Origin of the sequence: Pseudomonas sp. St29 (assembly GCF_001547915.1) — a bacterium.
Classification (GTDB): Bacteria; Pseudomonadota; Gammaproteobacteria; order Pseudomonadales; family Pseudomonadaceae; genus Aquipseudomonas.
Genome location: NZ_AP014628.1, coordinates 5553024 through 5665335, shown reverse-complemented (window position 1 = coordinate 5665335; position 112312 = coordinate 5553024). Strand labels below are relative to the sequence as shown.

The following is a 112312-nucleotide window of genomic DNA, read 5'->3' as shown; positions in this document are numbered from 1 at the left end:
GGGGGCGACCACTTACTTCTAGGCCGCTGGACGGGGCAGGGGAGTCAGCCCCATTGCCGGGCAATGGGGCTGAAGGGTGGGCAGGTTAATCCGCACGTCGAGGCTGCAAGGGCCGTGACTGAAGGGATGCCTGCGCGGGAATCAGCAATATGGCCACCCGCGAATACATTTAGATGCCGGCTACTCTTTTTCAGGTCTTGATGCGTGGTTTGCCAGCCGTTCGGCAGATCAGTCACCCAGAGAGCGAATCACGGACTGTCAAATCATCAAGGCTCAATTGCTTTAGTGGACGTATACCGCTCGCCCGTGTCACCCAACTTCGAACGCATTTGAACCACGCCGGACTCTTTGTTCCCGCAGGCGGCGTATGCCATCGGCCGCCCCGCAAGAAAAAACCAAGAGTGACTGGAATCGCGCATTTTTAAACATTTTCAATCATTTTCATTGTTTAACCCTATATAGAGTGGTTGCTTGCATAGCGAACTATTTGCGCCAGGTCGAATCAGCGATCTACTGTTCCTGCTATCGACGAAGTTGTTTTTAGTTGAATAAAACTGGAGAACTAATATGTCCGTCAATCTTGTGATCAGCTTCAATGTCAAAGAAGAAAAGCTGCAATCGTTCAAGGACATCATGAACGACGTTAAGCTCAATCTGCCGAAGGTGGACGGTTGCCAAACAGTCAGGATCCTCAACCACTTGGAAGATCCACTCGCGTTCACGCTGGTGGAAGCCTGGGATTCGCGGGAAGTGCACGGCGCCCACGTCGAGCAGATGATCTCGAGCGGTCAGTGGAGCCTTATCGTCGAGCATCTGAGCAGTACGCCGGTCAGCGGTTACTTCAGCGAAGTTTGATGGCGTAACGTCAGCGGCAGGGCGCGTGCGACGACTCCGGCGCCATCTTGGGCAGGCATGCGCTACTGGCTGTTATGTATTTTCTGCTATTTTCCCCAACTCCTGTTCCGTCCCGAAGATCCTGGCCGTATGGACAGCAGTATGTCGCGCCGCTGGATACCGCCCTGTGCAAATGGGGCGGCCCATTTGTTGAGAAACCATAGCAATGACACTCGAAGTAGTACCGGCGGCGCTTTATTCGATGCGCAACGTAAAGCCGATCCTCGCTGACGGTCGTTCGTCCATCCTGCATAAAACCCTTGAAACGAATCTGGAAAACAAGGCGATCTATATCGCCACGCCGTTGATCGTCTATATAAAGCAGGGCAAGCAGATTATTCGCGACTATGACGCCATGGCCCATGTCGTCGACGAGAATCATCTGATATTCCTCTCCAAAGGTGTTTACACGGTATCGGACTACGTTACCGGCAACGATATCTTCGAGGCGCTGCTGTTGTTTTTTGACGACAAGCTGATCGCCAAATACCTGTCGAGCGCGGCCGGTGCAGGCAACTTGCACGCCGACGGCCTGCAGAAAAGCGTGCACGGCACTTATACCCTGCACGCTAACGAACAGATTCAGCGTTATATCGACTCTCTGAACTATGTCTACAAGGGCGCGGAGGGTTCCGACGCGCTGCTGGAGTTGAAACTGCTCGAACTACTGCACCTGATCGCTATCCAGGACAAGTCCTTGCGTTTCCTGCGTGAGCTGTCCTGCGGCGGCAGCCATAAGCGCCGGCCGATCACCGACTTCATGGAGCAGTACTATTCCCACAAGCTGAAGATTGAAGACTATGCCCTGCTGACAGGACGCAGCGTGTCGACCTTTATTCGCGACTTCAGGCGCAGCTACAACACCACCCCGAACCGCTGGATCATCGAAAGAAAACTCGATATCGCGCATCAACTGCTGACGGCTAGAGATTATTCGGTCACTGACGCGGCTGTGGAGGTGGGATATGAAAATACCTCCCACTTCATCAAGGCCTACAAGCAACGCTACGGTGTCACGCCGAAGAAAGCCAAGACCTTCGCGGCGCAACTGTAGCCAGGCAAGGCCCAAGCGCCCGCTGCTGCGACAGGGTGTGGTTGGGCATGGTTGTCGGCCGTGAGCATCGGTGCTGCCTGAGATGAGCTGTATTTTTCGGGTACACCTGACAATGCCCAGCCCCCCAAAACGCATGCACCTGCGCAGTCGTCTGTTGCGTAGGGGGCATGAGTCTCATGCACGCTGTAGAAACGAAGAAGCCCCGAAAATCGGGGCTCCCACGGGTTTTTCAGGCGTCTGAGGCAATCCGCAGACATCTCCTGAAAGGCTATCCAGGTTTTACACGTTGAAGCGGAAGTGCATCACGTCGCCATCCTTGACGATGTATTCCTTGCCTTCCAGGCGCCATTTACCAGCTTCCTTGGCACCGGCTTCACCCTTGAACTGGATGAAGTCGTTGTAGGCGATGACTTCGGCGCGGATGAAGCCTTTCTCGAAGTCGGTGTGGATCACCGCGGCTGCTTGTGGCGCGGTGGCACCGACACGCACGGTCCAGGCGCGCACTTCCTTCACACCGGCGGTGAAGTAGGTCTGCAGGTTGAGCATTTCGTAGCCAGCGCGGATCACCCGGTTCAGGCCAGGCTCTTCCAGGCCCAGGGCCTCGAGGAACATGTCCTTTTCTTCGCCGTCTTCAAGCTCGGCGATTTCCGCTTCGATCTTGTTGCACACCGGCACCACCATGGCGCCTTCTTCTTCGGCGATGGCCTTGACCACGTCCAGCAGCGGGTTGTTCTCGAAGCCGTCTTCGGCAACGTTGGCGATGTACATCACCGGCTTGGTGGTCAGCAGGTGGAAGCCGCGGATGATCAGCTTTTCGTCGGCGCTCATGTCCTTCATCAGGCTGCGGGCCGGCTTGCCTTCGGTGAAGTGGGCGATCAGTTGCTCCAGCAGGGCTTTCTGGGCCACGGCATCCTTGTCGCCGCCCTTGGCATTGCGAGCGACTTTCTGCAGCTGTTTCTCGCAGCTGTCGAGGTCGGCGAAGATCAGCTCCAGGTCGATGATCTCGATGTCGCGCTTGGGGTCGACGCTGTTGGACACGTGGATCACGTTGTCGTCTTCGAAGCAGCGGACCACGTGGGCAATGGCATCGGTTTCGCGGATGTTGGCCAGGAACTTGTTACCCAGGCCTTCACCTTTCGAGGCACCGGCCACCAGGCCGGCGATGTCGACGAACTCCATGGTGGTCGGCAGCACGCGCTCCGGCACGACGATCGCCGCCAGGGCGTCCAGGCGCGGATCGGGCATCGGCACGATACCGCTGTTGGGCTCGATGGTGCAGAAGGGGAAGTTCTCGGCCGCGATCCCGGACTTGGTCAGGGCGTTGAACAGGGTGGACTTGCCGACGTTAGGCAGGCCGACGATGCCGCAATTGAATCCCATGGTGTATTCCCCGAGGAGTAGAGTCAGGCCTTCTGGCTGTGCAGGTTTTTCATCGCGCGGTTCCATTCACCGGCGAAGATATCCGGCAGCACGCCGAGGGCAAAATCGATGCTGGCATCGAGTTTTTCCTGTTCGGCGCGTGGCGCACGACCCAGGACAAAGTTTGAAACCATACTGGCAACACCTGGGTGGCCGATGCCGAGCCGCAGGCGGTGAAAGGTATTCTGATTGCCGAGCTGCGCGATGATGTCCCGCAGTCCGTTGTGCCCGCCATGCCCGCCGCCGGTCTTGAGCTTGGCGACGCCGGGAGGCAAGTCGAGTTCGTCGTGGGCCACCAGGATTTCTTCCGGCTTGATGCGGAAGAAGCCTGCAAGCGCCGCCACGGCCTGGCCGCTGCGGTTCATGTAGGTGGTGGGAATCAACAGACGAATGTCCTGACCCTGGTGACTGAAGCGCCCGATCAGGCCGAAATATTTGCGATCGGCGACAAGGTTCACACCTTGTTTTTCAGCGATGCGCTCAACAAAAAGGGCCCCTGCGTTATGCCGGGTCTGTTCGTATTCGGCGCCTGGATTACCCAGGCCAACGATCAGTTTGATGGCAGTCACGATAGGGGCCCTTCTTTGGAGTGGTGGATAACATCGCCGCAACCGGTGCTACGGCGAAAGGGGACGACAGGAGCTTGGTTGCCTTGCGGCAAACTTCGCGTTCTCGCCCGCTTTCTCGCTACGTTCCAGTCCGCGATGTGTTCCGCTCAACTCCGGCGTCAGAGTGAATTACTCTGCTGCGCCTTCTTCTTTCTCAGAAGCAACACGTGGTGCGTAGACGTTGGCTACTGCCAGGTCGTTGCCGTGTGCCAGAGCAACAAACTCAACGCCTTTAGGAGCGGTGAGGTTGGACAGGTGGATCACGGTGCCGATGTCGGTCTCGGTCATGTCGACTTCGATGAACTCAGGCAGGTCTTTCGGCAGGCAGGAAACTTCGATCTCGGTGGTAGCGCGGAAGATTTCGCCGCCTTTCTTGATCGGTGCCGCTTCGTTGATCAGGTGCACTGGAACCATGGCGGTCAGTTTCTGACCGGCAACTACGCGAACGAAGTCAGCGTGCAGCACGTGGCCTTTGGCTGGGTGACGTTGCAGGGCCTTGATCACGACGTTCTGCTTGGTGCCACCAACGTTCAGCTCGATGATGTGGCTGTAGGCAGCTTCGTTTTCCAGCAGCTTGGCTACTTCTTTGGCCAGCATGCTGATGGACTCAGGGGCTTTGTCGCCACCGTAGACTACAGCTGGAACCAGGCTTGCGAGACGACGCAGGCGGCGGCTCGCACCTTTCCCCAGGTCGGAACGCAGTTCAGCATTCAGAGTAAAATCGTTCATGTTGTATCTCCAAAATAACCACACTCGCCCCAGCGTTTGCGACCAGCGCTAAAGGCGATATGGGCAAAAAAGCCCCGTCCCAACAGAGGTTGGGACGGGGCGCTTTTCGTCATCGGGATGTTTTACCGGGGACTAGCCCCTAGCGGAACATCGCGCTGATCGATTCTTCATTGCTGATGCGGCGGACCGCCTCGGCAACAACCGGTGCGATATCCAGTTGGCGGATACGCGCACAGGCTTGTGCTGCAGCGGACAGCGGGATGGTGTTGGTCACCACCAGCTCGTCCAGCACGGAATTTTCAATGTTTTCGATGGCCCGGCCCGACAGCACAGGGTGTGTGCAGTAGGCAAAGACCTTGGCTGCGCCATGCTCTTTCAGGGCCTTTGCCGCGTGGCACAGGGTGCCGGCGGTATCGACCATGTCATCGACCAGAATGCAGGTGCGTCCTTCGACGTCGCCGATGATATGCATCACTTCGGAGTGATTGGCTTTCTCACGACGCTTGTCGATGATCCCGAGATCAACGCCCAAGGACTTGGCCACGGCACGTGCACGCACGACGCCGCCAATGTCCGGGGACACGATCATCAGGTTTTCGAAACGCTGGTCTTCGATGTCATCCACCAGAACCGGGGAGCCGTAGATGTTATCTACTGGAATATCGAAGAAACCCTGAATCTGGTCAGCATGCAGATCAACCGTGAGAACACGGTCGATGCCGACTACGGTAAGCATGTCAGCGACGACTTTCGCGCTGATAGCCACACGTGCGGAACGCGGACGGCGATCCTGACGGGCATAACCAAAATAAGGAATAACAGCAGTGATACGAGTTGCTGAGGAGCGGCGGAAGGCATCAGCCATCACGACGAGTTCCATCAGGTTATCGTTGGTCGGAGCGCAAGTCGGCTGAATAATGAAGACGTCTTTACCGCGGACATTTTCATTGATCTCGGCAGTAATTTCGCCGTCGGAGAATTTTCCAACAGAGATGTCACCGAGAGGGATATGCAGCTGACGTACTACACGCCGAGCCAGATCGGGGTTAGCGTTCCCCGTAAAGACCATCATCTTGGACACGCGCAGTACCTGAAGGCTGAGGGTATACCTGGATGAGTATAGGAAAATGGCAGGGGCGGCTGGATTCGAACCAACGCATGGCAGGATCAAAACCTGCTGCCTTACCGCTTGGCGACGCCCCTGTATCTGTTGCTTCGAGTACCTGATACTCGATTCCTTTAGAGCAGACCTTGCAGCTTGCGATGCAACATCGAAACGTTGCTTCCTTTTGCTACAAACCCTGTAAGGGTCTCTGTAAGAAGGGCCGATACTTTATCAGCTTCAGCTTTGCTTGGGAAGCCCCCAAACACACAACTTCCAGTTCCAGTCAGTTTTGCTTCGGTAAATTTACCTAACAAATTCAATGCGTTACGTACTTCTGGATAACGCCTTGCGACTACCGGAAGGCAGTCATTTCTGCTGTTTCCCTTGGGAACGGGGCGCACTTTAATGGGCGGAGTGTCACGTGTCAACAGCGGATCTGAAAAAATTTCTGCTGTACTTACAGACACTTGCGGGACCAGTACCAGATACCAGGGTTCTTCGGGATATTCAGGGCTGAGTTTTTCCCCTACGCCTTCAGCGAACGCTGCGCGGCCGCGTACGAAAACCGGAACGTCGGCCCCCAGGGTCAATCCCAGTGCCGCGAGGCGGTCTTCATCCCAGCCCAGTTGCCAGAGATGATTCAGACCCAGCAGGGTCGTGGCGGCGTTGGAGCTGCCGCCGCCGATGCCGCCGCCCATGGGCAGGATCTTGTCGATCCAGATATCGATGCCCTGGGTGCAGCCGGATTGTTCCTGGAGCTTTTTCGCCGCCTTGACGATCAGGTTGCTGTCGTGGGGCACCCCCGGGAAGTCGGTGTGCAGGCGAATGACGCCGTCGTCACGCAGGGCGAAGGTGATTTCATCGCCGTAGTCGAGGAACTGGAACAGGGTCTGCAGCTCGTGATAACCGTCTTCACGGCGACCGAGGATATGCAGCATCAGATTGAGCTTGGCCGGGGAGGGCAGGGTCAGTTTTTCCATGATCGGTCACTGCCCCAGCTTGCGCGGCTGCCATTCCTTGATCACCAGGGTGACGTCAAGGTCGCTGCCATGCAGTTTGATACGTTCGGGCAGCCAGTAGCCGTTCTGCTCGGAATAGCTGCTGTATTCCACTTGCCAGCCATCCTGTTCCAGGCTGGCCAGGTGGCTGTCGCCGTCCAGGGTCAGGCGGCTCTTGCTGTCGGGGGCGGGCAGGCCGCGAACCCACCAGGCCAGGTGAGAAACCGGCAGTTTCCAGCCGAGCTGTTCTTCAAGCAGGGTTTCCGGGCTGGTGGCTTCATAGCGGCCCTGGTTGGCCACTTCCAGGCTGACCTGGCCGGGGCGCCCGGTCAGGCGAGCCGCGCCGCGACCCAGCGGGCCGGACAGGCGGATGTCGTAATAATCCTGGCGTTGCAGCCAGAACAGCGTGCCGCTACCGGAATCCTTGGGCGCGCGGATGCCGATCTTGCCGTTGATCTGCCAGCCATCGAGGCCGGTCAGCTGGTCCTTGTGCTGGCGCCATTGGGCGGGGTTGCCCTGGCCCTGGACTGATTCACGGGCGCCAAAGCCGGCGCAGCCGGCCAGCAGGGCGATGAAGCTGAAAACAATGAAGTGGCGCAAAAACATGGTCTTAAAGAGTCTCTGATCCGGTCAGGCGTTTGATGGTGTCGCGCAGGACAGGGCTATCGGGCTGGTCCTTGATGAACTTGCTCCAGATCTGCTTGGCCTCGCGCTGCTTGCCGTTGTTCCACAGCACTTCGCCCAGATGCGCCGCGACTTCCTGGTCGGGGAAGCGTTCCAGGGCCTGGCGCAGCAGCCGCTCGGCCTCGTCGAGGTTGCCCAGGCGGAAGTTCACCCAGCCCAGGCTGTCCATGACCGCCGGGTCGTCCGGGGTCAATTGGTGGGCCTGTTCGATCAGCACCTTGGCTTCGGCATAGCGGGTGGTGCGGTCCGACAAGGTGTAGCCCAGGGCATTCAGGGCCATGGCGTTGTCCGGCTCGCGCTGGATGATCAGGCGCAGGTCTTTTTCCAGTTGCGCCAGATCATTGCGTTTTTCCGCCTGCATGGCGCGGGTGTAGAGCAGGTTCACGTCATCGGGATATTGCTGCAGGGCTTGCTGGATGGCTTTCCAGGCCCGGTCCCCCTGATTGTTCGCCGACAGGGTTTCGACTTCGACCAGGTACAGCTGGATGGCGTAGTCGGGCTGGGCATCGCGGGCGGCTACCAGGCGTTTTTGCGCCTCGTCGGTACGACCGTTGCTCATCAGGATATCGGCCTGGCGCAGTTGTGCCGGCAGATAGTCGTTGCCCGGGCCGACCTGGGCATACTCGATCAGCGCCCCTTGCGGATCGTTCAGTTCTTCGGCGATCCGTCCCAGGTTCAGGTGGGCGGAATCTTCGTGGCTTTCCCGGGCAATCAGGTCTTCCAGGTAGCCCTTGGCCTCTTCCCAAGCCTTGGCTTCCAGGCACACCAGGGCCAGGGAGTAACGCAGTTCGTCATCTTCCGGATACTGCTGGACCAGGCTGGAGAACTGAGTCTTGGCGTCTTCCATGCGGTCCTGCTCCACCAGCATGCGGGCGTAAGTCAGGCGCAGGCGCTTGTCATCCGGGTACTTGCGGATGCTTTTTTCCAGCAGTGGCAAGGCTTCCTTGCCGCGGTTCAGGCTTTGCAGCAGGCGGGCACGCAGCAGCAATGGCGCGACTTCGCCGTCTTCCGGCGGGTTCTGCTCCAGCAGGGTCAGGGCATCCTTGGCGTCGCCATCCTGTTGCATCAGCAGGGCCTTGCCGAAGATCAGCTGGCTGTTGTGCGGGTGTTTCTGCAACAGCCGGTCGAAGCTTTTCATCAGGCCGTTGCGGGTGTCCTGGTCGGTGTCGGCAGCCGACAGCGCCAGAAAGTCGAAATGGGTGTCGCCCTTGCCCTGCAGGACCTTCTCCATATAAAGCAAGGAGTCGTCATAACGACCGGCGCGGGCCAGCTGGATGGCGGCAGCCCGTTGCGCTTCCAGGTCGTCGGGGGCGTTCTTGGCCCAGATCAGCGACGTGTCCAGGGCCGCCTGATCGGCGCCCAGGTATTCGGCGATGCGAAAGGCTCGCTCGGAAATCCCCGGATCCTGGGTGTTGATGGCCTGGGTCACGTAGTTGTCCAGGGCAATGTCGAAACGATTGCGCTGACCCGCCAGCTCAGCGCTCAGCAGGCTGAAGATGGTGTCTTCACTGAACGAGGAATAAACCTTGGGTTTTTCAGGGGCGGGGGTGCTGTCTTCCACCGGCGACGTAGCGTCCGATGAAACGGGAGCCAGTGATTGGCAACCGCTGAGGAAGGCAAGGGCGAGGAGCAACGCGGAGGATCTATTCATATAGGAAGAGGGCGACTAACCTGCGGTCGGATCATCATGACACAAGCCTTCGGTCAAACATAACCGAGACTCAACGGGATGCCAGAACAGAGGCAGTCTATTAGGACAATAGTCGGCGGTAGTTGTTCTGCGTCTGTCGAAGTAGGACAATTGCCGGCTTCTCGACATCATCAGCGACCTTGAATGGCCTTCCTTGCACTCGGTATTAACCACAAGACTGCTTCTGTAGACGTCCGCGAGCGCGTGGCCTTTACCCCTGAGCAGTTGGTTGAGGCCTTGCAGCAGCTCTGCCGACTCACCGACAGCCGCGAAGCTGCGATCCTCTCCACCTGCAATCGCAGTGAACTCTATGTAGAACAGGATCATCTTTCTGCGGATGTGGTGCTGCGCTGGCTGGCGGACTATCACCACCTGAGCCTAGACGAGCTGCGCGCCAGTGCCTATGTGCATGAAGACGATGCGGCAGTTCGTCACATGATGCGGGTGGCCTCGGGCCTGGATTCGCTGGTGTTGGGCGAGCCGCAGATCCTGGGGCAGATGAAGTCCGCCTACGCCGTGGCCCGTGAGGCCGGCACCGTCGGTCCGCTGCTGGGGCGGCTGTTCCAGGCCACCTTCAGCGCCGCCAAGCAGGTGCGGACCGATACCGCCATCGGCGAGAACCCGGTGTCCGTGGCGTTTGCCGCGGTAAGCCTGGCCAAACAGATTTTCAGCGATCTGCAGCGCAGCCAGGCGTTGCTGATCGGCGCGGGCGAGACCATTACCCTGGTGGCCCGGCACCTGCATGACCTGGGGGTCAAGCGCATCGTCGTGGCCAACCGCACCCTGGAGCGCGCCAGCCTCCTGGCGGAGCAGTTCGGCGCCCACGCGGTGCTGCTATCGGACATTCCCCAGGAGCTGGTGCACAGCGATATCGTCATCAGTTCCACCGCCAGCCAGCTGCCGATCCTTGGCAAGGGCGCAGTGGAAAGCGCACTGAAGCTGCGCAAGCACAAGCCGATTTTCATGGTGGATATCGCCGTTCCCCGGGACATCGAGCCTGAAGTCGGCGAGTTGGACGACGTTTACCTCTATACCGTCGATGACCTGCACGAAGTGGTCGCGGAAAACCTCAAGAGCCGTCAAGGCGCGGCCCAGGCCGCCGAGGAGCTGGTGAACATCGGCGCCGAGGACTTCATGGTGCGCCTGCGGGAATTGGCGGCGGTGGACGTGCTCAAGGCCTATCGTCAACAGAGCGAGCGCCTGCGTGATGAAGAACTGCAGAAGGCCCTGCGCCTGTTGAGCAATGGCTCCAGCGCCGAGGACGTACTGGCCCAACTGGCCCGTGGCCTGACCAACAAACTGCTGCACGCGCCGAGCGTGCAGCTGAAAAAGCTGTCCGCCGAAGGTCGCCTCGATGCGCTGGCCATGGCTCAAGAACTCTTTGCCCTCGGTGAGGGCTCATCGGATAAAACCCCGTAATGAAAGCGTCACTGCTCAGTAAGCTGGACATTCTCCAGGATCGTTTCGAGGAACTGACCGCCTTGCTCGGCGATGCTGAGGTCATTTCCGATCAGGCCAAGTTCCGCACCTACTCCAAGGAGTACGCGGAAGTCGAGCCGATCGTTGCCTCCTACAAACAGGTACTCAAGGTCCAGGCCGATCTCGAAGGCGCCCAGGCGCTGCTCAAGGACAACGACCCGGACCTGCGGGAAATGGCCGCCGAGGAGGTGCGTGAGGCCAAGGAGCAACTGGCCGAGCTGGAAAGCGCCTTGCAACGCATGTTGCTGCCCAAGGACCCCAACGACGGGCGCAACGTGTTCCTGGAAATCCGCGCCGGCACCGGCGGTGACGAGGCGGCGATCTTTTCCGGCGACCTGTTCCGCATGTATTCGCGCTACGCCGAACGGCGTGGCTGGCGGCTGGAGATCCTCTCGGAAAACGAGGGTGAGCACGGCGGCTATAAGGAAGTCATTGCCCGGGTCGAAGGCGAGAACGTCTACGGCAAGCTCAAGTTCGAGTCCGGCGCGCACCGTGTGCAGCGCGTGCCGGCCACCGAATCACAGGGGCGCATCCACACCTCTGCGTGCACCGTGGCGGTGCTGCCCGAGCCGGACGAACAGGAAGCCATCGAGATCAACCCGGCGGACCTGCGCATCGATACCTATCGCTCCTCGGGCGCCGGCGGCCAGCACGTGAACAAGACCGACTCGGCGATCCGCATCACCCACATTCCTTCGGGGATCGTGGTGGAGTGCCAGGAAGAGCGTTCCCAGCACAAAAACCGGGCCCGGGCCATGTCCTGGCTGTCGGCCAAGCTCAACGACCAGCAGACCAGCGCCGCGGCCAATGCCATCGCCAGCGAGCGCAAGCTGCTGGTGGGCTCGGGGGATCGCTCCGAGCGCATCCGCACCTACAACTTCCCCCAGGGCCGGGTCACCGACCACCGGATCAACCTGACCCTGTATTCCCTGGACGAAATTCTCGCCGGGGGCGTCGAGGCAGTGATTGAACCGCTGCTGGCCGAATACCAGGCCGATCAACTTGCGGCATTGGGTGAGTAAATGACCATCATCGCCAGCCTGCTGCGCGCAGCTCAATTACCCGATTCGCCGACGCCGCGCCTGGATGCCGAGCTGCTCCTGGCGGCGGCCCTGGGCAAGCCTCGCAGCTTCCTGCACACCTGGCCGGAACGCATCGTGCCCAGCGAAGCCGCGCTGCTGTTCGCCGAGTACCTGCAACGACGTCGTTCCGGCGAGCCGGTGGCCTATATCCTCGGGCAACAGGGCTTCTGGAAGCTGGATCTGGAAGTGGCACCGCACACCCTGATTCCGCGCCCCGACACGGAGCTGCTGGTGGAGGCAGCGTTGGAACTGCTGCCAGCGACCCCGGCCAAGGTCCTCGACCTGGGCACCGGTAGCGGCGCGATCGCCCTGGCCCTGGCCAGCGAGCGTCCGGCCTGGAAGGTTACGGCCGTGGACCGGGTGCTGGAAGCCGTGGCCCTGGCCGAACGCAACCGCCAGCGCCTGCAGCTGGACAACGTCACGGTGCTCAGCAGCCACTGGTTCAGCGCGGTCGAGTCCCAGCGTTTCCACTTGATCGCAAGTAATCCCCCCTACATCGCCGAGGCCGATCCTCATCTGGCGGCCGGCGATGTGCGTTTCGAACCCGAAAGCGCCCTGGTGGCGGGCAAGGACGGTCTGGACGATCTGCGCCTGATCGTCGACCAGGCCCCGCAGCACCTGGAAGCCGGTGGCTGGCTGATGCTCGAGCATGGCTACGATCAGGCTGGCGCGGTGCGCGAATTGTTGACGGCCCGGGGGTTCATCGAAGTCCACAGCCGCATCGACCTGGGTGGTCATGAACGCATCAGCCTCGGGTGCCTGCCGTGCTGACCGATCAGGAGCTGTTGCGCTATAGCCGGCAGATTCTGTTGCAGCACGTCGACATCGATGGCCAGTTGCGCCTCAAGCAGAGCCGGGTACTGATTGTCGGCCTCGGCGGCCTTGGTGCCCCGGCGGCGCTGTACCTGGCCGCGGCCGGGGTCGGCGAGCTGCACCTGGCCGACTTCGACAGCGTGGACCTGACCAACCTGCAGCGCCAGATCATCCACGACAGCCAGAGTGTCGGGGTCAGTAAGGTGGATTCGGCCATCAGCCGGCTGTCCGCCCTCAACCCGGAAATCCGCCTGGTGCCCCATCGCCAGGCGCTGGACGTCGACAGCCTGGCCGCCGCCGTGGCCGCGGTGGACCTGGTGCTTGATTGCTCCGATAACTTCAGTACCCGCGAGGCGGTGAACGCCGCGTGCGTGGCGGCCGGCAAGCCCCTGGTCAGCGGTGCGGCGATTCGCCTGGAAGGGCAGTTGTCGGTGTTCGACCCGCGCCGCCCGGAAAGCCCTTGCTACCACTGCCTGTACGGGCATGGCAGCGAAGCCGAGCTGACCTGCAGCGAGGCCGGAGTGCTCGGTCCGCTGGTGGGCACCGTGGGCAGCCTGCAGGCGCTGGAAGCCCTGAAGCTGCTGGCCGGGTTTGGCGAGCCTCTGGTGGGTCGACTGTTATTGATCGATGCCCTGGGGACGCGCTTTCGTGAGCTGCGGGTCAAGCGTGATCCCGGTTGCAGCGTTTGCGGAGTTCAGCATGAGTGAAGCGCCCGTTGCGGTGTTCGATTCCGGTGTTGGCGGTCTGTCGGTACTGGCGGAAATTCAGCGCCTGCTGCCCAACGAAGCACTGCTGTACTTTGGCGATTGCGGGCATATTCCCTACGGCGAAAAGACCCCGGAGTTCATTCGCCAGCGTTGTGCCCTGATGGCGCGCTACTTCCGCGAGCAGGGCGCCAAGGCCCTGGTCCTGGCCTGCAACACCGCCACCGTGGCCGGCGTGGCCGATCTGCGCCGCGATTACCCGGACTGGCCCATCGTCGGCATGGAGCCTGCGGTCAAGCCCGCTGCGGCGGCGACCCGCAGCGGGGTGGTCGGGGTGCTGGCCACCACCGGCACCTTGCAGAGTGCCAAGTTCGCCGCCTTGCTCGATCGCTTCGCCGCGGATGTGAAAGTGGTCACCCAGCCCTGTCCCGGCCTGGTGGAAATGATCGAAAACGGCGACCTCGACAGCAGCGCCCTGCGGCAACTGTTGCAGGGCTATGTCGAACCGCTGCTGGCGGCTGGCTGCGACACCATCATCCTGGGGTGCACCCACTATCCGTTTCTCAAGCCGGTGTTGCTGCAGATGCTGCCGGCCCACATCAGCCTGATCGACACGGGCGGCGCCGTTGCCCGGCAGTTGCAACGCCTCTTGGACGAGGGCGAGCTACGGGCCCGGGGCCCGGCCCGGGAGACTCGTTTCTGGACCAGCGGCGACGTCCCGCACTTTGTCCAGGTGTTGCCGCTGCTGTGGAAAGGCCCTGCTAGCGTTCAGCGTTTCGAGTTGTGAAAAAACCTGAAAAAACCTCGACCGTAGCTGAACTTCCGAGCGCGCGTGGGCTTCTATAACTTTTCCAGAAGGTTGTACAAGACCATAGGTAACCGTTGAAAAAGGACGTTCCTGATGAAGCGACTGTTGTGTTTGGCCGCGCTGGCGGCCGGGTTGTTGGGGCACAGTTTTTCCGCGCAGGCGGCCGGAGTCGAGTTCTCCGTGGGACAAACCGGCGATTCGACCCAGACCTACCGTCTGGGTATGCAATGGGACTGGGACAAGAGCTGGCTGCAAAGTGATGTCGGTCGCCTGACCGGGTACTGGAGCGGCGCCTACACCTATTGGGATGGCGACAAGAAATCGAGCAATCACAGTCTGTCGTTCTCGCCGGTGCTGGTCTATGAGTTCGCCGGGGCCAGCGTCAAGCCTTACATCGAGGCGGGGATCGGGGTGGCAGCCTTTGCCCACACCGAGGTCGAGGACAACAAGCTCGGCTCATCCTTCCAGTTCGAAGACCGCATCGGTTTCGGCCTGCGTTTCGCCGGCGGGCATGAAGTCGGGATCCGCGCCACCCATTACTCCAACGCCGGGATTCAAACCCCCAACGACGGTATCGAAAGCTACGCGCTGCATTACACGATGCCGCTCTGAGACCGCTATCAGCGATACGCCGTGGCGATTCCCCGGCGTTCGCTCAAGCAATCGGCCTCTCCCAGCTCGAACTCGCGACAGATCAGTGGCCGCAGCTCATAGATGCTGCAGCGCATGCTGTCGCGGTCCAGGGCCGCGCACCAGCCGTCGTCCAGGCGGCGCATGACTTCGCCGCCCCAGTCGTCGGTGTCGATAAAGCGTTCGGGCACCCCGGTGTCGGTGATCAGCATCACTTCCAGCTGGCAGCAGCAGGCGGCGCAGGTCGAGCAACTGATGGCCGGTTCGGGGACGGGGACAACGGGAATGGTGATCATAGGCGCGCAGTGTAAGGCAGTCGGCCCCTGCTGTGGGAAAGCCCGGACGGACGCTCAGTCCGGGATGGCTGCCTGCGGTTCTTCCGCAGTGGGGCGTGCGAGCACGTGCAGCAGCGGCAGCAGCATGCTCCACAGCAGTCCCAGCCCCAGCAGGGTTGGCCACAGGCCATAGGCAAAGCTCACTCCGGCCAGGCGGCCGCCGGCGTAATAGGACAGCGGTCCGCACAGTGCGCCAACCAGGCAGGTCAGCCACCAGGGCCGGGCGGTCCACGCCAGGCAGTGGCGCAGAGTGGTTCCCAGCAAGGCCCAGAGCACGATCAGCCACAGGGGAATCAGCAGGCTCACTTGCTGGAACTGGAACACCCCCAGCCAGTGCAGGAAGCTGTCCAGGGTAATGCCGGTCAGGGCGACCCCGAAAATCATCCGGCCTTCCGCGGCCCAGCTGCCGATCCAGCGAAAATGCGCCAGCAGGATCGCCACCCCCAGCAGCAGCCAGGCGCTGTCGCCGGACAGTACACAGATGAACCAGCCCAGCTGGAACAGCAGGGCGTTGGCCAGTTGTTTACGCATCGAAACGTCCCAGCAGGGGTTGCGGCACCGCCGAGGGTTTGGCCAGGAGCATTTGCGCGGTGCCGATGCTGCGCTCCAGGAAACCGCCTTCGCAATAGCACAGGTAGAACTCCCACAGGCGCAGGAAGTACGCGTCATAGCCCAGCTCGCTCAGGCGGCCGTGGGCGCGGCGGAAGTTCTCGTGCCACAGGCGCAGGGTGCGGGCGTAGTGCAGGCCGAAATCCTCCATGTGCAGCAGGTTCATGTCGGTGTCGCGGCTGACCACTTCGAGCATCTTGTGCACGCTGGGCAGGGCGCCGCCGGGGAAGATGTAGCGTTGGATGAAGTCCACGCCGTTCTTCGCCTGTTCATAGCGCTGGTCACGGATGGTGATGGCTTGCAGCAGCATCAGGCCGTTGCTTTTGAGCAACTTCGCGCACTGCTGGAAGTAGGTGGGCAGGAAGCGGTGGCCCACGGCTTCGATCATTTCGATGGACACCAGCTTGTCGTAGTGCCCGTTCAGGTCGCGATAGTCCTCCAGCAACAGGGTCACCCGGTCCTGCAGGCCGGCGGCGTCGATGCGCTGGCGGGTATAGGCGAACTGTTCCTTGGACAAGGTGGTGGTGGTCACGCGGCACCCGTAGTTCTGCGCCGCATACAGCGCCATGCTGCCCCAGCCGGTGCCGATCTCCAGCAGGTGATCCTCGGGCTTGAGCGCGAGTTTCTGGCAGATGCGTTCCAGTTTGTTCAACTGGGCCTGCTCCAAGCTGTCGTCCTCGCTGCGAAATTGCGCGGCCGAATACATCATCGTGGGGTCGAGAAACTGCTCGAACAGCTCATTGCCGAGGTCGTAATGGGCGGCGATGTTTTTCTGCGAGCCCTTGCGCGTGTTGCGATTGAGCCAGTGCAGTCCGCGTACCAACGGCCGGCCGAGTCGCGCCAGGCCGCCTTCCATGGCATCCAGCACGTCCAGGTTGCTGACGAAGACGCGGATCACCGCCGTCAGGTCCGGGGTGCTCCAGTAGCCGTGGATGAACGCTTCGCCGGCACCGATCGAGCCGCTGCTGGCCACCAGGCCCCAGGCGCTGCTGTCGTGGATATGGATCTCACCCACCAAGGCCGCCGTGCGGTCGCCGAAGACCAGGCGCTCGGCGTTTTCGATGACCAGCAGTTGGCCGTGCTTGAGGTGCGCCAGTTGCCGCAGCACGCCGCGACGCAACAGGTTGGCGGTCAGGCTGTGGGTGCTGAACAGGGTATTTCTGGCCGATACGCTAGAGGATTTCATGGCGGCGATCCTTGGGTTGTACAGCGGCTGTGCGATAGGCGCCGTCGGCGGCCTCATGGGGAAAGAAGGTGATGCCCTTGGCGGTCAGGCGCAGGGCCTGCCAGTAGATGGCCAGGCAGGTCTTGGCGGTCATCCATGGAAAACTGCGCAGGTACTGGTGCAGGCTGCGGCGATCCAGGGCCTGGCGCTGCAGGCTGAGGGTGGCGTCGAATACCTTCAGGTCACCCTGCCAGTCGGCCATGTGTACCCCGAGCCGCTCGGCTGGTGGGCTGAAGCTCATGCGGTACTCAAGGTCCCGGGGCAGGAACGGTGACACATGAAAGGCCTTGGCCACGGCGAAGTGCTGGTGCTCGGGAGCCGTGGCACTGTCCGGGCGGGCCGGTAGCACATAGTGATAACGCTCGCGCCACGGGGTGTTGGTGACTTCACAGAGAATCGCCGCCAGTTGCCCGTCGGCCTCGAAGCAGTAGAAGAAACTCACCGGATTGAACGCCAGGCCCCAGCTGCGCACCTGGGTCAACAGGCGCACCGCACCGCCCGGCACATGGCCGATGGCCGCGGCCACTTGCTGGCGTACCGCGTCGATCAGGCGCATGCCCTGGCCGGTGAAGTCTTTCAGGTAATCGCTTTCGCGGAAGGCGAAGGGGGCGAAACGGCTGCGGCCCGCCAGGGGCGAGAGTCCCAGCACCGCCTCCTGCTCGTCCAGGTCGAGGTACAAGAGGCCGATCCGATAGCGGAAGGCATGGTCCTTGGGGGCGAAGCGCCGGTGGCTGATCCAGCCGCTGTACAGGGCACTGTTCACAGTTGTTCACCAAAGGCCTGGGCCACGCGCAACGCACTGACCACGCCGTCTTCGTGAAAGCCGTTGGCCCAGTAGGCGCCGCAGTAGAAGCTGTGCTGGGCGCCTTGCAGCTCGCTCCAGCGGGCCTGGGCCGCCACCGCTTCGAGGCTGTACTGCGGGTGGGCGTAAGTGAAGCGGGCAAGGATTTGCGTCGGGTCGATGACCGCGGTCTGGTTGAGGCTGACGCAGAAGGTGGTGTCGCTCTTCAGGCCTTGCAGGATGTTCATGTCGTAGGTCACGGCGGCGGCTTTGTCGCCGCTGGCGTCCAGGCGGTAGTTCCAGCTGGCCCAGGCCAGGCGCCGGCGGGGCAGCAGCCGGGTATCGGTGTGCAGTACCACGTCATTGTCGGCGTAGGGCAGGGCCTGGAGAATCTCCCGCTCGGCCCGGCTGGGGCTGGCCAGCAGTTGCAGGGCCTGGTCGCTGTGACAGGCGAACACCACCTTGTCGAAGCGTTCGCTGCCGGCGGCGCTGTGGATCAGCACGCCGGTTTCGTCGCGCTCGACCCGTTGCACCGGGCAGTCGAGGCGGATGTGCTGGCGGAACGAGGCGGTCAGCGGTTCGATATAGCGGCTTGAGCCGCCTTCGATCACGCACCACTGGGGACGATTGTTCACCGACAGCAAGCCGTGGTTCTTGAAGAAGCGCACAAAGAACTGCAAGGGGAAACCGAGCATCTGCACCCGTGACATCGACCAGATCGCCGACCCCATGGGCACGATGTAGTGCTGGATGAAACGCTCGCCATAGCCCTGGTTTTTCAGGTAGTCGCCAAGGGTGGTGTCGGCGGCGATCCGCTGCTGCTGCAGATCGAGCAAGGCGGTTTTGTTGAAGCGCAGAATGTCCCGCAGCATGCCCCAGAACCCGGGCGACAGCAGGTTGCGCCGCTGGGCGAACAGGCTGTTGAGGTTGTTGCCGTTGTACTCCAGGCCCGAGGCCGGATCGCACACTGAGAAGCTCATCTCGGTGGGTTTGAACTTGACCCCGATCTGGCCCAGCAGGCGGATGAAGTTGGGGTAGGTCCAGTCGTTGAAGACGATGAAACCGGTGTCCACGGATTGGGTTTCGCCGTTGTGGCTGACCTCCACGGTGTGGGTGTGACCGCCGATCCAGCTGCCGGCCTCGAAGACCCGGATGTCATGGCGACGGTTGAGAACGTAGGCGCAGGTCAGGCCGGCGATGCCGCTACCGATAATGGCGATTTTCACGATGCACTCCCCGTGCGGGCCAGGCGTTTGGCGATGGCCAGTTGCAGGCGGCCGGGCAGCCAGGACAGCAGCTTGAGGCCGAAGATGAACGGGGCGGGGAAAGCGATCTCCAGATCCCGGTGTGACAGACGCTTGTGGATATGTCGGGCGGCCTTGGCGGCGGGCCAGCTCATGGGCATGGCAAAGTCGTTGCGCGCGGTCAGCGGGGTATCGACGAAGCCCGGGCTGACCACGGTGACGTCGATGCCCTCGGCGGCCAGGTCGATGCGCAAGGATTGCAGCAGGTAACGCAGGGCGGCCTTGGAGGCGCCGTAGGCGCCGGCCCGGGGCAGCGGCAGATAGGTCACGGAACTGGCCACGCCCACCAGGTGGGGCTGATTGCCGGCCCGCAACAAGGGCAGTGCGGCTTCGATGCAATAGCCGGCGGACAGCAGGTTGCTGTTGAGCACACGCTGGATCAGTGCCGCGTCGAATTGCTGCACGTCGATGTATTCACAAGTGCCGGCATTGAGAATCGCCGTGTCCAGGGCGCCCCAGGCCTGGGCGATGCGCTTGCCGATCTCGCGCACCTGCAGGGCGTCGGTGAGATCGCCGGGCACCACGAGCACCCGACCCGGATACCGCTGGGCCAGGGCCTCCAGGGGCTCGCGCGAACGGGCGCTGACGGCCACCTGGGCGCCGGCCTTGAGCAGCTCTTCGGCCAGCGCCGCACCGATACCGCTGCTGGCACCGGTGAGCCAGATCCGCCGTGGCATTGCCGGGTTCATCCGAGCCTCCTTTTCAACCAGGCGATCACCGCGCCGAGTACCGGCAGGTGTTCATAGAGCAGCGCGCCGGCGTCGAAATAGTCGCGATGCCGATAAACCTTGTCGTCACGCCAGTGCAGGTGCGAGCAGCCGGCGACCCGGACCAGCTGGCCGGCGCGCAGGCGCGGGTGGCGGTAGCTCATGGTCCAGCGCAGGTAGCCCTGGCCTTCGCCGCAGGTGTCGATGCCGTGGAAGTCGAAGCGCAGCTCGCTGACATTGGCGTACAGCTCGGCGAAGTAGTGCCGCAGGCGCGGCAAGCCATTGACCTCGTGCAGCGGGTCGGTGAACTGGATGTCCTCGCTGTAGAGCTGATCCAGGCGCTGCAGGTTGTGCTTGTCGAGGCTGGCGAAGTCCCGGGCGAAGCCATGGAGGAAGTCAGTCATGGGAACCTCCCGCGTCCGGCCGCGCAGGCAGGGCCTTGAAGGCGGCCAGGGCGCGATCCCGGGACATGGCCAGGTCGACCATGGGCGCCGGGTAGTCGGCGACTGCGAACAGGCCGCCCATGGCCCCCGGGTTGTGGATATCCTTTTTGTTCAACCCCGCCAGTTGCGGCAGCCAGTGCTTGATGAAGCGCCCTTCGGCATCGAAACGTTCCGACTGGCTGACGGGGTTGAAAATGCGGAAGTACGGCGCGGCGTCGGTGCCGGTGGAGGAACTCCATTGCCAGCCGCCATTGTTCGCCGCCAGGTCGCCGTCGATCAGGTGGCGCATGAAGAAGCGCTCGCCTTCACGCCAGTCGATCAGCAGGTTCTTGGTCAGGAACATCGCCACCACCATTCGCAGGCGGTTGTGCATCCAGCCGGTCTCCAGCAGTTGGCGCATGGCGGCGTCGATGATCGGCAGGCCGGTGCGGCCTTCTTGCCAGGCCGCCAGGTCTTCGGGGGCGTCACGCCAGGCCACCGCCTCGGTTTCCGGGCGGAAGGCGCGGTGCCGGGAAACCCGTGGGTAACCCACCAGGATGTGTTTGTAGAACTCGCGCCACAGCAGTTCGTTGATCCAGGTGACGGCGCCGGGATTGCCGCTTTCGAACTCTCCCTGGTTGCAGCGCAAGGCGGCGTGCAGGCATTGCCGCGGCGAGATCACTCCGGCGGCGAGGTAGGGCGAAAGCTGACTGGTGCCGGGCTTGGCCGGGAAGTCGCGTTCGCTCTGGTAGTAGTGGATCTGCTCGTCGGTGAACTGTTCCAGGCGGCCCAGGGCCTGATCTTCGCCGGCCGGCCAGAGGTCGCGCAGTGATTGGCTGGGGGACGGGAAGCCGTCGATATGACGGGGCACGGGATCGGCCTGGATCGACAGCGGCAATTGCGCCTTGGGGCTGGCGACCAGGGCCGGCAGTGCGCTGTGCAGGCGGCTGTAGCAGACCTTGCGGAACTGGCTGAATACCTGGAAGTAGCCGCCGCTCTTGGTCAGCACGCTACCGGGCTGGAACAGCAGTTGATCGAGGTGGCCCTGGACGCTGATGTCGGCCTCTTCCAGAACCCGGGTCACCGCGGCGTCGCGACGGCTTTCGTGGATCCCGTATTCCTGGTTGAAATGCAGCATGCGTACCTGCAGTTGCCGGCACAGTTCCAGCAGGACCTGGGGCGCCTGGTCCCAGGTGGCGGCGCTGCGGATCAGCAGGGGGATGTTCAGGCGGCCCAGGGCCTTGCTCAACGACTGCAGATTGCGCAGCCAGAAGTCGACCTTGCACGGCGCATCGTCGTGGGCCTGCCACTGCTCCGGGCTCAGCAGGTACACCGCTACGGTCGGGCCACGCTGGGTGGCGGCGCAGAGGGCGGTGTTGTCATGTAGGCGCAGGTCGCTGCGCAGCCAGATCAATTGCATGCTGATTCCCGGTTCAGAAGAGTCCTCGCTCGAGCAGCGCCTGGCAGGCCGTTATCGGGTCCTGGGCCAGGTGCAGATCGGCGATTTCAGAGAGACATACGGACCACTCGGCGGGATGGATGCACACCGCAGGTCCGGCGATGAATTTTTTGCAGCCGATGCCGTTGAGCAGCCTGGGCAACTGCGCAGGGTTGAGGGCCTTGCTTGAATACAGCAGCAGGCCCCGGGCCAGCAGGCGTTCGACGGCCAGGGCCAGTTCGGCGCCGGGCAGTGGCCAGTCGAAGACTTCCACCGGGCAATCGGCGCTGCTGGCCAGCCAAGCGGTCAGCCACAGGTGGGGTTCCAGCGGCAGGTCCGACTGGTTGACCAGCAGCAGCGGTGGGGCCTGCAGCTGTCGATTGTTGTGGTAGATCCGTGCCCCCAGCTTGCTGCGCAGCCAGGAGTAGAAGAACACCTGCTCCATCTGGCTGCCGAACTGACCCTGCCAGCGCTGCTCCAGTTCTGCCAGCAACGGCATCAACAGGTGCTCGCACAGGGTGCGCGGCGGATACAGGGCCATGGCCTGGTTGAAGGTGTCGTCGACCTTGCGCTCGGCCAGTTGGCTGATCGCCAGGCTCAGGGTCTGGCGCAGGCGTTGCCAGTCATTCTCGGCCGGTGTGCTGGTGCTTGGGGCGCTGTCCAGCAGGTGCTTGACCTGGCTGACCGCCACCCCGCGATTGAGCCAGGTGAGGATGGTGAGGATTTCCTGCACCTGCTCCTGGGAGTACAGGCGGTGGCCCTTTGGGGTGCGCAGGGGCACGATCAGTCCGTAACGGCGCTCCCAGGCGCGCAGGGTGACGGCGTTGACCCCGGTCTGGCGCGCCACTTCGCGAATCGGCAGCCAGCCTTCATCCAGGGCGCGCCGGTAGTGGGCGCTGTTGTCTTCGGCCTGTTGATCGAGTGCTTTCATGGCTCAGATCGCGTTGCGCAGGCTGAGGTTTTCCGGGTGCGGCTGCAAATACAACTGCTGGGCGATGTAGGGATCGGGGTGCTGGCGGAAGTGGTGCTTGAGCAGGGTCAGGGGCACCACCAGAGGCACGATGCCGTGACGGTACTGACCAATGACATGCTGCACTTCCTGCTTGTCCGCGCTGCTGATGGCTTGCTTGAGGTAGCCGCTCAGGTGCTGCAGCACATTGCTGTGGGTGCCGCGGGTCGCGCATTTGCTCAGCGCCGCCATCAGCTCGCTGAAATAGCGCGGGCCGATCAGGCTCGGATCGCTCTTGCCCATGCTGCCCAGCAGATTGCCCAGGGTCTTGTACTGCACCGGGTGATGGGCCATCAGCAGGTATTTGCAGCGCGAGTGGAAGTCCGTGAGGGCGCGGCGAGTCAGGCCCTGCTTGAGCAGCGCCTGCCAGTCGCGATAGACGTAGACCCGAGTCAGGAAGTTTTCCCGCAGCACCGGATCGTTCAGGCGCCCGGCTTCTTCCACTGGCAGATCGGGATGTTTCTGACAGAACGCCTGGGCATAGATGCCGCGACCGCCGTTGCGATGGGGAATGCCGTTGGCCTGGTACACCTTGACCCGCTCCAGGCCGCAGGAGGGCGAGTTCTGCATGAAGATGTAGCCGCAGATGTCATCGACCTCGGCCGCCATGCGCTCGCCATATTCGGCCAGGGGCAGGGTGACGTCCAGGCTGGGGTCCACGGTGCCCACGGCCCGCGGCTGCTCGGGGTCGCCGACCAGTCGGATAGGTTCGCGGGGGGTGCTCATGCCGATGGCGACTTCCGGGCACAGGGGCACGAAGTCGAAGTGTTCGCTGAGGACTCGGCTGCACAGCCGGGACTCTTTGTGTCCACCGTTGTAGCGGACTTCCACACCCATCAGGCAGGCGCTGATGGCAATTTTCGGCTTGGCGGACATGCTGCAACCTCCAGGGCTTACCTGTACAAAAACCTAACGTTGTACAACTTGTCTTCATCATAGAATTAAAGTTGTACAAGTCAAATTGTTTGTATAGGTATTGACCTGCGGTTGCGCCGGTTACCGCCAGCCCATTCGCCACTCGCTGTCGTTTTGGAGGGTTTGCCAGCTCAATCGCTGGCAGCGCCGGGTGAGCACCGCTTGCAGTTCGATGTCCAGCACGGTGCCTTCTTCATCGCAGAAGAGTTCGGTGACCAGAAAGTGCTTTTCGCGGCGCTGCGGATGGGCTGCCGTCCATTTCGACAGCAGCAGTTTGCGTGGGTTGAGTCGATTCACTGCAGGCTCTCGTGCAGCCGGCGTGCGGCCTCCTGGCCACTGAGCCAGGCGCCTTCGACCCGACCGGAGAGGCACCAGTCGCCGCATGCATACAGCCCCAGGTCGGCGTCGGCCAGGGCGCCCCATTCATGGCTGGTGGCCGGGCGGGCGTAGAGCCAGCGATGGGCCAGGCTGAAGGTCGGGGCGGGCATGACGCTGTGCAGCAGCTCGGCGAAGGCCCCGTGCAATTGTTCGGTCACGGCCTCCTTGGAGAGGTCGATGTGCTGCCGACTCCAGGTGCTGGTGGCATGCAGGATCCAGGTGTCGAGGTGGCTATCGCGTCCAGGCTTGCTGCGGTTGCGGGCCAGCCAGTCCAGTGGACTGTCCTGGACGAAGCAGCCTTCCATCGGGGTTTCCAGTGGGGTATCGAAAGCCAGGGCCACGGCCCAGGTGGGGTCCATTTTCACCCCGGCGGCCACCCCGGCGAGCTTCGGCGCGGCGGCCAGCAAAGCGGTGGCTTGCGGCGCCGGCGTGGCAATCACCACATGGCTGAAGGGGCCGTGGGTAAAGCCTTCGGCGTCCTGCAGGTGCCAGTGCTGTTCGCCACGGAAGACCTCGGTGATGCGGCAGGCGAAGTGCACTTCGAGGTCGCCGATCAGGGCGCGGGTGATGGCGCTCATGCGTGGCGTGCCGACCCAGCGGGTCTGCTCATCGGGGGAGGGGCTGAGCTGGCCGCCGTGGGAGTTGTAGAGTTGCGGTGCCCATTCGGCGACCCAGCCCTTGGCTTGCCAGCGCTGGACTTCGGTGACGAAACGACGGTCCCGGGCGGTAAAGTACTGGGCCCCCAGATCCAGGCTGCCGGCATCGCTGCGCTTGCTCGACATGCGTCCACCGCTGCCGCGGCTTTTGTCGAAGAGTTGGATGCTGTGCCCGGCATCTCGAAGTGCCTGGGCGGCGGAGAGTCCGGCGATGCCGGTACCAATGATTGCGATGGGTACTGTCATAGGGGCCTCGTTTACCAGTCTGTACAGATTACGCCGCTACTAAAACCTGTACAATATTGTTTTTTGGTATAGCTTTCGGCGTCATCGGTTGTGCAGGTTGTCTATCGTTAAGTCACAGCCTGTCCGATTGAAAAGATCCCTGCTTATAAAAATAGACTAGTGATTCGGGTAAAACGCCACGCGAGGAAGATGTCATGCATATATTGCTGACCGGCGGTACTGGTTTGATCGGGCGTGCGCTGTGTCGTTACTGGCAGGCCCAGGGTCACCAATTGAGTGTATGGACGCGCCATCCCGAAAAAGTGGCCGCTCTGTGCGGCCCTCAAGTGCGGGCCATCAGAACTTTGCAAGAGCTGGACCAGGCGCCGCTGGATGCGGTGATCAACCTGGCCGGCGCCCCGATTGCTGATCGGCCCTGGACCCACAAGCGCAAGGCCCTGCTGTGGGGCAGCCGTATTGCCCTCACCGAAACCCTGCTGGCCTGGCTCGAAAGTCGCCAGAGCAAGCCCAAGGTCCTGGTTTCGGGATCGGCGGTGGGCTGGTACGGCGACGCAGGGGAGCGGGAACTGAGCGAGGATTCGCCGCCGGTCAATGAAGACTTTGCCAGCCAGCTGTGCATTGCCTGGGAAGAAACGGCCCAGCGTGCCGAAGCCATGGGGGTGCGTGTGGTGCTGGTTCGCACCGGTTTGGTGCTGTCTGCCGAGGGCGGCTTTTTGTCGCGCCTGCTGCTGCCATTCAAGCTGGGACTGGGCGGTCCTATCGGTAGCGGCCGGCAGTGGATGCCGTGGATTCATATCGACGACCAAATTGCCCTGATTGATTTTCTTGTGCATCAGGATGAGGCACGGGGTCCTTATAATGCCTGCGCGCCGAAGCCGGTGCGCAACCGCGAATTCGCCAAGAGCCTGGGGCGGGTGCTGCACCGTCCGGCGCTGATGCCGCTGCCGGCCTTTGTCTTGCGCCTGGCCCTGGGTGAGTTGTCGTTGCTGTTGCTGGGTGGCCAGCGTGCCGTTCCCGCGCGTTTGCTGGAGGCGGGATTCACTTTCCAGTTCACTGATTTGTCCGCGGCCCTGGACGATATTGCCAGCCGCCTTTGAAATAGGACGTTGCATGACCGATCACGCGTTGCTCCTGGTCAATCTCGGTTCGCCGGCCTCCACTTCGGTGGCGGATGTGCGCCGCTACCTCAACCAGTTCCTCATGGACCCCTATGTCATCGACCTGCCCTGGCCGGTGCGGCGGTTATTGGTGTCGCTGATCCTGATCAAGCGCCCGGAGCAGTCGGCCCATGCCTACGCCTCGATCTGGTGGGAGGACGGTTCGCCGCTGGTGGTGCTCAGCCGCCGCTTGCAGCAGGTGATGAGCGAGCAGTGGAAGCAGGGCCCGGTAGAGCTGGCGATGCGTTACGGCGAGCCTTCGATCGAGTCGGCGCTGCTCAAGCTGGTGGCCCAGGGACAGAAGAAAATCACCCTGGCTCCGCTTTATCCACAGTTCGCCGACAGCACCGTGACCACGGTGATCGAGGAGGCCCGACGCGTGGTGCGCGAGCGCAAGCTGGATGTGCAATTGAGCGTGCTGCAGCCGTTCTACGATCAGCCTGAGTACATCGAGGCCCTGGCGGCCAGTGCCAGACCCTACCTGGCCCAGGAGCATGATCATCTGCTGCTGAGCTTCCACGGTCTGCCGGAGCGGCACCTGACCAAGCTCGACCCTACCGGTCAGCATTGCTTCAAGGATGCCGACTGTTGCCGCAACGCTTCTCCCGCGGTGTTGGCCACCTGTTACCGCGCCCAGTGCCTGCGAACGGCATCGGCCCTGGCCGAGCACCTGGGACTGGCGGATGGCACATGGTCGGTGTCCTTTCAGTCGCGCTTGGGCCGGGCCAAATGGATCGAGCCCTACACCGAGACGCGCCTTGATGAGCTGGCCAAGCAGGGCGTGAAGAAGCTGATGGTGATGTGCCCGGCGTTTGTCGCCGATTGCATCGAGACGCTGGAGGAGATCGGTGATCGCGGGCGCGAGCAGTTCCGTGAGGCGGGGGGCGAGGATCTGCTGTTGATCCCGTGCCTGAATGACGACCCGCAATGGGCGCAGGCCTTGAACACCTTGTGCGCCAGGGCGCCGTTGGCGTTGTAAACAGCTTCGCTGGCAAGCCAGCTCCTGCGGAGCGGACTTGCCGGCGAACGCGTCTTCAGATCAAAGGCTCGTCGGCCTTCTTGTTCTTCCAGCCGTCATTACCCGGCAGCACCAGGTTCAGTACGATGGCGACGATGGCGCACAGGGCGATGCCCTTGAGGCCGAAGTCGTCCGGACCGGTGCCGGTTCCCACCAGCACGCCGCCAATCCCGAACACCAGGGTGACCGAGACGATCACCAGGTTGCGGGCTTCGCCCAGGTCGATCTTGTGGCGGATCAGGGTATTCATGCCCACCGCAGCAATCGAACCGAACAGCAGGCAGAGGATCCCGCCCATCACTGGCACCGGAATGCTTTGCAGCAGGGCGCCGAACTTGCCGATAAAGGCCAGGGAGATGGCGAAGACCGCCGCCCAGGTCATGATTTTCGGGTTGTAGTTCTTGGTCAGCATCACTGCGCCGGTGACTTCGGCGTAGGTGGTGTTGGGCGGGCCGCCGAACAGGCCGGCTGCGGTGGTGGCGATGCCGTCACCGAACAGGGTGCGATGCAGGCCGGGCTTCTTCAGGTAGTCGCGACCGGTGACGCTGCCCACGGCAATGACTCCGCCGATGTGCTCGATGGCCGGAGCCAGGGCCACAGGGACAATGAACAGGATCGCCTGCCAGTTGAACTCCGGTGCGGTGAAGTGTGGCAGTGCCAGCCAGGGGGCGGCGGCGATCTTCGCGGTGTCCACCACGCCGAAGTAGAAGGACAGGGCAAAGCCCACCAGCACCCCGGAAATGATCGGCACCAGGCGGAAGATGCCTTTGCCGAACACCGCCACGATCAACGTGGTGAGCAGCGCCGGCATGGAGATCATCATGGCCGTCTGGTAATGGATCAGCTCGCTGCCGTCACCGGCCTTGCCCATGGCCATGTTGGCGGCGATGGGGGCCATGGCCAGGCCGATGGAAATGATCACCGGGCCAATGACCACCGGCGGCAGCAGACGGTCGATGAAACCGGTGCCCTTGATCTTCACCGCCAGGCCGAGAAAGGTGTAGACGAAGCCTGCCGCCATCACGCCGCCCATGGTCGCCGCCAGGCCGAACTGGCCCTTGGCAAGAATGATCGGGGTGATGAAGGCAAAGCTCGACGCCAGGAACACCGGCACCTGGCGCCCGGTTACCAGCTGGAACAACAGAGTCCCGAGACCCGCCGTGAACAGCGCCACGTTCGGGTCAAGACCGGTAATCAGCGGCATCAACACCAGGGCGCCAAAGGCCACGAAGAGCATCTGTGCGCCAGACAGCACCTGGCGCCAGAGCGGATCGTTGAACTCGTCCTGCATGATCAGGAGTCCTTCTGCTTGGTGCCGAAGATCTTGTCACCGGCATCACCCAGGCCAGGAATGATGTAGCCATGTTCGTTGAGCTTCTGATCGATGGACGCGGTGTAGATGGTCACGTCCGGGTGGGCCTGTTCCACGGCGGCGATGCCTTCGGGAGCGGCCACCAGGACCATGGCGCGGATGTCGCGGCAACCGGCCTTTTTCAGCAGGTCGATGGTGGCGACCATGGAGCTGCCGGTGGCCAGCATCGGGTCGATGATCATCGCCAGGCGCTCGTCGATCTCCGGTACCAGTTTTTCCAGGTAGGTGTGGGCCTGCAGGGTTTCCTCGTTGCGGGCCACGCCCACGGCGCTGACCTTGGCGCCCGGGATCAGGCTCAGTACGCCTTCGAGCATGCCGATACCGGCGCGCAGGATCGGCACCACGGTAATCTTCTTGCCGGCGATTTTCTCGACCTGGACAGGGCCGCACCAGCCCGGGATTTCATAGCTTTCCAGGGGCAGGTCTTTGGTGGCTTCGTACGTCAGCAGGGCACCGACTTCCTGAGCGAGCTCGCGAAAGTTCTTCGTGCTAATGTCTGCGCGGCGCATAAGGCCAAGTTTGTGTCGGATCAGCGGATGGCGGATCTCACGGATGGGCATAGGGAAAGGCTCCGGCGGCGGGCAAAAAAAACGGCCTAGATTAATCTATCCGGGGTGGTTGTCCTATAGACATAAAGTACGTTAGTCCAGAAACGCTTGATCTGATCGGGCCGGATGCGTACCTTTGCCCGCTTTTCCGAAACTGCCACCCCCCTTGGAGAGCGCCATGTCCGCTGATCTCGAGCATATCCGTCAAATCATGCGCGAGGCTGACTGCCTGTACACCGAAGCTGAAGTCGAGGCGGCCATCGCCCGTGTCGGTGCACAAATCACTGAAGAACTGGCTGAGCGCAATCCGGTGGTGTTCTGCGTCATGAACGGCGGCCTGATCTTCGCCGGCAAACTGCTGACCCACTTGCAGTTCCCCCTGGAAGCCTCCTACCTGCACGCCACGCGCTATCGCAACGAAACCAGCGGTGGCGAGCTGTTCTGGAAGTCCAAGCCGGAAGTCTCCTTCATTGACCGCGACGTGCTGATCATCGATGACATTCTCGATGAGGGGCACACCCTGGGCGCCATCATCGACTTCTGCAAACACGCCGGCGCCCGTGCCGTGCACACGGCAGTGCTGATCGACAAGGAACACGATCGCAAGGCCCGTCCGGACCTCAAGGCCGATTACATGGGCCTGCCTTGCGTCGACCGTTACGTCTTCGGCTACGGCATGGACTACAAGGGCTACTGGCGTAACGCCGCCGGCATCTATGCCGTGAAGGGGATGTAAGACATGACCGTGCCGAGCTTTCTCGATCAAGCCTTGTTCAGCGACCTGGCTGAGAAGGCGGCGGCCAATCCCCGTGGTCGTCAGCACCACAACTTCCACGCCATGGAAGAGCCTTGCCATCGCATGGCGGTGGCGCTGCAACCCTCGACCTATGTTCCCCCGCACCGGCACCTGAGCGCCGACAAGGCCGAGACCCTGTTGGTGCTCAAGGGGCGGTTGGGCGTGCTGATCTTCGATGAGGCGGGCCAGGTCCAGGCCAAGCGCGTCTTGCAGGCCGGTGGTGACTGCATCGGTGTCGATCTGCCGGCCGGGGTGTTCCATGGCCTGGTTGTGCTTGAAGCCGACAGCCTGATGTTCGAATGCAAGGCCGGTCCTTATCGTCCGGTGAGTGACGGCGAGCTGGCCGCTTGGGCACCCCGGGAAGGTGAGCCCGGGGTCGCCGAATACCAGGCCTGGATGCGTGCTCAGTTCGACTGAGGGTCTGTGCGTAACCTGAGCTTACGATCGCAGGTGGTGAAGATCTGCGGCAAAAACCCGTGCTAGAGTGCTCAGCCCCTGATTGGAGCCTGTCATGAGCCTGTTGATTCGCACTAGCGCGGCCCTTCTTCTGAGCTTGAGCCTGCCCCTGGCAGCTGCCCCGGCGCCCCTGCATGGGCAATTCCTGCCGCCCGATGACCTGACTCTGCGCGACTCGGTTCCTGAACAGCAGCAGCTGTTGCAGGTCACCGAGTACTCGGTGGTGATCGGCAGCCAGCGTCAATCCAATCAGCAGCCGATTCCGGTGACCTCGCCGGTGTGGGTGCGGCTCAAGGGCAAGCCGTTGAACAAGGGCGCCACCATCAGCCAGGTGCTGGTGAATTTCGACGGTGAGAGCAAAAGCCTGAAAAAGCCCCAGTACGACGCCAAGGCCAGGACCCTGACGCTCTATTACCCCCTGGCTCAGTACCGGGCGGTGATGGACCTGTTGCGTAACGACACCGTGTATTGTCAGTTCCTCAGCTACGCCAATGGCCATATCTGGGCCGACTTGCACACCGGCAGCGTGCGTCCGCGTTGAGGCCCGAGGCAGGCTGAGGGTAAACTGCCGGCCCCGTGTAATGTCTGCGAGCTGGAGTCGGCGATGCGTAAAGATAAGAAACAAGTGATTGGTGACGAGATCAGCGACGAGCAGATCAAATTGTTCCTCGATTTCGAGCCGGTCGACGCCACTTCGCCGTCCCTGCACAAGCTGATCAAGGCCTATCGTGGTCTGCGCATCGACGACTTCGAGCGCTTCCTGGTCTTCTTCCTCGAAGCCGGCCTGGACCTGGACGGCAAGGATGAGCACGGCCAGACCTTCGTTGACCTGATCAAGGATCAGCGCAACGCCGCCGACTACATCGAGCTGATGAACAACGCCCGCGGCTGAGTCGTTCAAAACGCATAAAAAAACGCCCCGACCTGCACAGGACGGCGATTTTTTATGGGCGGCGGATCAGGCGCAGCTTTCGGTTTCCTTGCTTGGCTCGACCAGCTCCAGGCTCAGGTTATTTTCGCTGTTGATCTTGTGATACAGCGCCGCGTCGGTTTCCAGGGCCTTCTCCCGTGCCGGGAAAATTTCCTTGAGCTTGGCGGCCCATTCGCCGCTGGCCTTGGCCGGGAAGCAGCGTTCGATCAGTTCCAGCATGATCGACACGGTCACCGATGCACCTGGCGAAGCGCCGAGCAGGGCGGCCAGAGAACCGTCCTTGGCCGCCACCAGCTCGGTGCCGAACTGCAGGATGCCGCCTTTCTTCGGGTCTTTCTTGATGATCTGTACCCGTTGCCCGGCCACTTCCAGGCGCCAGTCTTCGGCCTTGGCTTGTGGATAGAAGCGGCGCAGGGACTCCAGGCGCTGCTCCATGGACTGCATGACTTCGCTGACCAGGTATTTGGTCAGGTCCATGTTGTCCCGGGCTACGGCCAGCATTGGACCGATGTTGCCGGCGCGAACCGACATTGGCAGGTCGAGGAACGAGCCGTGCTTGAGGAACTTGGTGGTGAAGCCGGCATAGGGTCCGAACAGCAGGGACTTCTTGCCATCGACCACGCGGGTGTCCAGGTGCGGCACCGACATCGGCGGCGAACCCACCGCGGCCTGGCTGTAGACCTTGGCCTGGTGCTGCTTGACCACTTCCGGGTTGTCGCAACGCAGCCATTGACCGCTCACCGGGAAGCCGCCAAAGCCTTTGCTTTCTTCAATGCCGGAAGCCTGCAGCAGCGGCAGCGCCGCGCCGCCGGCGCCGAGGAACACGAACTTGGCGTCGACTTCGCGGCTGTTGCCGCTGTTGACGTCCTTGATGCTCACGGTCCAGCCGTTGTCCTTGTTGCGCTTGAGGCCGGTCACGCGCTTGCAGTACTTGACCTGGGCATCCGGTGCGCTGGTCAGGTGCTTGAGCAACTGGTTGGTCAGGGCGCCGAAGTTGACGTCGGTGCCGTTGATCACCCGGGTCGCGGCGATGGTTTCGTCCGCCGGGCGGCCCGGCATCATCAGCGGCATCCACTCGGCCATCTTGGCCTTGTCTTCGGTGTATTCCATGTCCGCGAAAGCGTGGTGCTGGCTCAGCACTTCAAACCGCTTTTTGAGGAAGGACACACCCTTGTCGCCCTGCACGAAGCTCAGGTGCGGCACCGGGCTGATGAAGGACTTGGACGAACCGAAGGTGCCTTTCTTGGTCAGGTAGGACCAGAACTGTTTCGACACTTCGAACTGGGTATTGATGTGCACGGCTTTCTTGATGTCGATGCTGCCATCGGCGGCCTGTGGCGTGTAGTTCAGCTCACAGAGGCCGGCGTGGCCGGTACCGGCGTTGTTCCACGGGTTGGAACTCTCCGCGGCACCCGAATCCATCAGCTCGACGACTTCCAGCTTGATCGCGGGGTCGAGCTCCTTGAGCAGTACAGCGAGGGTGGCACTCATGATGCCGGCCCCAACCAATACGACGTCTACTGCTTCGTTATGCGCCATTAACGCGTCTCCAAAATCTGCAGCACCAAATTGACGGCATGGCTGCCAGGAGTGACGGGGCGGTTCACGTAATGCCCCAGGTTACCCATGGCCAGGATCGCCATGTCCGAATCTTCGCAATTCTTTGCAACTACTGCGGACGCTGCCAACCGGGCCTCAAGGTGCATATGAACGCATCTCGGGGCGCTTCGGGCAATTCGACTTATGGTCGATACATCCGCTCGTGCAACCAAATCCGTCAGCGGACAGGCTTCAAGCACCAGTTCTTGAGGAGTGCTCGGTCCTGTGTAATCGGGCTGTTGTAGAGGCCAATGGTGCCAGTTCAGACGCAAAACTATTCATTTGCTCGCCACACTCTTGTGAAGTTGTGAAAACCCGTTTTTTCACGCTCTTTTGAAGACGTGAACCTCAAAAAAGGGCTGCCTCGGCCTGGCACCTGGCCCGAGCGGTGTTGCCGGCATGCAAGGCACGCGGGCACAACGGGCAAAATTCAGTGGCCGAGCAATGGCAGCTCTGCAGATTCGCGAAAAGTGGAGGTTTGCAAGGTGGTACAGCAAGCACGCCAGCTTCACTCGATCTGTGTGGGCGGCTCTCTGTGGGCGGTGCGGGGTGCCAATGCAGTGGCGTTGGCGGTACTGCGAGGCCCGATCAGGAGACGTCCTTATAATCGGGGGGAGATTGTAACGAAGAAATGCGCAGAAATGATCCTGTTTCGTGACTTTTATTAGGCTGTTGGTCAGGTGGCCAGTATCGGTTGCACCACAGGGCCGCTGCAGCGTGGGCTGATCCGAGCGCTGGCGGGCAATGGCTGGTGCAACCAGTTCAGGCGAACCTCCCGGATTTCCACCCAGCCGTCGCCCACCGGGGCGGCGAGACAATGCTTGAAGGCCTGGCAGCGTCCCTGGCTGTCCAGCAAGGCGAAGCTGCGAAATGACTGACGCGGGGCGAACAGGGAGCGGAGGAAGTTCATGACCAGGCACCTGATTGTGTCATTGACGATAAGAATGACCTTGAACCGTTACATGATGATGTATCGCGGGTGAAAGGCAGGTTACAGGAACCCGCTTGTACGGCACCTGTCTGAGTCTTGACTAACTCGTGCCCGACGCTGGTTCGTCGCGGTTGTGCACCGCTATACTGCGGGCCTGTTTGTGCCTGATTCCTGGAGAGATGAGCATGTTGCAACGCCTGTTGTTCGGTTTGATCACTGTGACCAGCCTGTCGCTGGTGGGTTGCGCCCACAGCCCGCAACAACTGAGCCCGGAGCCGAAGCTCACCACTCAGCTGGCGCCTGTCGGCCATGGTCAGCCGGTGGTGGTGAAGGTAGTGGATGGACGTCCGTCGCCGACCCTGGGCACCCGTGGCGGCCTGTATCCGGAAACCAGCGCCATTACCGTGCAGAGCGCGCAGATCCTGCCGAAGCTGCAGGCCCAGGCCGAAGCGGCGGTGCGCCTGCTGGGCTTCACCCCGACGGCTGGCGGCAGCAACGCCCCGCAATTGACCGTGACCCTGGCCGAGCTCAAGTACCAGTCGCCTAAAGAAGGCCTGTACGTGACCGAGGCCACCATTGGCGCGACCTTCCGATCCGATGTGCAAAACGCCAACCGCCGCTACAGCGGTCGCTATGGCGCGTCCCTGGACCAGCGTTTCGGCATGGCGCCGAACCAGGACACCAACACCAAGCTGGTGGGCGATGTGTTGAGCGATGCGCTGACCCGCCTGTTCAAGGACCCGACCATCGGTCAGATCCTCGGCGAATAAGGCGCTGCAACGGACCTGGATCCGTTGCCGGCCCAGTCGACAGAAGCCCGGTTGCCCCTTCAGGCCGCCGGGCTTTTTGTTGGTCGTGTCTCAGGCCGCTTCGACGTAGAAGTCCAACATGCTGATGCCGGTCAGCAGGTCGGTTTCCGGGAGATCCGCGTGCTGATGGCCGCCCAGCGCGCAATACACCAGCCAGTGCCGGTCCTGAACATTGAAGGCCAGGGCGCCCACCAGCGCCTGCTGTTCTTCACTGGGGGTGATCAGGTAGAGGCGATCCTGGTTTTCTGCGTGCAGCATGACAAGCTCCGTGGGTTTCGAGGGGCGACAGACTGGCTTGTTTGGATGACGAAAAGATGACGCTTTAAATTAATTGCCCCGTGCCTCGTTACTGGTCGGAAAGCCCCCCGCGATTCGACGGCGATTGAGTAGAATCCGCGCGCGGGTGCACTCGGCGACCCGAATGCGGTTTTCCTTCGAGGTTCATGATGTCGCTGCAACTGATCTGGTCGATGTTCAACGCCCACCCCGCCAAATTGATCAACCTGCTGGCCCTGTTGTTCGCCTGTCCGGGCAGCTGGCTGCTGCATGCCACTCGCCGCCGCGAGCAGCGGGCCCTGGCCAACCTGGCCACCCAGAGTGAAGACCGGGCCGTGGATCAGCCGCTGCTGATGCTGGATCCCGCCACTGTGCGCATCAATCGCTTCTTCTATCGTTTCGGTTTCGCCTGCCTGGGGCTGGCGCTGCTGGTGTCCTGGATCAGCACGCGTTTCTGATCCGGCACCAAGCTGCAGAGACGACAACGGCGCCCATGGGCGCCGTTGTGCGTTGCGGGGCCGCGCTTACAGCGCCAGGCCGGCCTTGACCCGGTACTGGTTGCGTACCGGGTTGGCGTATTGCAGCACCAGATAAGGGCGGTGCTCCGGCGGACAGGCATCCAGACGGCGCTGCCATTCTGCCTCGGCCTTGGCCAGTTCCTGCGCCGGGAACACTTCGGCGGCGGCCGGAACCTGCAGTTGCGGGTCGGCGTCGCTCCACTGGGCGTAAGCCAGGTAGTGCACCGGGAACAGGCGGTAGCCGCCGAGAATCTGCCGGTCCATTTCCATCGCCAGTTGCTTGGTGTCTTCGAACAGGGCGCTGATGGGAGCGGCGAAGTTCACGTGGACCCGGCCCTTGTAGCCGGTGATGCCCTTGGCGATGCTCACGTCGTCCTCGCCCGGGGCCTTGGTGTAGCTGCCGGTGGTGGCGCGGATATACAGCTCGCGAGCCTTGGCCTGGTCGCAAGGGTCGTATTCGTAGCTGATGGACACCGGGGTCAGGTTCAGCGAGCGGATCACCTCGCCAAACGGCTCGTCCTTGCGGCTCATGTGGAACATCTTGAGGATGGCCGACTCGGTGCGGTCGTCGCCATCCTTGGCCCGGCCTTCGGCCTGGGCGATCCAGATCGACTGGCCGTCGTTGCGGATCGAGTGGTTGATATAGGCCGAGAGCAGCTGGTAGGCCGCGAGTTTTTCCCGACGACCGCTGATGGAGCGGTGCACGATGAAACTCTTGTTCAGGCGCATCAGGTCGCTGACAAACGGCTTCTGCAGCAGGTTGTCGCCAATGGCGATGCGTGGCGTCGGCAGGCCGGCGTGATACACCGCGTAGTTGACGAAGGCCGGGTCCATGACGATGTCGCGATGGTTGGCCAGGAATACATAGGCGGTGCCCGACTTGAACTGCTCGACGCCGGTGTAGGTCACGCCGTCGGTGGCGCGTTCGATGGTGTGGTCGACGTAGAACTCGACCTTGTCCTGCAACGTGGCCACCGAAGTGACTCCGGCGAACTCGCGGCGCAGGCGATGGGCGATCAGGGGTTTTAGCAGCCAGCCGAACGTGTTGGCAAAACGCGGGAAGCGAAAGTGGGTGAGGATATCTAGAAACGCCTTGTCGCTGAGCAGCCGGGCCAGCACCGCTGGTACTTCGCTGTCGTGGTAAGGTCGGATGGCATCGAATTCGCCCATCATGCTCTCTTGTTAGAAACGGCTAGGGTAAGTAAAGGTTCGGATCGAAAAAAAGCCGGGCGCGGTCTGAAAATGCGGTTCAGACAAAAAAGCCCTGCAAATAGACCGGCGATTATACGCATAAGTCACTCTGGAGACGGCGATGCTGGAAACCGACCATTATCAGTGCCCTTACTGTGGCGAGCAGGCGGAAGCGGTTCTGGACCTGTCCGCTGGCGACCAGACCTACATTGAAGACTGCCCGGTATGCTGCCGGCCGATAGTCTTCACGCTGCAGACCGATGGCCATGAATGGATGCTCGACGTTCACAGTGAAAACGACTGACGGGGAGAGGCTCTCATGCAGCGCATCTACGAGCCGGAAAACCTGATGGAAGGCGAGTTGCTCCAGTGCATGCTGGCCAGCGAGGGCATCGAGTCCCACCTCCAGGGGCGCGACCTGCTCGGCGGGGCCGGGGAGCTGCCGTTGTTCGGGTTGCTGGGGCTGTTGGTGCACGACCATCAGGCGCAGCAGGCACGCGCCCTGATCGCTGCGTACAATGCGGCCCTGCCATTGCCCTTTGACGAACCTGACAGCTTCGCCGGGGTGCTGGTCTGTTAGGCTGAGCGCCGATTTGCCGAGAGTTGTATTGCCCCATGTGTGGACGTTATGCCCTGTTTCGCTGGAACCCCGCCTTTGCCGCCTTGCCGGGATTTCCCGAGGATCAGCGCGCGCAGTGGAATATTTCGCCCAATGATTCGGTGCTGATCCAGCGCGCGGAAAACGGCCAGCGCACCCTGGCCCGGGCCCGTTGGGGGCTGACCCCGGCGTGGCTCACCGATCTGTCGCGCACACCGGCCCATGCCCGGGCGGAAACCCTGGCCGAACAGCCGATGTTTCGCCAGGCATTTCGCGAGCGGCGTTGCCTGCTGCCGGCCAACGGTTTCTATGAGTGGCGTGGTGGCAGCCGCAAGCGGCCTTACTGGCTGACGCCGGGGGAGGGTTCGTCGATCTTCTTTGCGGCGATCTGGGAGGCCTACCCGGTGCAGGAGCAGGTCTGGTTGAGTACGGCGGTGGTGACCCAGGCCGCAGCCAATCTGCGCCGCCCGCTGATCCTCGATGCCGCCGGCCAGGACGCGTGGCTCGATCCAGAGACTCCGTTGCACGTGCTGCAAGCCTTGCTTGCCAGCCCGCCCGCGGCCTTGCGCGAGCGGGTCCTGGCCAATCTGGTCAACGATCCCAAACTCAACGGTCCCGAGTGCCTGACGCCGGCCTGACGGACCGGCCACGGGCACTGATTGCACAAGCAGGCCGTAGGCGCGGGTTAGCCCGCGAAGAGGCCCTTTTGAGAGCGTCTTCGCTGAGCAGCCGGCTCCTGCGCGGGGAGGCGGGTCGCCTGCTTACACCTTGAACTGATTGATCAGGCGGCGTTGCTGTTCCGCCAGCTTGGTCAGCCCGGCGCTGGCCGCACTGGACTCGTCGGCGCCGCCGGCCACTTCGTTGGCCACCTGGCCGATGTTGATCACGTTGCGGTTGATGTCTTCGGCCACGGCGCTCTGCTCCTCGGCGGCGCTGGCGATCTGGGTGTTCATGTCGTTGATCACCGACACGGCCTGGGTGATGGTTTCCAGGGCCTGGGCGGCCTTGGCCGCATGCTCCACGCTCTGGTCGGTCTTGTGCTGGCTGTCTTCCATGACCCGCACCACTTCCCGGGTGCCCTGCTGCAGTTGCTGGATCATCGACTGGATTTCTTCCGTGGCCTGCTGGGTCTTCTGCGCCAGGTTGCGCACCTCGTCGGCAACTACAGCAAAGCCGCGTCCCTGTTCGCCGGCCCGGGCTGCCTCGATCGCCGCGTTGAGGGCCAGCAGGTTGGTCTGTTCGGCGATGCCGCGAATGGCGATCAGGATGGCGTTGATGTTCTCGCTGTCCTTGGCCAGGGTTTGCACCACGCCTACCGCGCGGCCGATTTCCTCGGCCAGGGCGCCAATGGCGCTGGAGGTGTCGCGCACGATCTGCATGCCCTGGCTGGCGGCCTGATCGGCATGGCTGGCGGCTTGTGCGGCCTGGGTCGCGTTGCGCGCCACATCCTGGGCGGTGGCGGTCATCTCATGCACCGCGGTGGCCACTTGATCGATTTCCACCATCTGTTTATGCACACCCTGGTTGGTGCGGATGGCGATGTCGGCGGTGTGCTCCGAGGAGTCGCTGACGCTCTGCACCGAGGTCACCACCTGGCTGATCATCGCCTGCAGCTTGGCCAGGAAGGTATTGAAGCCCTTGGCAATGGAGCCCAGTTCGTCGGCGCGGTCGCTGGTCAGGCGCCGGGTCAGGTCGCCTTCGCCCTGGGCGATGTCGTCGAGCATGGCCACCATCTGCCGCAGTGGCCGGGCGATGCCATGGCCCACCAGCCAGATCACCAGCAGGCCGAGGCCGGCTATGAGCAGGCCGACCATGGCCATGCCGAACGTGTCGGCCTTGCGCTGTTCGGCCAGATCATTTTGCAGGGTGTTCAGATCGGCCATCACCGCCCCCAGGGGCAATTGCAGCATCAGGGTCCAGTTGGCGTCGGTCTGGCCGATGCCGAACGGCAGGTACAGGGCAATCTTGCCGTTGGCCTGGTCGACGTTGTAGGTCACTTCGCCGCGCTTGAGGCTGGACAGCCTGGCCACCGCGTCTGCGGGCAGTACATCGCTGACCTTCTCGCCGAACTTGCTCGAATCCTTGGTGTAGGCCACCAGGCGACCGTTGCCGCCAATCAGTGCCATCTCGCCGGCACCGCTGTAGAGCTTCTGATTGGCACCCACCAGCATGTCCTGGATGAAGTTCACCGACAGGTCGGCGCCGACGATGCCCTGGAACTTGCCGTTGAGCAGAATGGGCTGAATAAAGGACGCGAGCATCACCACCTTGTCGCCGACCTTGTAGGGCGCAGGGTCGATGACGCAGGACTTGAGACTGTCCTGGGAGCACAGGTAGTACTCGCTGGTGCGCACGCCGGTGGAAAGCAGGGTCCGGTCGTTGACGTCGGCCAGTTTGTCCAGGCCCAGGCTGCCGTCTTCGTTGCGGAACCACCAGGGCAGGAAGCGGCCATTGGTGGTGTCGATGCCCACCACCGAGGTGCCGACATAGGCCGCGTCGTTGTGGTCGATGGCATTGGGCTCCCAGGCGATGTAGGCGCCGAGGATCTTCGGATTCTGGGTGACGTTTTCCTTGACCAGCGCGATCAGCTGTTCCCGGCTCAGGCTGAGGCCGGCACGGCCTTGCGCATCCGCAGTGCCCAGCAGGGCGTTGACCCGCACCAGGCCGCCGGCAATCAGCAGCGGCGCTTCGAGTTCGCGCTGGATCTGGCTGACCTGGGTCTGGGCCAGGCCACTCAGGCGCTGCTCGATCACTTGCTCGAACTGGGTCTGGGTGCGTTCTTGCACCATTTGCTGGGTCCTGGCGCCGGAGAACAGGGCATACAGCACCAGGGCTGCAACCACGCTGAGAACGATGGCTCCGGCCAGGGCGGCCACGGAAAACTGGATCGACTTGAACTTCATAGAGGCTCCGGGCGCAGGAATTGAGGTCTGCCGTGCTGTATCGGCAGCAGCCTCGCGGGTCATTAGCCTTGAGTGCACAAATGACTGTTTCAGAGTGATGCATGTCGCTATTGGAGGGGGTGTGTCGCGGGCCGCTGGCGGCCTGGAGCGAACTGTGAATTTTTTCCTTCAACGACCCAGCGGTATCTGAAATGCGACTCAATGGGTGTTTTGCATCTGGCGCGGATACAGTTCCGCCCTTAGGATACGCGCCATGTTTTCAGGGAGGTTTCATGATGAAGAAGTCGTTACTGGTGTGTGCACTGAGCGCTGCCGTTCTCCTGACCGGTTGTGAAACGGTCAATACCACCAGCGGTGGCGTGGTGGGTGTGGATCGCAAGCAGTCCATGTTCAGCATGGTGTCCAGTGCCGAGGTCAATCAGTCCTACGCCCAGTCCTACCAGGAGACCCTGGGTGAGGCCAGCAGCCAGGGCGTGCTGGACAAGACCAGTGCCAATGCCAAGCGCCTGCAGGTCATCGCTGACCGGCTGATCGCGCAGGCCCCGACTTTCCGCCCCGACTGCGCGCAGTGGAAGTGGGAAGTCAATCTGATCAAGAGCGACGAGCTCAACGCCAACTGCGGTCCTGGCGGCAAGATCATTTTCTACTCCGGCCTGATCGAAAAACTCAAACTGACCGACGATGAAATCGCCGCGGTCATGGGCCACGAGATTGCCCACGCCCTGCGCGAGCATGGTCGCGAGGCCATGTCCAAGCAGTACGCGGTCGGTGCCGGCAAGCAGATTGCTACCCTGTTCGGGGTGTCGCAGGAAACCGTTGCCCTGGGTGATAACGGAGTGAATCTGCTGATGACCCTGCCCAACAGCCGCGAGAACGAAAACGAGGCGGACCTGATCGGCCTGGAGCTGGCCGCGCGTGCCGGTTACAACCCGAATGCCGCCATCAGCCTGTGGAACAAGATGGGCCAGGCGGCGGGTGGTTCGGCGCCGCCTGAGTTCATGAGCACTCACCCGGCTTCCAGCAGCCGAATCGCTTCGTTGCAGGCGGCGATTCCCAAGGTGATGCCGTTGTATCAGCAGGCCAAGAAGTCCTGATCCATCGCTTCATTGTCGCTGACGCTTTCGCCGGCAAGCCGGCTCCTACAGGTTGTGTGGGAGTCGGTTTGCCGGCGATTTCGTTTACAGCCAGCCGCTGATCTGCATGGCCTTGTACACCGCCACCACGGCTAGGATGAAGAAGGCCGACGCCGCCAGGCGACGAATCAGGGTCAGGGGCAGTTTGTCCGCGGCGAAGTTGCCCGCCAGGACCACCGGCACGTTGGCAATCAGCATGCCCAGGGTGGTGCCGATGATCACCAGCCACAGGTCCGGGTATTGCGCCGCCAGCATGACGGTGGCGACCTGGGTCTTGTCACCGATTTCCGCCAGGAAGAAGGCGATCAGGGTGGTCAGGAACGGCCCGAACTTGCGGGCGGTGGTTGCTTCGTCGTCATCCATCTTGTCCGGTACCAAGGTCCACAGCGCAGTGGCGGTGAAGCTGGCGGCCAGAATCCAGTGCAGGGTCGCGTCGGAGAAGAAGCTGCCGAACCAGGCACCTACCGCACCGGCGGCCGCGTGGTTGGCCAGGGTCGCGGCGACGATGCCGGCGATGATCGGCCAGGGTTTGCGAAAGCGCGCGGCAAGAATCAGGGCAAGCAGTTGCGTCTTGTCGCCGATTTCGGCCAAGGCAACGATTGCGGTGGGAACGAGGAGAGAATCCAGCATCATCAGGGTTTTCCTAAGGGGCGGGTCGACACGGCTATGACACGTACAGCCTTCCCGCCCCGGGTAAGGTGTGCGTGTCATAGGTCTTGTCAAACCCTGCGGTCCGTCTGTGCGGACTCTTGGGTCGCATGCGCCATGGTCTGAGGACCAAGTATGTTGACGCATGCCGGACGAGCGTGGCGCTCGTGGGAGACTACTCCCCTAGGACGGAGCGGATTCTGCCTAGGCAAAATCCATTCGGCAAGCCTTGTTTGCGAAAAACCGTCTCAGCCGCGCTTGGCCCGGTAAATCCGGAAACCCTGGCCTTCGGCTTTGATCGCGCACGGCCCGAGGTGCTCTTCGATCAGGGGTTGGTAGCGCAGGAAGCTGTTGGCGACTACCCGTAGTTCGCCGCCTTTTTGCAGATGTTTACTCGCTTTTCGCAGCAGGTTTTCTGTTGCCTGGTAGTCGGTGTGAACCCCGGTATGGAAGGGCGGATTGGTCAGGATGCCGTTCAATTCCATGGGCGCGGCGTCGATGCCGTCACCGGTCAGCACCTCGGCTTGCAGACCGTTGGCGGCCAGGGTCAGGCGACTGCTGGCGGCGGCAAAAGCGTCCACATCCAGCAGGGTCACGCGGTTGTCTGGGTAACGGCGCTTTACCGTGGCGCCCAGGACCCCGGCGCCACAGCCGAAGTCCAGCAGATGACCGGCGGGCAGGTGATCCAGATGCTCCAGCAGTAATGCGGTGCCGCGATCCAGGCGCCCATGGCTGAACACTCCCGGCAGGCTGACCACCGTCAATGGACCTTCGGCCAGGGGCAGTTGGTATTCCTGGGCCAGGCTCTCCAGCGCCACCGGTTCGGGAGCGTTGGCGACCGTGACCTGCCACAGTTGGCAGTGGCGCGCGCTGTCGAGCTTGCGCGGTTTGCCGAAGGGGTTGAGTTGCTTGGCGGCGCTTTCCACGCCGCTGCGCTTCTCGCCCACCAGGTACAGCTCGCGCCCGGCCAGGCGCGAGGCCAGGGCATTGAGCAGGTAGTCGGTCAGGTCCTTGGATTTGGGCAGAAACAGCACGGCGCTGTCGAAGGCCTCGGTCGGCGCGGCTACGCCGAAGTGGCAGCGCCCGGGAAAGCGTGCCTCCAGGGCCGCGTGGTCGCCGGCGTGCCAGCTCCAGCCCCGGGCGTTGGGCAGGCGGCCCAGCAGATCATCCGCGGCCAGGCCGGCCAGCAGCAGTGAGCCTTGAAACAACTGAGCCTGGCGTAACAGTACTTCGCTGCGTGTGTCCATGGTCGCCCCCGAAAAAAGTGGCGAAGTTTATCAACTCACGACCCGCAGCGGGGTGCCACTGAAGAAGGCTCGGGCATTTTCCGTCAGTTGGCCGACGATCCGCTGGCGGGCTTCGCGGCTGCCCCAGGCGTTGTGCGGGGTCACGATCAGGCGCGGGATATCACGGGCCAGCAGGGGGTTGCCGGCCACCGGCGGTTCGACGCTCAGCACGTCGGTGGCCGCGCCGCCCAGATGGCCGCTGCGCAGTGCATCGGCCAGGGCCTGTTCGTCGATCAGGCCGCCGCGAGCGGTGTTGACCACCAGGGCACCGGGCTTGAGCAGGGCCAGCTCCCGGGCACCGATAAAGTTCCGGGTGTGTTCGTTGAGTGGGCAGTGCAGGGTCAGGGCATCCACTTGTGGCAGCAGTTCCTCCAGCGGCAGGCGGTCCGCTCGAGCCGGGCGTCCGGGTATCTGCCCCAAGACCACGCGCATGCCAAAGGCTTCGGCCAGGCGCGCCACGGCGCTGCCCAGTTCGCCATTGCCCAGCAGGCCGAGGGTCTTGCCCGCGAGTTCGATGATGGGGAAGTCCAGCAGGCAGAACTGCTTGGCCTGCTGCCAGCGGCCGGCGGCCACGGCCTCTTGGTAGTCGGCCACCCGAGTGGCGAGATTGAGCAGCAGCATCAGGGTGTGCTGGGCCACCGATGGCGTGCCGTAGCCCTGGCAGTTGCTGACCCGGATGCCCTGCTGGCGGGCCGCGTTCAGATCGACATTGTTGGTGCCGGTGGCGGCCACCAGGATCAGTTGCAGATCGGGGCAGGCCGCCAGGGTTTCGGCACTCAGAGCGACCTTGTTGCTGATGACCACCTGAGCGCCTTGCAGGCGCTCGATCACCTGCTCCGCGCGGGTGTGGGCATGCACTTGCAGGGGGCTGAAACAGTCGTGCAGCGCACTCAGGTCCAGGTCGCCCAGGTCCAGCGAGCTGTGATCGAGAAAGACGGCGCGGCGATTGTTGGTCATGAACTGTACCTTTTGCACGGGGGATCTAAGGCGTAATCTGCCGAGCCTAACAGATGAAATAATTAGACATACACAGGAGCCTGCATGTACCTCACCGAGTTCTTGACCGTTGCCCTGATCCACTTGCTGGCGGTGGCCAGCCCCGGCCCGGATTTCGCCGTGGTGGTGCGCGAAAGCGTGACCCACGGCCGTCGAGCCGGCACCTGGACCGCTCTGGGCGTGGGCTGCGCGATCTTCCTGCACGTGGGTTACTCACTGCTGGGGATCGGCCTGATCGTTTCCCAATCCATCGTGTTGTTCAACGCCCTGAAGTGGCTGGCGGCCGCCTACTTGCTGTACATCGGCTTCAAGGCCCTGCGCGCCCAACCGGTCAAGCCGGCGGCGGACGATCTGCACAAGGAAGCCGGGGTGCGGACCGCCCGCGGAGCCTTCACCTCGGGTTTTGTCACCAATGGCCTGAATCCCAAGGCGACCCTGTTCTTCCTCTCGCTGTTCACCGTGGTGATCAATCCGCACACGCCTCTGGCGATCCAGGCCGGTTACGGGGTGTACCTGGCGGTGGCGACCGCGCTCTGGTTCTGCCTGGTGGCGCTGCTGTTCAGCCAGCAGCGGGTTCGTGCCGGCTTCGCCCGCATGGGCCATTGGTTCGACCGCACCATGGGCGCGGTGCTGATCGCCATCGGCGTGAAACTGGCCTTCACCGAGATGCATTGAGTGCGCTGAGCTGGTTCAGGGTTGCCACGTAATGCCGTGGCGTATCCCCCAGCAAGCGGCAGAACATCGCGCTGAAGGCCCGGGCGCTGCCGTATCCCAACGAGTCGGCCACGCTGTGCACGCTTTCCCCGGCGAGCAGGCGTGGCAGGGCTTCCATCAGGCGCAGTTGCTGGCGCCAGGCATTGAAATTCATCCGCACCTGCTGTTGAAACAGCCGCGCCAGGGTTCGCGAACTGGCGCCGACCTGCTGTGCCCAGTCTTCCAGGGTGTGGGGATGGTCCGGGGTCTGCAGCAGGGTTCGGCAGATGCTCTGCAGGCGCCGGTCCTGGGGCATGGGAATGTGCAGGGGCAGGTTTTCCAGGCCGGCGATCTCTTCCAGCATCAGTTGCTGGATCAGCGGATTTTCCGCCTGCTCCGGTCCTTGCACCGCTCGCAGGATCAGCTCCCGCAGCAGGGGTGTCACCGCCAGCACACAGCACTGTTGCAAGGACGGCGGAGACAGATGCGCGGCAATGAACAAGGAGCGCATGCGGACCTCGCCGACCATGAAGATTTCATGTTCCACCAGGGGCGGAATCCACACCGCGCGGGTTGGCGGAATGACCCAGGCGCCCTGGGCGGTGACCACGCGCATGGTGCCGCAGGCGGCGTAGAGAAACTGCGCTTCGCGATGGCGATGGGATTGCTGGTGGGCGGCATCGGGATAGTCGCGGGGATAGGCGCTCACCGGGCCGTGGTGGAAGTGGCTGATTAACATGTCCGATCCAATGACTTTGTTGTCAGGAATGCTGAAAACAGCCAACTTAGCATAGGCGACACCACCACCAACCTTGTGTGCCGCCATGAATCAAGCTCGAAACGTTATCCGCTACGTCAACGCTGCCCATGTCATCGATCACATGTTCATGCTGATCTTTCCCGCCGCCGTGCTGGGCATGACCCAGGCCTTTGCCCTGGACTATGCCGCGCTGATCGGCCTGTCCCTGGGCGGTTTCATCGCCTTTGGCGCCTGTTCGCTACCCGCCGGCTGGCTGGGGGACCACTGGAGCCGACGACAGATGATGTTGCTGTTCTTCTTCGGCATGGGCGCGGCGTCGATCCTCACCGGCCTGAGCAACAGCCCGACCCTGTTGGTGATCGGCCTGACCCTGATGGGGGTATTCGCTGCGATCTACCACCCGGTGGGCACGGCCATGCTGGTGGCCTATGCACAGAATCGTGGGCGGGAGATCGGCATCAACGGTATGTGGGGCAATCTCGGCGTGGCGTTTTCGGCGCTGATCACCGGTTTTCTCGTGGCTCGGTTCGGCTGGCGTTCGGCTTTTATCCTGCCGGGGGCGGTGGCGATCCTGCTGGGGATCGGTTTTGCCTGGCAGGTGCGTGACGAACCGGTGCCGGTACGGCCCCACGTCGGCTTGAAGGGCAAGGGCGGGCAGCAGATCTCCATGTTCCTGGTGTTCGGTGTCCTGGCCCTGGCCACGGCCACCGGCGGGGTGGTGTTCAACGCCACCACCATGACCTACCCCAAGCTGTTTCAGGAGCGCCTGCACGAGCTGTTCACCTCGCCGCAGACCCTGGGCCTGGTGGTCAGCCTGGCCTATGCCTTCGGTGCGGTGGCGCAGTTGACCATTGGCCGGGTATTGCATCGCTTCAGCCTGAAGTGGCCTTTTATCGTCTTGACCCTGTTTCAGGCGCCGCTGCTGTTGGCCATGGCCCACAGCGAGGGCTGGAGTGTGATCCTGCTGGGGGCGGCCTTCATGTTCGTGGTGTTTGGCCAGGTCACGGTGAATGACGCCATGGTCGCCAACTTCGTCGCGCCGCAGTGGCAGTCGCGGGTCTTCGCCTTGCGTTACTGCCTGTCGTTCGGTGCCAGCGCCACGGCCATTCCGTTGATTGCCCTGGTGGAGCCGCGCCAGGGGTTGAGCGGCCTGTATCTGATCCTCGCCGGGTTTGCCGCGCTGACTTTTGCCGCCGCGCTGGCGTTTCCCCGGACGCCGGCCGAAGCGGCGGTGGGACAGAGCGCTTGATCTCACGCAGAGCCGCACCAATGCTGGCTTGGAGCTAGTATTTGTACGGCTCTGCAAATCATCCCTTTGGCTGATTTAGCGGGCGCACAGGAACTCTAGAGTGAGTATTCTCCAGCTACGACCGAGCCGTCAGAAAAAGGGATTCTTATGTTGCAGACTCGTGTTATCCCCCCCGCCGAAGGCGCCTATCAATACCCGCTATTGATCAAGCGGCTGCTGATGTCCGGCAGTCGTTACGAGAAAACCCGCGAGATCATCTACCGCGATCAGTTGCGCTATACCTATCCGACCCTGATCGAACGCGTGGCGCGCCTGGCCAACGTATTGACCGCCGCCGGGGTCAAGGCCGGCGACACCGTGGCGGTGATGGATTGGGACAGCCATCGCTACCTGGAGTGCATGTTCGCCATCCCGATGATTGGCGCGGTGATCCACACCATCAACGTGCGCCTGTCGCCGGAGCAGATCCTCTACACCATGAACCACGCCGAAGACCGCTTCGTGCTGGTCAACAGCGAGTTCGTCGGTCTGTACCAGGCCATCGCCGGGCACCTGACCACGGTGGAGAAAACCCTGCTGCTCACCGATGCGCCGGAGAAAACCGCCGAGCTGCCGAACCTGGTGGGGGAGTACGAGACATTGCTGGCGGCCGCCAGTCCCCAGTACAACTTCGAGGATTTCGACGAGAATTCGGTGGCCACCACCTTCTACACCACCGGCACCACCGGCAATCCCAAGGGCGTGTATTTCACCCACCGGCAGCTGGTGCTGCACACCATGGGGGTGTCCACCATCATGGGCTGCATTGACAGTGTGCGGCTGCTGGGCACCAACGACGTGTACATGCCCATTACCCCGATGTTCCACGTGCACGCCTGGGGCCTGCCCTATGTGGCCACCATGCTCGGGCTCAAGCAGGTCTACCCGGGACGCTACGATCCGGAGTACCTGGTGGAGTTGTGGCGTCGGGAAAAGGTCACTTTCTCCCATTGCGTGCCGACCATCCTGCAGATGGTGCTCAACGCCAAGGCGGCCCAGGACACCGATTTCGGCGGTTGGAAGATCGTCATCGGCGGCAGCGCGCTGAACCGTGCGCTGTACGAGGCGGCCAAGGCCCGGGGCATCCAGCTGACCGCCGCCTATGGCATGTCGGAAACCGGCCCGCTGGTGTCCTGCGCTCACCTCAATGACGAGCTGATGGCGGGCAGCGAAGACGAACGCACCACCTACCGGATCAAGGCCGGGGTGCCGGGCCCGCTGGTGGAGGCGGCGATCATCGATGCCGAGGGCAGTTTCCTGCCGGCGGACGGCGAGTCCCAGGGCGAGCTGGTACTGCGCGCGCCCTGGTTGACCGAGGGCTATTTCAACGAACCGCAGAAGGGCGCCGAACTCTGGAACGGCGGCTGGCTGCACACCGGTGACGTGGCGACCCTGGACAGCATGGGGGTGATCGACATCCGTGACCGGATCAAGGACGTGATCAAGACCGGGGGCGAGTGGATCTCGTCCCTGGACCTGGAAGACCTCATCAGTCGTCACGCGGCGGTACGTGAAGTAGCAGTGGTGGGCATCGCCGATCCGCAGTGGGGCGAGCGCCCGTTCGCCCTGCTGGTGATCCGCGAAGGTCATGCCATTGGCGCCCGCGAGCTCAAGGAACATCTGAAGCCGTTCGTGGAACTGGGGCACCTGAGCAAGTGGGCGATTCCCAGTCAGATTGCCCTTGTTACTGAAATTCCCAAGACCAGCGTGGGCAAGCTCGACAAGAAGCGCATCCGTGTCGACATCAGCGAATGGCAAGCCAGTAACAGCACCTTCCTCTCCACGCTTTGAGCGTCCTCTGCCGTGCCCGCCCGGGCACGGCATGCCTACCCGGCAAGCCTTTGTCTTGTGCTCGCGAGATTTTCAGCCATTCTTACCGCGCCGTCTTTCAACGGTTTTGGCAAAGGGTTGTTCCAGCGCGGTGGGTGGTTGCAAATCACACTTTAGAGGGATCAAGCAGTAATCCCCGCTGGATATAGTCCGCTCACGGATTTTTCTGAAGTACGGAGCATTGTGGGGTGCTCGCGCCACGCAACTTCGGGCCTGGGGCGGTGTTGCTCGACCCGGTATCCGCAGCGTCTTCAGAAGAGCGTACTGCCATAACAATAATGCACATGGAGTAGCGTCGATGACATCAGCAAACCAGTTCTGGCGCCGGGCAAAACTGCCCCTGGCCGTCGGTCTCGCCTCCACGCTCGCCGGGCCGGCATTCGGCGTCAGCTTCAACATCGGTGAAATCGAAGGCAGCTTCGATTCGTCCCTGTCGGTGGGGGCCAGTTGGTCCACAGCGGAGCGCAACCGAGATCTGATCGGGGCCAACAACGGTGGCAAGGGCCTGTCACAGACCTCCGATGACGGCCACTTGAACTTCAACAAGGGCCAGACCTTTTCGAAGATCTTCAAGGGCATCCATGACCTGGAGTTGAAGTACGGCGATACCGGTGTGTTTGTTCGTGGCAAGTACTGGTATGACTTCAAGCTCAAAGACGAAGACCTGGACTTCAAGAACATCAGCGACAACAACCGCAAGGAAGGCGCCAAGTCTTCCGGTGGGCAGATCCTCGACGCCTTCGTCTATCACAACTACTCCATTGCCGATGAGCCGGGTTCGGTGCGTTTCGGCAAGCAGGTAGTGAGCTGGGGCGAAAGTACTTTCATTGGCGGCGGCATCAACTCGATCAACCCGATCGACGTTTCAGCGTTTCGCCGCCCAGGTGCCGAGATCAAGGAAGGCCTGATTCCGGTCAACATGTTCTATGTCTCTCAGACCTTGACCGAAAACCTGTCGGCCGAGGCTTTCTACCAGCTGGAATGGGACCAGACCGTTACCGATAACTGCGGCACCTTCTTCTCGCAGCCAGACATCATTTCCGATGGTTGCGACAACAACCTGCGGGTGTTGAACAAGCGCTCGACCATTCCTGGTGCTTTTTTGCCAGCCCTGCAGGCACAAGGCGTGGATATCAACAACGAAGGTGTTCTAGTCCGCCGTGGTGCGGATCGTGATGCCCGTGACAGTGGCCAGTTCGGCGTGGCCTTCCACTACAACTACGAGCCGCTGGATACCGAGTTCGGCGCTTACTTCATGAACTATCACAGCCGGGCGCCAATTTTCAGTGCGACCGGGGCGCCACAAAGCGTTTACGACCGGGCGCGTTTGTTCGGCGCGTTGGCTCCTTTGATCGTGGCAGGTAATTCCAACTACTTCGTCGAGTATCCGGAGGATATTCGTCTGTACGGCTTGAGCTTCTCCACGACATTGCCTACGGGGACTGCTTGGAGTGGCGAATTGAGCTACCGGCCTAATGCTCCAGTGCAACTGAACTCCACCGATATCCTGTTTGCCGGTGTACGTCCCTTGGGCGGTCCAGTGCTGGGCAATGCTTCATTGTTGAATGGTGTTCCTGGGCAGGACCTGCACGGCTACCGTCGTAAAGAGATCACTCAGTTCCAGACTACTTTCACTCACTTTTTCGATCAGGTCATGGGAGCCAGCCGCTTGACCCTTGTGGGGGAACTCGGTGTTACCTACGTGGGCGGTTTGGAAAGCAAGTCAAATGTCCGTTACGGCCGTGATCCGGTTAAGGGGTCGGGAGAGTTGCCTGGAGGGGCCTGCTCAGCACTTGCCTCTTCCATCGCTACAGGCGCAGGTCTGGCCAACTCCAGTGGCCTGAACACCAACTGCAACAACGACGGCTTCACCACCGCCACTTCCTGGGGCTACCGCGGCCGGGCCATCTGGGAATACCCGGATGTGTTCGCCGGTGTGAACCTCAAGCCCAACGTGGCCTGGTCCCATGACGTCAAGGGTTACTCGCCAGGTCCTGGCGGCAACTTCGAGGAAGGTCGCAAGGCCATCAGCCTGGGGTTGGATGCCGAGTACCAGAACACCTACACCGCGAGCCTGGCCTACACCAACTTCTTTGGTGGCGACTTCAGCACCGTGGATGACCGGGATTTCCTCGCCTTGAGCGTTGGCGTGAACTTCTAAGCACACTGCATTTTCAGGAAGAACGACACTATGAACATCACCAAGAGTCTGTTGCACGTCGGTGTGCTGGGACTGTCACTGCTGGCCACCGGGGTCATGGCCGCGGTCTCGGCCGATGAAGCCGCCAAGCTGGGCACCAGCCTGACGCCGATGGGCGCGGAAATGGCCGGCAACGCCGCCGGCACCATTCCGGCCTGGAAGCCGCTGGCGACCAATGCCGGCACCGTGGACAGCAAGGGTTTCCTGTCCAACCCGTACGGCAGCGAGCAACCGCTGTTCACCATCACCGCGCAGAATGTCGAGCAGTACAAGGACAAGCTGGCACCGGGGCAGTACGCGATGTTCAAGCGCTACCCGGAAACCTTCAAGATGCCGGTCTACCCGTCCCATCGCGGGGCTACCGTGCCGGCTGACGTGTTCGCCGCGATCAAACGCAACGCCACCAAAACCAACCTGGTGTCCGGCGGCAACGGCCTGGAGAACTTCGAAACCGCGATTCCGTTCCCGATCCCGAAAAGCGGCGTGGAAGTGATCTGGAACCACATCACCCGCTATCGCGGCGGCAGCGTGACCCGCCTGGTGACCCAGGCCACGCCACAGGCCAACGGCTCCTACAGCCTGGTGTACTTCCAGGACCAGTTCGTGTTCCGCGACAAGATGAAGGACTACGACCCGAAAAACCCGGGCAACATCCTGTTCTACTTCAAGCAGAAAGTGACCGCCCCGGCGCGTCTGGCTGGTGGTGTGCTGCTGGTTCACGAAACCCTCGACCAGGTGAAGGAACCGCGTTCGGCCTGGGTCTACAATGCGGGTCAGCGGCGTGTGCGTCGTGCACCGCAAGTGTCCTATGACGGCCCGGGTACCGCCGCAGACGGCCTGCGCACCTCGGACAACCTGGACATGTACAACGGTGCTCCGGATCGCTACGACTGGAAGCTGGAAGGCAAGAAGGAGATGTACATCGCCTCCGACAGCTACAAGCTCGATTCGCCGAGCCTGAAATACGCCGACATCATCAAGGCCGGGCACATCAACCAGGATCTGGCTCGCTACGAGCTGCGTCGGGTCTGGCATGTGGTCGCGACCCTGAAGGAAGGCCAGCGCCACATCTACGCCAAGCGTGACTTCTACATCGACGAGGACACCTGGCAGGCGGCGGTGATCGACCACTACGACGGCCGTGGCCAACTGTGGCGCGTGGCCGAGGCCCATGCCGAGAACTACTACGACAAGCAAGTGCCGTGGTACGCCCTGGAAACCCTCTACGACCTGCAGTCCGGCCGCTACCTGGCGCTGGGCATGAAGAACGAAGAGAAGCAGGCGTACGACTTCGGCTTCACCGCGACCACCAGCGATTTCACCCCAGCCGCCCTGCGTCAGGACGGGGTTCGCTGATCCGCTGCAAATAGAGGCCGCATCCTCGGAAATTGCCCCGACCGGTTCGGGGCTTTTTTTTGCCTGAAAAATCTTGCCCTTGGGGAAGTGCACATCAATCCAGGTGGGCTAGGCTGGTTTTCTCCAAGTGAATTAGTAAGTTGCTTAATAAATAACTGAAATATCGACTGATCAGTCAGATATATCTGACCCATTTGGACATAGTCTTTTTTACCCGAATGGTCGCAAAAATCTTCAACAGGTCGCTTTTTACCGCTAGTCTGCGGGCATCTGCTACGCCGACAACCCTACATCAACAAGAGTTGGCCATGACTGAGCTGTCCTCCCTTCAACGGTCTGCCAGCGCGGTGATTCCCGCGTTGGAAGGGCGTTTCTATCGACCCCCTTTGCCCGAGGGATACGTGCAGCGGCCGCGTCTTTGCGAACGCTTGAGCGCCGGGTTGAAGGGGCGGTTGTTGTTGGTCAGCGCGCCGGCCGGATTCGGCAAGAGCTCGTTGGCGGTGGAGTTCTGCCAGGGCTTGCCGGGAAACTGGCAGAGCCTGTGGCTGGGGTTGAGCCGTCGGGACAGCGATCCCGGACGCTTCCTCGAGCGTCTGCTGGCAGGCTTGCAGCAGTATTTTCCCCAACTGGGCCGGCAGTCTCTCGGGCTGTTGAAAATGCGCCAGCGCCATCAGCCCTTCGCCTTTGAAGAGTGGCTCGACGGCCTGCTGGACGAGTTGGCGCAGCACCTGTCCGGTAGCTCGCCGCTGCTCCTGGTGCTGGATGACTACCACCTGGCCCAGGGGCCGGTGCTGGATCGCTGCCTGCAGTTTTTTCTCAATCACCTGCCCGATGGCCTGGTGGTGCTGGTCACCAGTCGCCAGCGCCCGGACTGGCATCTGGCGCGGCTGCGGCTGTCGCGACAGTTGCTGGAACTCAATGAACAGGATTTGCGCCTGACCCATGACGAATCCCTGAGCCTGTTGGATCGGCACAGCAGCGCCTTGCGTGGCGAGGCTCTGGAAAGCCTGATTCAGCGCAGCGAGGGCTGGGTTGCCGGGCTGCGTTTCTGGCTGCTGGCGGCGTCCGAGGCCGGTGCGCTGGGCACCTTGCCCCAGGGGCTGCATGGGGGCGAAGGGCTGATCCGTGACTACCTGCTGGAGGAAGTGATCGACTGTCTGCCCGCCGAAGTCCAGGCGTTCCTTTATGACACGGCGCCCCAGGAGCGTTTTTGCGCCGAACTCTGCGATGCCCTGCGCGAGGCCCATGACAGTGCGGAAATCCTCGGGTTTCTGCAGGCCCACCAGGTGTTCCTGGTGCCGCTGGACGAACACGGACACTGGTATCGCTATCACCACCTGTTTTCCGATCTGTTGCGCACCCGCCCCACGGCCAATGCCCTGGTGCCGGCTGCCACTCTGCATCTGCGGGCCTGTCGCTGGTTCAATGCCCAGGGGCTGCTGGATGAAGCGGTGGAGCAGGCGCTGCGTGCCGGGCACCTGGATGTGGCGGCCAACCTGGTGCAGAACCTGTCGGAGGAGCAACTGCTGGCGGAGCAGAATGTCGGCATGCTGCTGCGCTGGAAGATGGACCTGCCCGACAGCCTGTTGATCAGCACGCCGCGCCTGATCGTGCTTTACAGCTGGGCCCTGGGCCTGGCCTGCCAACTGGATGCCGCGGAAGAGCTGGCCGATCACTTGAGTCGTTTCTTGCCGGCGCCTTCGGCCACCGCGCAGAAGTCGATGCTGGCGCAATGGCTGGCCCTGAGCGGGATCATCGCCCGTGGTCGCGGGCAGCGGGAAAGAACCCTGGCCTATTGTGGTGAAGCTCTTGAGAGCCTGCCGCACAAGCGTTACGGGCAACGCCTGATGTGCCTGTCGACCCTGTCCAACCTGGCGATTACCGACGCTGATCTGTGGCGCGCCCGCAGTCTCAATCGCGAATCCCTGGAGCTGGCACAGCGGGTCGGCAATCCGCTGTTCGAGGCCCTGGCCCATTACGATCGGGCCCGGGTCCTGCAGGCGCGGGGCGAGGTGCTCAGAGCGCAGGAGGAGGTGCACCAGGGGCTGCGCCGGCTGCAGGGGCTGTCGGCTCAGCGACTGTACGCGGTGCGGGCCCGGCTGACCCTGTATGAAGGCTATCTGTTGACGCTGCGGGCCCAGCCTGAAACCGGTCTGCTGCGTCTGCAGGCCGGGCTGGTGGAGGCCCGGGCCTGTCGCGATATCAGCGTGTTGATCGCCCACTGCGTGATCGCCAAGCAGGAGGGGCTGCGAGGCGAGTTTGCCCGGGCCTTTGCCGAACTCGCCGAAGCCGAGCGCCTGATGCACATCTGGGACGTGCCGCCGATCTACTACCTGGCAATGATCACCCTGGTGAAATGCGAACTGTGGCTGGCTCAGGGACGCACCGACCTGGCCGAGGCCTGGCTTGGCCGCCTGGGCCAGACCTACACCGGCGAACAGGCGGCGGCACCGCCTGAGTTTCACCCGCAACTGCCGTTGCATATCGAGCTGCAGCAGGCCCGGCTGGACACCATCAAGGGCGACGCTGCCAGGGCCGAGCAGCGTTTGCGGCGGCTGGTGGAGCATGGTCGGCAGAGCGGCCGGCAATTGTTGAGCGTGATGGCCCTGACCCAGAAGGCTCAGTTGCTGCTGGGGCTCGGGCGTGGCCCCGAGGCCCACCAGGATTTGTTCCAGGCCCTGGAGGCCGCCGTCGGGGGCGCATTGCAGCCTTTCGAGGGGCTGATTGCACAGCATCCCGGCTGGATGCGCGAGCAGTTGCAGCAGGGCGCACCGACCGCCTTGACCCAGGCGCTGCTGGAGCGCTTGCCCGCCGCACCCCGGGAGCTTCCCGAAACGGCGGTCCCCAGCGAATCCTTGAGTTCCAGGGAGTTGTCGGTGCTGCAACTGATCGCTCAGGGCTGTTCCAACCAGGAGATCAGTGAGCGACTGTTCATCTCCCTGCACACGGTCAAGACCCATGCCAGCCATATCAACAGCAAGCTGGGGGTGGAGCGCCGTACCCAGGCAGTGGCCCGGGCCCAGGAGCTGGGGCTGCTGGGCTAGGCGCCCGGGCGAGGGGCGAGTCGGCGGCAAGGTGCGCTCAACGGGCCAGGTGTTCCTTGCAGTAGTCGGCAAACAGGCGCGCCGGCTTGGTCAACTGGCCACGCTTGAGCCAGGCGGCGACCAGGCCTGAGCCGGTCACGTCCTCGACGATATCCACGCACACCACCGGTTTGCCGTCGTAGGAGCACTGGGAGTGGGGGCGGGTCACCAGGATCGAAAAGCCGAAGCCCTGGCCGACCATGCCCCGCACCATCTCGATGGAGGGCGAGCTGAAGGCGATCTGCGGGGTGAGCCCCAACTCCTCGAACAGGCTGACAAAGTAGGTCCGGCTGGGTTGCACATCCAGCAGGATCATCGGTTCCAGGCTCAGGTCGCGCAGTGAAACCTGGGCTTGCTGGGCGTAGCGATGATCGGCCGGCAGCAGCACATAGGGGCGTTGCGCCGGCATCAGCGGCTCGGTTTCGATGGTGCCGTCCAACTCATGTTCATACAGGATCACCAGGTCGAAGGCGCCCCCGGTCAGGCCTTGCACCAGTTCCTGTTGCTCGCCGTCACGGATGCGAATCTCCACGCCGGGATAGAGCGCGCTGAAACCGGCGATTAACTGCGGCAGGTACAGCGGGGCCACGGTTTCAAAGCAGCCGATGTCGATCTGTCCGGACACCACATCATTGTCGGCCAGGGCGTTCTGTTCGAACTCCTTGGCCATGCGCAGCAGTTCCTGGGCCTTGCGATAGAAGCGTGCACCGCTTGGGGTCAGGGACACGCCCAGGGCGTGATGACGAATCAGCAACTGCACACCGAAGCTGTCCTCCAGGCCCTTGATGGCAGTGGAGATCGACGGTTGGGCGATATACAGCTTGCGCGACGCCTCGGCAACGCTGCCGCACTCGACGGTGGTGATGAAGTACTTGAGTTGACGCAGATTGTAGGTGGCCACAGCGAACCTCGTTCTTTGCCTTGGCGCGGGGGGATTGGCTCTGTTCCGCGCCTGACTAGAGTCTCTCCCAGCTGAAAGTTAGCAAGTTGTGCACCAGCTCTCTCAGGGCGTGAGTTTTCTTTATCTTGCAACAATACTCACAAGCTCTGGCGCAGGAGCTAGCTAGATTTTTCATCGGTAGAGAGCATTTTTTTCTTTGCTTCTTCGGCTTGGGTCTGCTCAACGGATACTTTCGTCGAGGTGCGATGGGATGTTCGAACTTGAATCGGTTTGGTTGAGTGGAGAGGGCTAGAGGGCGCGTGTCATAACAGGGCGGGCGCCCCGACAGGTGTCGGGGCGTTGTCTATTGGTGAGTCTTCAACCTTGTGAGGATTGTGCTTCAGATTCAGGCCACCAGATCATTGGCACTGAAGCTGTTAACTCCCAACAGCTGGATCTCGAAATCCGCGTCCAAGTTGCCATTGATGTTGCCGTACAGCACATGATCGACAAAGCGTAGTTGGCCGGCTGCGGTAAAGTCGTTGGCGTCGATAAAAGTGAACTTGTTGACTCCCGCGACAAGGACGTTGGCATCCAACTGTGACAGGTCGATTTTGTCGCCTTGGGCGCTGCTGAAATCAGTGATCACATCGCGAGCATTGCCTTTACCCAGCTCGCTCAACAAGTTGAAGACAAAGCGGTCGGCACCGTTGCCACCTGTTAAGGTATCGCTGCCCTGTCCTCCAATCAGCACATCATCGCCAGCGCCCCCATCGAGCTGGTCATTGCCGGTACCACCGTTGAGGATGTTGTTGCCATCGTTACCGGTCAGTACGTTGTTCAGGGTATTGCCGGTGCCATTGAGGTTGGCGCTGCCAGTCAGGGTAAGGTTTTCCAGGTTGGCGCCCAGGGACCAGTTGACCGAGGAGCGGACCGTATCGATTTCGCTGGCCAGGGCGCTGGTCTCGATGATGACGTCACGCACGTCGTCGACCACATAGGTGTCGTTGCCGGTGCCACCGATCAGAGTGTCGATGCCTGCGCCGCCATCGAGGAAGTTGTCGCCTGCGTTGCCGGTGATGCGGTTGTTCAAGCCGTTGCCGGTGCCGTTGAGGTTGGCACTGCCCAACAGGGTGAGGTTTTCCAGGTTATCGCCCAGGGTCCAGTTCACCGTGGAGAAGACGTTGTCGATCTCGCTCAGTGAGGTGCCACGCTCGATGATGGTGTCGCCGATGTCGTCGACATAATAAGTGTCGTTGCCGGCCCCGCCGTCGAGGATGTCGGCACCACCTTTGCCATCGAGGATATTGGCGGCACTGTTGCCGACGAGGGTGTTTTTGGTGTCGTTGCCGGTCAGGTTGATTGCGCCAGCGCCCATCAACTGGCCGTCTTCGACATTGGCACTCAGGGTGTAGCTGACGGAGGTTTGCACCCGGTCGTAGCCTTCGCCATCGAGTTCGATGACCTTGTCGGCGCTGTTGTCGACGATGTAGGTGTCATCGCCCGTACCGCCGGTCAGGGTGTCGATCCCGGCACCGCCGTCGAGGTAGTCGTTGCCGGCTCCGCCCTGGAGCGTGTTGTTATAGGCATTACCGATCAGGCGGTTATCCAGATCATTGCCAACCAGGCTGAAGGTGCCGGCTCCTATCAGTGTGGCGTTCTCGATGTCCCGCAGGTTGCTCTGACTCAGGTCAACAGTGCTGTTTTGCGTGGTCGCGGCATAGGTAATGTTCAGCGTATCGACGCCTTCATCCGCGAGTTCTTGCAGCAGGTTCAATTCAGCGGATTGGTCGAGGATATAAGTGTCATCTCCCTTACCTCCGATCAGGGTATCGATCCCGGTGCCACCGTTGAGGGTGTTGTTGCCATCGTTACCGGTCAGTACGTTGTTCAGGGTATTGCCGGTGCCATTGAGGTTGGCGCTGCCGGTCAAGGTAAGGTTTTCCAGGTTGGCGCCCAGGGACCAGTTGACCGAGGAGCGGACCGTATCGATTTCGCTGGCCAGGGCGCTGGTCTCGATGATGACGTCACGCACGTCGTCGACCACATAGGTGTCGTTGCCGGTGCCACCGATCAGAGTGTCGATGCCTGCGCCGCCATCGAGGAAGTTGTCGCCTGCGTTGCCGGTGATGCGGTTGTTCAAGCCGTTGCCGGTGCCGTTGAGGTTGGCACTGCCCAACAGGGTGAGGTTTTCCAGGTTATCGCCCAGGGTCCAGTTCACCGTGGAGAAGACGTTGTCGATCTCGCTCAGTGAGGTGCCACGCTCGATGATGGTGTCGCCGATGTCGTCGACATAATAAGTGTCGTTGCCGGCCCCGCCGTCGAGGATGTCGGCACCACCTTTGCCATCGAGGATATTGGCGGCACTGTTGCCGACGAGGGTGTTTTTGGTGTCGTTGCCGGTCAGGTTGATTGCGCCAGCGCCCATCAACTGGCCGTCTTCGACATTGGCACTCAGGGTGTAGCTGACGGAGGTTTGCACCCGGTCGTAGCCTTCGCCATCGAGTTCGATGACCTTGTCGGCGCTGTTGTCGACGATGTAGGTGTCATCGCCCGTACCGCCGGTCAGGGTGTCGATCCCGGCACCGCCGTCGAGGTAGTCGTTGCCGGCTCCGCCTTGTAATTGGTCATTGCCTGCGCCACCGCTGAGTTGATTATTACCATCATTGCCGATGAGTAGATTGTTCAGTGCGTTGCCAGTGCCATTGAGGTTGGCATTGCCGGTTAGGGTGAGGTCTTCCAGGTTGGCACCCAGGGTCCAGTTGACCGAGGAGCGGACCGTGTCGATTTCGCTGGCCAGGGCACTGGTCTCGATGATGACGTCACGCACGTCGTCGACCACATAGGTGTCGTTGCCGGTGCCGCCGACCAGAATGTCGGCTCCTGCACCTCCATCCAATAGGTTGTTACCAGCGTTCCCGCTGATGCGATTGTCGAGTTCATTGCCAACCCCATCGATATTGTCTTTTCCGGTCAGGGTCAGTACTTCTAGATTGGCCCCAAGGGTGAAACTAACGGAGGACAGGATGGTGTCTATTTCGCTTGCCAGCGCACTGGTCTCAGTCACTACATCGCCAATGTTGTCGACAATGTAGGTGTCGTTGCCCAGTCCACCGATCATCGTGTCCTTGCCAGCGCCACCGTCCAGTACATTGTTCAGCGTATTGCCGATCAGAGTGTCGTCATTGGCAGATCCCACCGCATTTTCAATTTGGCTGCCATAGGCTATCGCCAGCCCGTTGTTGACCAGCGTCTGGTTCTTCAGGTCGACAAAAGCTTTGCCGATGGTGCTGAAGTGACCTTCATTGAGATCAATGCTTACTGCGGTCAATTGATTGCTGGCGTTGATTGTATCGATGCCGCCGCTGTCCCATATGGTCTCGAAAACAGATTGATCTGCGGCCCACTGATAGGTGGTGTTGCCGCTTTGCCATAACTTGTTGGCGCCATATAGGCGTTGTATCGCCAGGATATCCAAGAGCATTGGCGTGGTGGGCTCGTAGGAATAGGCGTTGTTGTAGCTCATCAGGGTGAAGCGCACATCATCCAGTTCGGGCGCTAGGATCGTGCTGTTGCTACTGCTGACACTGAATGGATGCTTGAGGCCCAAAGCATGGCCAATCTCATGCATGAACGTCATGTAGTCATAAGTGCCTTTGACTGGCATATCGCTATTGGTGGAGGGACCGATCCATACATCCCCAGCATTTGGCGAGCGGGCGGGAAAGTATGCCCAGGCCGCAGCGTCGTCATCCATGTAGGAGTAGCCGCCAAAACGCAGATCACCCACATTGTTTGGAGTTTCAGGCACCAGGGTGAACTGAATATTGGCTATTGCCGACCATTTACCCAGCGTTTCAGTTACAGCGATCTTCTGCTGGGCGGTCAGGGCATAGCTGGCCGTGTACTCGTTGTCACTGGAATAGTTGCGGGCGAACACTGACTGGAATGGTGTGATGAAGCTGTAGCTCAGCCGAGTGGTGAAAATGCTGTTGCTCCACTCACTGGATCCCCACGCCGTACCAGCCAGGAGGCTGTCGAGGTAAGGATTGCCGGTGAGTTGTTGCAGTGACCAACTGGAGGAAGAAGTGAGTGGAGAAGGCATTTTCAGGACCTGAACTAACAGCGGTCCATCCCAGTGTGACCGCTACAGGCGGTAATTTTGCATCATAAATTATCTACTTGATATCGTTTTGATACTATTTTTTGGCGTCAAAATTATGCTCTGAATGCTTATCCAATAAGTCAATAGGTCAGCTTTTGTGTTTTTTGGCTTTCAGTTATTTGGGCTGCGGTTGTTTTCCTGACTCTCCTTTGGTGGAGGAGTACTAGCCAGCGCCTCAACGAACTCTAGGGTGACGCTAAAATGTTGTTGCTCGACAATGACTTCGATATGCCAGCCTAATTTGGCGCACAGTTGGCGCATCAGTTCCAATCCAAGACCGTAGCCGAAGTCACTGGACGCTTCCGTCGGTTTAGTTTCTCTGATGCGATTGACAATATGCAATTGCGGATACCTAAAACTGATTTCCACGCTGCCTTCATCGGCATATTGCAAGGCATTGCGCAGGAAGTTGCCCACCACGATGCGGCAGGCGGTGAGGGGCAGGCGGCAAGGGGTACTGCTGATGTCCAGCAGCAGCTCGATATCCCGTGTGCCGATCAGGTAGCGGTGTTCCTCGATCAGTTCGGTGACCAGGCCGCTCATGTCGATGGGCTCCTCGGGCAAGGGTTCCGGCAGTTCCCGGCTCATCCACAGCAAGGTTTCGGCGATGCGCTGCATGTTCAATACCGAGCGCTCGATGCGTTGCAGGGGCGGCGGCAGGACACCGCCGGATTGCAGGGTCAGCAGTTCGATATTGGCCTTGAGCACCGCCAGTGGGGTACGCAGTTCATGGCTGGTGTAGCGCAGCAGGCGGCCTTCGCGCAGGCTGGCGGCCTGCACCTGCTGCACGCTTTGGGCCAGGGCATCGGCGAGCACGTTGAACTCCTTGAAACCGAAATTAGGCCGCTGGCCGGAGACCGCGTCCGCATCCTTGAGGGTCGAGGACCACTGGGCCAGGCGCTCCAGGGGCCTTACCAGCCACCAGACCAGCAGGACAATGATGATCAGCGCCGGGACGAACACCGCCAGGCTGATGAGGTTGACGCCGCGCAACTGGCGCTCGATGTAGGCGTCGGACAGTGGCGTCTCCACTTCGCCGCCTTCTTCCTTGTCGTGGTCGACGTCGAACATGTACAGGGTCTTGCCGTCGCTGAGGGGCTGGGCCAGGACCGCCCGCCCTTCATCCTCGTCATCGGAGTCCAGGTCGCCGAAGGCCTGCAGCGCGCCGAAGGACAGGCTCGGCGGAGTGTCCAGTAGCTGACGGATTTTCTCCGGCAGGGCTTCTTTGCCGATCACGCTGGTATAGAAGTAGTTGTGCGGCGGCGGGGTGTTCGGATCCTTCTTGTAGTGCCTGGCGAAGTACTGGGCTTCTTCTTCCATCATGGCGCTGGCGGTGTAGAGCAGGCCACGCACGCTGTATTCGGGCAGCAGCAGGCTGTAGATCAGCAAGACGACGCCGATCAGCAGCAGGAAGCTGCCACTGATCACCCATTTCAGACCCAGGCCGTTACGCATGTGACCTCATCTGTATGCCAATTCCGGGGATGGTGTGGATCAGCGGTTGGCCGAAGGATTTGTCCACGGTCTTGCGCAGCCGGTGCATGTGCACCTTGAGGGTATTGCTGTCCGGCGGTTCATCGCCCCAGATGGTCGCTTCCAGGCGCTCCCGGGTCACGGGTTCCGGGCTGGCGCGCATCAGGCATTCCAGCAAGGTCCAGCAAATGGGCGACAGGTGCAGTTCCTGGCCTGCGCGGCTGACCTTGCGGGTGGACAGCTCCATGACCAGGTCGGCCACTTGCAGGCGGCTGGCCTGACCGCTGCGGCGCATGCTCAGGGCGCGGATGCGGGCTACCAGTTCCGCCAGCTCGAAGGGTTTGACCAGGTAGTCGTCGGCCCCGGCGGCAAAGCTGGCGAGCTTGTCGGAAAGGGCGTCCAGTGAAGTGAGCATCAGGATCGGCGTCTGGCTGCCTTGCTGGCGCAACTGTTGGCACAGCTGCTGGCCGTCCAGTCGCGGCAGCATGATGTCGAGGAGTATCACGTCGTAGTGCTGGCCCAGAGCCAGGTTAAGACCGGTCTGGCCGTTGCTGGCGTGGTCGCAGACGATGCCGCTGATTTCCAGGTATTCGATGACGGTATTGGCCAGATCGAGGTTGTCCTCGACCAGCAGCAGGTTGATATGCACGGGTATGTCCCCCTGGACCCTTGGCGCTCAGGGGAGGAAGGATAGCGGAGTCGGATGGGGTTCTACCGATGTTTACCCAGTGTTAACCCGCCCCGGCCTAAGCTGGGGATCAACTCATCCGGAGCGCTATCTGCCATGAACGTGTCTTCAGTGGTCAAAGGTATCTTGCTGCTCATGATTGTCCTGGTCCTGATGGCCTGTGTATTGCCCTCCAGGGGGCCTCTGGTGCGCCTGGGGCAGGGTGGTCCATTGAGTTGGCTGGTGATTGGGCAAGGCAAGGCGCCAATAGGGGCGGGTTATGTCGCCAGTGCTTTCTGATGACACCGGCGCCCGTTACACCGATCAGTTGGTGGGGTGTCTGGTGCTGATTCTTTGTGTATCGATTTCCCTTGGGGTGTATATCGTACGCCTGAACGCGCAGATCGACAGTCAGCGCGAGCTGGCGCCGGTGCGCTTGCTCGAATGCGGCCAGGGCCGCGGAGCCTTTATCGTCGATCCCCATGGACATCGCAGCAGCAGTGACAATTGTTACCTGGTGGATGAGGACGACTAGCCTCGGGCAGGCTCGGTGCGCGGAGTCATGCGCCATGAGATTCAAACGCAAGAAACGTGGTTTTTGCGCTTGAATCTCCCTTTACAGTGCAGGCTATCGAGAGAACGGTGCGGCAAGCGTGACAGGCCCGCCCGACTCCACTGGCGGACTGAAGGAGAGCTGAGATGTCCTGCGTATTCAAATTGATGGCGTCCCCTGTTGGCCAACTGACACTGGTCGCCAGAGGCAGCAAGTTGGCGGCGATTCTCTGGGAGCATGAACGGCAGAATCGGGTTCGTCTCGGGCCATTGCAGGAAGCGGCCGATCATCCGCTGTTGCGGGAAACCGAGCGTCAGTTGCAAGAGTACTTTGCCGGTAGCCGTGAGCGTTTCGAGCTGGAGCTGGATTTTGCCGGCACCGAGTTCCAGTGCCAGGTCTGGCAGGCGCTGTTGACCATTCCATTCGGTGAAACCCGCAGCTATGGCCAGATCGCCCGACAGATCGGCCACCCCAAGGCGGTACGGGCAGTAGGGGCGGCCAATGGCCGGAACCCGATTTCGATTGTTGCTCCCTGTCATCGAGTGATCGGCGCTTCGGGAAGCCTGACCGGTTTTGCCGGTGGGCTGCAGGCCAAACGGTATCTGCTGGCGCTGGAAGGCGAAGAGACGCTGCAACTGAGGTTCTGAGTCAGCAGGGGCGGCGAGCTGTGCCAGAATAGCCGATCGTTTTTTCTGGAGCCTTGCCATGAGCGCCGTTACCCCCAGCCTGATCCGCGAGACCTTCCCCGTCGGTCCGTTGCAGTGCAACTGCACCATCATCGGCGACCCGCTGACCAAGAAAGCCATTGTGGTCGATCCGGGCGGCAATCCGGACTTGATCATGGCTCGCCTCGAGGCCCTGGGGCTGAAGGTGGTGAGCATCATTCATACCCATGCTCATCTGGACCATTTCCTGGCCTCGGGGCAGATGAAGGAAAAGACCGGCGCCACCTTGCACCTGCACAAGGACGATCAGTTCCTCTGGGACAACCTGGAGATGCAATGCAGCATGTTCGGCGTGCCCTTTACCCCGGTGCCGTCACCGGATCGCTGGCTGGATCACGAGGAAGAGTTGGCTTGTGGATGCGGCGTAGCCTTGCATACCCCCGGGCATACCCCGGGTTCCATGAGCTTTTGGTTTTCTGAAGCTAAGCTTCTGATTGCCGGCGACACACTGTTCAAGCGCGGCGTCGGACGCACGGACTTGTGGGGCGGCGATCAAGCCACCCTGGTGCGTTCAATCAAGCAGCGTCTGTATACCCTCGACGAAGACGCCACAGTGGTGGCCGGGCACGGTCCAGACACCCGCCTGGGGGATGAAATGCGTCAGAATCCGTTCGTGAGAGCCTGAGGATTTGCTCTGTTGCTCACGGAATTTTTGCCGTTTCGCGTGTTCCAACGCCAGCACAGGTCTGTTGCCAACGTCCGCTGCACCACAGAATGCAAAAAGTAGGAGCTTTCCATGTTCACCTCGCGTCGTTTGATTGTTGTCGCTACTGCTGTGGCCTTGTTGTCCGGCTGCGCTTCGCCTAACCCCTATGACAATCAGGGGCAGGCCGACGGCGGCTCGTCGGGCATGAGCAAAACTGCAAAATACGGTGGCCTGGGTGCCCTGGCCGGTGCTTTGGCCGGTGCCGCCATCGACCACAACAACCGTGGCAAGGGGGCGCTGATCGGTGCCGCCGTGGTGGGTGCGTCTGCTGCCGGTTACGGTTACTACGCCGACCAGCAGGAGAAGAAACTGCGCGCCAGCATGGCCAATACAGGGGTTGAAGTGCAGCGCCAGGGTGATCAGATCAAGCTGATCATGCCCGGCAACATCACCTTCGCCACCGACTCGGCGAACATCGCTCCCAGCTTCTATCAGCCGCTGAACAACCTGGCCAACTCCCTGCGCGAGTTCAACCAGAACCAGATCGAGATCGTCGGCTACACCGACAGCACCGGCAGCCGCCAGCACAACATGGACCTGTCCCAGCGTCGTGCCCAGAGCGTCGCGACCTACCTGACGTCCCAGGGCGTGAGCAGTGCCAACCTGTCCGCTCGCGGTGCTGGTCCGGACAACCCGATCGCCAGCAACGCCGACGTCAATGGTCGTGCGCAGAACCGTCGGGTAGAGGTCAACCTCAAGGCGATTCCGGGTCAGCAGTATCAACAGCCGAACCAGCAGTACCAGCAGCCTTACCAGCAGCAAGGTCAGCAGTACTAAGAGCAAACTGGCTGAACCCCAGGCACAAAAAAGCCCGCCCGATGCAAATCGGGCGGGCTTTTTAATGGCTGAGGCGTATTACTTCTTCAGGCCGTAATGCTCGTCGAGCATGCCGGGGGCATTCGGCGTCTTTGGCGCGTAGTCCCGTGGCGGCTCTTGGTCCCGTGGTGGTGTCAGGCGTTCACGAGGAGCCTGCACCGACTCCGAGTGCAGGGCGGCCAGCAGGCGTTGGCGGGTCAGTTCGTCCAGGGCCAGACGGTTGGCGCCCTCGGCGAGATGGTCCTGCACTTCCTGATAGCTCTGGGTGAGCTTTTTCACCAGGGTGGCGGTGCTGTTGAAGTGGGTGACCACTTCGTTCTGATAATTGTCGAAACGTTCCTGAATATCGTCCAACTGACGCTGCGTGCGGTTAGGCGCGGCATTGGGCAGCAGGCGAGCAACCAGGAATCCAATGGCGACACCCGCGACCAGGGCAAGAGTCGGCAACAACCAAACTAAGAGCGAGTGTTCCACGAGTCCTTCCTCTATAAACGGCTTTGCTTTACGTTAACGGCTCGAACCTGCGCTGTATACCGCGATTCACTCGCAATAGATTGGCACAGACCATTTGCTAGACGAGTCGACCCCCTTCGAGGTCACGGAGTTCCTTCCTTGCTAATGCGTGAAACCCCTGTAGTGATTGACGGCCCTGTGGGCCAACTGGAAGCCCTGTATCTGGAGGTGCCCGACGCTCGCGGCGTGGCGCTGATCTGTCACCCCAATCCGGTGCAGGGTGGCACCATGCTCAACAAGGTGGTGTCCACCTTGCAGCGCACCGCGCGGGATGCCGGGCTCACTACCTTGCGCTTCAACTATCGGGGCGTGGGCGCCAGTGAGGGCAGTCACGACATGGGCAGTGGCGAAGTCGATGACGCCCAGGCCGCCGCTCAGTGGTTACTGGCCCGGCACCCGGGATTGCCATTGACGCTGCTGGGTTTTTCCTTCGGAGGCTTCGTCGCCGCCACCCTGGGTGGACGCCTGGAAGCCCAGGGCGTGCGGCTCAAGCATCTGTTCATGGTGGCGGCGGCGGTGACCCGGCTGCGGGACAGCGATCAGTTGCCGGAGAACTGCCCGCTGACCCTGATCCAGCCGGAAACCGATGAAGTCATCGACCCGCAGGCGGTCTACGACTGGTCTGACGCGCTTGTTCGCCCCCATGAGCTGCTGAAAGTGGCAGAATGCGGACACTTTTTTCATGGCAAGCTCACCGATCTCAAGGATCTGGTGCTGCCGCGACTTTCGAATTGATAGCAGTCTGATAAGCGATTACCCATGACTACTCGTACGCGTATCCTCACCGGCATCACCACCACCGGCACCCCGCACCTGGGCAACTATGCCGGCGCGATTCGCCCGGCGATCCTTGCCAGTCGCGACAGCAATGCCGACTCCTTCTACTTCCTGGCCGACTACCACGCGCTGATCAAGTGCGACGACCCGTTGCGCATCCAGCGTTCGCGTCAGGAGATTGCGGCCACCTGGTTGGCCGGTGGCCTGGATGTGGAGCGCGTGACTTTCTATCGCCAGTCGGACATTCCGGAAATCCCGGAACTGACCTGGTTGCTGACCTGTGTCGCGGCCAAGGGGCTGCTCAATCGCGCGCATGCCTACAAGGCCTCGGTGGACAAGAACCTGGAAGCCGGTGAAGACCCGGACGCCGGCATTACCATGGGGTTGTACAGCTACCCGGTGCTGATGGCCGCGGACATCCTGATGTTCAACGCTCACAAGGTGCCGGTGGGCAGGGATCAGATCCAGCACGTGGAGATGGCCCGTGATATCGGCCAGCGTTTCAACCACCTGTTCGGCCAGGGCAAGGAGTTCTTCACCATGCCCGAGGCGCTGATCGAGGAAAGCGTTGCCACCTTGCCAGGTCTCGATGGCCGCAAGATGTCCAAGAGCTACGACAACACCATTCCGTTGTTCACCAGCGCCAAGGAGATGAAGGACGCGATCTCGCGGATCGTCACTGACTCCAAGGCGCCGGGCGAGGCCAAGGATCCGGACAACGCTCATTTGTTCACCCTGTTCCAGGCCTTCTCCACCCCGGCGCAGGCTGCCGAGTTCCGCGCGGAATTGCTTCAGGGCCTGGGTTGGGGAGAAGCCAAGAACCGCCTGTTCCAATTGCTGGACGCCGAGCTGGGCGAAGCCCGCGAGCGTTACCACCAACTGATCGCTCGCCCGTCGGACCTGGAAGACATTCTGCGTGCCGGCGCCGTCAAGGCCCGTGCCGTGGCCACGCCGTTCCTCGCCGAGTTGCGTGAGGCCGTAGGCCTGCGCTCCTTTGCCAGCCAGGTGCAGGTTGCCGCCACGACCAAGAAAAAGGCCGCCAAGGCTGCGCGCTTCATCAGCTTCCGTGAAGACGATGGCAGTTTCCGTTTCCGCCTGCTGTCTGCCGATGGCGAGCAGTTACTGCTGTCGCGCCATTTCGCCGATGGCAAGGCGGCCGGTGTGGCGAGCAAACAGCTGCAGTCCGGGCAGGCGCTGGATCTGCGCAGCGAAGCCGGCAGTTTCAGCGTCTGGCTCGATGGCGCCTGTGTGGCTGACAGCCCTGAGTTCGCCGACGCTGCCGCGCGTGATGCAGCAATAGATGCACTGCGGATTGCGCTGACCCCGGCGCAGGACTAATCGGAATCTTCCCGACCAAGGGCTGATTGCCATTCCCCAGGGCCGTCGCTAAAGTGACGGCCCGTTTTTGTTGCCTTGCTAACGAATTATGACGCCCCTAGAACGATACCAAGCAGATCTGAAACGCCCGGACTTCTTTCATGACGCGGCACAGGAAACCGCTGTGCGTCATCTGCAGCGTCTGTACGACGATCTGATTGCAGCCGAGCAAAACAAGCCGGGGCTGCTCGGCAAGCTGTTCGGCAAGAAGGATCAGGTGCCGGTCAAGGGCCTGTATTTCTGGGGGGGAGTGGGGCGCGGCAAGACCTATCTGGTGGATACCTTCTTCGAGGCCCTGCCGTTCAAGGAAAAGGTTCGCACGCACTTTCACCGCTTTATGAAGCGCGTCCACGAAGAGATGAAGACCCTGGGCGGCGAGAAGAATCCGCTGACCATCATCGCCAAACGCTTCTCCCAAGAGGCGCGGGTGATCTGCTTCGACGAGTTCTTCGTCTCCGACATTACCGATGCGATGATCCTCGGCACCCTGATGGAAGAGCTGTTCAAGAATGGCGTGACCCTGGTCGCCACCTCGAACATCGTTCCGGACGGTCTGTACAAGGATGGCTTGCAGCGTGCGCGTTTCCTGCCGGCCATTGCCCTGATCAAGCAGAACACCGAGATCGTCAACGTCGACAGCGGTGTCGACTACCGTCTGCGGCATCTGGAACAGGCCGAGCTGTTTCATTACCCCCTGAATGAAGCGGCTCACGAAAGCCTGCGCAAGAGCTTCCGGGCGCTGACCCCTGAATGCACTCAGGCGGTGGAAAACGATGTGTTGATCATCGAGAACCGGGAAATTCGTGCCCTGCGTACCTGTGATGATGTGGCCTGGTTCGATTTCCGCGAGCTGTGCGACGGTCCCCGCAGCCAGAACGATTACATCGAACTGGGCAAGATCTTCCATGCGGTGCTGCTCAGCGGCGTGGAGCAGATGAGCGTGACCACCGACGACATTGCCCGGCGCTTTATCAATATGGTCGACGAGTTCTATGACCGTAACGTCAAGCTGATCATCTCTGCCGAGGTTGAACTCAAGGATCTGTACACCGGTGGACGCCTGACGTTCGAGTTCCAGCGAACCCTCAGCCGGTTGCTGGAGATGCAGTCCCACGAGTTTCTGTCGCGGGCACACAAGCCGTAAGCGTCGCCAAATGAACAAGGGCCTGCATTGCAGGCCCTTTTTTTATGCCGCCTGTTGCTGGAACTGCTGGCGGTACTGGTTGGGTGAGAGTTCGGTGTGCTGGCGGAACAGGCGGGCAAAGAAGCTGGCGTCGTCGTAGCCGACTTCGTAGCTGATGGTCTTGATGCTCTTGCGTGTTCCCGAGAGCAGGCCCTTGGCGGTTTCGATACGCAGCCGCTGCAGGTAATGCAGAGGCTTGTCGCCGGTGGCGGTCTGGAAGCGGCGCATGAAGTTGCGAATGCTCATGCCATGCTCGCGGGCCACGTCTTCGAAGCGGAACTTGTCGGCGAAGTGCTCTTCGAGCCAGTGCTGGATCTGCAGGATGATCACGTCCTGGTGCAGCTTCTGGCCGCCAAAGCCGATGCGTCCGGGGGCGTAGTTGCGTTGCACTTCGTAGAGGATGTCCCGAGCCACGGCCTGGGCTACGTTGGCGCCGCAGAAGCGTTCGATCAGGTAGATGTACAGGTCGCAGGCCGAGGTCGTGCCGCCGGCGCAGTAGAGGTTGTCGGCGTCGGTCAGGTGCTTGTCCTGATTGAGCTGGACCTGGGGGAAGCGTTCGCTGAAGGCGCTGAAGAAGCGCCAGTAGGTGGTGGCTTCCTTGCCGTTGAGCAGCCCGGCTTCGGCCAGCCAGAACACGCCGGTGGCCTCGCCGCAGAGCACGGCACCGCGGGCGTGCTGGGCCCGCAGCCAGGGCAGTATCTGTGGATAACGCTGGCACAGGGTGTCGAAGTCGTCCCAGAACGCAGGGAGGATGATCACGTCTGTGTCTTCCAGCGGGCCATCCACCGGCATGATCACGTTGCTGAAGCTGCAAACCGGCTGGCCGTCGGGACTGACCAGGCGGGTTTCGAAGGCCGGGGTCAGGCCTTGGCCCAGTTGTTTGCCATAGCGCAGGCTGGCCAGATGGAAGAAATCCTTGGCTTGCATGAGGGTGGAGGCGAAAACCCGGTCGATGGCCAGGATGCTGACGCGCCGCAAGGGCGTGGAGGTTTGGTTAGACATAATTCAATTGTTCTTATAGGGGAAAGTGGTCACCAGACGGCTGGATCGTCTTATTTTTTGTCGGATGTGTCCAGTGTCCTGTGCAGGTGGCTGGCCTTAGGCTCTGGCAGCCAACCCATGATCAATAAACATCACAGGTGCCTGCATGATCCCTAGAACCTTGTTCAGTTCCGAGCACGAGCTCTTCCGTGACAGCGTGCGTACGTTCCTTGAAAAAGAGGCTGTGCCTTTCCATGGTGAGTGGGAAAAACAGGGCTATATCGACCGCCAGTTGTGGAGCAAGGCCGGGGAGGCGGGGATGCTGTGCTCACATATTCCCGAGGAGTACGGCGGCCTGGGTGCGGATTTTCTCTACAGTGCGGTGGTGATCGAGGAGATCGGTCGGCTGGGGCTGACGGGCATTGGTTTCTCTCTGCATTCGGACATTGTTGCGCCCTACATCCTGCATTACGGCAGTGAGGCGCTGAAACGCCAATACCTGCCCCGTCTGGTGTCGGGGGAAATGGTGACGGCCATCGCCATGACCGAGCCGGGTGCCGGTTCCGACCTGCAAGGGGTGAAGACCACGGCGGTGCTCGATGGCGACGAGTATGTGATCAACGGCTCCAAGACCTTCATCACCAACGGCTATCTGGCGGATCTGGTGATTGTGGTGGCCAAGACCGATCCCAAGGCCGGGGCCAAGGGCACCAGCCTGTTTCTGGTGGAGGCCGATACGCCGGGGTTCTCCAAGGGCAAGCGTCTGGAAAAGGTCGGGATGAAGGCTCAGGACACTTCGGAGTTGTTTTTCCAGGATGTGCGCGTGCCCAAGGAAAATCTGCTGGGACAGGCTGGAATGGGGTTCGCCTATCTGATGCAGGAGTTGCCTCAGGAGCGCCTGACGGTCGCCATTGGCGGTCTGGCCAGCGCGGAGGCGGCGCTGCAATGGACCCTGGACTACACCCGTGAACGCAAGGCTTTCGGCAAGGCGATTGCCGACTTCCAGAACACCCGTTTCAAATTGGCGGAGATGGCCACCGAAATCCAGATTGGCCGGGTGTTTGTCGATCGCTGCCTGGAGTTGCATCTGCAAGGCAAGCTCGATGTGCCAACGGCGGCGATGGCCAAGTACTGGGGCACCGATCTGCAGTGCAAGGTGCTTGATGAGTGCGTGCAGTTGCACGGCGGCTACGGCTTTATGTGGGAGTACCCGGTAGCCCGGGCCTGGGCCGATGCCCGGGTACAGCGCATTTATGCCGGGACCAACGAGATCATGAAGGAAATCATCGCCCGCTCACTGTAGCCATGGGCTTGCCGGCGAATGGGCGACGCACATTCGCCGGCAAGCCAGCTGCTGAAGTGTTTAAGGGGCGGGGTTGGGGTGGTCCTTGTGAATCGCCTCGATACCGGCCAGGACTTCTTCCGACAATTTCAATTCGGCACTGGCGATGTTGCTGTCCAGCTGGTCCAGGGTCGTGGCGCCGATGATGTTGCTGGTCACGAAGGGCTGCTGATTGACGAAGGCCAGGGCCATTTGCGCTGGATCCAGTCCGTGTTCGCGGGCCAGGGCGACGTAACGGCTGCAGGCCGCTTCCGACTGAGGATTGAAGTAGCGGCTGAAGCGGCTATAGAGGCTCAGTCGAGCCTTGGCTGGCCGGGCGCCGCCTTCGTATTTGCCGGACAGGTAGCCAAAGGCCAATGGAGAGTAGGCCAACAGGCCGCATTGTTCGCGAATGGCGATTTCCGCCAGGCCCACTTCAAAGCTGCGGTTGAGCAGGTTGTAGGGGTTCTGGATCGAGACTGCGCGAGGCCAGCCACGGCTCTCGGCCAGGGCGAGGAACTTCATGGTGCCCCAGGGCGTTTCATTGGACAGGCCGATATGGCGGATCTTGCCGGCCTTGACCTGTTCGTCCAGGGCTTCGAGGGTTTCTTCCAGCGGGGTGAAGTCTTCGTCGGCCTGGTGCTTGTAGCCCAGTTGACCGAAGAAGTTGGTGCTGCGCTCGGGCCAGTGCAACTGATAAAGGTCGATCCAGTCGGTCTGCAAGCGCTTGAGGCTGGCATCCACGGCTTCGATTATGTGTTTGCGGTTGTGCTTGAGTTGTTTGTCGCGGATGTAGTCGATGGTGTTGCCGGGGCCGGCGATCTTGCTGGCCAGGATCCAGTCGGCACGGTCGCCGCGTTGCTTGAACCAGTTGCCGATATAGCGCTCGGTGGTGGCGTAGGTGTCGGCCTTGGGGGGCACCGGGTACATCTCGGCGGTGTCGATGAAGTTGATTCCGGCGTGTTTGGCTCGCTCGATCTGAGCGAAGGCTTCAGCCTCGGTATTCTGTTCGCCCCAGGTCATGGTGCCCAGGCAAATTGCGCTGACGTTAAGGTCGGTTCGGCCCAGCTGGCGGTAGTCCATCGGGTACTTCCTTGGCAAAACAATCATAAAAGCAGGTTGAAATTTTTTTCGCAATCTGCATAATTCGGCAGCTCTTTCTGCAGTGGAAGTGATGCGCCGCCTGCCGAAGAATCTTGCCGTATTCCAGACGCGCTGACCCGAGCCCCCGATAGCGTCTGTGTCCGGCTGCCTTTGACCTTGTCAAAGTACGCACTATTCAGTAAGATCCGCCGTCTATTTTGCTGGGCGGCCCCTGAGGCTATAAAGAATGAAAACTTTTACTGCTAAACCGGAAACAGTAAAGCGCGACTGGTTCGTCGTCGACGCTGCTGGTCAGACCCTGGGTCGTCTGGCCACCGAAATCGCGAGCCGTCTGCGTGGCAAGCACAAGCCTGAGTACACTCCTCACGTTGACACCGGCGACTACATCGTCGTTATCAATGCCGAGCAGGTACGTGTTACTGGCGCTAAAACCACTGACAAAATGTACTACTCCCACTCCGGTTTCCCGGGCGGCATCAAGTCGATCAACTTCGAAAAGCTGATCGCCAAGGCCCCTGAGCGCGTGATCGAGACCGCGGTAAAAGGCATGCTGCCTAAGAACCCGCTGGGTCGCGACATGTACCGTAAGCTGAAAGTCTATGCGGGCGCTGCTCACCCTCATACTGCTCAGCAGCCCCAAGAACTGAAGATTTAACGGAATAGTTCATTATGTCGGCGACTCAAAATTACGGCACTGGCCGTCGCAAGACTGCAACCGCACGCGTTTTCCTGCGTCCGGGCACTGGCAACATCTCGATCAACAACCGTTCCCTGGATAACTTCTTCGGTCGCGAAACTGCCCGCATGGTAGTTCGTCAGCCGCTGGAGCTGACCGAGACTGTTGAGAAGTTCGATATCTACGTTACCGTTATCGGCGGCGGTGTAAGTGGTCAAGCTGGCGCGATCCGCCACGGTATCACTCGCGCTCTGATGGATTACGACGAAACTCTGCGCAGCGCTCTGCGTAAAGCTGGTTTCGTAACCCGTGACGCACGTGAAGTTGAACGTAAGAAAGTGGGTCTGCGTAAAGCGCGTAAGCGTCCGCAATACTCCAAGCGTTAATTCGCTACTGCGTTCAAAGACGCCCAGTCTCCTTGTGGAGCTGGGCGTTTTTTATTGTCTGAAATTTGCTCTGTGACAACTTGCCACATCCACGGAGGCCCTATACTACAAGGCTTCGGGCTGGCTGGGCTTGGTAATTACCTTGTCAGAATAGGGGCTTTTCATTACCATTCGGCAAAATTTTTATAAGTTCAGATTTTTACTTAGTAGATGCCTGATTTAACAGGCCACAAAGCTGATGGGAGAGGACTGAATGAGCAATGACGGCGTGAATGCAGGCCGGCGTCGCTTCTTAGTAGCAGCCACATCCGTGGTGGGTGCTGCAGGAGCGGTGGGGGCTGCGGTCCCGTTCGTGGGGTCATGGTTTCCCAGTGCCAAGGCGAAAGCCGCAGGTGCACCGGTGAAAGTGAATATCAGCAAGATCGACCCAGGTCAGCAGATGATTGCTGAATGGCGTGGTCAGCCGGTGTTCATCGTCCGCCGTACAGAGGAAATCCTGGGGAATCTTAAAAAGATCGAGGGCCAGCTGTCTGACCCTGACTCCAAGAACTCGGTACAACCAACCTACGTCGATCCGGAAGTGCGTTCGATCAAGCCAGAGATCCTGCTGCTGATCGGGATCTGCACTCACCTGGGTTGTTCTCCGACCTTCCGTCCTGAAGTGGCGCCCGCCGATCTGGGCAAGGACTGGGTAGGTGGCTATTTCTGCCCTTGCCACGGCTCCCACTACGATCTGGCTGGTCGCGTCTACAAGGCGCAGCCTGCGCCCCTGAACCTGCCAGTACCCCCGCATTCCTATGAGTCGGATGACATCATCGTCATTGGCGTCGACACGGAGAAAGCGTGATGAGCAAGTTCATGGATTGGGTTGATGCGCGCTTCCCCGCGACCAAGATGTGGGAAGACCATCTCAGCAAGTATTACGCTCCGAAGAACTTCAACTTCTTCTATTTCTTTGGCTCCCTGGCGCTGCTGGTGCTGGTCAATCAGATCGTTACCGGTGTCTGGCTGACCATGAGCTACACCCCTTCGGCAGAAGAGGCCTTCGCTTCTGTTGAATACATCATGCGCGACGTCGAGTACGGCGCGATCCTGCGTCTGCTTCACTCCACCGGCGCTTCGGCGTTCTTCATCGTGGTCTATCTGCACATGTTCCGTGGCTTGCTCTACGGTTCCTACCAGAAACCTCGTGAGCTGGTGTGGCTGTTCGGCATGCTGATCTACCTGGCGCTGATGGCTGAAGCCTTCATGGGCTACCTGCTGCCTTGGGGACAGATGTCCTATTGGGGAGCCCAGGTAATCATCTCGCTGTTCGGTGCGATCCCCGTTATTGGTGACGACCTGACCCAGTGGATTCGTGGTGACTACCTGATTTCCGGGATTACTCTGAACCGCTTCTTCGCCCTGCACGTAGTAGCCCTGCCGATCGTGATTCTCGGCCTGGTGGTGCTGCACATCCTGGCGTTGCACGAAGTGGGTTCGAACAACCCGGATGGCGTAGACATCAAGAAGAACAAGGACGAGAACGGCATCCCGCTGGATGGCATTCCTTTCCACCCTTACTACACCGTGAAGGATATCGTCGGCGTAGTGGTGTTCCTGTTCATCTTCTGCTCGATCGTGTTCTTCTTCCCGGAAATGGGCGGTTATTTCCTCGAGAAACCGAACTTCGAACAAGCCAACCCGTTCAAGACTCCCGAGCACATTGCTCCGGTTTGGTACTTCACGCCGTTCTACGCGATCCTGCGTGCGGTGCCGGACAAGCTCTTGGGTGTTATCGCCATGGGCGCTGCAATTGCGGTCCTGTTCGTACTGCCTTGGCTTGACCGCAGCCCGGTCAAGTCCATGCGCTACAAAGGCTGGCTGAGCAAGATCTGGCTGCTGGTGTTCTGCATCTCGTTCGTGATCCTGGGTGTACTGGGTGTTCTGGCACCGACTCCGGGCCGTACGCTGCTGTCGCAGGTATGTACCTTCCTGTACTTCGCCTACTTCATTCTGATGCCGTTCTACACCAGGCTCGAGAAGACCAAACCGGTTCCGGAAAGGGTGACTGGCTGATGAAAAAGCTATTTGCTGTACTGATTCTTGCTGCTATGCCTGTATTGTCTTTCGCGGCCGAGCACGGCGGACCTGAGTTGGAGAAGATCGATATCGATCTTTCCGACAAAGCCGCCCTGCAAGACGGCGCGCGTACTTTTGCCAACTACTGCATGGGCTGCCACAGCGCCAAGTTCCAGCGTTATGAGCGAGTGGCCGATGACTTGGGCATTCCTCACGACCTGATGTTGAGCAAGCTGGTTTTCACCGGTGCCAAGATCGGCGACCACATGAATATCGGTATGCAGCCGGCGGATGCCAAGACCTGGTTCGGTGCTGCGCCGCCAGATCTGACCCTGGTGGCTCGTGTTCGTGGTACCGACTGGCTTTATGGCTACCTCAAGTCCTTCTATGAAGATCCTGCGCGCCCTTGGGGTGTGAACAACAAGGTCTTCCCGAACGTTGGCATGCCTAACGTCCTGGTCGGTCTGCAAGGGCGTCAAGTGGTCGGTTGCAAGCAGGTGCAGATCGTTGAAGACGGCAAGAAGCAATACGATCCGCTGACTGGTACACCGCTGACTCACGAGGCGTGCGATCAACTGACAGTCAAAGAGGGTACCGGTACTCTCAACGAGGCTCAGTTCGACGAGAAGGTCAAGAATCTGGTGACTTTCCTTGCCTACTCGGCCAACCCGGTCAAGCTGCAACACCAGCGCATTGGCACTTATGTGCTCTTGTATCTGGCCTTCTTCTTCGTGTTCGCCTATCTGCTCAAGCGCGAATACTGGAAGGATGTGCATTAATAACGTTTTAAGCATCAGTTGTTGAGCGTGCGCGCCCAAGGGCGTCTCTGATCAGTAACAACCCTGTATCATTCGGGGGTTACCAGAGGCGCCCTGAGGGCGCGCTCGTTTTTTCTGCTTCCGATAATTTCAACAAGCGAGGAGGATCGCCATGGGCGTGACCAATCGGTTGGCCTGTTACTCCGACCCCGCCGACCACTATTCCCACCGGGTGCGCATTGTGCTGGCGGAGAAGGGTGTCAGCGCCGAGATCATCAGTGTGGAGGCGGGCCGTCAGCCGCCGAAGCTGATCGAAGTGAATCCTTACGGGAGCTTGCCAACGCTGGTTGATCGTGACCTGGCGTTGTGGGAATCGACAGTGGTGATGGAGTACCTGGATGAGCGTTACCCTCATCCGCCGCTGTTGCCGGTTTATCCTGTGGCGCGTGCCAACAGTCGTTTGCTGATGCACCGAATCCAGCGTGATTGGTGCGGGCAGGTGGATCTGATCCTGGATCCGCGGACCAAGGAGGCGGCGCGGGTGCAGGCGCGTAAGGAATTGCGTGAAAGTCTGACCGGAGTGTCTCCGCTGTTCGCCGACAAACCATTTTTCCTCAGTGAGGAACAAAGTCTGGTGGACTGCTGCCTACTGCCCATACTCTGGAGATTGCCAATCCTGGGTATCGAATTGCCGCGGCAGGCCAAGCCGCTGCTTGATTATATGGACCGCCAATTTGCGCGTGAGGCTTTCCAGGCGAGTCTGTCTGGCGTCGAGCGTGACATGCGCTGAGGCTTAAGGAGCCGCTATGAACTCCAGTCGACCTTATCTGGTCCGCGCGCTCTATGAGTGGATTGTGGACAACGATTGCACCCCGCACCTGCTGGTCAATTCCGACTATCCGGCCGTGCAGGTGCCCCAGGGCTTTGCCAGTGATGGGCAAATTGTCCTGAATATTTCTCCCAGTGCCGTACGTCATCTGCACATGGACAACGACGCCGTGATCTTTGAAGGGCGCTTCGGCGGTGTGCCACACAGCTTGCACGTACCGGTCGCGGCGATCCTCGGAATCTATGCGCGCGAGAATGGTCAGGGCATGGTCTTTGATCTGGAGTCGCCTCTGGACGAAGAGGATGACATCGAGCCGGATGACGATTTGCCGCCGCCGGACAGTGAGCCGCCGCGCCCCAGTGGCCGGCCCAGCTTGAAAGTGGTCAAGTAATAAAAAAGGCGATCCAGATGGATCGCCTTTTTTGTGTCTGACGCAGTGCTGTGTCAGTCGATGTATTCGAACAGTTTGACGATTTTTTGTACGCCGGAGACGCCCTGGACCAGATTGGTGGCTTGCGCGGCTTCCTGTTGGGTCAGCAGGCCCAGCAGGTAGACGATGCCATTCTCGGTGACGACCTTGATCCGCGATCCGGGAATGCTGGCGTCGGTGAGCATCTGAGTCTTGATCTTGGTGGTCAGCCAGCCATCGTTCTGCCGTGCCAGAAAGCCGGAGGGCGGCAGTACTTGCAGTTCGTTATGGACCTTCTTGACTCGCTGCACTTCGCTGGCGGCCTGTTCGGCTGTTGCCTTGAGGTCGGGGCGCGGTGTCTGGCCTGCGAGCAGGACAATGCCGTTGAAGCTGGTGACGACAATGTGCGAGTTGTTTTCCAGGTCCGGGTTGGCCTTGGCAACGTTGACGGCGACTTTGGTTTCGATCAGTGAGTCGTCGATCTTGCTGCCGAAGGTGCGAGTGCCGCGATCGTCATCAATGGGTTTGTCGCGGGTGGCGGTAATCACCGAGCTGCAACCAGTGATGCCGAGGCACAAGGTCAAGGCCAGGAGGCCAAGGCGATTAGGGGTCATTCTTCACTCCCGAACAATTGGCTGTCGATCAAGTCGCAAAGGCAGTGGATCGCCAGCAGGTGGACTTCTTGAATACGTGCGGTGACGTTGGCCGGTACACGAATTTCAACATCTTCAGGCAAAAGCAGGGAAGCCATGCCTCCACCATCGCGACCGGTCAATGCTACGACAATCATTTCTCGATCATGTGCGGCCTGGATTGCTTGAATAATGTTGGCGGAGTTGCCGCTGGTGGAAATCGCCAGCAGTACGTCGCCGGGTTGTCCCAGGGCGCGGATCTGCTTGGAAAAGACTTCGTTGTAGCTGTAGTCGTTGGCGATCGAAGTGATGGTCGAGCTATCGGTGGTCAGGGCGATGGCTGGCAGGCTGGGGCGTTCACGTTCGAAGCGGTTGAGCAGTTCGGAGGAAAAGTGCTGGGCGTCGCCCGCAGAACCGCCGTTGCCACAGGAGAGCATTTTGCCCTCATTGAGCAGGGCGTTGACCATGACTTGGCTGGCTTGCTCGATGTGCGGTGCAAGTACGTCCATCGCCTGCTGCTTGGTGTCGATACTGGCCTGAAAAAGCTGGCGAATTCGGGATTGCATGTCCATCTGTGTGACCTTAAGTAGCGCGGCTTGGTGGCACGTGAATGTGCAGCCCGCAAAGCAAAGAGCAAAAAAGTTGAGTGAAAATGGGTGCTGCCTGATGGCTTCTTTCAGCTGTCAAAGGCATTGCGCAGCCAGTTCAGGCGGGCTTCTGCACCTGGGGCGCCGTCAATGGCGACCACATCGAAACGGCAGGGATGGTTGGACCAGCGTGACTCTTTTTGCAGAAAAATCTGCGCAGCAAGAATGAGTTTCTGACGCTTGCGCCCATCGATACTGCCCAGGGCGCCACCCCATTGCGTGTGTTGTCTGTAGCGGACTTCGACGAATACTACTGTATCGCCGTCAAGCATGACCAGATCAAGCTCGCCGCGTTTGCACAGCCAGTTCTGCGCCAGTAGGCGCAGCCCTTGCTGTTGGAGATGCCTGAGCGCTTGGCTTTCGGCATCTCTTCCGCTTTGCTGGCGTGATCCTTGGAGCATCAGCGCGGCGTATCGGGCAGGCGGGTGACCTGGCCGTTGACGAACTTGGCCCACGGCAGCTGGCGTTCGATACGCTGACCTGCGGCCATGCCCAGGCTGCCGGACTCACCATCGATCCGGCTGTCAGGCAGGGCCTTGAGCTGGCCCAGGCGAGGTGCAAGACGATAGGCGTCGACGCCCATGGCGTACAGGCGACCTAGGCTGCCTCCGGCTTGTGGCCATTGTGCAGTGACCTGGCGCCGCAGAAGGCCGTTGGCGTCCAGCAGCCAGGGGGTTTCACAGAACATTACTCCGTTCATGTCGTTGTATTGGTTCTGATCGCCGCTGGCACTGAATACGTTGGAGGTGGCGTACACCGGAACGTCCCCGGCGTATTGGAAGTTCAGGGTCGGCTTGATCTGTTGTGCCTGCTGTGGCGTTGCAGCAAGGAAAATGAACTCGATGTCCTGGCGGCGTGCCGGTTGCGCGGCGACTTGAGTGCCTACGGTGCTTTGCAGGCTCTTGGCGCGACCTTCGCTTTGGCGCAGCTGGAACAGGTCGGCAATCTGCTGGGCCAGGGCGACTGGCTGATCGATGCGTTCGATGCCGATCATGCTGCCACCGTTGGCTTCCCAATCCTGGCGGAAGGCTTTGAGCACGCGATCGCCCCATTCACCCTTGGGGACCAGCGCGGCGGCACGGTGCAAGCCGTCGGCGCGGGCGCGACGAGAAACTTCACGGGCTTCGTCTTCGGCTGCCAGGCCAAACTGGAACAGTTGCGCGGGGCCCTGTTCGCCGCCCTCGCTGTAGTTCAGTGCCAGGGTGGTAATCGGTAGTTGCGGGCGCGCAGCCAGCTGTTTGACCAGGGGTTTTTCCAGCGGGCCGACTACCAACTGCACGCCGGCGGCTTGGGCCTTGCGATAGAAGTCATCCAGGGAGCTCAGGCGCGAGCTGTCGTAGAACTCGATGCTGGGTGGTTTCTGTCCGGCTTGCTGTGCTTGATAGTGGGCCGCCATGAAGCCTTCGCGCAGGGCTTTGGCTACAGAGGCCAGTGGGCCGTCCTGTGGCAGCAGCAGGGCGATTTTCGACACGGGTTGGCTGGCCAGCTCTTTGAGCTTGATCAGCGGTTGCGGCAATTGGAGGGCAGCAGGGTGTTTTGGATTCTGTGCGCGCCACTGATCAATGGCGGCCTGCTGCTGTTCCAGGGTGCCGGCGCTCTTGACTGCCAGGGCCAGGCTCATCCAGCCCGCCAGATCGTCATTGCCCGCTGGCTGCAGTTGGTCGGTTGGCAGGGCGGCGATCAGTGCCCAAATGGCTTCGTGGTTCTTTGCTGCGGCATCGTCTTTGAGCAAGGGGGCAATAAAGATCCGCTCCTTGGCGGCTGCCAATGTTTGGCCGTCGGCCTCAAGGGCGCGAGCATGAACGGTGCCGGTGCGAATCTGTTGTGGTGCGGGCAGCTCGCTCAGGTGCTGCAGGCTGGGATGGCTCAAGGCGGTTAAAGCCGCCTTTGGCTGATTGCGTACCATGGCCAGCTCGGCGGACAGCGTGCTGGCGAAGATTTGCTGGGCAGGTTTGAGCTGATCCAGCGGCACTTGCTGCAGAATCTGTCCGGCGCGTCCGGCGTTGCCTTGGCGATACGCCATGTCTGCCGCGCTCAGGCGTAGCAGGGCGGCTTTGTCGGGGCTTTTGCTGGTGGCGGCCTGTTCGAGCAATTGCTCGATGCTGGCATCCGGTGTCCGTGGAAGTTCGCCAAGGCTGGAGGAGGGCGAGCTGGCGCAAGCCACCAAAAGGGTAGCCAGGCAGAGGGCGAGAAACAGCCGCAGGCAAGCGATCATGTAAGTGTTCCTGATACTCGATCAAATGAGCGTGGAATTGTACCCAAGCGCTGGCCGGGGCGCGATGTTACTGGTGATAAACCGTCCATTTAGCGGGTGCAAATGTTGCTGGGAGGCACAAAAGCCGGCAAAGGATCAGAGTGTTGAGCGATTGTCAGGCCTATTGATAGGGCTTCAACGCGCTACAATGGCGCTTTTGCCGATCAAGAGGTGTGCGCTTTGACTGTTCCGGGTCCTTTGAATTCCGCTGCTGGCTCGCTTTATGTGGTGGCGACGCCCATCGGTAACCTGGACGACATCAGCGCCCGGGCTTTGAAGTTGTTGCGCGAGGTGTCGCTCATTGCTGCGGAGGATACCCGGCATTCTCAGCGCTTGATGCAGCACTTCGGCATTGCCACGCCTCTGGCGGCTTGTCATGAACATAATGAGCGTGACGAGGGCAGTCGTTTCATCACCCGTTTGCTCGCCGGGGATGATGTTGCGTTGATCTCCGATGCGGGCACGCCGTTGATTTCCGATCCGGGTTATCACTTGGTGCGTCAGGCGCGAGCAGCAGGTATCAATGTGGTTCCCGTACCAGGGGCCTGTGCTTTGATCGCTGCATTGTCGGCGGCAGGTCTGCCATCGGACCGGTTTATCTTCGAAGGTTTTCTACCGGCCAAGGCGGTTGGGCGGCGTGGGCGTCTGGAGGCGGTCAAGGAAGAGCCGCGTACGTTGATTTTCTATGAGGCTCCGCATCGGATTCTTGAGTGTCTGCAGGATATGGAGGCGGTATTCGGTGGTGATCGGCCTGCGTTGCTGGCTCGGGAGCTGACCAAGACTTTCGAGACTCTCAAGGGCTTGCCGCTTTCTGAGTTGCGCCAGTTCGTTGAATCCGACAGCAATCAGCAGCGTGGCGAGTGCGTAGTGCTGGTCGCGGGGTGGACGGCGCCGGAAGGTGATGAGGCGATCAGTGCTGAGTCGATGCGCGTGCTTGACCTGCTGCTCAAGGAAATGCCTCTCAAGCGGGCGGCGGCGCTGGCGGCCGAGATCACTGGTGAGCGCAAGAACGTGCTGTATCAGGTGGCCTTGAATAAGCAGAAAGAACAATAAATGGCATGCCAGGGTGGCCAATGGCTTTTAGCGCTTGTTCTTGGGCCGCTCTGCCGTTAACCTGCGCGGCGGAGAGTCGATTGGACAGTCGCTGCCCTCTATGAAAATTAGAGGGGGGAGGAAAGTCCGGGCTCCATAGGGCGGAGTGCCAGGTAATGCCTGGGGGGCGTGAGCCTACGGAAAGTGCCACAGAAAATAACCGCCTAAGCACTTCGGTGCCGGTAAGGGTGAAAAGGTGCGGTAAGAGCGCACCGCACGTCTGGTAACAGTTCGTGGCTAGGTAAACCCCACTCGGAGCAAGACCAAATAGGGTTCCAAGGCGTGGCCCGCGCTGGAACCGGGTAGGTTGCTAAAGATGTCCAGTGATGGCCATCGTAGAGGAATGACTGTCCTCGACAGAACCCGGCTTACAGATCGACTCTCCACCTTTTCCCTCCCTGCTTGAATCAATAGCAGAAGCGTTTTTGTAATACCGAAAAAATCTTACTCTTAATAAATCACTTTAACTTCGCATTGCAGCTTATTGAGCTGTCTGAAGTTAATGCTCTGGAATGCCCCTCGAATTCTCGTTGCCTCTCCTCTTAGTGTCCTAAATCTCCGTTCTATAAGGCTTTTCCGTCGCTGCGCGCCTTGACGGTGGTGTGGGCGCATTCCTATAGTGTGCGCAAGTGGCGGAAAGTGGCATGAAGTGGGTTTTATGAGCGCAAAACGCTAAAATTTGGAGAAACGCTGACGTGTTTCGCGGAGCTAACGCTATCAGTCTCGATGCAAAAGGCCGTCTCGCCATGCCGAGCCGGTATCGTGACGAGCTCGTTTCGCGAAGTTCTGGGCAGTTAATCGTCACGATCGATGCTGTTGATCCTTGTTTGTGTGTTTACCCTCTCGACGAGTGGGAGCTGATAGAAACCAAACTGCGCGCGCTGCCTTCGCTGCGCGAAGAGAACCGTCGTTTGCAGCGTTTGCTGATTGGTAATGCCGTCGATCTTGAACTCGATGGCAGTGGTCGTTTTCTGGTACCGCCGCGCCTGCGTGAATATGCCAAGTTGGATAAGCGCGCAATGTTGGTGGGCCAACTGAACAAGTTCCAACTGTGGGACGAGGATGCCTGGAATGCTGTTTCCGCAGCGGACCTGGCGGCTATTCAACAACCGGGCGCCATGCCTGATGAACTGCGTGATTTGATCCTGTGACTATTGATAGCGGCTTTAACCACATCACCGTGCTGCTTGACGAAGCCGTCGAGGCTCTCGCCGTGCGGCCTGATGGCTGCTATCTGGATGGCACCTTCGGCCGTGGTGGGCATAGCCGGCTGATTCTCAGCAAGCTCGGGGTGGAGGGCCGGCTCCTCGGATTCGACAAAGACCCCCAAGCGATTGCCACCGGGCAAGCGCTAGCGGCCGAAGACGGCCGCTTTGTCGTTGTGCAGCGCAGTTTTGCCGAGCTGGGCTCGGAAGTCGCCGAGCGCGGGCTGGCCGGCAAGGTCAGTGGCGTACTGCTCGACCTGGGCGTGTCGTCCCCTCAGCTGGACGATCCTGAGCGCGGCTTCAGCTTTCTCAATGATGGCCCCCTGGACATGCGTATGGATCCGACTCGTGGCATCAGTGCCGCTGAGTTCATTGCCACCGCGCCAGTGGAGGAAATCGCCCGCGTATTCAAGGAGTACGGCGAAGAACGCTTCTCCGGTCGTATGGCGCGGGCAGTGGTCGAACGTCGTGAGATCCAGCCTTTCGAGCGCACTGCCGATCTGGCTGAAGTGCTCAAGGTGGCCAACCCAGCCTGGGAAAAGGGCAAGAACCCGGCGACCCGGGCTTTCCAGGGGTTGCGCATTCATGTGAATAACGAGCTGGGTGATCTGGAGGCGGGCCTGGAAGCCGCGCTGGACGCCCTGGAAGTGGGTGGCCGTCTGGTGGTCATCAGTTTCCACTCCCTGGAAGATCGCATCGTCAAATTGTTCATGCGTCGCCTGGTGAAAGGCGAGTCTGACAATCTGCCGCGTAACCTGCCGGTGCGTTTCGAAGCCTTCGTGCCGAAAATCAAGATCCATGGCAAAGCGCAGTTCGCCTCCGAGGCCGAACTCAAGGCCAACCCGCGTGCTCGTAGTGCCGTCATGCGTGTTGCGGAGAAGCTTCGGTGAGCAAGCTCTTCGCCAAGCCGCTTCCAGGCGGAAGCTTTTTCATGCTGCTGCTATTCGTAGGGGTGCTGGTGTCCGCGATCGCGGTTTCCTACAGCGCCCACTGGAACCGTTTGCTGCTCAATACGCTGTACGGCGAGCTGAGTGTGCGCGACAAGGCCCAGGCTGAATGGGGTCGCTTGATCCTTGAACAAAGCACCTGGACCGCTCATAGCCGGATTGAAGTACTGGCCACCGAGCAGTTGAAAATGCACATCCCAGGTGCGGCCGAAGTTCGAATGGTGGCGCCATGAAGCTTGAAGGCGCGCTCTATCCCTGGCGTTTTCGCGTGGTGCTGGGCTTGCTGGCGGTCATGGTGTCGGCGATTGGCTGGCGCATCATCGATCTGCAAGTGGTCGATCGTGACTTCCTTAAAGGGCAGGGCGATGCCCGCAGTGTTCGACATATCCCTATTCCCGCGCACCGCGGCCTGATCACCGATCGCAATGGCGAGCCGCTGGCGGTGAGTACGCCAGTGACTACCCTGTGGGCCAACGCCAAGGAAATGCAGGTGGCCAAGGATCGTTGGCCGGCGTTGGCCATGGCCCTCGGTCAAGACCCCAAGGCGCTGGCCGAGCGTCTCGAAGCCCAGGCCAATAAAGAATTCATCTATCTGGTTCGGGGGCTCACTCCGGAGCAGGGGCAGGCAGTGCTCGACCTGAAGGTGCCAGGTGTCTATGGCATCGAGGAGTTCCGCCGTTTCTATCCCGCCGGCGAAGTGACTGCGCACATGGTGGGCTTCACCGACATTGACGATCGTGGACGTGAAGGCGTCGAACTGGCCTATGACGAATGGCTCGCCGGTGTGCCTGGCAAGCGTCAGGTGATCAAGGACCGGCGCGGCAGACTGATCAAGGATGTCCAGGTCACCAAGAACGCCAAGGCCGGCAAGCCCTTGGCGTTGTCGATTGACCTGCGCCTGCAGTATCTGGCCAACCGTGAGTTGCGCAATGCCATCGTCGAGAACGGTGCCAAGGCCGGCAGCCTGGTGATCATGGACGTGAAGACGGGCGAGATCCTCGCCATGGTCAACCAGCCGACCTATAACCCGAACAACCGTCGCAACCTGCAGCCGGCAATGATGCGCAATCGCGCGATGATCGACGTGTTCGAGCCCGGCTCGACCATGAAGGCGATCTCCATGAGCGCGGCCCTGGAAACCGGTCGCTGGAAGCCCAGCGATACCGTCGAGGTTTATCCGGGCACCCTGCAGTTGGGCAAGTACACCATTCGTGACGTATCCAAGACCGAAGGACCTGTACTCGACCTGACCGGGATTCTGATCAATTCCAGTAACGTGGGCATGAGCAAGATCGCCTTCGACATTGGCGGTGAGACAATTTTCCGCCTGGCACAGAAAATCGGTCTGGGTCAGGACACTGGGCTGGGCTTCCCGGGTGAGCGCGTCGGCAACCTGCCCAATTACCGGGAGTGGCGCAAGGCCGAGACCGCGACTTTGTCCTACGGCTACGGTATTTCCGTGACGGCGATCCAGCTGGTCCATGCGTTCTCCGCATTGGCCAACAATGGGCGTATTGCTCCCTTGACTCTGATCAAATCCGACAAGGCGCCGCAAACCACCCAGGTGATTCCGGAAAACGTCGCCAAAACCATGCAGGGCATGCTGCAGCAGGTGATCGAGGCGCCGCGCGGCGTGTTCCGTGCCCAGGTCCCGGCTTACCACGTGGCTGGCAAGAGTGGTACTGCGCGCAAGACGTCGGTGGGCACCAAGGGCTACGCCGAGAACTCCTACCGTTCGCTGTTTGCCGGCTTTGGCCCGATGAGCGATCCGCGCTACGCCATCGTGGTGGTGATCGACGAACCGAGCAAGGCCGGCTACTTCGGTGGCCTGGTATCGGCACCGGTGTTCAGCAAAGTGATGTCCGGCACCCTGCGTTTGATGAACATCACTCCGGATAACCTGCCGACCACACAACAGGCCAACGCGGCTCCTGTCACCCCAGTACGAGCCAATGGAGGGCGTGGCTAATGTCTCTTAGCCTGAACAAGATTTTTGCCCACGCCGGTCGCGACCTGCTGATCCGTGAGCTGACCCTGGACAGCCGCAGCGTGCGCGCTGGCGATCTGTTCCTGGCCGTACCCGGCGCCAAGTTCGATGGCCGAGCGCACATTGCCGATGCGTTGCAGCGCGGCGCTGCTGCTGTGGCCTATGAGGTGGAAGGGGCAACCGTTTTGCCGCTGACCGATGTACCGCTGATTCCAGTCAAAGGCCTGGCAGCCCAATTGTCTGACATTGCCGGACGTTTCTACGGTGATCCGAGCCGCCAGTTGAACCTGGTGGGCGTGACCGGTACCAACGGCAAGACCAGTGTCACCCAGTTGGTGGCTCAGGCGCTGGACCTGCTGGGTCAGCGTTGCGGTCTGGTGGGCACCTTGGGCACAGGCTTCTATGGCGCGCTGGAAAGTGGTTTGCACACCACGCCCAATCCTATCGCCGTGCAGGCAACGCTGGCTGATCTGAAAAATGCCGGTGCCAAGGCCGTGGCGATGGAAGTCTCGTCCCATGGTCTGGACCAGGGGCGGGTGGCGGCCCTGGCATTCGATGTGGCGGTGCTGACCAATCTGTCCCGTGACCATCTGGACTATCACGGAACCATGGAAGCCTATGGCGCAGCCAAGGCCAAGCTGTTCAATTGGACCGACCTGCGTTGCCGGGTGATCAATCTCGACGACGCGTTCGGCCGGCAACTGGCAGCGGACAAGCATGACTCGCGACTGATCACCTACAGCCTGGAAGATTCCTCGGCCTACCTGTATTGCCGCGAAGCCTTGTTCGACGACGACGGCGTGCGTGCCACCCTGGTAACCCCGCAGGGCGAACATCACTTGCGCAGCGCGCTGCTCGGGCGTTTCAACCTGAGCAACGTCCTGGCTGCAGTGGGCGCTTTGCTGGGCCTGGAGTATGCCCTGGATGAAATCCTCGCCGTACTGCCCAAGCTGGAAGGCCCCGCCGGACGCATGCAGCGCCTGGGCGGAGGCAACCAACCGCTGGTGGTGGTGGATTACGCCCATACCCCGGATGCCCTGGAAAAAGTACTCATGGCCCTGCGTCCGCACGCCAAGGGGCGCTTGCTGTGCCTGTTCGGCTGTGGGGGCGACCGCGACCGCGGCAAGCGTCCGTTGATGGCCGAAGTGGTCGAGCGCCTGGCCGACGGCGTCCTGGTGACCGATGACAATCCGCGCAGCGAAGACCCGGCGCAGATCTTCGATGACATCCGTGTCGGCTTCAGTGCGGTGGACAAGGTCGACTTTGTCCCCGGTCGCGGTCTGGCCATCGCCCGTCTGATCGCCGCCGCTGCTGCGGATGATGTGGTGGTGCTGGCGGGCAAGGGGCATGAGGATTATCAGGAGATCAAGGGGCAACGCCATGATTTCTCCGATCTTGCCGAAGCCGACAAGGCCCTGACTGCATGGGAGGTGGCACATGCTTAAAGCCCTGCTGCTCAGTGAGGTCATGGCTCCGCTGGACGCCCGCCTGATCGCGGGCGATGCGCGTTTTAGTGGCGTTAGCATTGATAGCCGGGCCATTCAGACCGGACAGTTGTTCGTGGCCCTGACCGGTCCGCGTTTCGACGGCCACGATTACTTGAATGAAGTGGCGGCCAAGGGTGCGGTAGCTGCGTTGGTTGAGCGTGAAGTTCCCGACAGCACCCTGCCGCAGTTGCTGGTCAAGGACACGCGCCTGGCCCTGGGACAACTGGGCGCTCTGAATCGCGGTGCCTTTACCCGGCCGGTGGCAGCGGTGACCGGTTCCAGCGGCAAGACAACGGTCAAGGAAATGCTCGCCAGCATCCTGCGCACTCGCGGTCCGGTGTTGGCGACCCGAGGCAATCTCAATAATGACCTGGGGGCCCCTCTGACCCTACTGGAGCTGGCTCCTGAGCACAGCGCCGCGGTGATCGAGCTTGGCGCGTCGCGTATTGGCGAGATCGCCTACACCGTGGCCATGACCCGTCCCCATGTGGCAATTATCAACAATGCCGGTACAGCACACGTTGGTGAGTTCGGTGGGCCGGAGAAGATTGTCGAGGCCAAGGGCGAGATTCTCGAGGGGCTTGATAGTGCCGGGATTGCTGTCCTCAATCTGGATGACAAGGCATTCCCGATCTGGAAGGCTCGCGCTGCCGGGCGACCAGTGCTGAGCTTTGCCCTGAACAATAGCGCTGCGGATTTTTATGCCTCTGATATAGGGCGCGATGCTCGAGGCTGCCCGTCCTTCAAGTTGCACAGCCCCAAGGGCTTGGAGACGGTGCAATTGAACCTGTTGGGCACCCACAACGTGGCCAACGCCCTGGCCGCCGCTGCGGCCGCCCATGCCATGGGTGTGTCGCTGTTCGGAATCGCCACCGGCTTGAATGCCGTGCAACCGGTCAAGGGCCGCACCGTCGCCCAGCTGGCCAAGAATGGCATGCGGGTGATCGATGACACTTACAACGCAAACCCCACCTCAATGTGTGCCGCCGTTGATATACTCGCCGGCTTTTCCGGCCGCACCGTCCTGGTGCTCGGAGACATCGGCGAGTTGGGCGAGTGGGCGGAGCAGGGGCACCGCGAAGTAGGTGCATATGCCGCTGGCAAGGTATCGGCCCTCTACGCCGTAGGCCCGATGATGGCGCATGCCGTCGCTGCCTTTGGCGAGCATGCACGTCACTTCGCCAGCCAGGCTGATCTGATTGCCGCCCTGAACGTCGAGCAAGACCCCAATACCACCATTTTGATCAAGGGATCGCGCAGCGCGGTGATGGAAAACATCGTCGCGGCTTTGTGCGGCTCCAGTACGGAGAAACATTGATGCTGCTGCTGCTAGCGGAGTACCTGCAACAGTTCTACAAAGGCTTCGCGGTCTTTCAGTACCTGACCCTGCGCGGGATCCTCGGGGTACTGACTGCGCTGTCTTTGGCGCTGTGCCTGGGGCCGTGGATGATCCGTACGCTGCAGAACCGCCAGATTGGCCAAGCCGTGCGTAACGACGGCCCGCAGTCCCACCTGTCCAAGTCGGGTACACCGACCATGGGTGGCGCGCTGATCCTTTCCGCGATCGGTATCAGCACCCTGCTCTGGGCCGACCTGCGCAACCACTATGTGTGGATAGTGCTGGTGGTCACCCTGGCGTTTGGCGCCATCGGTTGGGTCGATGACTACCGCAAGGTGATCGAGAAGAACTCCCGTGGCCTGCCGAGTCGCTGGAAGTATTTCTGGCAATCGGTGTTCGGTCTCGGTGCGGCGATCTTCCTTTATATGACTGCCCAAAGCCCGGTGGAAACCACCCTGCTGATCCCGATGCTCAAGGACGTGAGCATTCCTCTGGGTGTCGGCTTCGTGGTCCTGACCTACTTCGTCATCGTCGGTTCGAGTAACGCGGTCAACCTGACCGACGGCCTCGATGGCCTGGCGATCATGCCGACCGTGATGGTCGGTGGCGCGCTGGGGATCTTCTGTTACCTGTCCGGTAACGTGAAGTTCGCTGAATACCTGCTGATTCCCTATGTGCCGGGTGCGGGGGAGCTGATTGTCTTCTGCGGTGCGTTGATCGGTGCCGGCCTGGGCTTCCTCTGGTTCAACACCTATCCCGCACAAGTCTTCATGGGCGACGTCGGCGCACTGGCGCTGGGCGCGGCCCTGGGCACCATTGCGGTGATCGTCCGTCAGGAAATCGTCCTGTTCATCATGGGCGGCGTGTTCGTCATGGAAACCCTGTCGGTGGTGATCCAGGTCGCTTCCTTCAAATTGACCGGTCGCCGGGTATTTCGCATGGCGCCAATCCACCACCACTTTGAACTCAAGGGCTGGCCCGAGCCACGGGTGATCGTCCGTTTCTGGATCATCACCGTGATTCTCGTGTTGATCGGCCTTGCCACCCTGAAGCTGAGGTAGAACGAGTGTCTCTGATCGCTTCTGACCACTTCCGCATCGTTGTCGGCCTCGGCAAGAGCGGCATGTCCCTGGTTCGCTTCCTGGCGCACCGGGGCGTTGCTTTTGCGGTGGCCGATACGCGGGAAAATCCACCGGAGCTGGCCACGTTGCGTCGTGACTATCCCCAGGTGGAAGTGCGTTGTGGCGAGCTGGATGTCGATTTCCTGTGCCGCGCCGACGAGCTCTACGTGAGCCCCGGTCTGGCCCTGGCGACTCCGGCCCTGCAGGCCGCTGCTGCCCGTGGCGTGAAATTGTCCGGCGACATCGAGTTGTTCGCGCGTAACGCGAAGGCGCCGATCGTTGCCATCAGCGGTTCCAACGCGAAGAGCACCGTGACCACTCTGGTGGGCGAGATGGCCGCCGCCGCGGGCAAACGTGTCGCTGTGGGCGGCAACTTGGGCACCCCGGCCCTGGACCTGCTGAGCGACGACGTTGAGCTGTACGTGATGGAGCTCTCCAGCTTCCAGCTGGAAACCACCGATCAGCTGGGCGCCGAAGTGGCCACTGTGCTGAACATCAGCGAAGACCATATGGACCGCTACAGCGGCCTGCCGGCCTATCACCTGGCCAAGCACCGGATCTTCCGTGGCGCGCGGCAAGTGGTGGTCAATCGTCAGGACGCCCTGACCCGGCCGCTGCTGAGTGAGAATCTGCCGTGCTGGAGCTTCGGCCTGGGCAAGCCGGACTTCAAGGGCTTCGGCCTGCGGGAAGAGAATGGCGAGAAGTACCTGGCCTTCGAATTCCAGAATCTGCTGCCGGTGCGCGAACTGAAGATCCGCGGCGCCCACAACCAGTCCAACGCTCTCGCGGCCCTGGCCCTGGGGCATGCCGTGGGCTTGCCGTTCGACGCCATGCTTTCGGCCCTGCGCACTTTCGCCGGCCTTGAACACCGTTGCCAGTGGGTGCGGGATGTGGATGGCGTGGGTTATTACAACGACTCCAAGGCCACCAACGTCGGCGCTGCATTGGCCGCCATCGAAGGCCTGGGTGCCGACATCGACGGCAAGATCGTGCTGATCGCCGGCGGCGACGGCAAGGGCGCCGAGTTCAAGGACCTGCGTGATCCGGTGGCGGCCAACTGCCGCGCGGTTATCCTGATGGGCCGCGACTCCGACAAGATCGGTGCCGCGATCGGGGATGCCGTGCCGCTGATTCGTGCCGGCTCGCTGGTCGAGGCGGTAGCGCAATGCCGCGCTGTCGCACAGCCTGGCGACGTGGTGCTGTTGTCGCCCGCCTGCGCCAGTTTCGACATGTTCAAGAATTACGAAGACCGTGGTCACCAGTTCGTCCGTGTCGTGGAGGAGCTGGCATGAACCTGAGAAACATCATCAAGCCTTATCCGTCCCCGCTGATCACCGGGCGCGGCATCGACCTTGATTTCCCGATGCTCGCCGGCTGTCTGACCCTGCTGGGCCTGGGGCTGGTGATGATTGCCTCGGCCTCCACCGAAGTGGCGGCGGCGCAGTCGGGCAGTGCCCTGTACTACATGATTCGCCACCTGATCTACATCGTGCTGGGGCTGGGTGCCTGCATCGTCACCATGATGATTCCGATCGCCACCTGGCAGCGCCTGGGCTGGATGATGCTGATCGGGGCCTTCGGTCTGCTGGTGATGGTGATCATTCCGGGGATCGGCCGCGAAGTGAACGGTTCGATGCGCTGGATCGGCTTCAGCTTCTTCAACGTCCAGCCTTCGGAGATCGCCAAGGTATTTGTGGTGATCTACCTCGCCGGCTACCTGGTGCGACGGCAGAAGGAAGTGCGGGAAAGCTGGATGGGTTTCTTCAAGCCGTTCATCGTACTGCTGCCGATGGCCGGACTGTTGCTGATGGAGCCGGACTTCGGCGCCACTGTGGTCATGATGGGCGCCGCTGCGGCCATGCTGTTCCTCGGCGGTGTCGGGCTGTTCCGCTTTTCCCTGATGGTGGTCCTGGCGGTGGCGGCGGTGGTCCTGCTGATTCAGATGCAGCCCTATCGGATGGCGCGTCTGACCAACTTTGCCGATCCCTGGGCCGACCAGTTCGGCGCCGGTTATCAGTTGTCCCAGGCGCTGATCGCCTTTGGTCGCGGTGAGTGGCTGGGCGTCGGCCTGGGCAACAGCGTGCAGAAACAGTTCTACCTGCCGGAAGCCCACACCGACTTCGTGTTCTCGGTCCTGGCCGAAGAGCTGGGTGCCGTGGGTTCCCTGTGCACGGTGGCGTTGTTCGTGTTCGTCTGTATCCGCGGCATGTACATCGGTCTGTGGGCCGAGAAAGCCAAGCAGTTTTTTGCCGCTTATGTGGCTTATGGCCTGTCGTTCCTGTGGATCGGCCAGTTCCTGATCAATATCGGCGTGAACGTCGGCCTGTTGCCGACCAAGGGCCTGACCCTGCCGTTCCTCAGCTATGGCGGCAGTTCGTTGGTGATCTGCTGCGCCTGTCTTGGCCTGCTGCTGCGCATCGAGTGGGAGAGCAGGACTCATCTGGGCAGCGAAGAGATGGAGTTCAGTGAAAGTGACTTTGCCGAGGAGCCGCTCCATGGGCGCTAACGTGCTGATCATGGCTGGCGGCACCGGTGGCCACGTGTTCCCGGCGCTGGCCTGTGCCCGCGAGTTCCAGGCCCGTGGCTACAGCGTGCACTGGCTGGGTACCCCCCGGGGGATCGAGAACGAGCTGGTTCCGGCTGCGGGCCTGCCGTTGCACCTGATCAACGTCACCGGTTTGCGTGGCAAGGGCAAGCTGTCCCTGCTCAAGGCGCCGTTCGTCCTGATCAAGGCGGTGCTTCAGGCCCGAAGGATTATTCGTCAGCTCAATCCGGTCTGTGTGCTGGGTTTTGGTGGTTATGTGACCGGTCCTGGCGGTGTTGCCGCCAAGTTGTCCGGAGTACCGGTCATCGTTCACGAACAGAACGCGGTTGCCGGTACCGCCAATCGGCTGCTGGTGCCTTTGGCTGCGCGAGTCTGCGAAGCTTTCCCGGACACCTTCGGGGCGTCCGGCAGCCGCCGCACCACGGGCAATCCGGTACGCACCGAACTGTTCCTCGAAACACCGCGCGAGGCGCTGGCCGGACGCAAGGCGCGTTTGCTGATTCTGGGCGGAAGCCTGGGGGCAGAGCCGTTGAACAAGTTACTGCCGGAAGCCCTGGCACAGCTCGCCCCCGAGCTGCGTCCGGAGGTCTTCCATCAGGCCGGAAAAAACCACGATGAAGTCACTGCAGAGCGCTATCGCGCCGCCGGCGTCGAAGCGCAGGTGCAGCCCTTTATCAAAGACATGGCCCAAGCCTATGGCTGGGCCGACCTGGTGGTCTGTCGCGCAGGCGCGCTGACCGTCAGCGAACTGGCCGCCGCCGGTCTGCCCTCGATGCTGGTGCCGCTGCCCCATGCGATCGACGATCACCAGACCCGCAACGCCGAATATTTGGCTCGTGAAGGCGCCGCTTTCCTGATGCCGCAAAGAACGACTGGTGCAGCGGACCTTGCCGCTCGCCTGACAGAGGTTTTGATGCAACCAGAACGACTCGACAAGATGGCCCAGGCCGCACGCCGCCTGGCCAAACCCGATGCCACCCTGGATGTGGTGAATATCTGCCTGGAGGTGGCTCATGGTTGAGAACCAGAAAGCCATGCCGCAGCCGGAAATGCGCCGCATCCGCCGTATCCACTTCGTCGGTATCGGCGGCGTGGGCATGTGCGGGATCGCCGAAGTGCTGCTCAACCTGGGTTACCAGGTCTCGGGTTCCGATCTCAAGGCGTCGCCGGTCACCGAGCGCCTGGAATCCTTTGGCGCGCAGATTTTCATCGGACACCGTGCCGAGAACGCCGCGAACGCCGATGTACTGGTGGTTTCCAGCGCCGTGAACACCTCCAACCCGGAAGTCGCCACTGCACTGGAACGACGTATTCCGGTGGTGCCACGGGCGGAGATGCTCGCCGAGCTCATGCGCTACCGTCACGGCGTTGCCGTGGCTGGTACGCACGGCAAGACCACCACCACCAGCCTGCTGGCTTCGGTGTTCGCCGCCGGCGGCCTGGACCCGACGTTCGTCATCGGTGGCCGGCTCAACGCCGCGGGCACCAATGCACAGCTGGGCACCAGCCGTTACCTGATTGCCGAAGCCGACGAAAGCGATGCCAGCTTCCTGCATCTGCAGCCGCTGGTGGCGGTGGTCACCAATATCGACGCCGACCATATGGCGACCTACGACGGTGACTTCAACAAACTGAAGAAAACCTTCGTCGACTTCCTGCACAACCTGCCGTTCTACGGGCTGGCGGTGATGTGCCTGGACGATCCGGTGGTGCGCGATATCCTGCCGCAGGTCAAGCGTCCGACCGTGACCTACGGCTTCAGCGAAGAAGCTGACGTGCGCGCGATCAATGTTCGCCAGCAAGGCATGCAGACCTTTTTCACCGTGCTGCGCCGCGATCGCGAGCCGCTGGATGTCTCGGTGAACATGCCGGGCAACCACAACGTGCTCAATTCCCTGGCGACCATCTGCATCGCCACCGATGAGGGCATCAGCGACGAAGCCATTGTCCAGGGCCTGTCGGGCTTCCAGGGCGTGGGTCGGCGCTTCCAGGTCTACGGCGAGCTGCCGGTGGACGGCGGCAACGTCATGTTGGTGGACGACTACGGTCACCACCCGACCGAGGTCGCCGCGGTGATCAAGGCCGTGCGTGGCGGTTGGCCGGAGCGCCGCCTGGTGATGGTCTACCAGCCGCACCGCTTCAGCCGTACCCGCGATCTGTATGACGATTTCGTGCAGGTGCTGGCCGATGCCAACGTCTTGCTGTTGATGGAGGTCTACCCGGCCGGTGAAGAGCCGATTCCCGGGGCGGACAGTCGCCAGCTGTGCCATAGCATCCGTCAGCGTGGCCAGTTGGATCCGATCTACATCGAGCGTGGCGTCGATCTGGCGCCGTTGGTCAAGCCGCTGCTGCGTGCCGGCGACATTCTGCTGTGTCAGGGCGCCGGTGATATCGGCGGTCTGGCGCCCAAACTGCTCAACAGCCCGTTGTTCGACGGCGCTGTGGCCGCGGGCAAGGGAGTGTCGAAATGACGGCTGCCTACGCCAAGCTGTTCTCCACCGTGGCCCCGGGCGACTTCGGCCGGGTTGCCGTGCTCTATGGCGGCAAGAGCGCCGAGCGCGAAGTTTCGCTGAAGTCCGGCAAGGCCGTGCTTGAAGCCCTGCAGAGCGGCGGCGTGAATGCTTTCGGCATCGACGTCGGCGACGATCTGCTGCAGCGTCTCTTGAGCGAGAAGATCGATCGCGCCTTCATCATTCTTCACGGCCGTGGCGGTGAAGACGGCAGCATGCAAGGTCTGCTGGAGTGCCTGGGCATTCCTTATACCGGCAGTGGCATCCTGGCGTCGGCCCTGGCCATGGACAAGCTGCGCACCAAGCAGGTGTGGCACAGCCTGGGCATTCCGACGCCGCGTCACGCGGTCCTGAGCTCGGAAGCCGACTGTATTTCCGCGGTGGCGGAACTGGGCCTGCCTTTGATCGTCAAACCGGCTCATGAAGGCTCCAGTATCGGTATGGCCAAGGTGACTTCCGCGCCCGAGTTGATCGACGCATGGAAGGCGGCCAGTACCTGCGATTCGCAAGTGTTGGTCGAGCAATGGATCCAGGGTCCCGAGTTCACCATCGCGACCCTGCGTGGTCAGGTGCTGCCACCGATCGCCCTGGGCACTCCTCACACGTTTTACGACTACGACGCCAAGTACCTGGCTTCCGATACCCAGTACCGGATTCCATGCGGCCTCGATAGCACCAAGGAACAGGAACTGATGGACCTCACGGCGAAAGCCTGTGAGGCGCTCGGTATTGCCGGTTGGGCACGTGCCGATGTGATGCAGGACGCCCAGGGGCAGTTCTGGTTCCTGGAAGTGAACACCGCTCCCGGGATGACCGATCACAGTCTGGTGCCGATGGCCGCCCGTGCGGCCGGTCTGGATTTCCAGCAGTTGGTCCTGGCCATCCTGGCAGCCAGTCTTGAGGCGAGAGGTTAAGTCCATGCAAGGCGCGTCGCTTCGTCATCAGCAACCCGCACCCGGCCGCAAGCCGGTGCCGCGGGGTGCCAGCCGCATGGTGGCCAAAGAGCCGATGTCGGTGCGCCTGCCGAAAGCCAACTTCGGCTTTCTGAAAAGCCTGTTCTGGCCGGTACTGCTGGTGGCGCTGGGGTTTGGCACCTATGAAGGTGCCCAGCGCTTGCTGCCATACGCCGACCGGCCGATCACCAAGATCGCGGTGCAGGGGGACTTGAGCTACATCAGCCAGCAGGCGGTGCAACAGCGGATCGCGCCCTATGTCGCGGCGAGCTTCTTCACCATCGACCTGGCGAGCATGCGCACCGAGCTGGAACAGATGCCCTGGATCGCCCACGCCGAAGTTCGTCGGGTGTGGCCGGACCAGGTTGTGATTCGCCTGGAAGAACAACTGCCGGTGGCCCGTTGGGGCGACGAGGCGCTGTTGAACAACCAGGGCCAGGCCTTCACCCCGCGTGAACTGGCGAACTACGAACACTTGCCGCAGTTGTTTGGGCCGCAGCGGGCCCAGCAGCAAGTGATGCAGCAGTATCAGGTGTTGAGCCAGATGCTGCGGCCGCTGGGCTTTTCGATCGCCCGTCTGGAGCTGCGCGAGCGCGGCAGTTGGTTCCTGACCACCGGTGCCGGCAGTGCCGGTCCCGGTATCGAGTTGCTCCTGGGCCGCGATCATCTGGTGGAGAAGATGCGCCGCTTCATTGCCATTTATGAAAAAACGCTGAAAGAACAGATCACGAACATCGCGCGCATCGATCTGCGCTATGCCAACGGCCTGGCCGTGGGCTGGCGCGATCCGGCGGCACCCACGACGGCGCAACCTGCCGTCGCGAAGAATTAAGAAGAGGCAGGACCATGGCAAATGTGCAAAGCGGCAAAATGATCGTCGGCCTGGATATCGGCACCTCCAAGGTGGTGGCGCTGGTGGGCGAAGTCGCGGCCGATGGCTCGCTGGAAATCGTCGGCATCGGCACCCATCCTTCCCGCGGCCTGAAGAAGGGCGTGGTGGTGAATATCGAGTCCACCGTGCAGTCGATCCAGCGCGCGGTGGAAGAGGCGCAACTGATGGCGGGCTGCCGCATCCACTCGGCGTTCGTCGGCGTGGCGGGCAATCACATTCGCAGCCTGAACTCCCACGGCATCGTGGCGATCCGCGACCGTGAAGTCAGCGCGGCGGACCTGGAGCGGGTACTGGATGCGGCACAGGCCGTGGCGATCCCGGCTGACCAGCGGGTCCTGCACACCCTGCCGCAGGATTACGTGATCGATAACCAGGAAGGCGTGCGCGAGCCTTTGGGCATGTCCGGCGTGCGCCTGGAAGCCAAGGTGCACGTGGTGACCTGCGCGGTGAATGCCGCGCAGAACATCGAGAAGTGCGTGCGTCGCTGCGGCCTGGAAATCGACGACATCATCCTCGAACAACTGGCTTCGGCCTATTCGGTACTCACCGACGACGAGAAAGAGCTGGGTGTATGCCTGGTGGACATCGGCGGCGGCACCACCGACATGGCGATCTTCACCGAAGGCGCGATCCGTCACACCGCGGTGATCCCGATTGCCGGCGATCAGGTGACCAACGACATCGCCATGGCCTTGCGCACGCCGACCCAGTACGCCGAAGAGATCAAGATCCGTTATGCCTGCGCCCTGGCCAAGCTGGCCGGCGCCGGCGAGACCATCAAGGTGCCGAGCGTCGGCGATCGTCCGCCGCGCGAGCTGTCGCGCCAGGCCCTGGCCGAAGTGGTCGAGCCGCGTTACGACGAATTGTTCACCCTGATCCAGGCCGAGCTGCGTCGCAGCGGCTACGAAGACCTGATCCCGGCGGGCATCGTGCTCACCGGCGGCACTTCGAAGATGGAAGGTGCGGTGGAACTGGCCGAGGAAATTTTCCACATGCCGGTTCGCCTGGGCGTGCCCCACAGTGTCAAGGGCCTGTCCGACGTGGTGCGCAACCCGATTTATTCCACCGGTGTCGGCCTGCTGCTGTACGGACTGCAGAAACAGTCCGACGGCATCTCGTTCTCCGGCATCGGCAGCCGCGACAGCTACAGCAGCGACGAGCCCAAGGCCGCGTTGCTGGACCGCATCAAGAGCTGGGTCCAGGGCAACTTCTAAAGATTTACCGCAACACCGTTTCAAAGCAGTAGGCAGTAGGCGAAAAACTAGAGAAATGAAAGGAGAGGGAAAATGTTCGAACTCGTAGACAACATCCCGCAGAGTCCGGTAATCAAGGTTATCGGTGTTGGCGGTGGCGGCGGCAACGCGGTCAATCACATGGTCAAGAGCAACATCGAAGGCGTCGAGTTCATCTGCGCCAACACTGATGCTCAAGCGCTGAAAAACATCGGCGCGCGGACCATCCTGCAACTGGGTACCGGCGTGACCAAGGGCCTGGGTGCTGGCGCCAATCCGGAAGTCGGCCGTCAAGCCGCTCTGGAAGACCGCGAGCGTATCGCCGAAGTACTGGCGGGCACCAACATGGTGTTCATCACCACCGGCATGGGCGGCGGTACCGGTACCGGTGCAGCGCCAATCATTGCTGAAGTGGCCAAGGAAATGGGCATCCTCACCGTCGCGGTGGTGACCCGTCCGTTCCCGTTCGAAGGCCGCAAGCGCATGCAGATCGCCGATGAGGGCATCCGCGCGCTGAGCGAAAGCGTCGACTCGTTGATCACCATTCCCAACGAGAAGTTGCTGACCATCCTCGGCAAGGACGCCAGCCTGCTGTCGGCTTTCGCCAAGGCTGACGACGTGTTGGCCGGTGCCGTTCGCGGTATCTCCGACATCATCAAGCGTCCGGGCATGATCAACGTCGACTTCGCCGACGTACGCACCGTGATGAGCGAAATGGGCATGGCGATGATGGGCACTGGCTGCGCCAGCGGTCCTAACCGTGCACGTGAAGCCACTGAAGCGGCGATCCGCAACCCGCTGCTGGAAGACGTGAACCTGGAAGGTGCACGCGGCATCCTGGTGAACATCACCGCAGGTCCTGACCTGTCCCTGGGTGAGTACTCCGACGTGGGTAGCATCATCGAAGCCTTCGCTTCCGAACACGCCATGGTCAAGGTCGGTACTGTTATCGATCCGGACATGCGTGATGAGCTGCATGTAACCGTAGTGGCCACCGGCCTGGGCGCGAAAATCGAGAAGCCTGTGAAGGTCATCGACAACACCGTTCAGACTTCCATGTCCGCGCAGTCGCAACCGGCTCCTGCTCGTCAGGAACTGCCGTCGGTGAACTACCGTGACCTGGATCGTCCGACCGTCATGCGCAATCAGGCGCAGTCGAACGCGGCGACCGCGGCGAAGCTGAATCCGCAAGATGATCTGGATTACCTGGACATCCCGGCATTCCTGCGTCGTCAGGCCGATTGATGGAATGTATCAGGGGTATTAGGGTGATTGGTGTTCAGCAAAGGCATGGTCTGCTATTATCGCCAGCCTTTGTTGATACCAGTTCGCAATTTGCGCTGAAGCGGCCCAAGCCATGATTAAACAACGCACCCTGAAGAATATTATCCGTGCCACAGGTGTAGGCCTGCATTCCGGGGAGAAGGTATACCTGACCCTCAAGCCTGCGCCTGTCGACACCGGCATTGTGTTTTGTCGTGCCGACCTGGACCCTGTGGTGCAGATTCCTGCTCGCGCGGAAAATGTTGGCGAAACCACGATGTCGACCACTCTGGTCAACGGTGACGTCAAAGTGGACACGGTGGAGCACTTGCTCTCGGCCATGGCTGGCCTGGGCATCGATAACGCCTACGTCGAGCTCTCCGCGTCCGAAGTCCCGATCATGGATGGCAGTGCCGGACCCTTCGTATTCCTGATTCAATCTGCTGGCCTCGAAGAACAGGACGCAGCTAAAAAGTTCATCCGCATCCTTCGTGAAGTGACCGTGGAAGACGGCGACAAGCGCGCCACTTTCGTGCCTTTCGATGGTTTTAAAGTGAGCTTCGAGATCGATTTCGATCACCCGGTTTTCCGTGACCGCACCCAGAGTGCAAGCGTGGACTTCTCCAGCACTTCGTTTGTAAAAGAAGTCAGCCGCGCCCGTACCTTTGGTTTCATGAGTGATATCGAGTACCTGCGCAAGCACAACCTCGCACTCGGCGGCAGCGTGGAAAACGCCATTGTGGTCGATTCGGATGGCGTACTGAATGAAGACGGCCTTCGTTACGAAGACGAATTCGTCAAGCACAAGATCCTGGATGCAATTGGTGACCTCTATCTGCTGGGCAATAGCCTGATAGGCGAGTTCAAAGGCTTCAAGTCGGGCCACGCACTGAACAACCAGCTACTGCGCAAGTTGATTGAGCAGAAAGATGCCTGGGAAGTCGTGACCTTCGAAGACGCCAGTACTGCACCGATCTCTTACATGCGTCCGGTCGCGGCCGTGTAAGTACTCTCTCTTTCCTTTTGTTTTTGAAGGCCATCCCCCCGGATGGCCTTTTTTTATGCCCAAGGTTTCAGGCGCTGCGCGGGTAGCCGCTGTAGGACATGTTGGAAACCACCCGATTGCGACCGCTGGACTTGGCCTGATACAGCGCCTTGTCGGCGTCGCTCACCCATTGTTCCAGAGCGATCTCGGCATGGCCTGACCAGGTATTGATGCCGATGCTCACGGTCAGTGGCGTGGCCTGCGCGCTGACGGCCGGCAAGGCGGCGATGCTGGCGCGGATCTTCTCCGCCAGGACGGCGGCACCGGCGCTGTCGGTCCCCGGCAGGACAACCGCAAACTCCTCGCCGCCATAGCGCGCCGCCAGGTCCGACGGCCGCCCGGCGCATGCGTCGATGCACTGCGCCACCGCACGCAGGGCCTGGTCCCCCAGCGGATGGCCGAAGCGGTCGTTGAAGGATTTGAAGTGATCGACGTCGATCATCAACAGCGACAACGGCAGATGGGTGCGTCGGGCCCGGGCCCATTCGTTGCTCAGTACCTGGTCCAGGGTACGGCGATTGGCCACGCCGGTGAGGGCATCGACGGCTGCCAGGCGTGCCAGCTCCTGCTCGGCGTTCTGTCGGCGCCGCAGTTCGCGACACAGTTGCCAGGTCAGCCAGAACAGAGCGATGCACAGCCCCCCAGTGGCACCGCTGATCAGCAGCGCGGTACGTTGCCAGGCCGCGAAGACCTCGTCGATGGACAGCGCGACAATCACGATCAGCGGCAGATCGCCCACCTGGGAAAAGGTGTAAAGCCGTTGCCTCTGATCAACACTGGAAACGCTTCTGAAGCTGCCATTGCCTTCGCGCAGGATGCGCAAGAAGTTGGGACGGTTGCTGAAGTTCTTGCCAATCAGGTCATCCGCCAGGGGCGGCTGTTGGGCCAGCAGAACCCCATCGCGGCTGATCAGGTTGATCGAGCCGTTGCGACCGATATCCAGATTCTTGAACAGCTCATTGAAGTAGCTCAGGCGCATGGCCGCCTCGGCTACCCCAATGAACTGGCCATGCTCATCGCTGAGCCGCCGGCTGAAGCTGATCCGCCAATCGTGATCGGCGGTGCGCGCGCGGAACGGCGGACTGATCATCATGCCCGGGTCCGGATTGTCGAGGTGCGATCGAAAGTACTCGCGATCGGCGTAGTTGCCTGTGCGCGGCACGACCGAGGCCGAGTCGGCCAGCACGTTGCCGTGCCTGTCCAGCAGCAGGATGTCGCCCTTGTAGGGCGCGGCGGTGGCCCGGTCGAACAGTGCCAGATGACGGATGGACGCCGAAATGCCCTTGAGGTCGTCGCGTTGCGTGGCGTTGATCAGGCCCTTGAGGGACAGGTCGTAGAGCTCGACGTTGCGCAACACATCGGCATCGATCAGTTGCACGATGTTGTTCGCGGCACGGGTCGCTGCCTGCTCGGCAGCCGCGTGTTCGCGGATCAACAGGTAGGTGACGATGCTGAGAATGGCCACGACGATCAGCGAACTGGCCAGGACCACCAGGCGTTCCGTCTTTGACGCGATTTTCCCTGTGCGAGGGGGCGCACTGCTCACGCTCATGATTTTGATTTCTGCTACGTCGACAGGTGTCAGTCTAGTGTGGACGTGGGTTACAGAAATCGGTCACGCCGTCGCGCCTGTATAAATCCCGGATACAAAAAAGGCCAGCAAAACATGCCGGCCTTTTTGACTGAAGCGCCTTAGAAGACGTTGATCGGGTAGTCGACGATCACTCGGTATTCATCGGTGTCGTTATCCAGTGCGCCATAGCCGTTGCCGCCACGGTTGGTCGCCCATTGCAGGCGTACGGCGAGGTCCTTGGCGCTGCCGCCCTGGACCACGTACTTGAGGTCCAGATCGCGCTCCCAGTGCTTGGCGTTCTTGCCGTCGGCGCTGTACCAGGAGGCATAGCCACGGCTGTCCGGATCGACCTTGGTCAGGTCCAGTTCACCGCGGGAGTAGGACAGCGACGAAGTCAGGCCCGGCAGGCCGAGGCCGGCAAAGTCGTACGCATACTTGAGCTTCCACGACCGCTCGTTGGGACCGTTGAAGTCCGAATACTGCTGGGAGTTGTCCAGGTAGATGCTGTCACCCTGGGCGATGTAGTCGAACGGGGTGTTGCCGTTGACCCGCTGATAGGCGGCCGTGACGCTGTGACTGCCCACGCCGACGGTGAAGTGCAGGCTGTAGGTGTTGTTGTCGATGTGGCCCAGCAGGGCCTGGCCGGTGTCCTGGGTGTGATAGACGTGCAGGCCAGGGTTGAGGCTGACCAGGTCGTTGACCGCGTAGGTGTAGTCCAGGTCGTAGTAGTACTGGTTCCAGATGTCCTTGAGTTCGGAGGCGTAGAGGCTGCTGGTCAGCCCCGGCACGCCGCTCCAGGCCACCCCGGCCCAGTTCAGGTGCCGGCTCTCGTCACCATCGCGCAGGCTGCCGTAGGAGCTGCCGATGCGTTTGTGTCCGCTCTGGTTGTAGGGTTTGGTGAAGCTGGCCTGGCCACCCTCGATCATCCAGCCGTCGAAGCTACGGTTGGTCAGGCTGATGCCGCGGAAGGTCTGCGGCAGCATGCGGCTCATGCCCCCGGCGATCACCGGGTTGTTGAGGAACAGGTCGCCGGCCTTGAGCTCGGTGTCGAAGGCACGCATCTTCAAGGTGGCCCCGGCGCTGGAGAACGACCCCGGCGCCTTGTGCTGGCCACCGTCGCTGACGGGCAGGATGCTCGAGTTGCTGGTGCCGCCACCGCCGTCCAGCTTCAGACCGAGCATGGCATTGGCATCCAGGCCGAAGCCCAGGGTGCCCTGGGTATAGCCGGACTCGAAGACACCGAGCAAACCCTGGCCCCATTCGATGTTGTCATCCGCCTGCTGCTGCCGGTTGCGGTTCATGTAGTAGTTGCGCGCGTTGAGCTTGAGGCTCGATCCGGCGACAAAGCCTTCGCTCTTGCTCTCTTCGCCGGCCTGGGCCGAGGCGGGGATCGTTGCAGCGATTGCAATGAATAGTGGACTGGCTTTCAGTGAGATCCTGAACAACGTGTAGCTCCTTTGGTGGATGAACTGGGTTTCTTATTGTGAAATCGCGAGTTGCTTGCCCCAGGCCCGACGCCTGTGGCGCGGGTTCTTGCGTGGCAAAAAAAAGCCGCTGAAGTCAGCGGCTTTAAGACAACTTGCTCCGGGGTTGAAAGCAGAGAAGTTGTCGAGGGAAACGAGTCGGTATCGCGGCTCAGCTGTCTTTTCGAGCGTCGCTCTGTTTTTGCTCAGCTGTGACTTTCTGGGCTTGCTGACTGTTTTGCTGCTGGGCGGCCTGAGCGATCTGGGCTTGTTCGGATGCGGCGGCGCGTGCGGCATTTCTGGCCACGAATCCCTGGGATTCCTCGGCCATGGCCATTGGCGCCACGAACAGAGAGGACAAAACAAAGGCGCTGGCGATACCCATACTGTTGGACATTTCTGAAGACCTTCTTGCAGAGCAAGTTCAATTCGGTGCGACAAAAATATAACCAGTGGGCTGCAGGAAAAAGAGCCGAACAGGATAAGGACTGTTACCAAAAAAACAACAGTGGACGCGAAGTTGTCGGCCCTGGCTGGCCAGCCAGGGCGTCATTGCGATGGGCGTGCGCTTCGTCGACGCCTGCGCCGGCAAGGCGGCTCCCACAGAACCCGAGAGCCCGAGAACCCGCGAGTCAGAGAGGCAGATACAGGCCGAAGGTATTGATGCCCCGGTCGCTGCGCACGAACACGTCGCCGCCGTGCATCAGGGCGATGGCCTTGACGATGGCCAGCCCCAGGCCATGGTTGGCGCCGCTGTTGCTGCGCGAGGCGTCGACCCGGTAGAAGCGCTCGAACAACCTGGGCAGGTGTTCACTGGCAATGCTCTGCCCCGGATTGCTCACGGCGATCGTCACCTGATGTTCCTGCACCTCGATCCGCACCCGGATCACTTCGCCCGCCGCCGTGTGCTGCACGGCATTGCTCAGCAGGTTGATCAGGGCCCGGCGCAGGTGGGCAATTTCGATGTGCACCTGGGCATCGCCCTGGACCTCGACCCGGACCTGGGCGTCTTCGAGGATGAAATCCAGGTAGTCCAGGGTGGTGGCCACTTCCGCCGCCAGGGAGGTGCTGGTGAGCTTGGTGGCCTTGCTGCCCTGGTCGGCGCTGGCCAGGAACAGCATATCGTTGACGATGGAGCGCAGCCGTTCCAGTTCTTCAAGGTTGGATTGCAGCACCTCGAAGTAATGCTCCGCCGAGCGGCCACGGGTCAGTGCCACCTGGGTCTGACCGATCAGGTTGGTCAGCGGCGAGCGCAGTTCATGGGCCACGTCGGCGTTGAACGATTCCAGGCGCGAGTAGGCCTGCTCGACCCGTTCCAGGGTGGAGTTGAAGGAGTTGACGAACTGGCTCAGCTCCGGTGGCAGGGGCGAGAGTTGCAGGCGCCCGGACAGCCGTGGCGGTGCCAGCCGCTGGGCCTCCTGGGACAGCTTGATCAGCGGCTTGAGGCCGATCCGCGCCACCCAGTAACCCAGGGCCGAGGCCAGCACGACGCCGACGATGGCCAGGCCGATCAGCGCCATCAGCAACTGGTGCTGGGTCTGGTGAACCGTGTCGGTCTCGATGGCGATCAGAAAGCGCAGGGGCGGGCGTTGTTCCTTGGCCGGCAACTGGCTGACCAGCACCTTCAACGGATAGGGATGGTCGCTCAGGTTCAGGTCGCGCATGCCCAACGGGCCTTCGGCGAATGCACGGATCTGCGGGTCCGGGTTGCCGTATTCATAACCGGGGTCGGCGCTCACCGCCCAGAAGCGGATGCGCCTGTCTTCCTCGCTGAGCAGCTTGAGCTTGGCGTTGATCTTGGCCCAGTGTTCCGGATTGCCGTAGCGGTTCAGGGCCGACTCCAGCACGCTGTAGCGCGCGTCCAGCTCGGCCTCCGGCAGCAGGCCCAGGCCCTTGTCCACCTGTTGATAAAGGGCGCCGCCAATCAGCAGGAAGATCAGCAGGGCCACCAGGGTGAACAGCCCGCTCAGGCGCAGGGCGATGGAGTTACTCGCCACTGCGGTTCTCCAGCACATAACCCATGCCGCGGATGGTGTGCAGCAGCTTGTGCTCGAAAGGTCCGTCGAGCTTGGCCCGCAGGCGCTTGATCGCCACTTCGACGACATTCGCGTCGCTGTCGAAATTGATGTCCCAGACCATCTCGGCAATCGAGGTCTTGGACAGGATCTCGCCCTGGCGCCGGGCCAGCACGCTGAGCAGGGAGAACTCCTTGGCGGTCAGGTCCAGACGGCTGCCACCGCGACTGGCCTTGCGGCTGATGAGATCGATCCACAGGTCGGCGATGCTGATCTGTACCGGCTCGTGACCACCGCTGCGGCGGGTCAGGGCCTGCAGGCGGGCCACCAGTTCAAGGAAGGAAAAGGGCTTGCCCAGGTAATCGTCGGCGCCATCGCGCAGGCCGCGGATCCGGTCCTCGACGCGCTCGCGGGCGGTGAGCATGATCACCGGGGTCTGCTTGCGCGCGCGCAGGGCCCGCAGCACGCCAAAGCCGTCGAGGCCGGGGAGCATGACATCCAGCACGATCACGGCGTAGTCGCTTTCCAGCGCCAGGTGCAGCCCCTCGATGCCATCCCGGGCCAGGTCAACGGTGTAACCCTGCTCGGTCAGTCCGCGATGCAGATAGTCCGCGGTTTTCTCTTCGTCTTCGATAATCAGAACGCGCATGACCCGCCTCAGGTGTTGGTGGCTGGCGAAAGAGCCGGCCGGGGCCGGTGGAACAGCCGCTCGAGCCACAAGTATATGACCGGCGTGGTGAACAGCGTCAGCGCCTGGCTCACCAGCAGGCCGCCGACCACGGCGATACCCAGGGGCTGGCGCAGCTCGGCGCCGGTGCCGTAGCCGAGCATCAGGGGCAGGGCGCCGAGCAAGGCGGCCAGGGTGGTCATGATGATCGGCCGGAACCGGGTGATGCAGGCCTGGTAGATCGCCTCCTCAGGAGGCAGGCCGCCGTTGCGCTGGGCTTCCAGGGCGAAGTCGATCATCAGGATGCCGTTCTTCTTGACGATGCCGATCAGCAGCACCAGGCCGATCAGCGCCATGATGGAAAAGTCCTGGCCACAGAGCCAGAGCATCAGCAAGGCGCCGAGCCCCGCCGAGGGCAGGGTGGAAATGATCGTCAGCGGATGCACGAAGCTTTCGTACAGCACCCCGAGAATGATGTACACGGCCACCAGCGCGGCGAGGATCAGGTACGGCTGGCTGGCCAGGGAGCTCTGGAAGGCCTGGGCCGCGCCCTGGAAGTTGCCGCTGATGGCCGCCGGCATGCCGATCTCGTTCTTGGCCTGTTCCAGCAGGATCACCGCGTCCCCCAGGGCCACGCCGGGGGCCAGGTTGAACGACAGGTTGGCGGCCGGGAACATGCCGTCGTGAGCGATCGACAACGGGCCGATGCTGGGCGCATCGAAACGCGCCAGGGCCGACAGCGGCACCATCTCCCCGGTCAACGGCGAGCGCAGGTAGAAGTAGTTGAGGCTCTCGGCCTTGCCCCGTTGCTGGGTGTCGAGTTCGAGGATCACGTTGTACTGGTTGATCTCGGTCTGGAACTCGTTGATCTGACGTTGGCCGAAGGCGTCGTACAGCGCCTGGTCGACATCGCTGGCGGTCAGGCCGAAGCGCGCGGCGGCGGTCCTGTCGATGTTGATATGGGTGATGCTGCCGCCCAGTTGCAGGTCGTTGGAGATGTCGCGGAACGCCGGGTTGCTGCGCAGTTTCTCGGTCAGGCGCTGGGTCCAGGTGGTCAGGGTCGGGCCGTCGTTGCTTTTCAGCACGTACTGGTACTGGGCGCGGCTGGGGCCCGAACTGAGGTTGATGTCCTGACCGGCTCGCAGGTAAAGGACGATACCGGGCACCTTCATCAGTTGCGGACGGATGCGGTCGATAAAGGCGCTGGCCGAGACATCCCGCTCGCTGCGCTTTTTCAGCGAGATCCAGAAGCGGCCGTTGGCGATGGTCTGGTTGCTGCCAGAGACGCCCACCGAATGGGAGAAGGCTTGCACCGCCGGGTCGGCGGCGACGATCTCGGCCAGCGCCTGGTGTTTCTTCACCATGTCCGGGTAGGAAATGTCCGCGGCGGCCTCGGTGGTTCCGAGCACGAAGCCGGTGTCCTGCACCGGGAAGAAGCCCTTGGGAATCAGGATGTAGCCGGCAATGGCCATGCTCAGGGTCAGGGCGAAAATCCCCAGCATCAGTTTCTGCCGGGCCAGGGCCCGGCGCAGGGCGCGCTCGTAGAGGGCCAGCAGACGCTCGCCGAAGCCTGGCTTGGCGTGGGCCGGGTGCACCGGGGCCCGCATGAACAGGGCGGCCAGGGTGGGCGCCAGGGTCAGCGATACCAGCACCGAAATCATGATGGTGGATGTCGCGGTCAGGGCGAACTCCTTGAACAGCCGGCCGACCACGCCGCCCATGAACAGCAGGGGAATGAACGCCGCCACCAGGGAGAAGCTGATGGACACCACGGTGAAGCCGATCTCGCCGCCCCCCTTGATCGCCGCCTCGCGCATGCCGTCGCCGGCTTCCAGATGGCGGTGGATGTTCTCCACCACCACGATGGCGTCGTCGACCACGAAGCCCACGGCGATGACGATGGCCACCAGGGTCAGGTTGTTCAGGCTGAAGCCCAGCACATACATCAGGGCGAAGCTGGCGGTCAGCGATACCCCCAGCACCGCGGAGACGATCAGGGTCGCCGACCACTGGCGCAGGAACAGCGCCATCACCGCCACCACCAGCAGCACCGCGATCAGCAGGGTGATCTCCACCTCGTGCAGCGAGGCGCGGATGGTCTGGGTGCGGTCCACCAGCACCTTGACCTGCACCGACGCCGGCAGCATCGCCTCAAGCCCCGGCAGGGCGGCCTGGATGCGGTCCACGGTGTCGACGATATTGGCCCCCGGCTGACGGGAGATCACCAGGTTGACCCCCGGCTGATCGCCGGACCAGGCCTGGACGTAGGCGTCTTCCGGGCCATTGACCACCCGGGCCACGTCCTGCAGGTGCACCGGTGCGCCGTTTTTGTAGGAAACGATCAGCTGAGCGTATTCCTCGGGATGAAACAGCTGGTCGTTGGTGGACAGGGTGGAAATGCTCGACTCGCCGTACAGCGCGCCCTTGGCCAGGTTGAGGCTGGTCTGCTGGATCGCCAGGCGGATGTCGGCCAGGGTCAGGCCGATGGCCGCCAGTTTGTCCGCCGCGGCCTGGATCCGGATCGCCGGGCGTTGCTGGCCGGTGATGTTGATCTGGCCGACGCCGTCGATCTGGCTGATCTGCCGGGCCAGCAGGGTTTCCGCGTAGTCGCTGAGCTCGGTGCCGGGCATCTGCGTCGAACTGATGCTGAGGATCAGCACCGGGCTGTCGGCCGGGTTGACCTTCCTCCAGGTGGGCAGGGTGGGCATGTCCTTGGGCAGTTTGCCAGCGGCGGTGTTGATCGCCGCCTGCACTTCCTGGGCGGCGGTGTCGATGCTCTTGTTCAGGGTGAACTGCAGGGTCAGCAGGGTCGAGCCCAGGGCGCTGCTGGAGGTCATCTGGGTCATGCCGGGGATGGCACTGAACTGCACTTCCAGGGGCGTGGCCACCGAGGACGCCATGGTGTCCGGGCTGGCCCCGGGCAGGGCCGCGGACACCTGGATGGTGGGGAACTCGGCTTCCGGCAGCGGCGCCACGGGCAGGCGCGGAAAGGCAACCGCCCCCAGCAGCACCAGGGCAAAGGTCAGCAGCACGGTGGCGACCGGATGGTCGACGCACCAGGCGGACAGGGAACCGTGCCCCTTCATGGCTTGGGCTCCCGGGCCGGCGCCGGCGGCGGGGCATTCAGCACCTGGACCTGGGAGCCGGGCTTGAGTCGCGACTGGCCGTCACTGACCAGCACATCCCCGGCCTGGACCCCGGAAATGATGTTCAGCTCGCTGTCTTGGTACAGCACCTGTACCGGCACGCTTTCCACCTGCTGGCTCTTGATCCGGAACACGAAGTGCTGGTCCAGGCCGCGCTGGACCACGGTGGGCGGCACGGTCAGCGCACCCCGGTCCAGCGCGGTCTGGATCTTCACGGTCACCAGTTGACCGGGCCAGAGCTTTTGCTGGGCGTTGTCGAATTCCGCCTTGGCGCGGATGGTGCCGGTGCCGGTGTTGATCTGGTTGTCGATCAGGCTCAGATGGCCATTGCCCAGCAGGGTGCCGGCGTTATTGCTGTCGGTGCCCAGGTAAGCCTGGACCGCCGCCGGGTCCTGGGCGCGAACCAGTTGCTGCAGGGTCGGCAGCATCTGCTGGGGCAGGGAGAACTCTACGGCGATGGGGTCGATCTGGGTCACCGAGAACAGGCCTTGCGCGTCGCTCACCCGCAGGAAGTTGCCTTCGTCCACGGTGCGAATGCCCACCCGGCCCGTGACGGGCGAGCGGATCTGGGTGTAGGACAGTTGGACCTGCGCGGCATCGATGGCGGCCTGATTGCCCTGGGCCGTGGCGTTGAGCTGATTGACCAGGGCCGCTTGCTGGTCGTAGGTCTGTTTCGAGACGCCGTCATCCACCGACAGCAGCTTGTAGCGCTTGAGGTTGACCTGCGCCACCTGCAACTGGGCCTGGTTCTGTGCCAGCTGGGCCTTGGCCTGATCCAGGTTGGCGCGGATCGAGCGGTCATCGAGGGTGGCCAGCAGGTCCCCGGCCTTGACCTGTTGTCCCTCCCTGACCAGCAATCGGGTGAGGATGCCATCCACCTGGGGACGGATGATCACGCTGTGCAGCGACAACACCGTACCGATGCCGCTGACGTAGCGCGGCACATCCTGCTGGAGCACCTGCACCGCTCGCACCGGAATGGCCGTGGGCGCGGCCAGCCTGGCGGTCGCCGGCTTGTTGAAAAACCAGGCCGCGCCAGCGGTGAGGCCCACCAGCAGCGCTGCGGTCACGACGGTTTTCTTGGCAATGGGCATAGAGGTAGAACGCCGGGGGCAATGGTGTCGAAAGGCTGGCCATGATCTGTTGACAGTTATAGTCCGGCAACCCGGTCAGCACCGTGACCGCCAGCTGTCAGCGCTGTCAGAAAAGTACAGCCCGACCGCCGTGCCCCAGGTCAAAGATCGCGGGCGCGCAGGTATACTGCCGGCCACTGCGGCCCGTTCCCTGGCGCGGATTATCTTTCTCCCCTGGAGCTTCCATGACTTGCCCTGCACAACCTGCTGCGGATGACGGCCTGAACGTCGATCCCGCGGCCGCCCCGGCCACTCCTGAAACCGAGGCCAAGGCGGCGATTCCGGCGTTCAAGTTTCCTTTCAAGCCGTCCGAGTTCGCGCCGGCCAAGAATGCCCAGCAGCCCTGGTACAAGAACGGTGCCAGCAACGGCCACACCAAGACCCCCGGCGCAGCGCCGCCCGGCACCCGTCGCTCCATGGGCAAACGTTGAGATCGCCGACAATCGCAGACATTGCCCTTATTTGCGCTTTTTAATCGCAGTGATGGCTAATTGCTTTAAACCTGAGCTGGATCAGTATTTGTGGCATCAGTGCGCTTAGAGTCAGCAGCCCTGCCGACTCCACCTAACAAATACGAGCGCGCTTCCCATGAAGATCAACCTGCCGGTTACTGGGCGAAACGTGGACTTTGCCCCTGATGCGAACATACTTTCGACCACCGATCTGACCAGCGCGATCACCTACGCCAATCCTGATTTCATCAAGATCAGCGGCTACACCCGTGAGGAACTGCTGGGGTCGCCGCATAACCTGCTGCGTCACCCGGACATGCCCCCGGCGGCCTTCGGCCATATGTGGCGCACGCTCAAGCGCGGCCGCTCGTGGATGGGCATGGTCAAGAACCGTTGCAAGAACGGTGACCACTACTGGGTCAGCGCCTACGTCACCCCGGTGACGCGTGACGGTCAGGCGGTGGAATACCAATCGGTGCGCACCAAGCCCAGCCCGCAACAGATCGCCGCCGCGGAGCGGGCCTATGCCCGACTCAGGGAGGGCGGGCCTTCATGGTGGAGCCTGCTGCCGGTCATGAGCCTGCGCTTGCGCCTGTGGGCCGCCATCAGCGCCGGTTTTATCGGCAGCTTCGGGGTTTCAGCGTGGCTGCTGCCCGAGTCCTGGATGCTCCAGGGCACGGTGATGGCCATGGGCTGGTGCCTGAGTCTGCTGGCGGTCGGTGTGCAAATGCGCCCGCTGGACCGCCTGGCCGAGCGCGCCCGGCAGATCGGCGACAACCCACTGAGCCAGGGTATCTACACCGGTCGTGCGGACGAATTCGGACGTATCGAGTTCGCCCTGCAGATGCTCGAAGCCCAGGTAGGAGCCGTGGTGGGGCGGATTGGCGATGCCTCCCAGCGCCTGGCCGGGCATGCCGCGGAGCTGGTGGAGCATCTGCACAGCAGCCATAACAGCACCCTGGAACAGCAGGCGGAAACCGATCAGGTGGCCGCGGCCATTCACCAGATGGCCGCCAGCGTGGCCGAGGTCGCCACCCATGCCCAGCAGGCCTCGGTGGCGGCGGATCAGGCGGAAAGCGAAACCCGCGAGGGGCATCAACTGGTGGGCGAAAGCCGCAGCGCGGTGTTGCGCCTGGCCAGCGAGCTGGAGCGGGCCACCGAGGTCATCCATCAACTGGAAGGCCACAGCTCGGATATTTCCGGGGTGCTGGAGGTGATTCGCAGCATTGCCGAACAGACCAACCTGCTGGCCCT

109 protein-coding genes, 1 tRNA gene, 1 other RNA gene, 2 pseudogenes and 1 riboswitch (2 of these 114 only partly in view) are annotated in these 112312 nt (G+C 61.5%); of the genes and pseudogenes, 63 read left to right on the top strand and 50 right to left on the bottom strand.

Annotated elements, in window-relative coordinates:
- The 3 genes from PST29_RS25200 to PST29_RS25190 all read left to right on the top strand — a co-directional run.
- Positions 1-22, top strand: partial view of a TonB-dependent receptor domain-containing protein gene (locus PST29_RS25200; protein ID WP_060844606.1) — the 3' portion only. Its footprint begins 2033 nt before the window's first position; only the last 22 of its 2055 coding nucleotides appear in the window; its start codon lies off the left edge, out of view; the stop codon is at positions 20-22.
- A 545-nt stretch (positions 23-567) separates the two neighbouring features.
- Positions 568-855 carry a putative quinol monooxygenase gene (locus tag PST29_RS25195; protein ID WP_060844605.1) on the top strand — a complete coding sequence of 96 codons (288 nt, stop codon included), beginning with the start codon at positions 568-570 and terminating at the stop codon, positions 853-855.
- Positions 856-1060: 205 nt separating this feature from the next.
- On the top strand, positions 1061-1948 hold the full coding sequence (locus tag PST29_RS25190) for a helix-turn-helix transcriptional regulator (RefSeq protein WP_060844604.1): 888 nt from the start codon (positions 1061-1063) through the stop codon (positions 1946-1948).
- Positions 1949-2227: 279 nt separating this feature from the next.
- On the opposite strand, the gene ychF is transcribed toward PST29_RS25190, so the two are convergent.
- The 8 genes from ychF to PST29_RS25150 all read right to left on the bottom strand — a co-directional run bounded on the left by ychF (position 2228) and on the right by PST29_RS25150 (position 9142).
- Positions 2228-3328, bottom strand: coding sequence for a redox-regulated ATPase YchF (gene ychF, locus PST29_RS25185; RefSeq protein WP_015636980.1), 1101 nt, complete (start codon positions 3326-3328; stop codon positions 2228-2230).
- 23 nt (positions 3329-3351) lie between these two features.
- On the bottom strand, positions 3352-3936 hold the full coding sequence (gene pth, locus PST29_RS25180) for an aminoacyl-tRNA hydrolase (RefSeq protein WP_060844603.1): 585 nt from the start codon (positions 3934-3936) through the stop codon (positions 3352-3354).
- 168 nt (positions 3937-4104) lie between these two features.
- Positions 4105-4704, bottom strand: coding sequence for a 50S ribosomal protein L25/general stress protein Ctc (locus tag PST29_RS25175; RefSeq protein WP_060841029.1), 600 nt, complete (start codon positions 4702-4704; stop codon positions 4105-4107).
- A gap of 139 nt (positions 4705-4843) precedes the next feature.
- Entirely contained in the window at positions 4844-5785 is a 942-nt protein-coding gene (locus tag PST29_RS25170) for a ribose-phosphate pyrophosphokinase (protein ID WP_003171603.1), read from the bottom strand.
- 47 nt (positions 5786-5832) lie between these two features.
- Positions 5833-5907 (bottom strand) — tRNA-Gln (locus tag PST29_RS25165).
- Positions 5908-5943: 36 nt separating this feature from the next.
- A complete protein-coding gene (gene ispE, locus PST29_RS25160) occupies positions 5944-6789 on the bottom strand; it encodes a 4-(cytidine 5'-diphospho)-2-C-methyl-D-erythritol kinase (RefSeq protein ID WP_060844602.1) in 846 nt (281 codons plus the stop codon).
- A 6-nt stretch (positions 6790-6795) separates the two neighbouring features.
- Positions 6796-7413 carry a lipoprotein insertase outer membrane protein LolB gene (gene lolB, locus PST29_RS25155; protein WP_060841027.1) on the bottom strand — a complete coding sequence of 206 codons (618 nt, stop codon included), beginning with the start codon at positions 7411-7413 and terminating at the stop codon, positions 6796-6798.
- Between the two features lie 4 nt (positions 7414-7417).
- Positions 7418-9142: a tetratricopeptide repeat protein gene (locus tag PST29_RS25150; protein WP_060844601.1), complete on the bottom strand. Its 1725-nt coding sequence runs from the start codon at positions 9140-9142 to the stop codon at positions 7418-7420.
- Between the two features lie 183 nt (positions 9143-9325).
- Here PST29_RS25150 and hemA point away from each other — a divergent pair, with 183 nt between their 5' ends.
- From hemA to PST29_RS25120, 6 genes are all read left to right on the top strand, one after another.
- On the top strand, positions 9326-10600 hold the full coding sequence (gene hemA / locus PST29_RS25145) for a glutamyl-tRNA reductase (protein WP_016965522.1): 1275 nt from the start codon (positions 9326-9328) through the stop codon (positions 10598-10600).
- Positions 10600-11682: a peptide chain release factor 1 gene (gene prfA, locus PST29_RS25140; protein ID WP_060841025.1), complete on the top strand. Its 1083-nt coding sequence runs from the start codon at positions 10600-10602 to the stop codon at positions 11680-11682. Before hemA ends, prfA begins: the two co-directional genes overlap by 1 nt.
- Positions 11683-12513, top strand: coding sequence for a peptide chain release factor N(5)-glutamine methyltransferase (gene prmC, locus PST29_RS25135; protein ID WP_060844600.1), 831 nt, complete (start codon positions 11683-11685; stop codon positions 12511-12513).
- A complete protein-coding gene (locus tag PST29_RS25130; protein ID WP_060842014.1) occupies positions 12507-13262 on the top strand; it encodes a molybdopterin-synthase adenylyltransferase MoeB in 756 nt (251 codons plus the stop codon). The genes prmC and PST29_RS25130 overlap by 7 nt, the downstream gene beginning before the upstream one ends.
- Complete coding sequence (gene murI, locus PST29_RS25125; protein ID WP_060844599.1) at positions 13255-14046, top strand: glutamate racemase; 792 nt, start codon at positions 13255-13257, stop codon at positions 14044-14046. The genes PST29_RS25130 and murI overlap by 8 nt, the downstream gene beginning before the upstream one ends.
- A gap of 114 nt (positions 14047-14160) precedes the next feature.
- Positions 14161-14679 (top strand): acyloxyacyl hydrolase, encoded by a 519-nt coding sequence (locus PST29_RS25120; protein WP_060844598.1) that lies wholly within the window; start codon positions 14161-14163, stop codon positions 14677-14679.
- A gap of 8 nt (positions 14680-14687) precedes the next feature.
- Here PST29_RS25120 and PST29_RS25115 read toward each other — a convergent pair whose 3' ends face one another.
- From PST29_RS25115 to PST29_RS25060, 12 genes are all read right to left on the bottom strand, one after another.
- Positions 14688-14993: a YkgJ family cysteine cluster protein gene (locus PST29_RS25115; protein WP_047306050.1), complete on the bottom strand. Its 306-nt coding sequence runs from the start codon at positions 14991-14993 to the stop codon at positions 14688-14690.
- Positions 14994-15047: 54 nt separating this feature from the next.
- Complete coding sequence (locus tag PST29_RS25110; protein WP_015636971.1) at positions 15048-15563, bottom strand: DUF2878 domain-containing protein; 516 nt, start codon at positions 15561-15563, stop codon at positions 15048-15050.
- The gene (locus PST29_RS25105; protein ID WP_060844597.1) at positions 15556-16827 is read right to left on the bottom strand and encodes an SAM-dependent methyltransferase; all 1272 of its coding nucleotides are present in this window, start codon (positions 16825-16827) and stop codon (positions 15556-15558) included. Before PST29_RS25105 ends, PST29_RS25110 begins: the two co-directional genes overlap by 8 nt.
- Complete coding sequence (locus tag PST29_RS25100; protein ID WP_060841019.1) at positions 16814-17629, bottom strand: DUF1365 domain-containing protein; 816 nt, start codon at positions 17627-17629, stop codon at positions 16814-16816. Before PST29_RS25100 ends, PST29_RS25105 begins: the two co-directional genes overlap by 14 nt.
- A complete protein-coding gene (locus PST29_RS25095; RefSeq protein ID WP_060844596.1) occupies positions 17626-18873 on the bottom strand; it encodes an NAD(P)/FAD-dependent oxidoreductase in 1248 nt (415 codons plus the stop codon). The genes PST29_RS25100 and PST29_RS25095 overlap by 4 nt, the downstream gene beginning before the upstream one ends.
- On the bottom strand, positions 18870-19640 hold the full coding sequence (locus tag PST29_RS25090) for an SDR family NAD(P)-dependent oxidoreductase (protein WP_060841017.1): 771 nt from the start codon (positions 19638-19640) through the stop codon (positions 18870-18872). Before PST29_RS25090 ends, PST29_RS25095 begins: the two co-directional genes overlap by 4 nt.
- Positions 19637-20062 (bottom strand): nuclear transport factor 2 family protein, encoded by a 426-nt coding sequence (locus PST29_RS25085; protein ID WP_060844595.1) that lies wholly within the window; start codon positions 20060-20062, stop codon positions 19637-19639. The genes PST29_RS25090 and PST29_RS25085 overlap by 4 nt, the downstream gene beginning before the upstream one ends.
- Positions 20055-21500: a deoxyribodipyrimidine photo-lyase gene (phrB, locus tag PST29_RS25080; protein WP_060841015.1), complete on the bottom strand. Its 1446-nt coding sequence runs from the start codon at positions 21498-21500 to the stop codon at positions 20055-20057. Before phrB ends, PST29_RS25085 begins: the two co-directional genes overlap by 8 nt.
- 13 nt (positions 21501-21513) lie before the next feature.
- Positions 21514-22449: a MerR family transcriptional regulator gene (locus tag PST29_RS25075; protein WP_060844594.1), complete on the bottom strand. Its 936-nt coding sequence runs from the start codon at positions 22447-22449 to the stop codon at positions 21514-21516.
- Between the two features lie 3 nt (positions 22450-22452).
- Positions 22453-23403 carry a YbgA family protein gene (locus tag PST29_RS25070; protein ID WP_060844593.1) on the bottom strand — a complete coding sequence of 317 codons (951 nt, stop codon included), beginning with the start codon at positions 23401-23403 and terminating at the stop codon, positions 22453-22455.
- A gap of 120 nt (positions 23404-23523) precedes the next feature.
- Complete coding sequence (locus tag PST29_RS25065; RefSeq protein WP_015636962.1) at positions 23524-23739, bottom strand: TIGR02450 family Trp-rich protein; 216 nt, start codon at positions 23737-23739, stop codon at positions 23524-23526.
- Complete coding sequence (locus PST29_RS25060) at positions 23736-24722, bottom strand: NAD(P)/FAD-dependent oxidoreductase (RefSeq protein WP_060841012.1); 987 nt, start codon at positions 24720-24722, stop codon at positions 23736-23738. Before PST29_RS25060 ends, PST29_RS25065 begins: the two co-directional genes overlap by 4 nt.
- A gap of 194 nt (positions 24723-24916) precedes the next feature.
- Here PST29_RS25060 and PST29_RS25055 point away from each other — a divergent pair, with 194 nt between their 5' ends.
- Both PST29_RS25055 and hemH read left to right on the top strand, forming a co-directional pair.
- Positions 24917-25819: a TIGR01777 family oxidoreductase gene (locus PST29_RS25055; protein WP_060844592.1), complete on the top strand. Its 903-nt coding sequence runs from the start codon at positions 24917-24919 to the stop codon at positions 25817-25819.
- A gap of 13 nt (positions 25820-25832) precedes the next feature.
- Positions 25833-26858: a ferrochelatase gene (gene hemH / locus PST29_RS25050; protein WP_060841010.1), complete on the top strand. Its 1026-nt coding sequence runs from the start codon at positions 25833-25835 to the stop codon at positions 26856-26858.
- A 55-nt stretch (positions 26859-26913) separates the two neighbouring features.
- On the opposite strand, the gene PST29_RS25045 is transcribed toward hemH, so the two are convergent.
- Positions 26914-28188 carry a uracil-xanthine permease family protein gene (locus PST29_RS25045; protein WP_060841009.1) on the bottom strand — a complete coding sequence of 425 codons (1275 nt, stop codon included), beginning with the start codon at positions 28186-28188 and terminating at the stop codon, positions 26914-26916.
- 2 nt (positions 28189-28190) lie between these two features.
- Positions 28191-28829 (bottom strand): uracil phosphoribosyltransferase, encoded by a 639-nt coding sequence (gene upp, locus PST29_RS25040; protein ID WP_011063386.1) that lies wholly within the window; start codon positions 28827-28829, stop codon positions 28191-28193.
- Between the two features lie 166 nt (positions 28830-28995).
- Between upp and PST29_RS25035 the strand changes: the two genes are divergently transcribed.
- From PST29_RS25035 to PST29_RS25020, 4 genes are all read left to right on the top strand, one after another.
- Complete coding sequence (locus PST29_RS25035) at positions 28996-29553, top strand: hypoxanthine-guanine phosphoribosyltransferase (RefSeq protein WP_042941423.1); 558 nt, start codon at positions 28996-28998, stop codon at positions 29551-29553.
- A gap of 3 nt (positions 29554-29556) precedes the next feature.
- Positions 29557-30030, top strand: coding sequence for a WbuC family cupin fold metalloprotein (locus PST29_RS25030; RefSeq protein WP_060844591.1), 474 nt, complete (start codon positions 29557-29559; stop codon positions 30028-30030).
- Positions 30031-30124: 94 nt separating this feature from the next.
- Positions 30125-30610, top strand: coding sequence for a hypothetical protein (locus PST29_RS25025; RefSeq protein WP_060841007.1), 486 nt, complete (start codon positions 30125-30127; stop codon positions 30608-30610).
- Between the two features lie 63 nt (positions 30611-30673).
- Positions 30674-30961, top strand: a complete 288-nt coding sequence (locus tag PST29_RS25020) for a PA4642 family protein (RefSeq protein WP_060841006.1) — start codon at positions 30674-30676, stop codon at positions 30959-30961.
- 66 nt (positions 30962-31027) lie between these two features.
- On the opposite strand, the gene mqo is transcribed toward PST29_RS25020, so the two are convergent.
- The gene (gene mqo / locus PST29_RS25015) at positions 31028-32539 is read right to left on the bottom strand and encodes a malate dehydrogenase (quinone) (RefSeq protein WP_060841005.1); all 1512 of its coding nucleotides are present in this window, start codon (positions 32537-32539) and stop codon (positions 31028-31030) included.
- A gap of 736 nt (positions 32540-33275) precedes the next feature.
- A complete protein-coding gene (locus PST29_RS25010; RefSeq protein ID WP_060844590.1) occupies positions 33276-33509 on the bottom strand; it encodes a hypothetical protein in 234 nt (77 codons plus the stop codon).
- Between the two features lie 206 nt (positions 33510-33715).
- On the opposite strand from PST29_RS25010, the gene PST29_RS25005 reads away from it, so the two are divergent.
- The gene (locus PST29_RS25005; RefSeq protein WP_060841003.1) at positions 33716-34300 is read left to right on the top strand and encodes a YajG family lipoprotein; all 585 of its coding nucleotides are present in this window, start codon (positions 33716-33718) and stop codon (positions 34298-34300) included.
- Between the two features lie 90 nt (positions 34301-34390).
- On the opposite strand, the gene PST29_RS25000 is transcribed toward PST29_RS25005, so the two are convergent.
- Positions 34391-34597, bottom strand: a complete 207-nt coding sequence (locus PST29_RS25000; protein ID WP_016964398.1) for a hypothetical protein — start codon at positions 34595-34597, stop codon at positions 34391-34393.
- Between the two features lie 188 nt (positions 34598-34785).
- Between PST29_RS25000 and PST29_RS24995 the strand changes: the two genes are divergently transcribed.
- On the top strand, positions 34786-35073 hold the full coding sequence (locus PST29_RS24995) for a hypothetical protein (protein WP_173655916.1): 288 nt from the start codon (positions 34786-34788) through the stop codon (positions 35071-35073).
- A 66-nt stretch (positions 35074-35139) separates the two neighbouring features.
- Here PST29_RS24995 and PST29_RS24990 read toward each other — a convergent pair whose 3' ends face one another.
- The gene (locus PST29_RS24990; protein WP_060841001.1) at positions 35140-36306 is read right to left on the bottom strand and encodes a 1-acyl-sn-glycerol-3-phosphate acyltransferase; all 1167 of its coding nucleotides are present in this window, start codon (positions 36304-36306) and stop codon (positions 35140-35142) included.
- Between the two features lie 139 nt (positions 36307-36445).
- Here PST29_RS24990 and PST29_RS24985 point away from each other — a divergent pair, with 139 nt between their 5' ends.
- The 3 genes from PST29_RS24985 to PST29_RS24975 are packed head-to-tail and all read left to right on the top strand — an operon-like array spanning position 36446 to position 37560.
- A complete protein-coding gene (locus PST29_RS24985) occupies positions 36446-36628 on the top strand; it encodes a CPXCG motif-containing cysteine-rich protein (RefSeq protein ID WP_060841000.1) in 183 nt (60 codons plus the stop codon).
- Between the two features lie 15 nt (positions 36629-36643).
- Positions 36644-36904 carry a putative signal transducing protein gene (locus PST29_RS24980; protein ID WP_060844589.1) on the top strand — a complete coding sequence of 87 codons (261 nt, stop codon included), beginning with the start codon at positions 36644-36646 and terminating at the stop codon, positions 36902-36904.
- Positions 36905-36939: 35 nt separating this feature from the next.
- Positions 36940-37560 carry an SOS response-associated peptidase gene (locus PST29_RS24975; RefSeq protein ID WP_060840998.1) on the top strand — a complete coding sequence of 207 codons (621 nt, stop codon included), beginning with the start codon at positions 36940-36942 and terminating at the stop codon, positions 37558-37560.
- A gap of 123 nt (positions 37561-37683) precedes the next feature.
- Here the strand turns inward: PST29_RS24975 and PST29_RS32910 are convergent, their stop codons facing one another.
- Both PST29_RS32910 and PST29_RS32905 read right to left on the bottom strand, forming a co-directional pair.
- Positions 37684-38427 (bottom strand): methyl-accepting chemotaxis protein, encoded by a 744-nt coding sequence (locus tag PST29_RS32910; protein WP_370059449.1) that lies wholly within the window; start codon positions 38425-38427, stop codon positions 37684-37686.
- Between the two features lie 111 nt (positions 38428-38538).
- Positions 38539-38736: pseudogene (locus PST29_RS32905) on the bottom strand (HAMP domain-containing protein); the annotation flags it as partial.
- Between the two features lie 1364 nt (positions 38737-40100).
- Here PST29_RS32905 and PST29_RS24965 point away from each other — a divergent pair.
- On the top strand, positions 40101-40919 hold the full coding sequence (locus PST29_RS24965; RefSeq protein ID WP_060840996.1) for a M48 family metallopeptidase: 819 nt from the start codon (positions 40101-40103) through the stop codon (positions 40917-40919).
- An 84-nt stretch (positions 40920-41003) separates the two neighbouring features.
- Here PST29_RS24965 and PST29_RS24960 read toward each other — a convergent pair whose 3' ends face one another.
- The 3 genes from PST29_RS24960 to PST29_RS24950 form a co-directional block, all read right to left on the bottom strand.
- A complete protein-coding gene (locus PST29_RS24960) occupies positions 41004-41588 on the bottom strand; it encodes a TMEM165/GDT1 family protein (RefSeq protein WP_042940848.1) in 585 nt (194 codons plus the stop codon).
- Positions 41589-41679: 91 nt separating this feature from the next.
- Positions 41680-41803, bottom strand: a riboswitch (yybP-ykoY riboswitch).
- 51 nt (positions 41804-41854) lie between these two features.
- On the bottom strand, positions 41855-42853 hold the full coding sequence (locus tag PST29_RS24955; protein ID WP_060840995.1) for a class I SAM-dependent methyltransferase: 999 nt from the start codon (positions 42851-42853) through the stop codon (positions 41855-41857).
- A 30-nt stretch (positions 42854-42883) separates the two neighbouring features.
- On the bottom strand, positions 42884-43849 hold the full coding sequence (locus PST29_RS24950; RefSeq protein ID WP_060840994.1) for a 2-hydroxyacid dehydrogenase: 966 nt from the start codon (positions 43847-43849) through the stop codon (positions 42884-42886).
- A gap of 84 nt (positions 43850-43933) precedes the next feature.
- Between PST29_RS24950 and PST29_RS24945 the strand changes: the two genes are divergently transcribed.
- Complete coding sequence (locus PST29_RS24945) at positions 43934-44563, top strand: LysE family translocator (protein ID WP_060840993.1); 630 nt, start codon at positions 43934-43936, stop codon at positions 44561-44563.
- Here the strand turns inward: PST29_RS24945 and PST29_RS24940 are convergent.
- Positions 44547-45320 (bottom strand): AraC family transcriptional regulator, encoded by a 774-nt coding sequence (locus PST29_RS24940; protein ID WP_060840992.1) that lies wholly within the window; start codon positions 45318-45320, stop codon positions 44547-44549. The genes PST29_RS24945 and PST29_RS24940 overlap by 17 nt on opposite strands.
- Before the next feature lie 85 nt (positions 45321-45405).
- Between PST29_RS24940 and PST29_RS24935 the strand changes: the two genes are divergently transcribed.
- The 5 genes from PST29_RS24935 to PST29_RS24915 all read left to right on the top strand — a co-directional run bounded on the left by PST29_RS24935 (position 45406) and on the right by PST29_RS24915 (position 55059).
- Positions 45406-46590: an MFS transporter gene (locus PST29_RS24935; RefSeq protein WP_060840991.1), complete on the top strand. Its 1185-nt coding sequence runs from the start codon at positions 45406-45408 to the stop codon at positions 46588-46590.
- A 147-nt stretch (positions 46591-46737) separates the two neighbouring features.
- On the top strand, positions 46738-48420 hold the full coding sequence (locus PST29_RS24930) for a fatty acid--CoA ligase (protein ID WP_060844587.1): 1683 nt from the start codon (positions 46738-46740) through the stop codon (positions 48418-48420).
- A 337-nt stretch (positions 48421-48757) separates the two neighbouring features.
- Complete coding sequence (locus PST29_RS24925; RefSeq protein ID WP_060844586.1) at positions 48758-50620, top strand: DUF1302 domain-containing protein; 1863 nt, start codon at positions 48758-48760, stop codon at positions 50618-50620.
- Between the two features lie 30 nt (positions 50621-50650).
- Positions 50651-52015, top strand: a complete 1365-nt coding sequence (locus PST29_RS24920; protein ID WP_060840988.1) for a DUF1329 domain-containing protein — start codon at positions 50651-50653, stop codon at positions 52013-52015.
- 308 nt (positions 52016-52323) lie between these two features.
- On the top strand, positions 52324-55059 hold the full coding sequence (locus PST29_RS24915) for a LuxR C-terminal-related transcriptional regulator (protein ID WP_060844585.1): 2736 nt from the start codon (positions 52324-52326) through the stop codon (positions 55057-55059).
- A gap of 37 nt (positions 55060-55096) precedes the next feature.
- Here PST29_RS24915 and PST29_RS24910 read toward each other — a convergent pair whose 3' ends face one another.
- From PST29_RS24910 to PST29_RS24895, 4 genes are all read right to left on the bottom strand, one after another.
- On the bottom strand, positions 55097-55999 hold the full coding sequence (locus PST29_RS24910; protein WP_060840986.1) for a LysR family transcriptional regulator: 903 nt from the start codon (positions 55997-55999) through the stop codon (positions 55097-55099).
- A 385-nt stretch (positions 56000-56384) separates the two neighbouring features.
- Positions 56385-60083 carry a M10 family metallopeptidase gene (locus PST29_RS32555; RefSeq protein WP_082729294.1) on the bottom strand — a complete coding sequence of 1233 codons (3699 nt, stop codon included), beginning with the start codon at positions 60081-60083 and terminating at the stop codon, positions 56385-56387.
- A gap of 171 nt (positions 60084-60254) precedes the next feature.
- Positions 60255-61598 carry a sensor histidine kinase gene (locus PST29_RS24900; protein ID WP_060844583.1) on the bottom strand — a complete coding sequence of 448 codons (1344 nt, stop codon included), beginning with the start codon at positions 61596-61598 and terminating at the stop codon, positions 60255-60257.
- Positions 61591-62265, bottom strand: a complete 675-nt coding sequence (locus tag PST29_RS24895; RefSeq protein ID WP_060840984.1) for a response regulator transcription factor — start codon at positions 62263-62265, stop codon at positions 61591-61593. Before PST29_RS24895 ends, PST29_RS24900 begins: the two co-directional genes overlap by 8 nt.
- A gap of 298 nt (positions 62266-62563) precedes the next feature.
- Between PST29_RS24895 and PST29_RS24885 the strand changes: the two genes are divergently transcribed.
- From PST29_RS24885 to PST29_RS24870, 4 genes are all read left to right on the top strand, one after another.
- Positions 62564-62818 (top strand): hypothetical protein, encoded by a 255-nt coding sequence (locus tag PST29_RS24885; protein WP_060844581.1) that lies wholly within the window; start codon positions 62564-62566, stop codon positions 62816-62818.
- Positions 62819-62982: 164 nt separating this feature from the next.
- The gene (locus PST29_RS24880) at positions 62983-63483 is read left to right on the top strand and encodes a methylated-DNA--[protein]-cysteine S-methyltransferase (RefSeq protein ID WP_060840982.1); all 501 of its coding nucleotides are present in this window, start codon (positions 62983-62985) and stop codon (positions 63481-63483) included.
- A 58-nt stretch (positions 63484-63541) separates the two neighbouring features.
- Positions 63542-64186, top strand: coding sequence for an MBL fold metallo-hydrolase (locus PST29_RS24875; protein ID WP_060840981.1), 645 nt, complete (start codon positions 63542-63544; stop codon positions 64184-64186).
- A gap of 111 nt (positions 64187-64297) precedes the next feature.
- Positions 64298-65044, top strand: a complete 747-nt coding sequence (locus PST29_RS24870) for an OmpA family protein (RefSeq protein WP_047306025.1) — start codon at positions 64298-64300, stop codon at positions 65042-65044.
- Positions 65045-65122: 78 nt separating this feature from the next.
- Here PST29_RS24870 and PST29_RS24865 read toward each other — a convergent pair whose 3' ends face one another.
- A complete protein-coding gene (locus tag PST29_RS24865; RefSeq protein WP_060840980.1) occupies positions 65123-65557 on the bottom strand; it encodes a YhcB family protein in 435 nt (144 codons plus the stop codon).
- A gap of 144 nt (positions 65558-65701) precedes the next feature.
- Between PST29_RS24865 and PST29_RS24860 the strand changes: the two genes are divergently transcribed.
- The 3 genes from PST29_RS24860 to zapE all read left to right on the top strand — a co-directional run bounded on the left by PST29_RS24860 (position 65702) and on the right by zapE (position 68894).
- Positions 65702-66331: an alpha/beta hydrolase gene (locus tag PST29_RS24860; RefSeq protein WP_060844580.1), complete on the top strand. Its 630-nt coding sequence runs from the start codon at positions 65702-65704 to the stop codon at positions 66329-66331.
- Between the two features lie 24 nt (positions 66332-66355).
- A complete protein-coding gene (locus PST29_RS24855) occupies positions 66356-67711 on the top strand; it encodes a tryptophan--tRNA ligase (protein WP_060844579.1) in 1356 nt (451 codons plus the stop codon).
- Between the two features lie 88 nt (positions 67712-67799).
- On the top strand, positions 67800-68894 hold the full coding sequence (gene zapE, locus PST29_RS24850; protein WP_047306022.1) for a cell division protein ZapE: 1095 nt from the start codon (positions 67800-67802) through the stop codon (positions 68892-68894).
- A gap of 42 nt (positions 68895-68936) precedes the next feature.
- Here zapE and PST29_RS24845 read toward each other — a convergent pair whose 3' ends face one another.
- Positions 68937-69836, bottom strand: coding sequence for a GlxA family transcriptional regulator (locus PST29_RS24845; RefSeq protein ID WP_173655961.1), 900 nt, complete (start codon positions 69834-69836; stop codon positions 68937-68939).
- A gap of 244 nt (positions 69837-70080) precedes the next feature.
- Here PST29_RS24845 and PST29_RS24840 point away from each other — a divergent pair, with 244 nt between their 5' ends.
- Positions 70081-71217 carry an acyl-CoA dehydrogenase family protein gene (locus PST29_RS24840; RefSeq protein ID WP_060844578.1) on the top strand — a complete coding sequence of 379 codons (1137 nt, stop codon included), beginning with the start codon at positions 70081-70083 and terminating at the stop codon, positions 71215-71217.
- A 60-nt stretch (positions 71218-71277) separates the two neighbouring features.
- Here PST29_RS24840 and PST29_RS24835 read toward each other — a convergent pair whose 3' ends face one another.
- Positions 71278-72318: an NADP(H)-dependent aldo-keto reductase gene (locus tag PST29_RS24835; protein WP_060844577.1), complete on the bottom strand. Its 1041-nt coding sequence runs from the start codon at positions 72316-72318 to the stop codon at positions 71278-71280.
- A 247-nt stretch (positions 72319-72565) separates the two neighbouring features.
- Between PST29_RS24835 and rplM the strand changes: the two genes are divergently transcribed.
- The 7 genes from rplM (at position 72566) to PST29_RS24800 (ending at position 77440) form a co-directional block, all read left to right on the top strand.
- Positions 72566-72994: a 50S ribosomal protein L13 gene (gene rplM / locus PST29_RS24830; protein ID WP_007928449.1), complete on the top strand. Its 429-nt coding sequence runs from the start codon at positions 72566-72568 to the stop codon at positions 72992-72994.
- A gap of 14 nt (positions 72995-73008) precedes the next feature.
- The gene (rpsI, locus tag PST29_RS24825) at positions 73009-73401 is read left to right on the top strand and encodes a 30S ribosomal protein S9 (protein WP_003228056.1); all 393 of its coding nucleotides are present in this window, start codon (positions 73009-73011) and stop codon (positions 73399-73401) included.
- 253 nt (positions 73402-73654) lie between these two features.
- Positions 73655-74248: a ubiquinol-cytochrome c reductase iron-sulfur subunit gene (petA, locus tag PST29_RS24820; RefSeq protein ID WP_047306018.1), complete on the top strand. Its 594-nt coding sequence runs from the start codon at positions 73655-73657 to the stop codon at positions 74246-74248.
- On the top strand, positions 74248-75459 hold the full coding sequence (locus PST29_RS24815; protein ID WP_016966673.1) for a cytochrome b: 1212 nt from the start codon (positions 74248-74250) through the stop codon (positions 75457-75459). The genes petA and PST29_RS24815 overlap by 1 nt, the downstream gene beginning before the upstream one ends.
- Complete coding sequence (locus PST29_RS24810) at positions 75459-76241, top strand: cytochrome c1 (protein ID WP_060840974.1); 783 nt, start codon at positions 75459-75461, stop codon at positions 76239-76241. The genes PST29_RS24815 and PST29_RS24810 overlap by 1 nt, the downstream gene beginning before the upstream one ends.
- A gap of 151 nt (positions 76242-76392) precedes the next feature.
- A complete protein-coding gene (locus PST29_RS24805) occupies positions 76393-77010 on the top strand; it encodes a glutathione S-transferase N-terminal domain-containing protein (RefSeq protein ID WP_016966671.1) in 618 nt (205 codons plus the stop codon).
- A 16-nt stretch (positions 77011-77026) separates the two neighbouring features.
- Complete coding sequence (locus tag PST29_RS24800; protein ID WP_060844576.1) at positions 77027-77440, top strand: ClpXP protease specificity-enhancing factor; 414 nt, start codon at positions 77027-77029, stop codon at positions 77438-77440.
- A 53-nt stretch (positions 77441-77493) separates the two neighbouring features.
- On the opposite strand, the gene PST29_RS24795 is transcribed toward PST29_RS24800, so the two are convergent.
- The 4 genes from PST29_RS24795 to PST29_RS24780 form a co-directional block, all read right to left on the bottom strand.
- On the bottom strand, positions 77494-78072 hold the full coding sequence (locus tag PST29_RS24795; protein ID WP_060840972.1) for a BON domain-containing protein: 579 nt from the start codon (positions 78070-78072) through the stop codon (positions 77494-77496).
- A complete protein-coding gene (locus PST29_RS24790) occupies positions 78069-78662 on the bottom strand; it encodes a phosphoheptose isomerase (protein WP_007928463.1) in 594 nt (197 codons plus the stop codon). Before PST29_RS24790 ends, PST29_RS24795 begins: the two co-directional genes overlap by 4 nt.
- A 104-nt stretch (positions 78663-78766) precedes the next feature.
- Positions 78767-79138, bottom strand: coding sequence for a YraN family protein (locus PST29_RS24785; RefSeq protein WP_060844575.1), 372 nt, complete (start codon positions 79136-79138; stop codon positions 78767-78769).
- Positions 79138-80952, bottom strand: a complete 1815-nt coding sequence (locus PST29_RS24780) for a penicillin-binding protein activator (RefSeq protein ID WP_060840970.1) — start codon at positions 80950-80952, stop codon at positions 79138-79140. The genes PST29_RS24785 and PST29_RS24780 overlap by 1 nt, the downstream gene beginning before the upstream one ends.
- Positions 80953-81189: 237 nt before the next feature.
- Between PST29_RS24780 and rsmI the strand changes: the two genes are divergently transcribed.
- The 18 genes from rsmI to lpxC all read left to right on the top strand — a co-directional run bounded on the left by rsmI (position 81190) and on the right by lpxC (position 100570).
- Positions 81190-82044 carry a 16S rRNA (cytidine(1402)-2'-O)-methyltransferase gene (gene rsmI / locus PST29_RS24775; RefSeq protein ID WP_173655960.1) on the top strand — a complete coding sequence of 285 codons (855 nt, stop codon included), beginning with the start codon at positions 81190-81192 and terminating at the stop codon, positions 82042-82044.
- Between the two features lie 72 nt (positions 82045-82116).
- Positions 82117-82470: RNase P RNA component class A (gene rnpB, locus PST29_RS24770), an RNA gene on the top strand.
- Positions 82471-82778: 308 nt separating this feature from the next.
- On the top strand, positions 82779-83234 hold the full coding sequence (gene mraZ / locus PST29_RS24765) for a division/cell wall cluster transcriptional repressor MraZ (protein ID WP_011063319.1): 456 nt from the start codon (positions 82779-82781) through the stop codon (positions 83232-83234).
- Entirely contained in the window at positions 83231-84178 is a 948-nt protein-coding gene (gene rsmH / locus PST29_RS24760; RefSeq protein WP_060844574.1) for a 16S rRNA (cytosine(1402)-N(4))-methyltransferase RsmH, read from the top strand. The genes mraZ and rsmH overlap by 4 nt, the downstream gene beginning before the upstream one ends.
- A complete protein-coding gene (ftsL, locus tag PST29_RS24755; protein ID WP_016966657.1) occupies positions 84175-84468 on the top strand; it encodes a cell division protein FtsL in 294 nt (97 codons plus the stop codon). Before rsmH ends, ftsL begins: the two co-directional genes overlap by 4 nt.
- Entirely contained in the window at positions 84465-86204 is a 1740-nt protein-coding gene (locus PST29_RS24750) for a peptidoglycan D,D-transpeptidase FtsI family protein (protein WP_016966658.1), read from the top strand. The genes ftsL and PST29_RS24750 overlap by 4 nt, the downstream gene beginning before the upstream one ends.
- Positions 86204-87667 (top strand): UDP-N-acetylmuramoyl-L-alanyl-D-glutamate--2,6-diaminopimelate ligase, encoded by a 1464-nt coding sequence (locus PST29_RS24745; RefSeq protein WP_060844573.1) that lies wholly within the window; start codon positions 86204-86206, stop codon positions 87665-87667. Before PST29_RS24750 ends, PST29_RS24745 begins: the two co-directional genes overlap by 1 nt.
- Positions 87660-89027, top strand: a complete 1368-nt coding sequence (locus PST29_RS24740) for a UDP-N-acetylmuramoyl-tripeptide--D-alanyl-D-alanine ligase (RefSeq protein ID WP_060844572.1) — start codon at positions 87660-87662, stop codon at positions 89025-89027. Before PST29_RS24745 ends, PST29_RS24740 begins: the two co-directional genes overlap by 8 nt.
- A complete protein-coding gene (gene mraY / locus PST29_RS24735) occupies positions 89027-90109 on the top strand; it encodes a phospho-N-acetylmuramoyl-pentapeptide-transferase (protein WP_060844571.1) in 1083 nt (360 codons plus the stop codon). The genes PST29_RS24740 and mraY overlap by 1 nt, the downstream gene beginning before the upstream one ends.
- A 5-nt stretch (positions 90110-90114) precedes the next feature.
- Entirely contained in the window at positions 90115-91461 is a 1347-nt protein-coding gene (murD, locus tag PST29_RS24730; RefSeq protein WP_060840965.1) for a UDP-N-acetylmuramoyl-L-alanine--D-glutamate ligase, read from the top strand.
- A complete protein-coding gene (gene ftsW, locus PST29_RS24725; protein WP_016966663.1) occupies positions 91458-92675 on the top strand; it encodes a putative lipid II flippase FtsW in 1218 nt (405 codons plus the stop codon). Before murD ends, ftsW begins: the two co-directional genes overlap by 4 nt.
- On the top strand, positions 92665-93735 hold the full coding sequence (gene murG, locus PST29_RS24720; RefSeq protein ID WP_060840964.1) for an undecaprenyldiphospho-muramoylpentapeptide beta-N-acetylglucosaminyltransferase: 1071 nt from the start codon (positions 92665-92667) through the stop codon (positions 93733-93735). Before ftsW ends, murG begins: the two co-directional genes overlap by 11 nt.
- The gene (gene murC, locus PST29_RS24715) at positions 93728-95185 is read left to right on the top strand and encodes a UDP-N-acetylmuramate--L-alanine ligase (protein WP_060840963.1); all 1458 of its coding nucleotides are present in this window, start codon (positions 93728-93730) and stop codon (positions 95183-95185) included. Before murG ends, murC begins: the two co-directional genes overlap by 8 nt.
- The gene (locus tag PST29_RS24710) at positions 95182-96138 is read left to right on the top strand and encodes a D-alanine--D-alanine ligase (protein ID WP_060844570.1); all 957 of its coding nucleotides are present in this window, start codon (positions 95182-95184) and stop codon (positions 96136-96138) included. The genes murC and PST29_RS24710 overlap by 4 nt, the downstream gene beginning before the upstream one ends.
- Positions 96139-96142: 4 nt before the next feature.
- A complete protein-coding gene (locus PST29_RS24705; protein ID WP_016966667.1) occupies positions 96143-97009 on the top strand; it encodes a cell division protein FtsQ/DivIB in 867 nt (288 codons plus the stop codon).
- Positions 97010-97023: 14 nt separating this feature from the next.
- A complete protein-coding gene (ftsA, locus tag PST29_RS24700; RefSeq protein WP_060840961.1) occupies positions 97024-98283 on the top strand; it encodes a cell division protein FtsA in 1260 nt (419 codons plus the stop codon).
- Between the two features lie 72 nt (positions 98284-98355).
- Positions 98356-99546: a cell division protein FtsZ gene (ftsZ, locus tag PST29_RS24695; protein ID WP_060840960.1), complete on the top strand. Its 1191-nt coding sequence runs from the start codon at positions 98356-98358 to the stop codon at positions 99544-99546.
- A gap of 112 nt (positions 99547-99658) precedes the next feature.
- Positions 99659-100570, top strand: coding sequence for a UDP-3-O-acyl-N-acetylglucosamine deacetylase (gene lpxC / locus PST29_RS24690; RefSeq protein ID WP_011063304.1), 912 nt, complete (start codon positions 99659-99661; stop codon positions 100568-100570).
- Positions 100571-100637: 67 nt separating this feature from the next.
- Here the strand turns inward: lpxC and PST29_RS24685 are convergent, their stop codons facing one another.
- The 7 genes from PST29_RS24685 to PST29_RS24655 all read right to left on the bottom strand — a co-directional run bounded on the left by PST29_RS24685 (position 100638) and on the right by PST29_RS24655 (position 110567).
- Positions 100638-102161 (bottom strand): sensor domain-containing diguanylate cyclase, encoded by a 1524-nt coding sequence (locus tag PST29_RS24685; RefSeq protein ID WP_060844569.1) that lies wholly within the window; start codon positions 102159-102161, stop codon positions 100638-100640.
- 140 nt (positions 102162-102301) lie between these two features.
- Positions 102302-103627, bottom strand: a complete 1326-nt coding sequence (locus PST29_RS24680) for an OprD family porin (RefSeq protein ID WP_060840958.1) — start codon at positions 103625-103627, stop codon at positions 102302-102304.
- Between the two features lie 190 nt (positions 103628-103817).
- Complete coding sequence (locus PST29_RS24675; RefSeq protein ID WP_060844568.1) at positions 103818-104042, bottom strand: hypothetical protein; 225 nt, start codon at positions 104040-104042, stop codon at positions 103818-103820.
- Positions 104043-104277: 235 nt separating this feature from the next.
- Positions 104278-105642, bottom strand: coding sequence for a heavy metal sensor histidine kinase (locus PST29_RS24670; protein WP_060840956.1), 1365 nt, complete (start codon positions 105640-105642; stop codon positions 104278-104280).
- Positions 105632-106309, bottom strand: a complete 678-nt coding sequence (locus tag PST29_RS24665; protein WP_060840955.1) for a heavy metal response regulator transcription factor — start codon at positions 106307-106309, stop codon at positions 105632-105634. Before PST29_RS24665 ends, PST29_RS24670 begins: the two co-directional genes overlap by 11 nt.
- A gap of 8 nt (positions 106310-106317) precedes the next feature.
- A complete protein-coding gene (locus PST29_RS24660) occupies positions 106318-109413 on the bottom strand; it encodes a multidrug efflux RND transporter permease subunit (RefSeq protein WP_060844567.1) in 3096 nt (1031 codons plus the stop codon).
- Entirely contained in the window at positions 109410-110567 is a 1158-nt protein-coding gene (locus PST29_RS24655) for an efflux RND transporter periplasmic adaptor subunit (RefSeq protein WP_060844566.1), read from the bottom strand. The genes PST29_RS24660 and PST29_RS24655 overlap by 4 nt, the downstream gene beginning before the upstream one ends.
- A 224-nt stretch (positions 110568-110791) precedes the next feature.
- On the opposite strand from PST29_RS24655, the gene PST29_RS24650 reads away from it, so the two are divergent.
- The 3 genes and pseudogenes from PST29_RS24650 to PST29_RS24645 all read left to right on the top strand — a co-directional run.
- The gene (locus PST29_RS24650) at positions 110792-111037 is read left to right on the top strand and encodes a hypothetical protein (RefSeq protein WP_060840952.1); all 246 of its coding nucleotides are present in this window, start codon (positions 110792-110794) and stop codon (positions 111035-111037) included.
- Positions 111038-111194: 157 nt separating this feature from the next.
- Positions 111195-111476 (top strand): annotated as a pseudogene (locus PST29_RS32900) (PAS domain-containing protein); the annotation flags it as partial.
- Between the two features lie 246 nt (positions 111477-111722).
- Positions 111723-112312: the 5' portion of a methyl-accepting chemotaxis protein gene (locus tag PST29_RS24645; protein WP_375136262.1), read on the top strand. It continues 466 nt past the right edge of the window; 590 of the gene's 1056 nt are visible here — the first part of the coding sequence; its start codon is at positions 111723-111725; the stop codon falls past the right edge of the window.

What these genes read in the sequence shown, in the direction of transcription:
- PST29_RS25195 (WP_060844605.1), top strand. Translation starts at nt 568, where the DNA reads ATGTCCGTCAATCTTGTGATCAGCTTCAATGTCAAAGAAGAAAAGCTG.
- PST29_RS25190 (WP_060844604.1), top strand. Translation starts at nt 1,061, where the DNA reads ATGACACTCGAAGTAGTACCGGCGGCGCTTTATTCGATGCGCAACGTA.
- ychF (WP_015636980.1), bottom strand. Translation starts at nt 3,328, where the DNA reads ATGGGATTCAATTGCGGCATCGTCGGCCTGCCTAACGTCGGCAAGTCC.
- PST29_RS25175 (WP_060841029.1), bottom strand. Translation starts at nt 4,704, where the DNA reads ATGAACGATTTTACTCTGAATGCTGAACTGCGTTCCGACCTGGGGAAA.
- ispE (WP_060844602.1), bottom strand. Translation starts at nt 6,789, where the DNA reads ATGGAAAAACTGACCCTGCCCTCCCCGGCCAAGCTCAATCTGATGCTG.
- lolB (WP_060841027.1), bottom strand. Translation starts at nt 7,413, where the DNA reads ATGTTTTTGCGCCACTTCATTGTTTTCAGCTTCATCGCCCTGCTGGCC.
- PST29_RS25150 (WP_060844601.1), bottom strand. Translation starts at nt 9,142, where the DNA reads ATGAATAGATCCTCCGCGTTGCTCCTCGCCCTTGCCTTCCTCAGCGGT.
- hemA (WP_016965522.1), top strand. Translation starts at nt 9,326, where the DNA reads ATGGCCTTCCTTGCACTCGGTATTAACCACAAGACTGCTTCTGTAGAC.
- prfA (WP_060841025.1), top strand. Translation starts at nt 10,600, where the DNA reads ATGAAAGCGTCACTGCTCAGTAAGCTGGACATTCTCCAGGATCGTTTC.
- prmC (WP_060844600.1), top strand. Translation starts at nt 11,683, where the DNA reads ATGACCATCATCGCCAGCCTGCTGCGCGCAGCTCAATTACCCGATTCG.
- murI (WP_060844599.1), top strand. Translation starts at nt 13,255, where the DNA reads ATGAGTGAAGCGCCCGTTGCGGTGTTCGATTCCGGTGTTGGCGGTCTG.
- PST29_RS25120 (WP_060844598.1), top strand. Translation starts at nt 14,161, where the DNA reads ATGAAGCGACTGTTGTGTTTGGCCGCGCTGGCGGCCGGGTTGTTGGGG.
- PST29_RS25115 (WP_047306050.1), bottom strand. Translation starts at nt 14,993, where the DNA reads ATGATCACCATTCCCGTTGTCCCCGTCCCCGAACCGGCCATCAGTTGC.
- PST29_RS25110 (WP_015636971.1), bottom strand. Translation starts at nt 15,563, where the DNA reads ATGCGTAAACAACTGGCCAACGCCCTGCTGTTCCAGCTGGGCTGGTTC.
- PST29_RS25105 (WP_060844597.1), bottom strand. Translation starts at nt 16,827, where the DNA reads ATGAAATCCTCTAGCGTATCGGCCAGAAATACCCTGTTCAGCACCCAC.
- PST29_RS25090 (WP_060841017.1), bottom strand. Translation starts at nt 19,640, where the DNA reads ATGAACCCGGCAATGCCACGGCGGATCTGGCTCACCGGTGCCAGCAGC.
- PST29_RS25085 (WP_060844595.1), bottom strand. Translation starts at nt 20,062, where the DNA reads ATGACTGACTTCCTCCATGGCTTCGCCCGGGACTTCGCCAGCCTCGAC.
- phrB (WP_060841015.1), bottom strand. Translation starts at nt 21,500, where the DNA reads ATGCAATTGATCTGGCTGCGCAGCGACCTGCGCCTACATGACAACACC.
- PST29_RS25075 (WP_060844594.1), bottom strand. Translation starts at nt 22,449, where the DNA reads ATGAAAGCACTCGATCAACAGGCCGAAGACAACAGCGCCCACTACCGG.
- PST29_RS25070 (WP_060844593.1), bottom strand. Translation starts at nt 23,403, where the DNA reads ATGTCCGCCAAGCCGAAAATTGCCATCAGCGCCTGCCTGATGGGTGTG.
- PST29_RS25060 (WP_060841012.1), bottom strand. Translation starts at nt 24,722, where the DNA reads ATGACAGTACCCATCGCAATCATTGGTACCGGCATCGCCGGACTCTCC.
- PST29_RS25055 (WP_060844592.1), top strand. Translation starts at nt 24,917, where the DNA reads ATGCATATATTGCTGACCGGCGGTACTGGTTTGATCGGGCGTGCGCTG.
- hemH (WP_060841010.1), top strand. Translation starts at nt 25,833, where the DNA reads ATGACCGATCACGCGTTGCTCCTGGTCAATCTCGGTTCGCCGGCCTCC.
- PST29_RS25045 (WP_060841009.1), bottom strand. Translation starts at nt 28,188, where the DNA reads ATGCAGGACGAGTTCAACGATCCGCTCTGGCGCCAGGTGCTGTCTGGC.
- upp (WP_011063386.1), bottom strand. Translation starts at nt 28,829, where the DNA reads ATGCCCATCCGTGAGATCCGCCATCCGCTGATCCGACACAAACTTGGC.
- PST29_RS25035 (WP_042941423.1), top strand. Translation starts at nt 28,996, where the DNA reads ATGTCCGCTGATCTCGAGCATATCCGTCAAATCATGCGCGAGGCTGAC.
- PST29_RS25030 (WP_060844591.1), top strand. Translation starts at nt 29,557, where the DNA reads ATGACCGTGCCGAGCTTTCTCGATCAAGCCTTGTTCAGCGACCTGGCT.
- PST29_RS25025 (WP_060841007.1), top strand. Translation starts at nt 30,125, where the DNA reads ATGAGCCTGTTGATTCGCACTAGCGCGGCCCTTCTTCTGAGCTTGAGC.
- PST29_RS25020 (WP_060841006.1), top strand. Translation starts at nt 30,674, where the DNA reads ATGCGTAAAGATAAGAAACAAGTGATTGGTGACGAGATCAGCGACGAG.
- mqo (WP_060841005.1), bottom strand. Translation starts at nt 32,539, where the DNA reads ATGGCGCATAACGAAGCAGTAGACGTCGTATTGGTTGGGGCCGGCATC.
- PST29_RS25010 (WP_060844590.1), bottom strand. Translation starts at nt 33,509, where the DNA reads ATGAACTTCCTCCGCTCCCTGTTCGCCCCGCGTCAGTCATTTCGCAGC.
- PST29_RS25005 (WP_060841003.1), top strand. Translation starts at nt 33,716, where the DNA reads ATGTTGCAACGCCTGTTGTTCGGTTTGATCACTGTGACCAGCCTGTCG.
- PST29_RS25000 (WP_016964398.1), bottom strand. Translation starts at nt 34,597, where the DNA reads ATGCTGCACGCAGAAAACCAGGATCGCCTCTACCTGATCACCCCCAGT.
- PST29_RS24995 (WP_173655916.1), top strand. Translation starts at nt 34,786, where the DNA reads ATGTCGCTGCAACTGATCTGGTCGATGTTCAACGCCCACCCCGCCAAA.
- PST29_RS24990 (WP_060841001.1), bottom strand. Translation starts at nt 36,306, where the DNA reads ATGATGGGCGAATTCGATGCCATCCGACCTTACCACGACAGCGAAGTA.
- PST29_RS24985 (WP_060841000.1), top strand. Translation starts at nt 36,446, where the DNA reads ATGCTGGAAACCGACCATTATCAGTGCCCTTACTGTGGCGAGCAGGCG.
- PST29_RS24980 (WP_060844589.1), top strand. Translation starts at nt 36,644, where the DNA reads ATGCAGCGCATCTACGAGCCGGAAAACCTGATGGAAGGCGAGTTGCTC.
- PST29_RS24975 (WP_060840998.1), top strand. Translation starts at nt 36,940, where the DNA reads ATGTGTGGACGTTATGCCCTGTTTCGCTGGAACCCCGCCTTTGCCGCC.
- PST29_RS32910 (WP_370059449.1), bottom strand. Translation starts at nt 38,427, where the DNA reads ATGGTGGAAATCGATCAAGTGGCCACCGCGGTGCATGAGATGACCGCC.
- PST29_RS24965 (WP_060840996.1), top strand. Translation starts at nt 40,101, where the DNA reads ATGAAGAAGTCGTTACTGGTGTGTGCACTGAGCGCTGCCGTTCTCCTG.
- PST29_RS24960 (WP_042940848.1), bottom strand. Translation starts at nt 41,588, where the DNA reads ATGCTGGATTCTCTCCTCGTTCCCACCGCAATCGTTGCCTTGGCCGAA.
- PST29_RS24955 (WP_060840995.1), bottom strand. Translation starts at nt 42,853, where the DNA reads ATGGACACACGCAGCGAAGTACTGTTACGCCAGGCTCAGTTGTTTCAA.
- PST29_RS24950 (WP_060840994.1), bottom strand. Translation starts at nt 43,849, where the DNA reads ATGACCAACAATCGCCGCGCCGTCTTTCTCGATCACAGCTCGCTGGAC.
- PST29_RS24945 (WP_060840993.1), top strand. Translation starts at nt 43,934, where the DNA reads ATGTACCTCACCGAGTTCTTGACCGTTGCCCTGATCCACTTGCTGGCG.
- PST29_RS24940 (WP_060840992.1), bottom strand. Translation starts at nt 45,320, where the DNA reads ATGTTAATCAGCCACTTCCACCACGGCCCGGTGAGCGCCTATCCCCGC.
- PST29_RS24935 (WP_060840991.1), top strand. Translation starts at nt 45,406, where the DNA reads ATGAATCAAGCTCGAAACGTTATCCGCTACGTCAACGCTGCCCATGTC.
- PST29_RS24930 (WP_060844587.1), top strand. Translation starts at nt 46,738, where the DNA reads ATGTTGCAGACTCGTGTTATCCCCCCCGCCGAAGGCGCCTATCAATAC.
- PST29_RS24925 (WP_060844586.1), top strand. Translation starts at nt 48,758, where the DNA reads ATGACATCAGCAAACCAGTTCTGGCGCCGGGCAAAACTGCCCCTGGCC.
- PST29_RS24920 (WP_060840988.1), top strand. Translation starts at nt 50,651, where the DNA reads ATGAACATCACCAAGAGTCTGTTGCACGTCGGTGTGCTGGGACTGTCA.
- PST29_RS24915 (WP_060844585.1), top strand. Translation starts at nt 52,324, where the DNA reads ATGACTGAGCTGTCCTCCCTTCAACGGTCTGCCAGCGCGGTGATTCCC.
- PST29_RS32555 (WP_082729294.1), bottom strand. Translation starts at nt 60,083, where the DNA reads ATGCCTTCTCCACTCACTTCTTCCTCCAGTTGGTCACTGCAACAACTC.
- PST29_RS24900 (WP_060844583.1), bottom strand. Translation starts at nt 61,598, where the DNA reads ATGCGTAACGGCCTGGGTCTGAAATGGGTGATCAGTGGCAGCTTCCTG.
- PST29_RS24885 (WP_060844581.1), top strand. Translation starts at nt 62,564, where the DNA reads ATGTCGCCAGTGCTTTCTGATGACACCGGCGCCCGTTACACCGATCAG.
- PST29_RS24880 (WP_060840982.1), top strand. Translation starts at nt 62,983, where the DNA reads ATGTCCTGCGTATTCAAATTGATGGCGTCCCCTGTTGGCCAACTGACA.
- PST29_RS24875 (WP_060840981.1), top strand. Translation starts at nt 63,542, where the DNA reads ATGAGCGCCGTTACCCCCAGCCTGATCCGCGAGACCTTCCCCGTCGGT.
- PST29_RS24870 (WP_047306025.1), top strand. Translation starts at nt 64,298, where the DNA reads ATGTTCACCTCGCGTCGTTTGATTGTTGTCGCTACTGCTGTGGCCTTG.
- PST29_RS24860 (WP_060844580.1), top strand. Translation starts at nt 65,702, where the DNA reads ATGCGTGAAACCCCTGTAGTGATTGACGGCCCTGTGGGCCAACTGGAA.
- PST29_RS24855 (WP_060844579.1), top strand. Translation starts at nt 66,356, where the DNA reads ATGACTACTCGTACGCGTATCCTCACCGGCATCACCACCACCGGCACC.
- zapE (WP_047306022.1), top strand. Translation starts at nt 67,800, where the DNA reads ATGACGCCCCTAGAACGATACCAAGCAGATCTGAAACGCCCGGACTTC.
- PST29_RS24840 (WP_060844578.1), top strand. Translation starts at nt 70,081, where the DNA reads ATGATCCCTAGAACCTTGTTCAGTTCCGAGCACGAGCTCTTCCGTGAC.
- PST29_RS24835 (WP_060844577.1), bottom strand. Translation starts at nt 72,318, where the DNA reads ATGGACTACCGCCAGCTGGGCCGAACCGACCTTAACGTCAGCGCAATT.
- rplM (WP_007928449.1), top strand. Translation starts at nt 72,566, where the DNA reads ATGAAAACTTTTACTGCTAAACCGGAAACAGTAAAGCGCGACTGGTTC.
- rpsI (WP_003228056.1), top strand. Translation starts at nt 73,009, where the DNA reads ATGTCGGCGACTCAAAATTACGGCACTGGCCGTCGCAAGACTGCAACC.
- petA (WP_047306018.1), top strand. Translation starts at nt 73,655, where the DNA reads ATGAGCAATGACGGCGTGAATGCAGGCCGGCGTCGCTTCTTAGTAGCA.
- PST29_RS24815 (WP_016966673.1), top strand. Translation starts at nt 74,248, where the DNA reads ATGAGCAAGTTCATGGATTGGGTTGATGCGCGCTTCCCCGCGACCAAG.
- PST29_RS24810 (WP_060840974.1), top strand. Translation starts at nt 75,459, where the DNA reads ATGAAAAAGCTATTTGCTGTACTGATTCTTGCTGCTATGCCTGTATTG.
- PST29_RS24805 (WP_016966671.1), top strand. Translation starts at nt 76,393, where the DNA reads ATGGGCGTGACCAATCGGTTGGCCTGTTACTCCGACCCCGCCGACCAC.
- PST29_RS24800 (WP_060844576.1), top strand. Translation starts at nt 77,027, where the DNA reads ATGAACTCCAGTCGACCTTATCTGGTCCGCGCGCTCTATGAGTGGATT.
- PST29_RS24795 (WP_060840972.1), bottom strand. Translation starts at nt 78,072, where the DNA reads ATGACCCCTAATCGCCTTGGCCTCCTGGCCTTGACCTTGTGCCTCGGC.
- PST29_RS24790 (WP_007928463.1), bottom strand. Translation starts at nt 78,662, where the DNA reads ATGGACATGCAATCCCGAATTCGCCAGCTTTTTCAGGCCAGTATCGAC.
- PST29_RS24785 (WP_060844575.1), bottom strand. Translation starts at nt 79,138, where the DNA reads ATGCTCCAAGGATCACGCCAGCAAAGCGGAAGAGATGCCGAAAGCCAA.
- PST29_RS24780 (WP_060840970.1), bottom strand. Translation starts at nt 80,952, where the DNA reads ATGATCGCTTGCCTGCGGCTGTTTCTCGCCCTCTGCCTGGCTACCCTT.
- PST29_RS24750 (WP_016966658.1), top strand. Translation starts at nt 84,465, where the DNA reads ATGAAGCTTGAAGGCGCGCTCTATCCCTGGCGTTTTCGCGTGGTGCTG.
- PST29_RS24745 (WP_060844573.1), top strand. Translation starts at nt 86,204, where the DNA reads ATGTCTCTTAGCCTGAACAAGATTTTTGCCCACGCCGGTCGCGACCTG.
- PST29_RS24740 (WP_060844572.1), top strand. Translation starts at nt 87,660, where the DNA reads ATGCTTAAAGCCCTGCTGCTCAGTGAGGTCATGGCTCCGCTGGACGCC.
- mraY (WP_060844571.1), top strand. Translation starts at nt 89,027, where the DNA reads ATGCTGCTGCTGCTAGCGGAGTACCTGCAACAGTTCTACAAAGGCTTC.
- ftsW (WP_016966663.1), top strand. Translation starts at nt 91,458, where the DNA reads ATGAACCTGAGAAACATCATCAAGCCTTATCCGTCCCCGCTGATCACC.
- murG (WP_060840964.1), top strand. Translation starts at nt 92,665, where the DNA reads ATGGGCGCTAACGTGCTGATCATGGCTGGCGGCACCGGTGGCCACGTG.
- murC (WP_060840963.1), top strand. Translation starts at nt 93,728, where the DNA reads ATGGTTGAGAACCAGAAAGCCATGCCGCAGCCGGAAATGCGCCGCATC.
- PST29_RS24710 (WP_060844570.1), top strand. Translation starts at nt 95,182, where the DNA reads ATGACGGCTGCCTACGCCAAGCTGTTCTCCACCGTGGCCCCGGGCGAC.
- PST29_RS24705 (WP_016966667.1), top strand. Translation starts at nt 96,143, where the DNA reads ATGCAAGGCGCGTCGCTTCGTCATCAGCAACCCGCACCCGGCCGCAAG.
- ftsA (WP_060840961.1), top strand. Translation starts at nt 97,024, where the DNA reads ATGGCAAATGTGCAAAGCGGCAAAATGATCGTCGGCCTGGATATCGGC.
- ftsZ (WP_060840960.1), top strand. Translation starts at nt 98,356, where the DNA reads ATGTTCGAACTCGTAGACAACATCCCGCAGAGTCCGGTAATCAAGGTT.
- lpxC (WP_011063304.1), top strand. Translation starts at nt 99,659, where the DNA reads ATGATTAAACAACGCACCCTGAAGAATATTATCCGTGCCACAGGTGTA.
- PST29_RS24685 (WP_060844569.1), bottom strand. Translation starts at nt 102,161, where the DNA reads ATGAGCGTGAGCAGTGCGCCCCCTCGCACAGGGAAAATCGCGTCAAAG.
- PST29_RS24675 (WP_060844568.1), bottom strand. Translation starts at nt 104,042, where the DNA reads ATGTCCAACAGTATGGGTATCGCCAGCGCCTTTGTTTTGTCCTCTCTG.
- PST29_RS24665 (WP_060840955.1), bottom strand. Translation starts at nt 106,309, where the DNA reads ATGCGCGTTCTGATTATCGAAGACGAAGAGAAAACCGCGGACTATCTG.
- PST29_RS24660 (WP_060844567.1), bottom strand. Translation starts at nt 109,413, where the DNA reads ATGAAGGGGCACGGTTCCCTGTCCGCCTGGTGCGTCGACCATCCGGTC.
- PST29_RS24655 (WP_060844566.1), bottom strand. Translation starts at nt 110,567, where the DNA reads ATGCCCATTGCCAAGAAAACCGTCGTGACCGCAGCGCTGCTGGTGGGC.
- PST29_RS24650 (WP_060840952.1), top strand. Translation starts at nt 110,792, where the DNA reads ATGACTTGCCCTGCACAACCTGCTGCGGATGACGGCCTGAACGTCGAT.